A 112,280-nucleotide genomic window follows, 5' to 3' on the forward strand; every position below is an offset into this window, starting at 1 on the left:
ACACACGACCGGCCAGAGGCAGGCGGTATGCGAACAATATCTGCCCAAGCCCGATATTCCGGTATTCCGGCCTCGGTTTTTTTGCGGCATCTGCCATTCTAGACCCCTTTACTGATTGGATAACTGATCGCATCCGCTGCGATGATCTGGCGCCATAGCGAATGCTCCGTCCGCATTGATTCGAGACACTTTGGGTAAGGCAGCGCGGCATAGAGCAGATGATTGCCGGCGCTCGACCTGCCGGCAAATTCGCGTCATCTTCGTTCATTGATGATATTCTGTCCAATATCTATCCCATCTTTCTGAAATACGTTCTGCAGATATCACGATGGAACTCCGGCACATCCGATATTTCATGGCGGTCGCCGAGGAGCGCAACGTCACGCGTGCAGCTGAGAAGTTGGGCATTGGACAGCCGCCCCTTAGTCAGCAGATTCATGCGCTCGAGAACGAACTCGGCGTCCAGCTGTTTCGTCGTACCGGCCATGGAGTGGTTCTCACGGAAGCCGGTGAGGCGTTCGTGACCGATGCGAAGCGCCTCCTGGAAAATGCCCAGCAAGCGATTAAGAACGCGCAAAGCGCTGGACGAGGCGAGGTGGGGCAACTGAATATCGGCTTTACCGGATCCGCCGCGTTCAATCCGGTAGTGGTCAGTCTGATCCGGAAGTTTCGCCAGTCATATCCCTCCGTCTCACTGACACTGGCCGAAGGCAATACGGCACAACTACTTTCATATCTGGACGATGGTCGACTCGACGTTGCGTTTGTGCGCCTTGGGAATCAATCGCCAGCCGGGGTTGCGTTCCACCACATTGCGATTGAGCCAATGAAACTCGTCTTGCCTACTACGCATCCGCTAGCAAAGAAGCGAAAAATCCCGCTCATTGCACTTGCTCACGACCCCTTCGTGCTGCTTCCTCGCGAAGCAAGTCCCACTTTGCATGACGTGATCGTTGGAGCCTGTCGGGACGCTGGCTTTGCCCCCGTTATGGGTCAGCAAGCCCCACAACTTTCGTCGGTCGTCAATCTGGTCGCGGCGGAATTCGGTGTATCGCTGGTACCCGCATCGGTCTGCCAGATCCGAGTCGAAGGTGTTGTCTATGCAGACACTCTCAGCGGAAATATTTCGATCCGACTCGCACTCGCCTCGCGCAAGGACGGCACGACAGCAAAGATCGCGAACTTCCTGGCTATTGCGCGCGAGACCTCCATGGTCGATTCCTACTGAGTGGGTTCCGGTGAGCGTGACGCGATACAGAGGGCAGCGCCTTCCGCGACTTCGAATCCGAGTGCAGTCAGGCTCTGCTTCTGTCTAGGTCGATGCGAATTGACTGAATTGGTCGACTCGACACTTTCATCGGTTGCGGATCTATTTCCTTTTTCGCAAGCATCTGTTGAATGAATTCGTGCGGCCCAACATCGCATTCAAGGCTGACACCAATCTCATGTGCGTAGATTCCGTTCGAGGCGAAAGCCGCACTGACAGCGGCAGTCAAATGAGGGGGCTTCACGGCAAATATTTCCTCCAGCGCTTCGGCGGTGCAGAACCTGCACGGCAAAAGATTATTCTCTCTGCGCCGTTGGCAACGGCTGGCCGTGCCAACGGCGGCTCGGCCGATCAGTTTTGACCGGCTGCATCGTGGCTCAATTCAGTGCTTCTGCGGGGCCGAAGAACTCGTATCTGCTTCTGTCCTCGGGTACGCCTAGTTCCCGCAGTGACTGCTTGATGAAGGCCATGAACGGTTTCGGCCCCAGGAAGTAGGCGTCGAAGTCGTCGTCTGCGGGAAGCCACCGCCGCAACTGCTCCAGGGTTGGCCGGCCGACTCCGTCGGGGACATGCTCGTCTTGGCCACGCGCTCCCTGTGCGCCAGTCTCTTCATAAACGACGTAAGATTGAAGCTTCGGAAAATGGGCGTGCCACGCTCTGAGTACGTCAGCGAAGGCGTGCACCAGCGCATTCCGCGCATAGTGGATGAAAATAACCTCCCGCTTGTTACCGTCTAAAGCTGCTTGCGCCATGGCCAGCGTTGGCGTGATGCCGACGCCTCCGCTGATGAGCACAAGTGGCTTGTCACTATCGCGGAGGGTGAACTCGCCAGCCGGCGGAAAGAGCCGCAGCACGGTTTCCTCGCGAACTTCGTCGTGAAGGAAGTTCGAAGCGACGCCGCCGGGTTCGCGCTTGACGCTGATACGGTAGCTATGTCCGTTGGGTGCAGCCGACAGGGAATAATTGCGGCGGAGGTCCTCGCCGTTGATGTTCAGTCGAAGCCCGATATACTGGCCAGGGGCGAAGTCGAGAAGGGGGCGACCATCGACCGGCTCTAGATAGAACGAGGAAATCTCCTCGCTCTCCTTGACCTTGCGGACTACGCGGAATGCCCGCTCACCGCGCCATCCGCCCGGCGCGCTGGCCAACGCATCATAAGCTTGACGCTCGGCGCCCATTAGCATATCGGCAAGCTGCTGGTAGGCCACACCCCATGCCTCAATGACTGTGTCGGTCGCGACATCTGGACCCAGGACCTCTCGAATGGCGCCCAGCAGGCTGGCGCCTACGATCGGGTAGTGTTCAGGCAGAATTTGCAGCGAAACGTGCTTACTCACAATCCGCGTTGCAAGCGGGCCAAGTGCTTCAAGGCGGTCGATGTTGCGCGCATAGGCGAGTACGGCGTTGGCAAGCGCCCGTTGCTGGGAGCCGCTCGCCTGGTGAGTCTGGTTGAACAGAGGGCGCACTTGCGGATACTCATCGAGCATGCGCTTGTAGAAATATCGTGTAAGTGCTTCGCCGCCCCTTTCTAGCAGTGGGACGGTTGCCTTGATGATGTCTCGCTGACTGTCGGTCAACATGAGAATCTCGCTCGATGCGTGGTTGATAGAGAGACGTCACGTCCAGTAGCGACGCCACGCCGTCGGGTTCATCACTGGTTTGCGCCACTCGACTCGCAGAGCCCAGCTCCACTGCACGGCGGCAGTGAAAGGGCTCTCCCAGGAACAATTCCGCTGCCTTGGGTTGGGCTAAGCGTATTCAAGGCTCGAACGCAAATCAATAAGACGATGGTATCGTCCGCTTCACGTATATGCGCCGGAATATCAGATCACTGAGTTGAGGCAGCACATCAAGGTCAGTTCGGATGAAGAAGCCAAATACGCCCTGATTGCAGAGGCGGCGGAGCCGTTTCTGCAATCCCACTAAGACGAAACAATCACATTACGCTTGCAACGTCGGGGGGAATTCGATTTTGAGCGGTTGTTTCATTGCTTTCCTGGTGAAATGGACCCGGTGTGCGAGGCAGCCAAAATGGCCGGCCGCCGCGTAGGCCGGGGGGCTTTCATTCTGGAGGTCTTTCGAATCAAAACCACCGCAGTCCGCGGAAAATGTGTTTTTCCACGAAGGCAATGATGCAAGTGACCGCATTTTTTACATTGTTAATATGCATTTTTTCCAGGCACGCTATTTGTCCGGGCTGCGTTGCCGTCTACATTTCATCCCACCGGCTACCGTCGGCGTTAACAGAGAACCTCCATGTTCAAATTCATAAAACGTCTGCTCGCGACCGGCTTCGGCCAGGCGAGTTCTGCAAAGGAGCCCGAAATGAAGGCAAAAGTTCTCGTCCTCTACTACTCGACCTATGGCCATACCGAATACCTGGCCAACGCAATCGCCGAAGGCGCACGCGGGGTAGGTGCGCAAGCCACCGTCAAGCGCGTTCCGGAATTGATGCCGCTGGAAGTCGCGCAGAAGGCTGGCGCCAAGCTGGAACAGGCCGCGCCGGTCGCCCGTCCCGAGGAACTCGCAGACTACGATGCAATCATCGTCGGCAGCCCGACACGCTTCGGCCGTGTGTCGGCGCAATTGGCCAATTTCCTTGACCAGACGGGCAGCCTTTGGGCCAACGGCAAGCTGATTGGCAAGGTGGGCGGTGCGTTCGTGTCGACGGCGAGCCAGCACGGCGGGGCAGAGACCACGCTATTCTCGATTCTGACCAGCATGATGCACCATGGCATGATCACGGTCGGCCTGCCTTATTCTTATGGCGGCCTGACTAACATGGCGGAGATCACGGGCGGTGCGCCTTACGGCGCCACCACGCTGGCCGGGGCAGATGGCAAGCGTCAACCGAGCCAGAACGAGCTGGACGGCGCGCGCTTCCAGGGGCGTCATATCGCTGAGATTGCAACCGCACTGCTGCGTGGCCGCGATCAGTAAGCCCCGCTCGGGCGCGGCTGCCTGCCGCGCCCATCACGCCATCAGGAGCATAGAAATGCAAGTATCACAGAATACAAGCGCCATTGATAAGTCGCATCAAGATATCCTGCAGCAACTCCAGGTGTATCTCAACGCTATCTATAACGGCGACGTGAAGGCTTTGGGGTCCACTTTCCATCCCGCGGCGTTACTGTTTGCGGAAGTTCGTGGTGAGATCGTGCAGAAGTCGCTCGACGCCTATCTCCTGGGCGTGGGGTCGCGAAAGAGCCCCGCCTCGCAGAACGAGCCTTATGGCATGTCTATTCTGAGCGTCGAATTAGTTGGAAAAATGGCGTCGGCCAAGGTGCGCGTGAAAATGTCGGGCAACAACTACTACGATTTCCTGTCGATGTTGAAAGTCGATAGCGCATGGCTCATCGTCAACAAGCTATATACGCACATTGAAGAGTAATCAGGTGCCCACGCGGGCTCGTGCGCGTCATGCCGCCTTGACTGGCTCGATGACGCTTGCCATACCGTTGCGCAGGGTGTCGATAAAGCGCACGACAACCGGCGTTCCCGGTGCCGGTTCCGCTCTCAACCCACGTTTACCCCCGAACGGCCGCAGGAGGCACCTGAAACCGTGCGTGCCCTCGCTTCGGCTCAAATGCACCGAGACTTGCATCGAACGGCCGTCGGCCATGCTCGCATGCGCGGCATAAGTGCCGGCAGCGGGTATGCACATGCCCGAGGGCAGCGTCAATTCGCACCCGTACTCATGTGCAGGTCCGCTAGATACCACGCATTCCAGTTCGTGAGGCCGTCCCAGTAATGCGGACGCGCGCGCCACCTGTCCCGTTTGAACCAAGCGCCGCGTTTCTGTCGATGACGAAGGTACGGCCGACGTATCTCCGTGCGGCCTGTCCATCGGGACGGCATGCACTGTGAAGCCGAGCCGCACGCCTAGCGTGCGAAGATAGTCCACAGTGCCAACCCGCCCACGTCCACATACGAAATTCTCACCCACTACAAGCGCGCGCATGCCCAACTGCTCCACGAGCGTTTCGCGCACGAAATCGTCTGCAGACTGTTCCCGCTGTTGCTGATTGAATGGCAAGACCACGCAGCGATCGACGTGACCTGTTGCCGCCAGCAATGCCAGACGCCGGCGCGGGCTCACGAGCATGGGCAGCGCCTTGTGTGGTTGCATCACAAGCCGTGGATGGGGATCGAACGTCACAACGGCGGTGGACAACGCGCATCGCGCCGCCGTTGCGCGCAGGATCTCCAATGTTCGCCGATGTCCACGATGGACGCCGTCGAACACGCCGACAGATACGACACATCCGTGCTCTTGCATGCCGCTTGGCGCAAGATCCGATCGAGCGTTCATTAGTGGCCTCCGAAGTCTGCACAGACCCATCATAGAAGGCCGACGCCGCATGCGCCATGAACGGGAGTGCATGAGCGCGATAACGGCAGGGCATAGATGCGAGCCGCGCTCACGCAGACTTGCAGAACAGGTCGCGCACAACGTTGCGAATCCATTGATTCCCTGTGTCGCGGTGCACGCGATCATGCCAGTACTGGGCGATCTCTATCTTGGGAAATGCCAGCGGGGGCTCGACGAACTGCAGGTCGAGATCCGCGCTCATTAAAAGTGCCAGAGTTCGCGGAACCGTTGCAATCGCATCCGAATGCTTGGAAATGAATGCGGCTGAGGTGAACACCGGCACGCGGCAGATGATGTTCTCGCGCGGAACGTGCTCCTCCAGCATGCGCTCGGCGCACAGATGTTCATGCCCGGTGCCGGCAGCCGATACGAGCGCATGTTTTTCGGCGAAGAAATGCTCCGGCGTTGGCGTCGGGCCGATGCGCGGATGGTCCTTGCGTGTCACGCTGGCGTACGACTCGATCCATAGCGGCAGGCGACGAATGCCGGATGAAAGCGACGGAAATGAGCCGATTGCCAGGTCGATGACGCCGGATTCCAGCCAGAGATCAAGGTGTTGCGCGTCGCACTGGATGATTTGTACGTGGACGCGCGGAGCGTGCTCGCCTAGGTAGTTCAGCAGGGGCGGCAACATCTTCACAACGCCCACATCGAGCAGATAGAGGTTGAATGTGCGCTCCGACGTTGTGGGGTCGAACGCCGCGTGCGATGAGCGCAAGCCGCGGAAGCGCTCAAGGATTGCCTTGACCGGCTCCGCGAGCTCGATGGCCTTCGGCGTTGGCTCCATACGCATGGAAACCCTGATAAACAGCGGATCACCGAAATAGAGCCGTAGGCGCGCGAGCGTCTTGCTGAGCGCGGGCTGCGTTACGTTCAGGACGTGCGCGGCCTTGGTAATGCTGTGCTCGGTCATCAAGACATCAAAGACCTGCAAGTGATAAAGATCGAGTTCGGCTTCATTTCGTTGGGGAATAGTGCTCATGCCGTTGCGTCCATAGATCAATTCATTCGATGGCCCTAATGTAGCGAAACACAAATATGCAGGCCAGCTAGGCAATACAGGAGAAAACCCTTATCAAGGGTGCGACGGCCTGCAGGAACGCCCCTAGGCGCTCGCACGCCGGTCGTGCGAAGCGAGCTTGAACAAGGAGACATTCAATGACTGATGGATCACTATCACCGCTCGTGATGGATGCGCGTGCAAGTAGTGGCGCCTCGCCTGGCCAGGTGCTGTCGGGCGCCACGGATGAACTCGTACCGTCCATTTCCGCCGAGTTGTTCCGCGAGGCGCTCGCGTCCGCCGCCACGGCCGTCACCGTGCTTGCAACCGGCGGGGCCGCTGGCGTTGCGGGGGTGACCTGCTCCGCGGTCTGCTCGGTATGCGATACACCGCCAACCATTCTCTTCTGCGTGAACCGCCGCAGCGCCGCGAACAGTGTCATCAAGGAGAACGCACTCGTTTCGGTGAACTGGTTGAATTCGCAACAGACGGAAGTTTCGCAGATGTTCGCGGGCGTTGGACAGGTTCCCATGCAAAACCGTTTCGACGACGAGCGCTGGCAGACATCGCCACTCGGTGTGCCGTATCGCACGGATTCACTCGTCACGTTTGAGTGTGAGATCGCCTCGGTCACCGAGGTCGGCACGCACACGGTGTTTCTTGCGCGCGTCCTTGGGGCGATGCGCGCCGACAGCGCAGACCCGCTCGTGTACTGCCAGCGCGCGTATGCAACGACCCGCCCCGCTCAATCCTGATCCACCGCAGTTGCTTATTTTAGGAGTGCAACACTCATGATCCGCACCGGAAAGCAATATCTTTCGACCCTGAATGACGGACGTAACGTCTGGGTAGGCAACGAGAAGATCCACAACGTAGCCACGCATCCGAAGACGCGCGACTACGCACAGCGCCATGCGGATTTCTACGATCTCCACCATCGTGAAGATCTGAAGGACGTCATGACGTTCGTGGATGACGATGGTGAGCGCCGCTCGATGCAGTGGTTTAGCCACCGCGACAAGGAGGGCCTGCGCCGCAAACGCAGATATCACGAGACGGTGATGCGTGAGATGGCCGGCGCGTCGTTCCCGCGCACGCCGGATGTGAACAACTATGTGTTGATGACCTATACCGACGACCCGACGCCATGGGAAGAAAAGGCTATCGGTGCCGAAGGCAAGGGGCTGGCGAATAACATCGTCGAATTCGTCAAGCACGCCAAGGAAAATGATCTGAATTGCGCGCCCCAGTTCGTCGATCCGCAGATGGATCGCTCGAGCCCGGACGCGCAAGAGCGCTCACCTGGCCTGCGCGTAGTCAAGAAAGACGAGCACGGCATCGTCGTCGATGGTGTGAAAGCGATCGGCACAGGCGTGGCCTTCGCTGATTGGATTCACATTGGCGTGTTCTACCGCCCTGGCATTCCCGGCGAGCAGGTAATCTTCGCGGTGACGCCGGTGAATACGAAGGGCGTCACGATCGTTTGCCGCGAGAGCGTCGTGAAGGAGGATGAGACCGAGCATCCGCTCGCCTCACAAGGCGACGAACTCGACGGCATGACCGTTTTCGACAACGTCTTCATCCCGTGGAGCCAGGTGTTCCACATCGGCAACCCCGAGCATGCCAAGCTATACCCGCAGCGCGTGTTCGACTGGCTGCACTATCACGCGCTGATTCGCCAGGCGGTACGGGCCGAACTGATGGCTGGCCTTGGCGTGCTGATCACCGAGCACATCGGGACCAACAAGATACCGGCGGTGCAAACGCGTCTGGCCAAGCTTATCGGCTTTCACCAGGCGGTGCTGGCACACATGGTGGCGAGCGAGGAACTCGGCTTTCATACGCCAGGCGGCCACTACAAGCCGAACATTCTGATCTATGACTTCGGTCGGGCGTATTACCTCGAGAACTTCTCGGCAATGATCTACGAACTCGTCGATCTTTGCGGCCGCAGCGCGCTGATCTTCCCCTCCGAAAACCAGTGGAATGATGAAAAGCTGGGTCCGTGGCTCAAGCGCATGAATAACGGCCCGGTGGGCATCCCGTACGATCGTATCAAGATTGGCCGTGTCGTGCGCGATTTGTTCCTGTCGGACTGGGGCAGCCGCCTCTTCATGTTCGAGAATTTCAACGGCACCCCGTTGCAGGCGATTCGTGCACTGACGATGCAACGCGCGGAGTTTTCGGGCTCGGGGCCTTACGGCAAGCTGGCTTCGAAGGTCTGCGGAATCGATCATCGAACGGATTCGAGCACCGAGTACACCACCTCGGCGGCGGACTACGCACTGGCGCAAGATTCGGCGCGCAGTCAGGAACAACTGGCCACGCATAGCGCGCTTACGCTCTAGTCCAGCCGGGTCTGGACGCCGTATGATGTCCAGACCGTTCACTTCACTATTCGTTTTAAGAAGGAGTGCAAATAAAATGTCGAAAGCGGAGATTGCAGACATTATCTTCGAAGGGGCGCGCAGCCAGAACGGCTGGCTCGACAAGCCGGTCAGTGATGCTCAGTTGCGCGATCTTTACGAGCTTCTGAAGTTGGGGCCGACGTCGGTCAATTGCTCGCCGGCACGTTTCGTGTTCCTTCGCACGGACGAGGCACGCGAAAAATTGAAGCCGACGCTGGCGCCGGGCAACGTCGAAAAGACCCTGAGCGCACCCGTCGTCGCGATCGTCGGCTACGACACGCGCTTCTATGAGCACCTGCCGAAACTCTTTCCGCACAATCCTGCGGTCAAGGCGTGGTTCGATGGCGACGGGAAGCAGGAATTCGCGAAGTTGACGGCGTTTCGCAACGGCACGATGCAGGGCGCGTACCTCATTGCCGCCGCGCGCGCTATCGGACTCGACTGCGGTCCGATGTCCGGGTTCGACAACGCAGCGGTGGATTCGCTCTTTTTCGCGGGTACGTCCGTGAAGTCGAACTTCCTTTGCGGTCTTGGGTACGGCGACTCAGCGAAGGTGTTTCCGCGTTTGCCCCGTCTTGCATTCGATGAGGCCTGTTCGCTGGCATAGGCGGTTCGCCGGCGGGCGCGGATGTTGGACCCGCCGGCGCCACATGTTCAAGGCATGCAGCGCCTTAACAGGCGCTGATCGAGTTGGTCGCAATGCATCGCAATTCCGAAGGAAAAGGAGAGCCATGTTGCGTTCCAGGCGCCGTAGAGGCGGTGTTGCACCGAGAAGCCGCCTGCTTGTTGCAGGTGCATTTGTTCAGGTCGCGCTGCTAGCCAAAGGTGCATGGGCCACCGAAAACGGCGGCACGCAGTACGCGGTAGGGGTGAATACGATCCTCGCTGGGCTGCAACCGCCGCCAGGCAACTATGGCTATTTGTATGTGACCGGCTACGAGTCGACTTCGCTGAAGGATAACGCAGGCAATGATGTCAGAAGCGTTTCGAACTTTTCGTTTCACGCGCAGGGCGTCGCGATACGGCTCGCGCATGTGTGGGACGTGCATGTGCTTGGGGCGACGATCGAGTCGCGCACGAACATTCCGTTCGCCAACATCGATGCGCACTACGACGTGATGACGCCGCATGGCGAAGTGAGCAAGAGGGGGGAGGCGACTGGCTTCGCAGATCTTTCGGTGGCTCCCGCGTTGTTCGGTTGGCATTTCGGCAACATCCATCAGGTGGTCGGAGTGGAGTTTTTTGTGCCGACGGGAAGCTATGACAAGAATCGCCTGGTGAATCCCGGTCGGCATTACTACTCAATCGAGCCGACGTGGGCCGTGACGTGGTTTCCGATTCCAGACGTCGAAGTGAGTACACGTGCGTTGTACCTGTTCAATATGACGAACAACGCAACCAACTATCGCTCGGGTCAGGAGCTGATTTTTGACTACAACCTGGGAATACGCTTCAGGCGGGGTTGGCAGGTCGGCGCAAACGGTTACTACTACCGGCAGACCACCGACGATGTGCAGAACGGGGCCGTGGTGAACGGTAATGGCAATCGAGGACAGGTATTCGCCATCGGTCCGTTCATCGGCTATGCGTGGAAGGGCTTTGCCGTCCAGGTCAAGTACCAGCGCGAAATGCTGGTGCGCAATCGCCCGGAGGGCAACCGCTTCTGGCTGCAGGTCTTTATGCCGTTTCAGTGAAGGTTCGGATGCAGGTTTGAATGCAAGGCGAAGCCGGGAACCCGCCCCGGTGTTTCGCATCCCGAAGCGGGTCATGCACAAGGAGAGGTTATGTTGTTTCTTATCTATCGCAAAGATAAGCCTGGTCATCTGCAGGTCAGGCTCGATAACCATCACAAGCACCTTGAGTATCTGGCGCCCTACGGCAGCAGGATCGTGATTGGCGGCCCAACGCTCGGCTTCAATTCGGCCGCACGCGAAGAGCAGATGACTGGCAGCTTTCTGATTCTGGACGTGGAGAGTTGGGAGGCTGCGGAAGATTTCGTGAAGAACGATCCGTTTACGCGAGCCGGGCTTTTCTCGACCACGATCATCGAAAGATGGAAGCACGGAAAGCACACGGAGAGCGCGCCTCACGCGTGAAACGAACAGGTTACAGGAGTATTGGAAATGATGAATCTTGACGAGCACACCATTACCGCGGAAGTGCTGAGGCGGATCGAGCATACGCCCGACCAGCGCCTCAAGCAGATCATGACGTCGCTGATCGAGCACCTGCATGCGTTCGCGCGCGAAGTCCATCTTACAGAAGCGGAGTGGATGGAGGGTATCCAGTTCCTCACACGCACGGGCCAGATCAGCAACGCCGTGCGCCAGGAAATGATCCTGCTTTCGGACACGCTCGGACTCTCCCAGCTCGTCGTCGCACAAAACCATAGCCGCCCGAAAGGGGCCACGGAGCAGACGGTCTTCGGTCCGTTTCACGTAGAGGATGCGCCCAACCTGGAGTCGCACGGCAGCGATATTGGCGGCGCGCTGTTGGGGGCGCCACTCTGGGTTACGGCCAACGTGACCGACATGAACGGACGTGCCGTATCCGGCGCCGTCGTGGACGTGTGGCAGGCCGACAGCGATGGGTACTACGATGTGCAGGACGCGCAGTGGAGCATCGACGAAGCCAGCCTGCGCGCGGTGTTCAAAACCGACACCGACGGTCGCTTGAGCTTCCGCTCGATCATGCCCAGCAGCTACCCCATTCCGATGGACGGTCCGGTCGGGCAGATGATGAACGCGACCCTTCGCGACCCCACGCGGCCCGCCCACATTCATTTCATGATCCGCAAGGAAGGTTTCGACACGCTTGTCACGCATGTGTTTGCCAACGGCGACAAGTATCTCGATTCGGACTCCGTTTTTGGCGTACGTGCCTCCTGCATTGGCGATTATGTTCGCCACGAAGCGGGCCTTCTGCCCGACGGTACCCGCAGCGACGCGCCGTTTTACACGCTGGATTATACATTCACGTTGCACGGCGCGGCCAACGCCTGAAATGCCTCATGAGGGGGCTTGGCCGTGGACAGACCAGGTGCTCTGTGAGATTCAAAATGAGGGGCATAGCTAAATGATCAAGCATATCGTCATGTGGAAACTGGCAGGAAACACCCGCGAGGAGAAAGAAGCCTCGATCCGCAAGGTGAAATCCGCCTTTGACGGCGTAGTGGGTGTCATTCCCGGACTCCTGAGCGTCGAGATCGGTGTCGATATCAGTGGCACCGATTACGCCTGCGACGTCGTTCTGTACTCCGAATTCGAGTCGAAAGAGGCGCTGGAGAATTATGCGGTGCATCCAGAGCATCTGAAGATCAAGGAACGTCTGCTGAATGTGCGCGTGGCCCGATATCAGGTGGACTACGCCGTTCAATGATTGCGGCGTTCAATTAATGGCGTGATTGTTGAGCATTGAGCGTATTGAACGGTGCGCAATTCATGTCATCTTGAATCAACGGGATAGAGGAGAGCGGGTTGAACCGGTTCATATTTGAAGCACGGATTCCGCGCGTCATATTCGGGCTCGATTCATTGCGCAATGTCGGGGCGGAGGTGGAGGCGCTTGGCTGTGCCAAGGCGCTCGTGCTATCCACGCCGCCCCAAAGAAAGGAAGGCGAGCGGGTCATGCAACTGCTCGATCGCCGCGCCGTCGGCCTTTATGCGCAAGCAGAGATGCACGTGCCGGTCGAACTCGCCCGCGCCGCGCGTACGTTGGCAGCGGAGCTGGACGCCGACTGCCTGGTGGCGATCGGCGGCGGCTCGACTATCGGACTTGCGAAGGCCATTGCGCTGGAGACCAGCCTGCCGATCGTTGCCATACCGACCACCTATGCCGGGAGCGAAATGACGCCCATCTACGGCATGACGGAAGGCGACGTGAAGAAAACCGGGCGGGACGCGAGAGTGATTCCCCGCACGGTGATCTACGACGCCAGGCTGACCGCGTCGTTGCCACCGGGGTTGACCGCATCGAGCTGCATGAATGCAATCGCCCACGGGGCAGAAAGCATTTACGCCCACGATGCCAATCCGGTAATTACGCTGATGGCGGAAGAGGGCATTCGCGCCTCGCGCGAAGCACTGGAGCGGCTGGCCGAAAATCCGCACGACCTGGGGTTGCGCAGCAAGGCCCAGTATGGAAGCTGGCTGTGCGGTATTGCGCTTGGCAATGCATCCATGGGGCTGCATCACAAGCTCTGCCATGTGCTTGGCGGCATGTTCAATCTGCCTCATTCCGAGTTGCACGCGGTCGTGCTGCCGTATTCCCTCGCCTACAACCTTGATGCGGCGCCGGAGGCGATGCGGCGCATTGCGGGGGCGCTGGCGATGGATCATGTTCCGTCTGGCCTGTTCGATCTCCTCAAGCGCACGGGTCAACCGCATTCGCTCAAGGCGATCGGTATGCCGGAAGAGGGAATAGGGCGCGCGGTTGAAATGGTCACGGCAAGCCCGTACCCAAATCCGCGTCCATTCGAACAAGACGCGCTGCTTCGCTTGCTGACGCTGGCCTGGAATGGCGAACGTCCCGTCTGAGGTGTTCCGGTGAAACCGGACTAACGAGTCGTGGAAATGATGGAAGCATTCGATTTCGATCTGTTTGTAATAGGCGCCGGCTCTGGCGGGGTGCGCGCGGCGCGAATCGCGGCCGGCCACGGTGCGCGCGTGGCCATTGCCGAGGAGAGCCGCTTCGGCGGGACCTGCGTCATCCGGGGATGCGTACCGAAGAAGCTGCTGATGTACACGTCGCAGATCGGGCGCAATCTCGCGGAAGCGCGAGCATTTGGCTGGCGGGTGGACGCTTCGCCCCACGAATGGCACACGATGATGACGGCCAAGGACACCGAAATCGATCGCCTGGAGGGCGTCTACGAGCGGCTGCTGAACAACGCCGGCGTGACGCGGTTGCGAGCGCGGGCCACCATCGCCGGGCCGCATCTGGTCGATGCGGGGGGCGAGCGGATCAGCGCCAAAGTGATCCTGATCGCGACGGGTGCGAAGGCAGTCAAACCGGACGTTCCCGGTGCCGAACTCATGATCACGTCCGACGATGTCTTCCAGCTGGAGGCGATGCCGCGCCGGATCGCCATCATTGGCGCCGGCTATATCGCCTGCGAGTTCGCGGGGATCTTTCATGGCCTCGGGAGCCGCGTCACCCTGCTGTGCAGAGGGGAACAGGTGCTGCGCGGCTTCGACGAGGAACTGCGGGAGCACCTGGGGCGCGAGTTCGCCACCAGTGGCGTGGACGTGAAGCTCAGCACCGACGTGGTGTCGGTCGTGCGCCAGAACGATGCGCTCAACGTGACGCTTGGCGATGGGAGCGTGATCGAGGTGGACGCCGTGCTCGCAGCTACGGGGCGGCGGCCGAATACGAAGCATCTGGGGCTGGATTCGGCGCAGATCGAGGTGACGGGCAGTGGCGCCGTGAAGGTCGATCCGTTCTCGGAGACGACGTGCTCAGGCGTATATGCCGTGGGCGACGTGACCGACCGCCTCAACCTCACCCCGGTTGCGATCCATGAAGGCCATGCCTTCGCCGACACCGTATTCGGCGACACCCCCCGCACGACTTCATACGACTTCGTTCCCTTTGCCGTATTCAGCCAGCCCCAGGCGGCCTCTGTCGGCATGACCGAAAAGGAAGCGCGCGAGCGGGTCGGCGCGGTGCGAATCTATGCGACGCGGTTCAAGCCGATGCGCAGCGCGATGTCGCGAAGCGACGAGTCCGCGCTGGTGAAGCTGGTCGTCGATGATGCAACCGACAGGGTTCTGGGCGCTCACATCGTTTCGGCGGACGCAGCAGAAATTATTCAGGGTCTTGCGATCGCGATGAACGCGGGCGCGACGAAGCGGGACTTCGACAGGACGATAGGCGTACATCCAACGCTGGCGGAAGAGTTCGTCACGTTACGCACGCCGCGATAGAGGAGTCACTGAGATGATCACACTGTATGGATGGGGCACGCCCAACGGGCGAAAGATATCGATCGCGCTGGAGGAGCTGGCGCTGCCTTACCGCATTGAAAAGATCGATATCATGAATGGCCAACAATTTTCAAAGGAATTTCTGGCGATTAACCCGAACAATAAAATTCCGGCGATTGTCGACGACGACGGGCCTAACGGAAAGCCCATCACCCTGTTCGAATCGGGGGCGATCCTCGTGTATCTGGCGACCAGGACGGGGCGCTTGATGCCTCCCGCGGGCGAGGGGTACTTTCGCACGCTCCAGTGGCTAATGTTCCAGATGGGCGGGGTGGGACCGATGCTGGGGCAGATGCATCATTTCAAACGCTACGCCAGGGACCAGACCTACAGCCTTGAGCGGTACACGAAAGAGACCCACCGGATCTACAAGGTCCTCGACACGCAGCTTCGCGAGAACCTGTTCATCGCGGGCGACGAATACGGCATGGCAGACATCGCGACCTACCCCTGGATTGCCCGCTTCGAGTTGCACGATCTCGACTGGTCAGCCGTGCCAAACGTCAAGCGGTGGTACGACACGGTGGGAGCAAGAAGCGCGGTCAGACGCGGCATGGAGATTCTGTGATGAAACTGGATTGGCCGATCACGGTCCTGGGGCGCAATACGTCCTCGAACGTGCAAAAGGTGATGTGGTTGCTGGCTGAAACCGGTTGTACCTGTGCGCGGGTGGATGTCGGCGGAAAGCATGGCGGCAACCGCGACGAACCTTATCTGAAGAAGAATCCGAACGGCGTCGTGCCGACGGTCATGCACGGCGAGAATGTCATCTGGGAATCCAATACGATCCTCAGGTATTTCGGCAACATTCTCGAACTATCGAACCTGTATCCGTTGGACGCTGTGGCGCGCGCCGAGGTCGAGCGCTGGATGGACTGGCAGCTCTCCACATTTGGACCGGCGAACGTGCTGTTGTACCAGAGCATCGTCCGCACGCCGGTTGCGGAGCGCAAGCAGGAAGTGATCGAACAGCACCGCGCACGCAACGCCACGCTGCTCGCGATACTCGAAGCGACGTTGGCCGGCAATGCGTTCATTGCGGGCGATACATTCACGCTCGCAGATATCTCGATCGGGCCGCTGGTGCATCGCTGGTTCAATCTTCCTGTGGAGCGGCCGGAGTATCCGCGTCTGAGGGCATGGTACAGCTCGATGTGCGAACGGCGCCCGTTCTTCGATAATGTTGTGAAGATCGAATTTGCGTAGTTCATGCTTTGGTCGAATCGTTTGCAAGCACCATTGCAGGCGTGATGGGAATGTGGCGCACGCGCACGCCCACTGCGGCAAAAATGGCATTGCCGATGGCGGGGCCGACCACGGTCACGCCGGGCTCGCCTAGTCCGACAGGCACCTCGACACTTTCCACGAAGCTGATGTCCACGTCCGGAACATTGTGGATGCGCAACGGCGTATAGGTGTCGAGATTGGTGTCCTGCACCTGGCCGTTCACGAACGCCGTGCCTTCGTGCAGCGCCAGACTGAGCCCCCAGAGCGTAGCGCCTTCGACCTGTGCACGTGCACCATCGGGGTCGACGATGGTCCCGGCGTCCACCACGATCGTCAGTTTTTCCACCGTGACCTCGCCGCTCTTGCGATCCACCCGCACGCGTGCCACGCATGCCAGCCACGTTGGCATCTCACGCTCCTGGCCGAAGCTCGTGGCAAGGCCGAGGCCGGTATTCGCTGGCACCGGCTTTCCCCAACCAGCACGCTCGGCGCAGCGGCGCACAACTTCCGCCTGCCGGCGCGCACCGCCGTTCGAATTCGGTGCCTGGCCTGCGTTGCGGCCTTCCCCCGTGAGCAACTTCAGGCGGAATTCAACCGGGTCGCTTCCCGAGTGATGGGCCGCTTCGTCCATGAAGCTTTCGACTGCCCAATTTGTCCACCCAGGTCCCACGGAGCGCAGCCAGCCGGGCCGAAACGTGTTGTTGGCGAGGTCGTTGGAAATCGCGCGCACCTTCTGTGCGCCAACCTCATACCAGTGATCCGCGCCCGAGATCGCAAATTGATCGTATGGTGTGTCCTTCACCTTCATCATGAACTCGCCCGCCACGATCTGGGTGGGCCAGCCGGCGGCGGCGGCGTGCTCCATCGCTAGCACGCGGCCATCGTCGCCGAACGCCATGCGCAGTGTTTGCACCGAGGGCGAGCGAACGGAGTCGAAGCGTGCGTCGTCGGAGCGCGTCAGCACCATTTTCACGGGCTGGCCAAGCGCTTTCGCAGCGAGCGCGGCAGGTACGGCGTAATCACCGTTCAGGCGTCGCCCGAAGCCACCGCCGATGCGATAGGTGCGCATAACGATGCTCGTCTGCGGGCGGCCGAGGGCCTTGGCGAGCGTCGGCATTATCAGGCCCTGCCACTGGTTGCCGGTGTGAATTTCAAAGACGCCGTCTTTTTCGAAGGCGAGCGCGTTTACCGGCTCGAGCTGGAAGTGCAGGGCGGTTGCGGTCGTATAGGTCTGCTCCAGCGTTGAGCTTGCCGTCTGGAACGCGGGCTCCGTATGGGTGTCGCCCGTGTCCAGCACCACGCCACTGGGCGTGCGTGCAATGAGCTCGACGGCATGGGCCTGAATATCCTTTTCGGACACGTTCGTAGTTGGGCCCGGTGTCCAGTCCACAGTAACGAGATCGGCCGCGCGGATTGCAGCTGGGTAGCTGGAAGCGATCACCATCACCCAGCCCTGCACGGTGCCGGACGGATCGTTGAGCGCAATGCTCTTGATATAGCCTTTCACGTTGCGCGCGCGGCTGTCGTCGACGGCGTTCACCTTCGAGCCGTTGCGCGTCGGGGGAATCTTCGGCCTCGCGTAGACCATGCCCGCGACTTTCGCGTCGATCCCATAGCGCGCCGTGCCGTTGATCTTCTCGGGAACGTCCAGCGCAGCCACCTGCCGGCCGACCAGGCGCCGCTCGGACGCGGGTTTGATCGGCATTTTTTCCTGCTCTTCTGGCGTATATCGTCGGCTCAGATTGCCGCTATTGACGATATCTCCGTAGGATATCGAACGATTTCCCGCCACCACTGCGCCGGAGCGAGCGACGCACACGGCCGGGCTTACGCCAAGGAGTCTTGCGCCTTCTTCCACCAGCGTGATGCGGCCCGCCGCGCCCGCATGGCTGAAAACCGGCCAGGTTTGCCAAACCGACCAGCTTCCACCCGTGACCATGAACCCCCACTTGGAATCGGTGTCGACGTGATCGATACGGACGTTGTTCCAGTCGACCTCCAGCTCGTCTGCGAGTATGCGCGCCAGCGCAGTGCCGACGTGCTGGCCCATCTCCGCGCGTATGATGTTGACCGTGACGATTCCGTTGCCATCCATCGAGAACCATAAGGTCGGCTCGAATCGCGCGTCCGTGGCCGCACGCGCCTGCGTGCCGGGTACGGACGTAGCAGGGCGGGAGACGGCAGCAATGGCGCCGGAGAATCCGAACACGGCGCTCGCACCCAGCATCGAGACCAGGAAGTCGCGGCGAGTGAACGCTTGAGCATTGGGCGCCGAAGATCGCAATCTAGTCATGTTTCTCGTTGCTCCCTGATGGTGCTGAGGCTGCCGCGGCCTCTTTGATTGCCGCGCGAATGCGTATGTAGGTCATGCATCTGCAAAGATTGCCGGCCATGACAGCGTCGATGTCCTGATCGGAGGGAGACGGGAAGTCGTTGAGCAGGGCTGCGGCCTGCATGATCTGGCCGGACTGGCAATAGCCGCATTGGGGGACCTGCAGCGCCTGCCAGGCTTTTTGCACCGGATGCTCGCCCTTGGGATCGAGTCCCTCGATCGTCGTGACCTGGGCGCCGTCGACCGCGCTGACCGGCGTGATGCAGGATCGCGTTGCTCGTCCTCCAACATGGACCGTGCACGCGCCGCACATGCCGATTCCGCAGCCGAATTTTGTGCCGGTGAGCCCGATATCGTCGCGAATCACCCAGAGGAGCGGCGTGTCTTCCTCGAGATCGAGCGCGACGGGACGGCCGTTGATTATGAAACGGATCATGGTTGCACTGCTCCAGACATACGCATGAAATCAGTCTTGCCGCTCCTCTTGCCTTTGGCCCTGCGCGCGTATTTCGGCAACCTTCTTTTCGAGGTCTGTCCAGGGACGGAGGGAGGTGCGCGTCGCACGGAGCCAGGCCGCGATGCCTGCGACCTCGGCATCGCTAAAGGAGTCGGAGAATTCAGGCATCACAATGCCGGGTGCGCCTTTGCGCGCGGTGATGCCGTGCAGGATCACCTGGATCAGATTGGTTGGGTCGGGCAAGCTCACTGCGCTGTTGAGTCCGAGATCCGGACGAAGCGGATTGGGTCCATCTCCGCCGTTGTAATGGCAGGGCGCGCAAGCGACCTGATAGAGCCGGGCCGCGGGATCGCTGCCGTGCTGTGTGAAATCCGTTCGGTTTGCTACAAGTGCGCGGTCTATCGCGGTTTGAGCCTGGGTATTGCGCGTGGCCGCATCGTCGATATCGGCAAAATAGACAGCCAGCGACCGGACGTCGGACTCGGGCAGCCTCGCCAGCCCCGCATGGACCACGGGCGACATCGGGCCGGCGGCCGTGCCGTGGAAGCGGCTTACGCCGGCGCGCAGATAATTGAAGAGCTCGTCTTCGCTCCACGGTACGGGTGAAGGGTTCGCCTGCGTAAGCGGCGGCGCCACCCAGTTGTCGATCTGGGCGCCGGCGTAGCGTTTGCCGGGCATCTCGGCGCCCAGGGAATTGCGCGGCGTGTGACAGGCTCCACAATGGCTGATCCCTTCGGCGAGATATGCGCCACGATTCCATTGCGCTGTGTGTGCCGGCTGGGACTCGAACCTGCCGGCGCGGAAGAACAGCAGTTTCCATCCCGCCTGCAATGCGCGAATGTTCAGCGGGAATGGCAGGGTATTGTCGCGCGCCGGCGCCTTGACCGGCGCAAGCGTCATGAAGTACGCGTAGAGGGCGGAAATGTCTTTGTCCGACACCTTGGTAAAGTGATCGTACGGAAAGGCTGGGTAGAGATGCGAACCGTCACGCGCTATCCCTTCATGCATGGCTCGCCGAAACGCTTCCTCGGACCAGGTCCCAATTCCCGTCGCGGGATCGGGCGTGATGTTCTTTGAGTAAATAGTGCCGAATGCCGTGCGTATCGCGTAGCCGCCTGCATAAGGCGCGCCGCCCTTGCTGGTGTGGCAGCTCGCGCAGTAGCCCGCCGCGGCCAATGTTGCACCGCGCTCGACGACTTGCGGAGCGAACGTGGATGCCGAGCGGGGCGTAACCGGCGCGATGGCCGGTCTCGATCCCAATGCCACAGTGCCAGCAATCCAGATGATAAGGATTGCTATAAATACTGTGAGCATGCGCTTGAGCATGATGTTGGTTCGCACAATCCACATTTAATCGACCGCGACCTGGAAAACGGATTCGATGAGTGGAAAGTATAGAACCGCGCTCACACAAACCAGGTCAGTCGATCAGGACAAAACTCATTTGACGTGCGCGCAAGTGATGGTTCGCTGCGCCTCGATGGGCCGCAAAGACGCAGTGCGACTTTGCGACCCTCTCAATCGATGCGCAGGCCGGTCATTTGCTCGCTGAGCTGCCAAAGACGCCCTGCGGCAACGGGGTCCATCGCGCGCGGCCGTACGCCGTGCAGTTCCGTCGATTCATTGGAGGGCAGCGCGGGAGCGATCTCGCAGTCGGCGCAGTAAACGCCACCCATGCCGTCGAGCGCCTCGCTCGTCGCGCACCAAACGGTCGTGGCGGCGCCTTGCTGCGGGGTCTTTTTGTTGTTCTGCGGATCGATGATCGGCCTGCCTTGCATGTCGATGATCTCGCTCGCATCGATCTGGGCTTGAGACATATGCCGGATGAGCGGCGTCGCGATACCTCCCGGATGCACGGAGAAGGCACGCACGCCATCGAGTTGCCCGATCGTGTCCAGTGCGACCGCGAAAAGTGCATTCGCGGTTTTGGATTGTCCGTAGGCCACCCACGGGTCGTACTCGCGCGCCGTGAAGTGGGGATCGTGAAAGTCGATTCCGGCGCGGCGGTGGCCATAGGAGCTGAGGGCAATGACGCGCGCCTTCTTCGCTCTGCGCAAGGCGGGCCAAAGCCGGCATGTTAGCTGAAAATGACCAAGATGGTTGGCGGAGAATTGCGATTCGTAACCACGCGCGTCGCGCGAGAGCGGGGGCGCCATGACACCTGCATTGTTGATCAGAATGTCGAGCGAGTCGGTCGCCGCGAGAACGCGTGCTGCAAATCGGTCGATCGACACCGGGTCAAGGAGATCCATCTCTTCCAGAATCACCCCGGGCATGTCCTGGAGCGCCGTGCGAGCCCTGGTGATGTCGCGAGTCGGCACGATGACTGCTGCGCCTGCCGAGCGAAAAGCACGCACCGTTTCGATGCCGATGCCGGAATATCCACCCGTGACGACGATGTGCCTGCCGCTCAAGTCGATGTCCGCGATGACTTCTGCTGCCGTGGAGGCCGGGCTGAACCCGGATCCGATGGGGGCCTGCAAGGTGGCCATGTTGTCACTCCGTTCGTTTGGAAGAGGCACTTTAGCCCGTACCGCGCGTACGCAGAATGCTTGAAAAGACGCATTTTCTGCGCAATAGTTCGGAAATGGCCATCGATTTCCTTTCCGACCTGCTCAATCTCGTGCGTGCCCGCTGCAGTCTCTCGGGGCGGCTCGTCGCAGGGGGCAACTGGGCGCAGCGCTTCGCGAATCTCGACGCCCTGAAGCTTTGCGCTGCCGTCGACGGCGCCTGTTGGTTCTTCATGGAGGGCATGGCAAGCCCGTTGCGGTTCGAGCGAGGAGACATTCTGGTCACGAACGGCTCGCAGCCGCTGATTCTCGCGAGTGAGCCACACCTTGTTAAGCACGCGCGCGCGAAGCGGCTCGTTCATGACGATGACGGCAACTACCGCATTGGGCAGGGCAAGGATTTTGTGATGCTGGGGGGCATGGTGCAGATCGAAGAGCGGCACCACTACCGGCTGCTGAGCGGCGGCCTGCCGCCTTGCATTCATGTGAGCAGTGCTCAACGCGAAGCGGCAAGCCTCGGCTGGCTGCTCGAACAAATCGTGTTTGAAATGACACCACCGGCTCGTCCCGGCGGCCCCATCGTGCTGGCGGAGCTTGCCCAGCTTCTTTTCGTGCAGACGCTGAGGGCCAATGTCATGCAGTCGCCGGACAGCGACGGCGGCTGGCTAAAGGCCATGGGTGACAGACGGCTTGCCCCCGCAATCGCCAGCATGCATTCGGATCCCGCGCGCGCCTGGACTCTCGAAGATCTCGCAAAGGAGGCTGGCATGTCGCGCACCTCCTTTGCCGTGCACTTTCGCAAGGCGATGGGGCTGCCGCCTCTTACCTGGCTGACCAACTGGCGGATGCATCTGGCCGAGCGAGACCTGCGTGCAGGCGCATCGGTCGCGCATGTCGCCGAGGCCACCGGTTACACCTCTGAGAGCGCATTCAGTCACGCTTTCAAGCGCGCGACAGGGATGGCGCCGGGGCGATATCGCAAGGCCATCAAAGAGGAGCCTCTGGCGCGCGAGCGCGCCACCACCGCGAGCGAGGCAACGGCAGCGATGTAAGCGTCAGGCCGCCGCGCCGGGAAGCACGAAGTCGAACACGGCACCATGTGGCGAATTGGGGCTTACCGAGAGCGTTCCACCATGTGCCTCGATGATCGAACAGCAAATCGACAATCCCATGCCCAAGCCGTGCGCCTTCGTTGTGTAGAACGCTTCGAAGACGTGCTGGAGTTCCACGTCGGCGACGCCCGGGCCGGAATCCCCCACCGTCACCGACACACGATCCGGCGAAAGCCGGGCTGTGCCGATGCGCAGCTCGCGCGGATACCAGTTCGGTGTGCTCATCGCTTCAATCGCGTTGACGATGAGGTTGAGCATGACTTGCTGCAGTTGCACGCGATCTCCCTGTACGCATGGCAAGGCGTCGGTAAGCGTCGCCGCTATCGAAACGCTGCTTTTGGCTGCTTCGCCCTGTATCAGGTCAATCACTTCGCGAATGGCCTCGTTGATATCCACGCGGTCTTTGCGTAGCGGTTCTTTCTTGATCATCGCGCGGATGCGTTCCACGATGGCGCCTGCTCGCACGCCCGCGCTGACGACGCCATTGAGCGATTCCCTAACCTCTCCCAGCTCGGGTGGGCTGGCGTCGAGCCAGCGTAAGGCGGCGGCGGCCTCTGTCAGCGCTGCGGTGATCGGTTGCTGGACGTCGTGCGCGATCGACGCCGTGAGCTGCCCCATCGTCGCGGCACGGTTCGCGTGCGCGAGTTCCACATGCGCTTCGAGGTAGCGCCGCTCGTTTTCGCGCGCCGCGGCTTCCACCCGCTTGCGTTCGGTCAGGTCGATTACGAAGCCGACACGTTCATTGCAATTCGACTCGAACGCCGCGACACCGATCAGGACCGACGCGCGGCTGCCATCCTTGCGCGAGAACTCCTTTTCAAAGGGCTGCAGCGCCCCGGTCACCGCGAGTTCCTCGGTTCTCTGCCGCTCGATCTCGAGCCATTCGGGCGGTGTCAGCGATGTCCACCGGACGCGCCCGGAGATGAGGTCGTCGCGTTCGTATCCTACGATACGAAGGAATGCATCGTTGGTTTCGAGAATGTGACCCTCCGCGTCCCAGATCAAAATGCCGACGATGTTGGCATCGACCAGGCGGCGGATCCGGGCTTCGCGTTCTGCCAGCACCTGGTACAGGCGCGAATTCTCCAGTGTAATGGCGGCCTGCGAGGCCAGCAGCTTGAGTACGGCGATCCGGCCCGGCACGAACACACGGGCCGCCAGATTGTTTTCGAGGTACAGCGCACCGATCAACTTGGTCTGGTTGATCAGCGGCAGGCAGAGCACCGAGCGAACCCGATGTGCGGCGACATAAGGATCGTCCGCAAAGCGCGCTTCGGATTGCGCATCGTCGAGAATGACGGTCTCGCGCGTGCGCAGGACGTACAGGAGCACGGTTTCCGGCAGCATCGCCGCCGTTGCCGGCTCATCGCATAGGTGCACGGCGACGGTCTCGCCGCCAGTCTTCGCCTCGGCCGCAATACGTTGCTCGCCCTCGCGCGCAAGCGTGAGCAGGCAACGTTGCGCGCCCGCATGTTCGAGCGCCATACGCAGGAGCTTGTCGAGCAGCTTCGCTAGTTCGAACTCGCCCGAAACGGCCTGGGAGATCCCGGTCACAGTTGCTAGGTCGACGTGCTCGACAGCTTTTTCGATCGTTCTCGTGGCGGCAAGCACGGGTTCATTCCTCCGGAGTTGCGGATGCAATTGTTCGAGCTGGCGCACTTTGCCATCTGCGCCCCAGCGCAGATAGCCGTCGCGCGCGCTACGCAAAAACACCTGTGCAAATGCTTCGAGCCCGAGTGTCGAATAAAAGGCTGCAGCTAGCTCGCAGGCGAGCGCTTCGACATGCATGAAGCCGCTTTCCCGCGCCCCGCGAATAGCCCGATCGTAGAACCGTTCGGCATCGACCTTTCTCCCTTCCAGACGGGCAATTTCCGCGCTGACGAGTGCCGCGCGGCTTTCGAAGTTCTGCGGGCAGTGCTCCGACCACTTCGTGAGTTGTTCTTGATGATCGAGAAGGGCGAGGAGGTGTTGCTGCCGCTCGGGCGCAGCGGCTGCATCGCATGCGGCCGCATGGGTGAGGGCTGCGAAAAGATGATATTCGGCCAATTCGAAGCTCAGGGGCAAACCCCACAGCAGCGGTTGCGCCCGCAGTGAGGCTTGTAGCGCCGCTTCATGATCACCGCAGAAGAATCGCGCCTGCATCTTGCGGATCCAGTAGAAGCATTGGGACGTCGCCCAACCCGAGCGTGTCGACCATTGGCGCTCGATTTCGCGCTCGTTGAATTGTCCGTCATTGAAGGAGCCGAACGACAGGGTCAAGCCGAGCAGAGTACGCACAAGCTGAAGCTGCGTGGCGATCATTGCGACCACGAGGCTGTATTGCGTTTTTTGCACCGCCGCGAGCCCGTGCTCCGCTTCGCGCATCACATCGGCGAGCGCGTCGCCCGCCGCCAGCAAGTTGGTAATGAGGAGATGCCGGGAGTGAGCGGCATAAAGGACATCGTAGTTCCAGTTCGCCGCCTCAGCACCACGGCGCGCCAGAGCGCGGCCCGCTTTGATGGGTTGCGTCCAGGGCATGAGGTTATACGCACAGAGCGCACTGGTTCCCACTTCGAAACGTTTCAAGCCGCGCCGGTCGATGAGGTCACAGCCAAGATTGCCGAAGCGCAATGCACGCTGAAAATCGCCAAATCGCACGCCTGCCGCAATGCCGAGAAGTGCGTAAGCGTAGCAGGAAGCGTCGCTGTGACCGAGCTCGAGACTCAGTGTGATGGCCCGGCAGGCGACGTGCACAAAGAGGTTCACCGAATTGTACGACTGGAAGGTCGACGGGCCGAGCTTGACTAGGACTTCCAGCGTCGCGAGCGCGTCGGGATTGCGCAACAAGGGCAGCGCAACGAGCTCTTCGTTGGTGCGCTCGCCAATGCATGCGAGGACACGCTCATATTCGCCTTGCGCCGCTTTGTCGCTCGGATACCGCGGCCAGGCGATGCCCAACCCCCGCAAGTAGCCGAGGCCGATGGCGATGGCACGCTCATCCTGGTCGCCGAGGGAATGGCACATTTCGATGCCGAGACACGCGACGGATGCACGTTCGACCGTCGTAGCCGCGTGCGCGGCGAGCACTTCAAGCCGTGCTTGCGCGTACACGATGGTGCCGGTGAGAAACTCGCATTCGGCGCGCAGGAGTTCGAGGGAAAAGCGCAGCGCGTGGTGGCGCTCCCAACATGCCTCGGTAAACAGGTCCGCGCCGGCGCCAAGATAAGCGAGCGCGGACGCATATGCGGCCGTTGCCTTGGCGCGCTGGCCCGCCAACAGGTTCAGAGCGGCAAGCTGCTCGCGCTCGTCCGGTGAATCGATCTGCGCGGCTGCGCGATTGAACTGGCCGACGATGCTGAAGATCCGCTCTTCCTGCTGCCCGGGGGGCGTACGCGCGAGGAGCCGCCGCCCAATCTGCAGATGCGTTTGCGTGCGCAGCGCCTCGGGAATCAGCGCATACGCGGCTTCCCGGACGCGATCGTGAGTGAAACGATAGACGTCTACGCGCAGATCGATCAGTTCGTAACAAACCGCCGGCCATAGCAGGCCGTGGATTTCCTCTTCAGCGGCGCCCAGCACAGCCGTCAGCATCGAAACGCTGCAGTGATTGCCAACGCAGGCCAACTGCTGCAACGCCTCTTGGGTTTGCGTAGGCAAGCGCGTGAGCTTGCCGGTCATCAGGTCCACGACGTTGTCTGTGTACCCCGTAGCCAGAATTCGCTTGATATCCCACGACCAGCGCGTGGCGCGATGATCGAACGTGAGCAGTTTTTCCTCGGCAAGCGCATGTAAAAACTCACGAACGAAAAATGGATTACCGCCCGTCTTCGTGTGCACCAGTTGGGCAAGCGGCGCGGCATACCTAGGTTCACAGTGGAACGAGTCCGCAAGCAACCGTGCGACGTGATCGCGCGTTAGTGGCGTAAGCCTGATTTTGTTCAGGTCCGCGTCCGCATGCTTCATGGTCTTGAGCTTGCGCGCCAGCGGATGGTCGGCATCGACTTCATTGTCCCGGTATGCGCCAACCAGCAGCAGGTACTGCAAGTCCGAGTGGATCAGCAGCTGCTCGAGCAAATCCAGGGTTGCCCCGTCTAGCCACTGCAGATCGTCGAGGAATAGCGCCAAAGGATGTTCTTGCCGAGCGAAGACACCGAGAAAGCTCTGGAACACCGCCTGGAGCCGCTTCTGCGCTTGCTGGGGCGGCAGTTCCGCCACCGGCGGTGGTTGTCCGATGATGAATTCGAGCTCCGGTACCAGTTCGACCATCAGCCGTGCGTTCGGTCCGAGCGCTCCCAGAATCGCTGCGCGCCACTTGTCCAGCTCGGTTTCGCGCTTGCTGAGTAGCGGCCGCACGAGGTTCTGGAAAGCCTGCACGAGTGCCGCATACGGTTTGTCGCGCTCGTATTGATCGAATTTGCCCGCGGCGAAAAGCCCCCTCGACGGAACCAGTGCCTTGTGCAGTTCGTTGACGACCGATGATTTGCCGATACCCGCGTAGCCCGTGATGAGCACCAGAACCGGCGATCCGTTCCTGACAACGCGATCGAAGGCTCCGATCAGGACCTCAATTTCGTGCGATCTTCCGTAAAGCTTCTCGGGGATCAGCAGGCGGTCGGGCACGTCGTGTTCGCCTGGCGGGAAATTGTCGATACGGCCTTTCGTTTCCCACTGGTTCAGGCAGCGGCGCAGGTCGCGCTCAACGCCCCAGGCGGTCTGATAGCGGTCTTCGGGCGTCTTGGCGAGCAGCTTCATGACAATGCGCGAGACCGCCTCGGGAACGTTCTGCGTCCGCTCGCTGGGGGGCACCGGCATGCGTGCGATATGGCGGTGAATCCACTCCATCTCGTCGGTCGCTATGAACGGCAATGTGCCTGTCGAGAGCAGGTAGAGCGTGACGCCGAGGGAGTAAAGGTCGCTGCGCGCATCCACAGAACGGTTCATCCGTCCGGTCTGCTCGGGCGCCAGGTACGCGAGCGTACCTGTGATGAACTCTGGCGGCCCAACGGACTGACGCTCGCGCGGCATCAGGGTCGCGATCCCCAAGCCCGTGAACTTCGCTTCGCCGCGATCGCGATCGACGAGGATATGGGCCGGCTTGATGTCCTTGTGGATAAGCCCGCTTGCGTGCAGTTTCGCAAGCGCGGTGGCGATACCAATCGCGGTGCTCAGGAAGTCCTGCAATGGCATCGGCAGCGCCGTGCACTCCAGCGGCTCATGGCCGCCATCTTCTAGCACCAGGCAGGGCAGGCCCCGTTCGTGTACGAGTCGCAACGGGCGCGCCGTGGCCGCCGGGTCGAGTACGTCCCTTAGCGCGTATTCGTGCGCGAAGCGTTCCAGCAACTCGGGTGCTGGGGACTCGCCGGCGGGGCGCACGGCCAGCACAGTACGGCTCGCCCCATCGTCGTCCACCTGCCACTCGCGGCAGAATATCCGTCCACCGTCTTCCCAGACGACGCGCGACCTGTCCGATGCTGAACTCACTTGGCTATCATCCACCGTAAACCTGCCGGGTCAGCCTGGCAAACGGGCCCTGGCTGGTATGTGTGCGACGACTGGAGAATGCGGGACGCCGCCTAGTGGCGGTCGAATTACGGCGCGATCATCGGCGCCCGCGGCTCGATACCTAGCGAGGGGACTTTGCAGACGAGATCCACTGTCGAACGTGCCGACAATTTCTGCATGGCCTCCCGTCGGTGTTTCTTGACGGTGACTTCGCTAATATGAATTATCGATGCAATCTGCTTGTTCGGTAAACCCGCGAGTACGAGCTCCACCACATCCCGCTCGCGCGGCGTGAGACTGTTGTATGCAGTGCGCAACGATCCGAGCGCGAGTTCCGCCGATAGCCTCGCGCAATCTTTCGCGGTCTGAAACTCCAGGCCATTTTCTCCACGCAGCCTGACATCGAGAATCAACCAGATCGGGACGCAGGGCGTTGGGCATGCCAGAACGTCTCGTGACGCACCAAATGAGCGCGCGCCGAATAGATTCGTCGTCGCTCACATAGATGATCGATTCCGGACGGCTCGCTACGGCGGTGCCGTCGCGGGAGTCGAGGGTAAACATGGATTGCACACCTTTCGAAGAGGTCTTCGTTCTTACAGGCATCGTCGGGCACGGCGGACTCGAGCGTATGACCCTGCCACCTTAACGGAGCGCCGCAGCGCCCCTCATGAAAACTTCCGGGGAAAATTATCGGTTCGGTTGCGGGCGCCGAACGATCTGCTCAAGCGTTCTAATATTCGCTCGTCAAACGTGCACCCGCGCGATAAGCGCGAATGCCACATTGCTCACAATCGGCGCAACGCACGCGTGTGGACAGCCTCACGGTAAAGCGGTTCAGGGTGCAGTGCCCCAAGTCAATGCGGCATCGTGAATCATCGCATTGGCGTTCGCCGGCGAGCGGTCCAAGCGCGTCTTCGGCCGATAGACGAGATCGCCGCGACAGATCGCCTTGCCAGTCAGTGCGCAAATACCGCTTCTGAGCGCTTTGCCGCATACCCAAACCTGATAGCCATAGTGGCATGAACTCGAGCACCAACGCAGCGCGATGCATTTGGCGGAAAGACGGTCGATCAGCGTAATCGCGGCCGGACAGGCTGGTCCGCTCTTCTGGCCGCTGCATCGTCTGCCTTGGCGGCGCCGTTGCCCTTCACGGCTTACACGGGCGGCTGGCTGTCCGGATGCGGGTCCGACTGATTTGATTCCATCAGCGCCACGCTGCTTCACAGGCGCGGTATCGAGGAGCAGAAGGATGTGCGGCCACGGATCTACGAACGACGATAAATCGCGGCCGGTCATGACGTATGAATCGAGCGACTCCGGTCGCCATGTGTCGTTCATGTTCATCAGTGGCCTCATCTGCAAGGGTCAAGGTGCCACGATGCGAACAGTGAGCTTGCTGGCGACGATCTTCGGGGACCAAGTCTGCTCTTGCAGACTCGTCCCCGTGACGCGCGTCGCTTCGTGGTAAAAAGTTGTTCACGAAGCATAGCAAGCGTGCCTCCGCGCGCAACAGCACCAAAGAATCACGTTGCGTAGCTCAAGGGATACCCGATGGTATTCGAACCGATACCACGCGATAAGGTTCACCTGCGTTTCTTGCCACCTTGGCGCGCAGCGTCCGGCATCCAGAAGTGTACCGAGGGATACTTTCGTATCATTCCAATTCATCGCCGCGCAAGCTAGGTTTTGAATTGCGCCAATGTGTCTACGAAGTCAGACCGAGCCACTCCCTTTGTAACCGATGATCGCATGGGCACCCAACCGACTCAGACTATAGCTGTCGTTGACGACGACAAAGACGTCAGACGAGCACTCTGGAACTTCCTTCGTGCGAGCGGGCGAAACGTGTGCGAAATCGCTTCGGCTACCGAATTTCTCCAATCGAACAGGATTGACGAGATCGCGTGCCTGATTACGGACGTCAGGATGCCAGGGATGACGGGAACGGAATTGCACGAGCGGCTAGTCGCTCTCGGCTACACCATTCCCACGATCTTCATTACGGCATTTCCAACCGAAAACGTGAAGGCGATGCTGAATAAAGCGGGTGTTGTCGCCGTCTACGGTAAGCCTGTCGATCTCACGGCTTTGTGCGATCTTCTCGAGAGAATTCTCGGTGCGCCGTGACATGGCTCGAACGTTTCCCGGCGGTATCCGAAGGGATCCCTGAAGCAGGCTAAGGTGCTCTGGCGCATGGCGCGCAACGCACCTACCATGCTGACAAAGAACGGCAGCGTCCTCGCACAATAGTCTGCGGTCACGCAGCAACGTGAGAACAGAGCACATGGAAACACGGCGACATTTGCATGACACATGCGTGCACGCGGAGTTCCTGTTCTTGGACTGAGCGATACAGGCCCCGAAATAGGAGGAGGGTGATGGACCAGTTCTACAAATTCAGAGCTTTCGTTCTGGTCGCGGAAAAGCAGAGCTTCAGTAAGGCGGCTCAATCACTGGGTGTCACAACTGGGGCGGTTTCCAGGACCATTCTGAGGCTCGAAAGGGATGTGCATATACGCTTGTTCCACCGCACAACTAGGTCAGTTGTGCTTACGGATGAGGCAAAGCCATACTATGAAACGTGCTGTCGCATGCTGGAGGCAATGGACGAGGCGAATCGGCGTATCACGAACGAGCGGGAAATCGACTCCGGAAAGCTGAGCCTTGTCGTCCACCCGGGGCTCGCGAGTTCGACGCTTTCACGGCTCGTGACGAGCTATCGCGATTTGTCGCCCAACGTGAACTTGACCGTCGCTGTGCAGGATCGCGCCGTTAATCTCTACGCTGGGCGCATCGATATTGCGATTCTGCCTTCGCACCTAATCGAGCAGCCGACAGTCATCCGTAGAACCCTGTCGACGTCGCGGGGGGCGCTCGTCGCATCGCGCGAGTACCTCAGCAAATATGGCACTCCCACGCGAGCGTGCAGCTTGGAAACGCGCTTTCTACTGCTCAATGTGGCCGCGTCCCGCATCGGAAGCCACGCAATCGAATTGCTCGAAGATGGTAATCGTATCAAGATCTCTCCGATATCCTCCATGAGCGGCGATGAGCAGTATCTTCGCGCTGCCGCGCTCAACGGCGCCGGGATTGCGGTGCTGCCGGAGGCAATGGTCAGCGACGACATCAAATCAGGCAGACTTGTTCCGGTTCTACCGCACTGTTCCGTGCCGGATAGCGAACTGGAACTATGCCTGTTCTACGCACACCGGGACATGCTATCCGCGCGTCTCAGGACATTCGTGGACTTCTGCATCGAATTTTTCCGCGTGGAAAGCGCGCTGGACGACGAAGGTCTGGTTGCGGTTCTCACGAGGCCCGGCGTGCAAAACCGACCGACACTGGCCGCGGCGTAATCGAGTACTTTGTAGCGAGTTTCTTCGCATACGGTCCATTCCGCGTTTCCTCGGGGTAAAGAACATTTTTCCCGAGGCTACTTAACGACGGGTCGTGCGAAGTTGAACATAACGCTAAGGCGTACCCTTCAGGCTCGGGCGTAACGCGTCAGGCGGACGGAAACGTTTTGAAGAGGAATCGAGATGAGCAGCCACACTGACAATCGAGCACTACTGCCTTTGCTAGGAATCGAAAAGCCGATCGTGCAAGCGCCTATGGCCGGCGTGAGCACTCCAGCGCTCGCAGCAGCTGTGTCGAACGCGGGAGGGCTCGGCTCGCTGGGCGTCGGTGCGATGAATTCCGAGGGCGCGCGCAAGGTCATCAGGCAGACGCGGGAGTTGACCGGCAATCCGTTCAATATCAATGTGTTCTGTCATCAGCCGGCAAAGGCCGACGCCCAGCGCGAGCGCGTATGGCTGAGCTGGCTCGCACCGCAATTCGAAAAGTTCGGCGCAACGGCGCCCACATCGCTGTCGGAGATTTACACAAGCTTTGTCGAAGACTCCGCGATGGTGGACGTCTTTCTTGAAGAGAAACCGGCCGTTGTCAGTTTCCATTTCGGCCTGCCGTCTTCGGAAGTCATTGGCGAGTTGAAGAAGGCGGGCATCAAGCTTCTCGGCGCCGCAACGAACTTGATTGAAGCCGAACAGGTTGCCCAGGCGGGTGTCGATGTCATCGTGGCGCAGGGCATCGAGGCGGGTGGACATCGGGGCGTCTTCGACCCCGAAGCGCTGGACGATCAGTTGGGGACGTTCGCGCTGACCCGACTGCTGGTCAAAAACTTCTCGCTGCCGGTGATTGCCTCCGGCGGTATCGTCGACGGAGCGGGCATTGCCGCGGCGCTTGCGCTCGGGGCGCAGGCGGCACAACTCGGCACGGCCTTCGTGGCGTGCCCCGAGACCTCCATCGACGAGGGTTATCGCCGCACGCTGCTCAGCGGCGCCGCGCGTCGCACGACCTTTACCAATACGATTTCCGGCCGTGTGGCGAGAAGCATGGTGAACCGCTTCACGGAACTGGGCAGCGACCCGAGCTCGCCTCGTCCCCCCGACTATCCGATTGCCTACGACGCCGGCAAGGCGCTGCATGCTGCGGCAAAGGCGAAGGGAGAATTTGGCTTTGGTGCGCAATGGGCAGGGCAGGCGGCGGCGCTCGCGCGCTTTCTGCCAGCCGCCGAACTGTTTGCGCAACTGGAGCGCGAGATGAAGGAAACCATCGCGCAACTGTTGCAGTCTGTTCGCTAGTGTTCAAGGCGCAGCGCTGCTGCTGCATTGGCAGCGCGTACCGATAAACCCGGGATACAATGCAAAATGCCGGCTCCCGCTGTAGTGGGCAGCCGGCATGTTTTCGATGCATCCGTGCTTTAGACGAGCGTGAGGGTCACATCGATGTTATTGCGCGTGGCATTTGAATACGGGCAAACGGCGTGGGCTTTTTCGATGAGCTCTTGCGCCTTTTCGCGCGCCATGCCGGGCAGTGACACCTTCAGTTCGACCTGGATGCCGAAGCCGTTGGGGATGAGGCCCACGCCGACGCTGCCGTCGACGGAGACATCGGCGGGGATGGCGATCTTGTCGCGCTGGCCCACAAACCGCATTGCGCCGATGAAGCACGCGCTGTAGCCGGCGGCAAACAGTTGCTCCGGATTCGTGCCTTCTCCCCCCTTTCCCCCGAGTTCTTTTGGCATGGTCAGCTTAAGGTCCAGTCCGCCTTCAGGAATGACCGCACGCCCGTCGCGGCCTCCAGTAGCGGTTGCGTGGGCGGTATACAGCACTGTATCGAGCGACATGGCAAGCTCCTGATATCAAGGTTTTCCAACGGATATTCGGCCTCAGTCGCGAGCGACATCGACCTTAAAGGTACTGAAGCACCTCACTGTGCAGTTCCTCAAGTATTTCGGCACAAGGACGCGGCGTCACTTTCGGATTCAGCGCGACATGGCTGATGCCCGCATCGCGGGCACGCTCGAGAAAATATCTGAGCGTCCGGCTGCCGATTGCAAAACCGCCCTTGATCTTCCGGAACGGGAAGTCGGGATTGGGGCACAGATACAGGAACCCGCCAAAGGCAACGGGCTTGAACGCTTTACGCCCAAACTGTTGTGCTACTTGCTCCTTCCAGCTGCTGGCGAACTCAGCGAGGTCGGCAGGGCCCGGCACAAAGCCGAGGTAGCCGTCCATATGCGCGGCAATCCATTCGAGGCTCTGCTGGGCTCGACCAACGGCGATCGCCGGAGTGCGGCCGTAGGGTGGCTTGGGCAGCAGGTCCAGTGTTCCGCGCGATTTACCGAAGCGGGAAGAGTCGAAAATCGGGAAGTGCTTCTCGCCTATAGTCCTGTACACCTGAAACACGTCGCGAAACCGCTCGCCGCGGCTATCGAAATCGATGCCGAAAATAGGGTACTCAGACGGCCTGTCGCCCGAGGACATCCCTAACAGGAGTCTTCCGTTCGTCAACTGGTCAACCGAATTCACCTGCTTGGCCAGTATGTGCGGCTCGCGCACAGGCAGAACGATTCCTGTCGTGCCAAAGGCGATCTCGTGTGCCACTGCCGCGAGGCTCGCAATGTAGACCAGCGGCTCGAAGATCTGTCCGACGTCGCCATATGAGGGATCGAAAAAGGGGATGTCTTGCATCCACAATGCCGCGACGCCCAGTGTTTCGGCGCGTTGCGCCATTTCGACGTGCTCGCGCAGCGTTGGCGAGTCGGAGTGCGTTTCGAGCGGCAAAATCAGGCCGACTGTGAGTGCATCTTCACGAAACACCCTGCGATAAGCAGGATGCTCTGAAAGCAAATTGGCTATCGACGCGGAAGCCTTTATTGCGGTAATAGCAGGCATGTCCATGGCGTTTCCTCTTTCCTAATACAGGCTACACAAGTTCGGCAGACACAGGAACAACCCGGGATGAACAAGTGTTGATACCTGCCGTCAATAAACCGTTTCGCGCACCCGGCGGATCGTTGCGTTGCGGCTCAAAGACGGTATTTCCATGCAGCGTTTCCATGGGGTAGACGATGTGATCCACTTTTGCGTCGAAGATCGACAGTCGCGTGATTTCATTCGCATAAAACTAGGCTTTTCCGCACCCTGTGCAAAGTGATCGAATCTTTAATCGTCGAGATTGAAGAGGACTGTTTACGGAAATGCACGAGACAATCGATCATCATCGAATATACTTCGCATGCCTACGAAACAATACAGAGGGAAATTTTCAGCTAAACGTAACACAATCCGGTTGAACAACAGTTGAGTCGAGGACGAAAGGCCATGACGGGTCAGGTGGACATTTTGGGCGTGTATATACCCGCTCTGATACCAGTATCGGCGATCGCGTACTGCATCAATGCCTGCATCCGGTCAGTGCTGGCGAGAGCCGGGTTCTACAGGGTCGTCTGGCACCGTCCGATTTTCGACCTTGCCATGTATGCGCTTGTGCTGTCGTTGGTTTTAATCATTTCCAGTCAGTTTGTGTCGTGAAGAATTTCGGGTTCTCTGCTGGGCGGGTGCTCCTGACCGCTGCCATCGTGGCTGCAGCAGGCTTTTCGCTTTGGCGCGTCATTGGCTATTACCTGTTTTCGCCGTGGACGCGCGATGGACACGTGCGCGCCGATATCGTGCAGGTTGCGCCAGACGTAGGGGGGCTGATTGTCGAAGTGGACGTGTCGGACAATCAGCCTGTGCGGCGCGGCCAGAAGCTGTTCGTGATCGATCGCGCGCGCTACTCGTTGGCATTGCGGGAAGCACAGGCGACCGAGGAACAGCGCCGCGCCATTCTCGACCAGGCCCGGCGCGAGGCGGTGCGCAACCGGGCGCTCGGCGATCTCGTAGCGACTGAGATCAGGGAAGAGAGCACCTCGAAGGTCGATCAGGCCGAGGCCCAGCTTGGGCAGGCGAAAGTCGCGCTCGATACCGCTCGCCTTAATCTCGAACGCACTACGGTGGTTAGCCCCGTCGACGGGTACCTGAACGACCAGGCTCCGCGCACGGGGGAGTACGTGACAGCGGGCCATTCAGTGCTTTCGGTGGTCGATCAGCATTCTTTCCGCGTGGATGGCTACTTTGAAGAAACAAAGATCAACGGCATCGAGATCGGACAGCGCGTCGATATCAAAGTGATGGGCGATCCGGTCATTCTGAGGGGGCACGTCACCAGCATCGCGGCGGGAATCGAGGATCGGGATCGCAGTCAAAGCAATAACCTCCTGCCGAACGTCAATCCCGCCTATAGCTGGGTGAGGCTCGCTCAACGTATTCCAGTGCGGGTCGCGCTGGACGATGTGCCGGCTGATTTTCGGCTGATAGCCGGGCGCACCGCGACAGTCTGGGTCCATGGGCATGGCGGGGACCCCGATGCGGCGGCACAGCCGCCTAAATTGAAGGGTCTGGCGGCACAGATAAACCGCATTCGCCTGATGTTGGGGAGTCTGTAGGTGAAGCCACTTCGGTTATCGCCGGTGTTCACCATCGCGCTGGCGCTGGCAGGCTGCATGACCGTGGGCCCCGACTACAAGGTGCCGAAGGACGCGATTGTCAACGCTCCCTTCGCCAACGGTGACATTGACGGCGTGGACGGCAAGATCGCCACGCAGGCGCCCGTGCCGGACGACTGGTGGCGTCTGTACAACGATCCGGTACTCGAAGGACTGATCGTCCAGGCACTGCATTCGAATACCGATTTGCGCGTGGCCGCGGCCAATCTCGCAAAATCGCGAGCGGATGTCGCGTTTGCACAGGCGCAAGGCGGCTTCAGCGGCAGGGCCGCGGCGTCAGTCAGCCGCGAGCGCCTTTCGGGAGAACAGTTTCTGGTTCCTCACGAAATTCCGATGTCGACCGATGTCGATTCCGGTCTGAGGATCTCCTATGAAATCGATCTGTTCGGCGCAATCAGGCGCGGTGTCGAGGCGGCAAAGGCCGACGACGACGCCGTCGAGGCCGCCGCGGACCTGGCTCGCATCACGGTGGTAGCTGACGTGGTGCGCGCGTATGTTCAGACTTGCGCTGCCGGTGAGCAACTCTGGATAGCAAGACGCTCACTTGAGCTCCAGCAACAGCGAACCGAGGTCACGCGAAAACTGCACGACGAGGGCAGAGGCAACGCACCCGATGTGACGCGAAATGAAACGGAAGTCCAGAACATCACTGCTTCGCTTCCGCAGTTCACCGAGGAGCGCCGGATCGCCCAGTACCGCCTCGCCGCCCTGCTGGCGGAGCCGCCCGCGAACCTGCCTCAAGCCGCGTTCTCGTGTGAACGCATTCCCCGTATCGACCAGCCGATACCGGCCGGCGACGGCGCGGCATTGCTCAGAAGGCGGCCGGACGTGCGCGAAGCAGAGAGGAAGCTGGCAGCGTCGACGGCGCGCATTGGCGTAGCCATCGGCGCGCTTTATCCGACGATCAGCATTGGAGCTTCAGCGGGCCTGGTCGGCCAGGCAAGTGATCTTCCGGGTGTTCAGACGCAGCATTACGGATACGGACCGCTCATCAGCTGGACGTTCCCCGTCAATGGCGCGCGCGAACGGGTGCAGGCAGCGAAAGCGGAAACCCAGGCACAACTCGCGCGTTTTGACGGGGTGGTACTGACTGCCTTGCGGGAAACCGAATCGGGACTAGCCACAAATGTTGCCGACGGTCAGCGCGTTCAGGCGCTCCGGGCGGCGCAAGAATCCGCGGGAAAAGCCGCGGATCAGGTTCACCGGCTCTACGTTGGCGGCCGGGAATCGTTGATTTCCGATCTCGATGCCACGCGTACGCTCACGACCGCCGAAGCGCAGCTGGCGGCCGCACGAGCAAAAACCGCGCTGGACCAGGTGACGCTATTTCTCGCCTTGGGGGGAGGGTGGGAGACGCCAGACGAAAAAGTCTTTGTGAATAACGTGACCGCGCAGAGGCAATAATCGTGGGAAGAGATTACCGCTTCTCTAGCGTCATGGGTCAAATCGTCAGATTGCGGCGATAAAAGCACCATGAATATGGAGCTCAATGACAACGGTTATGTGAGCTACAGGGTGTCAATTCTAGAAACGTCGTTGCGTAGAATCGAAGATGCCGCGGAAAATTCTCATTCGCGGATTGAATCGGATTTCTGGAGATGTTCATGAAAGCATTGATCACCGCATCTGTTGCAACTGCCGCTTTGATCGCCTCGACATCAACTTTCGCACAAACGAACCAACCGGCTGACACCACACAGGCGCCGTCCGACGCGGCAGGCTTGACGCCTCAGGTGGCTCAAGACAATGGTGCGGCCGAGCACCACCACTTGTATTCGTTTTCTTATCGCAACGAAGGACGCTATTCGCGTTCGAATAGCGAATGTGTTGGGCCAGTCAGTTACTGCACGATTTTTTTCGGCAGCTAACAGGCTCTTTGTGTGAAATGAGACATGCATCCATCACTGCGTGACTGGGTATTTTCCATCAAGACATTTGTTGCGGCGATGGTGTCGCTGTATGTGGCGTTCAAGATGGAATTGCCGCGCCCATACTGGGCGTTGGCAACCGTGTATGTCGTCTCGAATCCGTTTGTGGGCGCGACGGCATCCAGATCGTTATATCGCGTACTGGGCACGCTGCTTGGGGCGGCGGCGGCGATCGTGATCGTCCCGCCTCTGATCGATACGCCGTACCTCATGAGTCTCGTGATCGCGACGTGGATGGGCCTCATGCTGTACCTCTCGCTCCGGGATCGCACTGCAAGGTCGTATCTGTTCGTGCTTGCGGGGTATACCACTCCCCTCATTTCCTATCCGGTGGTATTCAATCCTTCCACCATCTTCGATGTCGCGGTTGCGCGCACTGAAGAGATTCTCGTTGGCATCGTCGTAGCAAGCATCGTGAATGCGGTGCTGTTTCCCAACAGGCTAACTCCGGTGCTTTCCGAGAGAACGGTCTCCTGGTTTGGCGATGCGGCCCACTTTGCTGGACGAACGCTGGCGGGTGAGCGTCCCGACCGGCGGGTGGTGGAGGGGCTGCGGCGTATGGCCGGCAGTGTGAACGGGCTCGATGTGCTGCTGAGCCAACTTGCGTATGACGCTACCCGGCCAGACGTTGTGGCGGGGGCCAGCCAACTGCGAGGCAGAATGGCGCTGTTGCTCCCCATCATCGCAGCACTCGCCGATCCGCTGCGGATCTTCCTTGCCTCGGACTCAGCGATCAAAGACGAACTCGTCGCCGTGCTCGACAGGATATCCATCTGGATTGCGGCCACCCACGCGCGCCCGGACTCGCACCCCGACGGCGAGGTTCGCAGTAGGGCGCAGGAGTTGCGTACTGACCTGGGCAAGCTCGAGCCCCCCAGCGATCACATGGGAGGGTGGCACGGGATGCTGCTTTCCAGCGTCCTTTGGCGTCTGAGCGTTCTGGTTGATCTGTGGGAGGACTGCATATCCCTGCAACATCACATTTCGATCGACAAGGTGGCAGGCTGGCACCCCCGCTTTCGCCATTGGCGTATCGGTGCGGCTCATCGATATGTCGATCATGGCATCTTGCTGTTCGCGACCGTGACGGCCGTTGGTGCGATCTTTGTCGCCAGTGCGCTGTGGATCAATTCGGAGTGGGTCGACGGCGGAACCGGTATGGCACTGGCATCGGTAGCGTGCGGCTTTTTTGCCGGTCAGGACGATCCTGCACCGGACATCTTCCGCTTTTTTGTTGCCTCGGTTATGGCCATCGCCATTGCCGGGTTCTATCTTTTCGTGATCCTGCCGGTAGCCAATGACTTCGCGATGCTCGTGCTCGCGCTCGCGTTACCTTTCCTGCTATGCGGCACCTTGCTGCCCAGGCCGCCGTTCAGTCTGATCGCGCTGGTCGTTTCGTTCAACACCGCAGTGTTCCTCAATCTTCAAGGGGCTTTCGACGCCAACGTCGAGACGTTCCTGAACAGCAGCGTTTCGGGCCTGACCGGGTTGCTGTTCGCCTACCTGTGGACCCGCGTTACGCGCCCCTTTGGCGCGGAGTTGGCCGTCACGCGCATGACCCGGTCAGGCTGGGAGGACCTGGCGTTCGCCGCAGCACCGCATGCGCTGACAGATCAACCGGAATTGTTCGCGCGCATGCTCGACCGTTTGTTGTTGCTGATTGCCCGGCTGGACGCGACGGACGAACGCGACAGTGCCACTGTGGCAGCGTTGCGCGACATCCGGGCCGGCTTGAATACACTGGATCTTCAACTCGAAAGAAAAAATCTTCCATTTGCTATTCAGACGTCTATTGACGTGATCCTCACCTGCTTGCAGCAACACTATGAGCAATGCGCGAGGTCCGGAGTCAGGCAGCTGCTTCAGCCGGATCTCGCCGAGGCACTCGATAGCGCCATTTCGCGTACTTCCCAAGCGATCGGCGAGGGATTCAGGCCCGCACCATTGCACGCGCTGGTTCTCCTAAGGATATCGCTTTATCCAGAAGGCGCCGAGCCCCTCGAGCGCCGTCTGCACGCACAAGGGGCATAGGGACGGCGATGCTCTGTATCAGCATCGGCATATTGACATTGCCTTACACGTTCTATGGGTATGTTGGTATTAATCTGCATTGTCAGATACATTTAAAGTCAGACAATGGAGCAATCAATGAATGACCCGGCTAACGAAGATTTCGAGCGAAGCCAGAATCTTGTCCTTGCACTTGGCCGCGCCCGCAAGCTCATGGCAGCCGAACTCAACCAGAGGCTCAAGCATGTGGGCGTCAATCTTCAGGAACGCGGCATTCTGTTGACCCTCGCACGCGAGAGCGTGAAGTCCCAGGCCGCACTGTCGAAGCTGCTAGGCGTCGATCCGGGACGAATGACCCGTGTGCTGGACAAACTGGAACAAGGCGGACTGGTGGAGCGCTCCCGCAACGGTATGGACCGGCGCGTTGTCGACGTCTCGCTGACGCCGGCGGGGTGGGAGAAGGTCAGCAGAGATGCGGGCGCGGTGCCAGAGGTGCGGGGCGAGCATTTTGGCCACTTCACGAAATCCGATTTCGAGGCCCTTAGCACGCTTCTATCCAAGTTGCTCCATGGCAGAGACGGCTTTTTTTGCATTGAATTATCAGACGTGTCAGACAAGCAACAATGACTGACAGGAAGGTCAAGTAATCGAGACTGGAGAACGCAGCATGTATTCGCCTTCCAATGCCGACGCGGCGCGCCTGAGCGGTGCTAGGTTTATGCTCGGCACATTCGCCGTGGCGCTCGCCACCTTCATGAACGTGCTGGATTCGTCGATCGCGAACGTGGCGATTCCGACGCTCTCGGGCAATCTCGGCGTCTCGGTCGACGAAGGGACGTGGGTCATCACGCTGTTTGCGGCGGCCAACGCCGTGTCTATTCCGCTGACCGGCTGGCTCACACAGCGTGTCGGTCAGGTCAAGCTATTCGTCTGGGCGATTCTGCTGTTCGTGCTCTCGTCCGCAGCGTGCGGCCTCGCGCCGAACCTGCTGACGCTGCTCGTCGCGCGGGTTGTGCAGGGCGCAGTGGCAGGCCCACTCGTGCCGCTCTCGCAGGCGTTGCTGCTGGCGTCGTTTCCGAAGGAAAAAAGTTCAAGCGCGTTGTCGTTGTGGGCCATGACCGCCACGGTCGGGCCGATTGCCGGCCCGGCGCTCGGTGGCTGGATCACGGACAGCTACAGCTGGTCGTGGATCTTCTACATCAACGTGCCGGTGGGCCTCTTTGCCGCCGCGGTGATCTGGATGATCTATAAGGATCGCGAAACGCCGGCACGCAAGCTGCCGATCGACAAGGTCGGGCTCATCTCGCTGATTGCGTGGGTCGCCTCGCTGCAGATCATGCTCGACAAGGGCAAGGATATGGACTGGTTCAACTCGCCGGTAATCTGGATTCTCTCCATCGTCGCACTGGTCAGCTTTGTGTTCTTTCTCATCTGGGAGCTGACCGAGGAGAAGCCGATCGTCGACTTGCGGCTATTCAAGGAGCGCAACTTCCTCGGCGGGACGATTGCAATTTCAGTCGCCTACGCGATCTTCTTTGCGAACCTCGTGATCCTGCCGCAATGGATTCAGGGCTTTCTCGGCTATCGAGCAGTGGATGCGGGTCTCGTGACGGCGCCACTTGGCATCTTCGCGGTGATCCTGGCCCCCGTGCTGGGCAAGATCATGCCCCGTTCCGACATGCGGGTGCTCGCTACGCTAGCCTTCGTGGGATTCGCTGCCGTGTTCTTCATGCGCTCGAACTACACGACCGATGTCGATGCCTGGGCGCTGATATTGCCGACCTTGCTGCAGGGCATTCCGACGGCGCTGTTCTTCACGCCACTCACTGGCATCATCCTCTCAGGGCTGCCGCCGGCAAAGATTCCGGCGGCGGCGGGTCTGTCCAACTTCGCACGCATCTTCGCCGGTGCAGTGGGCACGTCGCTGCTGAGCAACGGCTGGAACGACCGGACGATCCTCCATCATGCCCGGCTCACGGAGCAAACCAGCGTGGACAACCCGATATTTACGGGTGCGATTTCCCGCCTGGAGACTACGCTCAATGCCTCTACGCCCAAGGCAATGGCCTATTACGAGGCCTCGCTCAACGCGCAAGCCACCATGCTTGGGTTGAACGACATCTTCTGGATATCGGCTGTGATCTTTATCGTCATCGTCCCGCTAATTTGGGTGACCAAGCCGGGCAAGGGCGTGGCGGCCGGCGCCGCAGGCGCTGGCGGTCACTGACCCCGGGGGAACGTGATATGGAACATTACGCAACCGAAACCTTCGTGCTGACCGAGAGTGTGGGATTCACGCTCGTCAAGGCACGCAACCTGATCGTTTCGGAAATGGACGCGGCGCTCAAGGACTTCGACATCACGGGCCAGCAAATGGGCATCCTGCTGTCGATGAAGCTTAGTGCGGCCAGTACACCGTTCGAGCTTTCGAAATTGCTCGGAATCGACACGGGCCTGATGACGCGCACGCTGGACAAGCTCGAAGCGAGGGGGCTCCTCGAGCGCTCGCGAGACGTCGGCGACCGGCGGGTGGTCAATCTGACCTTGACGCAAAAGGGCGAGGAAATTGCTGCTCAGCTTCCGGAAATCGCACCGCATGTCCTGAACGCGCGGCTGCGCAAATTCACCACGGTGGAATTCCACGAACTGGGCCGCCTGCTTCGCAAACTCGTCGACGATTGAGCGCTGCAGTCATGCGGTCGCGCGCACTTTTTTATCCATCACTCTGATCGGGTCAGAAATGAATTCGCAGATTATTCAATTCGACATCGGTTCCCGTGTGTTAAAGGTGAGTGTGTCGGCAATTTTCGCGGCCGTGCTCTCGGCCTGTGTCAACTATGCGGGCATCCATAGCGACAAACGGATTGAGCTGCCGCAACAACTTGAGACGACCCAAACCCTGCCGGCGGAGCAAGGCCACTGGCCGGCTGCCGACTGGGTAGACCAGTTCGGCGATGCGCAACTGAAAGCGTTGATCACCGAAGCCCTGCAAGGCAGCCCGACGATCGAGGAGGCACGCGCTCGCGTCGCCGAGGCGCAGGCCTATAGCCAGACCGCGAAGGCGAACACGCTGCCGCGCGTTGGTGCGGACTACTCGCTGACCCGCCAGGAGTTCAGTGGCACCACGGTGATTCCGCCGCCGTATCGGGGAGGCTGGGAGACCGAAAACAAGGGCATTTTGACCGCTTCGTATGATCTCGACCTGTGGGGCAAGAACCGCGAGGCGCTCAAGGCGGCCGTATCGCAGGAGCAGGCGAGCGTCGCCGACGCTGAAATGGTCAAGCTCACGCTGACCGCCGCGATCGCACGCACTTACAACGATCTGGCTCGCCTGTATGCGCTGCGCGATATCGCGCAAGAGGAAGTCGCGCGCCGCGAGCAGATTGCCCGCATCACGGCAACCCGTATTGCGACGGGCCTCGATACCGAGGTGCAGCGCAAGACCGCGCAAGCGGACCTGACCGCGAGCCGCGGCAGTCTCGCCGCGCTCGACGGCAACATTCTGACTACGCGCTACCAACTGGCTGCGCTGATGGGCAAGGGACCGGACCGTGGGGTGAAGATCGCGCGGCCGGCACTCGGTGTCGGCGATGAAGTGCGTTTGCCGGACAACCTGCCTGCCGACCTGGTGAGCCGGCGCCCGGACATGGTCGCAGCACGCTGGCGTGTCGACTCGATTACGCATGAAGTGAAGGAAGCGAAGGCCGAGTTCTATCCCGACATCAATCTGAGCGCAGCGGTCGGTTTCGACGCGTTCGGTTTCGGTCAATTCCTCAATGCCGTGAGCCGCACGGTGTCGGTGGGGCCGGCGATTCACCTGCCGATCTTCGACGCGGGTGAACTGCGCGCGAAGCTGAGGGGCCGCTACGCCGAGCTCGACTACGCCGTGGCCGCGTACAACCAGACACTGGTCCACGCGCTTTCCGACGTCGCCACACAACTCGCGCAGATCCGCTCGAGCGATGTGCAGCTGGTTGACGCCCTGGCCACGCAGCAGTCCGCACAGGACGCCGACAAGCTCGCGATCACGCAATACAAGGGCGGTCTCACCAACCAGCTGACCGTACTCAACGCAGATGTCACGGTCCTGAACGCCGAGCAAACGGTCGCCAACCTGAAGATGAACCGCCGAGACCAGCAGATCGAGCTGGCATCGGCGCTGGGTGGCGGCTATGTCGACACTTCGGCGGATGCCATCCGTCACGAGGATGTTGCAGCCGGAAAAAACAACGTCCCCGTAGCCGAGCATTGAGCGGCGCGTTGGTCAATTCGTGAGGAGAATTGTAATGAGCGAAACCATCACACCCAGGCGCGAGCCGGCTGATCACATCGACGAAAATACCGGCGACGCGCAAGCTGCTCCGGCCCTCAATGGCGGAGACACTACGCCGCCGAGCCGCCGCAAGCGGCTGCTGGTCCTTCTCGCAGCAGCGGTTGTGTTTGGGGCGACGGCCTATGCTGCCTGGTACTTCATAGACGGCCGTTACCATGAATCGACCGACGATGCCTACGTGAGCGGCAATCTCGTGCAACTGACGCCGCAAGTAAGCGGGACCGTGGTCGCCGTCAACGCGGACGATACGCAGATCGTCAAGCAAGGCGACCCGGTGGTCATGCTGGACCCGGCGGACGCAAAGATTGCGCTGGGGAATGCGGAAGCGGCGCTAGGCCAGACCGTGCGCCGCGTGAGCGGCCTGTACGTCAACAACGACTTCTATGCGGCGCAGGTGGCGCAGCGTGAATCCGACCTTGCGCGAGCCAACGACGACCTGCGCCGGCGCGCGGCCGTCGCGAACACGGGCGCCGTTTCAGCCGAAGACATCGCCCACGCTCGCGATACGGTGAATGCTGCACAGGCCGCGCTCGATGCAGCGCGCCAGCAAGCCGAAGCGAATCATGCACTGACCGACCGTACGACGGTCGAGCAGCATCCCGACGTGCAGGCCGCCGCGTCGAAACTGCGCGACGCCTGGCTCGCGTACGCACGCAATACCTTGCCGGCGCCGGTGACGGGCTATGTGGCGCTGCGCCACGTTCAGGTCGGGCAGCGCGTGTCGCCCGGCACGCCTCTCATGGCGGTTGTACCACTCGACGGCGTATGGGTGGACGCGAACTTCAAGGAAGTCCAGCTCAAGCACATGCGCATCGGTCAGCCCGTTACGCTGAGCGCTGATGTCTACGGTTCGAGCGTCAAATATCACGGCCGCATCGAGGGCTTCGCGGCCGGCACGGGCAGCGCATTCGCCACGTTGCCAGCGCAGAACGCGACGGGCAACTGGATCAAGATTGTCCAACGACTGCCGGTTCGCATTCAGATCGATCAGCGCGAACTCCAAGCGCATCCGCTGAGGATTGGCCTGTCGATGCAGGTCGAGGTCGATACGCACGACGTATCCGGCAAGGAACTCGCCACCGCGCACAACACGGTTTATCGTACGGATGTGTTTGAACAGTATGGTGCACAGGCCGATGAAGAGATAGCCAAGATCATCGGCCAGAACAAAATGGCGTCGCGAACTCCCCTTTCGCAACTGGCAGCGAAGGGCACCGCACCGCGCGAGAGCAAGAGCAATGTGAATTGAGGCAGAATCGTGTCGCGGGCCCTTGAGCGACCGATCGCCTTTCACGGGCGGAAGTTATCGGAAGAAACGGCCCACTCAATGGCGCACGGAGTCGGTCAGGCCGTCGGGAGTGTCGTCAAGCGGAGATTCGCCGCAACACTTGTCGCCGGTCTTGGCGGCCAGGTCGAACAGAGCCCGTTCGTCGCGCGCCATTGCTTCCGGCATCGACTCCCGAACGAGATCAATCCATGTGCGTATCTTCGCATCGACATACCGCCTCGATGCGTAGATAGCATAGATATTCATCTTCTGCAGGACGTAGTCCGGCAGAACGCGGACCAACTTGCCGCTCTTCAATTCGTCAATGGCGGCATAGAGCGGTATCGTGGCGATCCCCATGCTTTCACGCACGGCGACCAACAGAGACTCGGCAATATTCGTCTGAACTGGACCGCTCACCTCGAGGACTTCCTTTTTGCCTTGACCTTCGAGTGTCCAGGTGTGCGCGGGAAATTTGGGGGTGTGAAGGGTCAGGCAACTATGGCGCAGGAGATCGGACGGCACCACGGGAACGCCATGTTCGTCGAGGTATTCCTTCGATGCGCAAAGAACGTTGAAGGTCGAGCCCAGATGCAGCGAGACCAGGTCTGAATCGGGCAGGGTGGCGGCAGCGATTATGGCAACGTCGCAGGTCCCCTCGAATAGATCCGGCGTACGCTGAAGCAACGTCAGTTCGATCGTGACTTCGGGATGAATCTTCCGGTATCGGGAAATTATGGGCAACACATAGTGTTGGCCGACGCTGGCGTAGCTGTGCATCCGCAGGATGCCGGCTGGTCGCTCACGCGCGTTCTTTGCCTCCGCATCCGCACGATCCAGGTCTTCAAGAATCTGGCGACATCGAATCAGAAATCGTTGGCCAGCGTCAGTCACGGACAAACGCCTGGTTGACCTGTTCAGCAAGCGAATTTGCAGATGGGCCTCGAGATCCGATATGGCTCGCGACACAACACCCGTACTCGTATCGAATGTCTGCGCAGCGGCGGTAAAGCTTCCTGTTTCGACGACGCGCAAAAATGCGCGCATGTTCATGATCCTGTCCACGGTTCAATCCTCACGGGAAGAGCAGGGTTTCAGCGCTATTCGCGTCGCAACAAACAAAGTGCTGGTTGTAATGTACAACAGATCCGGACGCTGGAAGTCACACGAACTGTTGATCCCGCGGTGCATAGAGAGACCGGCAGCTGACGTGATGGAATTTTTGCGCGCTGGTAAAAATCATTTTATCGGAGATGGATAATAAATTTATTGGACGCGCGGTCTATTATTCAGCCATGGAAATGCAGATCGTCATGCGGCGCCGAGGCGGCCCTCCGAAAGCGTCTGCTGATCACAGCGAGACTCGCTATTCACCAGTGCACGCTGGCGTTGCCGCATTCATCGAGCAGAGCCATTCGGCTATCGGTTTCGAAGAAATTCTCCGTAGTGTGAATGTGAAAAAAAGCCTGTTCTTCCACTACTTTACGAAGAAGGAGGCATTTGGTCCCGAACTGATCAACCGTTACGCGATCTATTTTGTGTGGAAGCTGGGCCGGCTCCTGGCTGACGAACGCACGCACTTTTCCGCTGCAGCGTCTGCGCGATTTCATCGCCGACGGCGAGGCGGACATGCAGCGTTGCAAGTTTCAGCGCGGCTCCTTGTTAGGTAATCTTGGCAGGAAGATGGGCGTCCTTCCGGAAAGCTACCGCAAGCGTCTTCGCGAAGTGTTCGCCGACTGGCAAACGCGTCCGAGGAAGTGTCTAGAGCGAGCGCAGTACGCCGGTGAGATTCGCGAAGGCATCGTTTGCGCTCAACTCGCAGCGTTGTTCTGGATTGACTGGAAGGTTCCGGTTCTGGCGTGAAGCTGGAAGGTTGGTCAGCAGCGCTGCGCAAGCCTGCCGTAGTTCTTCGTTGCTTTTGTGTGAAGTCGTCTGTTTTGTATTTCTCCGGACGGTAGGATTATTTGATAAATGCCTCCCGCCGTCCATTGAATAAACGTCAATTCTATATTGTACTATGGGGTACTTATTAATGCAGGATATGAACGCACGAATCTTGATGGCGGAAATGGCGTCGCTTCAAACAGGATGAGAAATGAACACCACTTCGTATGACTACATCGTTATTGGCGCCGGCTCAGCCGGCAGCTTGCTCGCTAATCGGTTGAGCGCCGATAAAACAAAAAATGTTCTCCTGCTCGAAGCGGGTGGACCGGATGACTACATCTGGATCCACGTGCCTGTCGGTTACCTCTACTGCATCGACAATCCGCGTACGGACTGGCAGTTCAAGACGGAACCGGACAAAGGCCTGAACGGGCGTCAGCTGATTTATCCGCGCGGTAAAACGTTGGGAGGCTCATCTAGCATCAACGGCATGATCTACATGCGCGGCCAGGCACGCGATTACGATCACTGGGCGGAACTGGCCGGTGACACTGACTGGACGTGGGAGAGTTCCTTAAAGGACTTCATGGCGCATGAGGATTTTTTCAAGCTCGATCCCGAGAATCGGGACCACTTGAAAGGCAACGCCGCCGCCATTGCCCGAGTCCATGCGAACGGCGGCGAGTGGCGTGTGGACAAGCAGCGTCTCCAATGGGAAATTCTCGATGCCTTCGCCCAGGCGGCGGTGCAGACCGGCATTCCCGTGATCGACGACTTCAATACCGGCGACAACTTTGGAGTTGGCTACTTCCATGTGACGCAGAAAGATGGCTGGCGCTGGAACACGTCAAAGGCATTCTTGCGACCCATCAAACAGCGCCAGAACTTGACGATCTGGACAGATGCACGCGTGAAGCGTCTGACGATCGCCCGGGACGCGAACGGGGCGCTGTGTTGTACTGGCGCCGAAATTTTGTACAGCGGGGAAATCGTCGACGTTGCTGCAACACGCGAAGTCGTCGTGAGTGCGGGCGCGATCGGCTCGCCTCATATTCTTCAGCACTCGGGCATCGGGCCGGCGTCGTTGTTGAAACAGCATGGAATCGACGTGATTCAGGACACCCCGGGCGTTGGTGAGAATCTTCAGGATCACTTGCAGGTGCGCGCCGTGTTCAAGGTGCAAAACTGCGACACGTTGAATGTTCTTGCATCGAATATGGTGGGCAAGGCAAAGATTGGTCTTGAGTATGCTTTGCACCGCTCCGGGCCGATGAGCATGGCGCCGTCGCAACTGGGCATTTTCGCGCGTAGCGATCCGTCCCGTCAGCACGCAAACCTCGAGTACCATGTCCAGCCGCTTAGCCTCGATGCGTTCGGCCAGCCGCTGCATACGTTCCCGGCATTTACCGCAAGCGTTTGCAACATCAATCCGACGAGCCGCGGCTATGTTCGTATCAAGAGCGGAAACTTTGAAGATGCGCCGGCCATTGCACCGAACTATCTGAGTACGGCTGAGGATCAGCGGGTGGCGGTGGATTCGCTGCGCCTGACGCGCCGCATTGCCAGCCAGTCGGCGTTGGCCAAGTATCTGCCCGAGGAATACAAGCCGGGTACGCAATTCGAATCGGATGCCGAACTTGCCAAACTCGCTGGCGATATCGGCACGACGATCTTTCACCCGGTGGGTACGGTACGCATGGGCAACCTCGACGATCCTAAAGTCGTGCTTGACAGTCATCTGCGTGTACGCGGCGTCGCGGGCCTGCGGGTGGTGGATGCCAGCGTTATGCCGAAAATCACGAGCGGAAATACGAGCGCCCCGACGATGATGATTGCTGAGAAGGCTTCGCACTGGATCCAGAAGGGGATCTAACTTCGTGAGAACAAGGATTGGAATATGAGCGATAGCAAAACTGGGGCGAAGAAGCGCTTGCCTCTCGAGGGAATCACAGTTCTCGACTTTTCAAGAGTGCTCTCGGGACCGTACTGCACCATGTTGCTCGCCGACCTCGGCGCGCGAGTCATCAAGGTCGAGCGGGTGGGGACAGGCGACGATACGCGCGCATTCGGACCGTTCGTCGATGCCGAGTCTGCGTACTTCATGTGCTTCAATCGCGGTAAGGAAAGTATCGCCCTCGATTTCAAGTCTCCTCGCGACCGCGAGCTGCTGAAGCGTCTGCTGGACAAGGCCGATGTGCTGGTCGAGAACTTCCGTCCGGGTGTGATGGACCGCCTGGGTTACGGAGCCGAACAGTTGGCGCGGAGCCATCCGCACATTGTCTACGCCTCGATATCGGGGTTCGGTCATACTGGACCGTACAAGGAGCTGCCGGGCTACGACATTGTCGTTCAGGCGATGGGCGGTGTCATGAGCCTCACGGGCTGGCCGGAAGAGCAGCCTGCACGCGTTGGCACGAGCATTGGCGACCTCGGCGCGGCCCTGTTCGGCGTGGTCGGCATACTCGCGGGACTCTACAAGCGCTCGCGCGACGCCCAAGGCACTCACGTCGACATTTCCATGCTCGATTGCCAGGCTGCGTTGATGGAAACCGCATTTGCGCGCTTTGACGTGGAAGGCCAGGTGCCGACCCGAACCGGCGATGCACATCCGTCGCTGGCGCCGTTTGAAAGTTACGCCGCACAGGATGGTCGTTTGATAATTGCGGCCGGCAACGATCAGCTTTTCCTGCTGGCGGCGGACGCCCTGGGTGCGCCGCAGCTCGCACTGGATCCGCAGTTCCTGACCAATGATTTGCGTGTGCAAAACCGGCCGGCCCTGACCGAGGCACTCGAAGCGATTACGCGCGGCGCACCAGTCGAGGTTTGGATGGCAAGGCTGAACGAAGCCGGTGTGCCGTGCTCGCCAATCAATACCATTGACAAGCTTTTCGAACATCCGCAGCTTCAGGCACGCAACATGTTCATTCATGTGCAAGGCGAGTCGCAACGGAAAGTGCGCACCGCAGGAAATCCAGTGAAGCTCAGCACTTCACCTGATGAGGACGTTTCGGTGGTCAGGAGGGCACCGGGGGTGGACGAGCACCGCGAGGCTATCCTGCACGAATTGATGGCCCGGTCCGGAGCTTATGCGTCGCAGGGCCATGCGCAACCGGACCACGAAGAACCGAAGGCAATTTCCAATCTTGTAGCCTGACGCAACATTTGAATGTAGAGGTGAAAGCATGTCTACGGATGTAACGCCGGTGCGCATCGCACCTAGTAATGCTACCAAATCTCCGGTTGCGGAAGTAGGCGGTGGAGCATCGACTTCCAATCCCCTGCTTGCCGAAGCGGCGTCGCAAAACGGAGCGTACGAAACCATCAAAGTCGATCGACGCGAACGCGTGGGTCTCATCACGCTCTATCGTCCGAAGAATCTGAACGCGTTGAATACCCGGTTGTCCCGTGAGGTACTCGATGCGCTAGTCGAATTCGACAGGGACGACGGAATCGGCGCCATCGTCATCACCGGCAACGCGCGTGCGTTCGCCGCTGGCGCCGATATCGAAGAGATGGTGGACAAGTCGTTCACCGATCTCCTGGAGCACGACGTCTTTGCCGAATGGGATCGTGTCCGCTCGATCGGCAAGCCGATCATTGCGGCCGTGGGTGGCTATGCACTGGGTGGCGGTTGCGAACTCGCAATGATGTGCGATTTTATCATTGCAGCGGAAGATGCGCAGTTCGGACAACCCGAAATCAAGCTGGGCATTCTGCCAGGTATTGGCGGTTCGCAACGCATGACTCGTGCTATCGGAAAGTCGCTTGCGATGGATTTGATTCTTACGGGGCGCAACCTGAATGCCAAGGAAGCGCTTGCAGCTGGACTCGTAGCCAGGGTGGTTCCGGCAACAGATCTGCTACAGACCGCACTGGAAACGGCGCACACCATCGCGGGCTATAACGCCCCCGCCGTTCGGCTCGCCAAGGAAGCCGTCAACCGCACCTTCGAGACTCCGCTGAGTGAAGGTATCGTGCACGAACGCAGGTTGTTCCAGGCGGCGTTTGCAACCGAAGGTCAGAAGGAAGGGATGCACGCATTCCTCGCCAAGCGCGCGCCGGTTTTCCGGAATCGCTGACAATCGCGGAAAAAAGTGCGGGCAGGCAGCGAATCGCCAGCGGTGACGATATGCGCCAGCCCAACTGAACAACGGGTCCAAACATGAAAGCGATCCGCGCCGCGTGGTGCGGATCGTCATATTAAGGCTCGAGTTCGCCGGTGACAAATTGTGCAGTGCCATTACCGAAACTCCAGTCGACGTCCGAATTGGTCACGAAAGAGACCATGACGTCGCTGGGCGCGATGTCGCAGCTCGTCTGAAGCTCGCGGCAAAGCTCCTTATAGAAGAACTGCTTTGACGCTTCTGAACGTTGGCGCGAAACGACCGACACAAGCACGACATTCTTCGTGCGCGTGATGCCAAGTCCCGTGTCCTGGACCACCATGCGGGACGGCTTGCGCTCGTCGACAATCTGGTAGCGATCGCGCTCGGGAACCTGGAAAGCCGTCATCACCGCGCGGTGAGCCGCATCGAGCAGGGTCTTGATCTGTTCGTCGGTACGGCCTTCTTCAATATCAAATCTGAGCAGAGGCATTTCGTTTTCCGATAGATGGACGTGGCACATGAACGGTGACGTCAGAAGTCATTTTGGAACATCGGTCGGTCGATGGATGCAGTTTAGATGCGCTTGTCAGTCGGTGAAAGATCTGCGATTGAAATCACTGTTTAGAGTTATGAACGATCAGGATCATGGAAAAGCAGAAAATCGATCAGATATGGTCGCACCTCTATTGGCTTACCGTGCTCGCCGATCAAGGGAGTTTCACGAAGGCTGCTGCACGCCTGGACGTTAGCAAAGCTTCAGTAAGTCAGCGTATCGTGGAGATCGAGCGCCTGGCCGGAGTTCCGCTAGTCAACAGGACGACGAGGAGCATGCGGCTGACCGACGCCGGACAGAGACTCGTGGACGAGTTACGTCGGCCGTTTGAGGAGATCGCACGCAGTTTTGGCAAGGTCCAGGACTTGGCCGAAGCGCCTCGTGGTCTCGTGCGCGTCACTGCGCCGGTCGCTTTTGCACGCCAGCAGCTCGTACCAAAGATCCCTGCGTTCCTAGAAACCAACCCGGAGGTGCGCTTGCAGCTTGAGGTTTCCGACCGGATCGTATCGCTTTCGAATGAGGGATTCGATCTGGGCATCAGGCACAGTATGAGCGTTCCTGATACTCATGTTTCATGGACGCTGAGCGATACATACTCCTTGATCGTTGCAAGCGTGTCGTACATTTTGCGGCACGGGATGCCGACCGCACCCGAAGAACTGCCCCGTCATCGCTGCCTCTACTATCCCCGCGGCGACGAGTCGCCAGCATGGAGTTTCGAGAGTCTGAAATCGGGGCGCACGGACGATGCACGCCTGACGGTACCGGTGACGGGTCCGTTTGCCACGAACAACAGCGAGTCGCTAAGAGATGCGGCAATTAGCGGCCTTGGGATAGCCCTCCTGCCCGACTTTAGCGTACAGGATGCTCTGCGACAGGGCAGTCTCGTGAGACTGTTGCCAGACTGGCGTCCGGTGGGCGCGTTTTCTGAAAGGCTGCATATCGTTCGTCCTTATTCCGTTAGGGTGCCGCCTGCCGTCTCGGCGTTCGTGGTCTATCTGCGCCAGGTTTTTGCGGGAGGCTTCCTGGAGGGAGAGTGAGACGTCCCGCTTCAAACCTGCTTTTAACCAATCGACACAAATGTTGTTCCCGCGTATATGTTTATACTAAAAACTCACCTGGTTACGATGGCGTCAGCTACTGCAAACAACCGTTTTCAGCCAATCACAGTCAACGAGGTGAATCATGAATCTCCGAGTTCTGGTACAAGCGATTTCAGTCGCCGTGGTGCTCGCCGCTCCCGCCATCACGTTTGCCCAGTCAAACGGACCCGTTACGCGGGCCGAGGTTCGCAATGAGCTCGTGCAGCTCGAAAAGGCGGGATATCGCGTCGGGGACGGCGATCAGACGGGGTATCCGGAGCAACTCCAGCAGGCCGAAGCAAAGGTTGCGCGTGCCTCAGCCGAATCAAACGGTTACGGTGGCGTAGCGAACCGAGTGTCTGAATCCGGAGCGGCCAGGTCCGCTGCACCCCAGGCGGAAATTCCGGGGCTGCGTCCGATCTACTCGGGTCAGTGAATCTGGGGTGGAGAGGCCGATTTCTTCGTGCAATCAAGTTCATTAAGTTAGTATTGCGAAGTAATGTGTCGAAGTTGCAGCCCGAAAGAGAGGTGGTCATGGCGCGGGTGTTGCTATTGGGGCGGAGAGCTGCGCGTTCACTGGTGCGCTCGATCGCTACGCTTCGGAAGCCAACACCGCAACCCCGACCTGGCCGGCGGCTTGTTGGGGGCGCGCTCGTCCTCGATCCCGACAAATTGGTTTTTTCCCTAAGCACATTTTTTGCGGCGGCCCTGGTACTCTTCATTTCATTCGAGTCGAGCTTGCCCCGGCCCTGGTGGGCATTACTGACCGTCTATGTCACGGCGCAGCCTATGGCCGGCGCAACGCGCCCCAAGGTGTTGTATCGCCTGATCGGCGTTGCCGCCGGTGCGCTCGTGACCCTTGCAACGGTGCCCAACTTGCAGAACTCGCCGGTGCTGTTGGTGGGGTGCCTTGCCTCATGGACGGGATTTTGCATTTACCTCGCGGTCCTCGACCGGTCGCCGCGCGCCTTTCTCTTCCAGATGGCCGCGTTCAGTTCCGCTGTCATGAGCTTTCCTTACCTGTACGACCCGTCTGATATTTTCACGACCACGATTTCCCGCCTCGAGGAAATGACAGTTGGCGTCCTGTGCGTGACCTTAGTGCATGCCATCCTGAAGCCGCGCAATGTTCGGCCGGTGCTGCACAAGCGTGCCCAGTCTTTCCTTGGGCACGCTTGCCGGTGGGCAGCGGAAGCACTCCGTCAGCGACACACTCACCTCGAGTACGAGCTTCGCCGCACGCTCGCCACGGACGTCACGGAGCTCGGCATGATTGCCGTCCATCTGCCATTCGAACTACCCAACGCTCACGCGACGCGAGCGACGGTGATGAAGCTGCAGCACCGGCTCGTCGAGCTTCTTCCGCTCGCTTCCGCCGCGGCTCATCGCCTCGACAGATTGCGCGCGCTCGATGCACTTGATGACGAGACTTCAGCGCTTGTGCAATCGGTGATCGCCTGGCTGCGTAACGCCGGCGACCCCGGCGCCGGGCTCGAACATGAACTTGCTGCGCGTTGCCGTGCGCTCGCGTTGCAGCATCTTCGCAATGCAGGATGGGCCTCGTTGCTCGCAGCCAGTCTGTGTGACCGGACTGCCGAGTTCATCGATACGTTGCGCGCCGCGCGCCGACTGGCTCGCGCAATCGCGGATGCAAGGGCGGGCGGGGGGGCTGTGAGTGCGGAGGCGCACCTCAAATTCACGATGCCACGGGACCATGGCGTGGCGTTACTGGCAGGCCTGGCCACTGCAGTAGCGATCGCGATTTACTGCGTATTCTGGATCCTGCTGGCGTGGCCGAGCGGCATCGCTACTGCCGCATTTTCCGCGCTCATCACTTGCTCGTTTTCGGCGCAGGACGATCCCGCACCCGGCATATGGAAATACCTCAGCGCGACGCTTACGACCTTTCCGCTCGCGGCGCTTTATCTGTTCGCGATCCTTCCCCGAGTCGACGGGGCAGGGATGCTCATCGCGACGCTCGCGCCGGCCCTCCTGTGGATGGGCTACCTGCAGGCCGACCCGGCGCACGCGCCGCGCGCACTGCCCATGCTGGCCTGCTTCATTGTGGCCATGGGTTTCCTCGATCGCTTCCAGGCCGACTTTGCGGGTTTTCTCAACACCGGCCTCGCCCAGGTCGGGGGTGTTGTCGCCACGCTCGCGGTTGCCAGTCTGTTTCGATCCATGAAGCTGGGCTGGACCGCGTATCGCATGGTGTTGCGCAATTGGGCGGAACTCGAAGCGCTCGCGGACCTTGGCCAGCCCTTGCGTGCCTGGACGTGGACTGCCCATGCGGTGGACCGGCTGGGTAAGGTCGCTACCCACCTCGCGAACGCGGATGCCCTCGATACGCTGCACGCGGCCGATGGGCTTATCGACTTGCGCGTCGGGCGCAACCTGATTCAGGTACGCCGGGGATTCGATCGGGTCCAGGGGGATGCGCGCGTTGCGATCCAGTTGGCCCTTCAGGAAGTCGTTGCGCTTTACAGCGCGAGGAGAAGCGCAGGCAAGGCGCTTGTCGGTAGCGCCTCCTTGCTGCACGCCATCGACCGCGCAATCGGTGCGGCACGCAGCGAGGGATCCGGCGTAGGCCGCGCCGCGCTGATAGCGCTGGTAGGTTTGCGCTGCAATCTGTTTCCCGACGCGCACCCTCTGGAGCTTGCAACATGATGGTCGAAGAACTGCGAGTGTTTGGCATTTATATGCCTGCGCCGCTCGCGTGGGCAATCATTGCGATGATCGTCGTCTATTTGCTGCGGGGCTGGTTGCACCGGCTACCGTTGTACGCGCTTCTCTGGCAGCCGGCGCTCCTCGAACTAGCGGCTTTCGTGTTGCTCTGGTGGGGCATCGGCCATATTGCCGATGCGTATCTGGTGATACCGGGAGTTACCTGATATGTCCGGGTGGCGTCATATGTTGCGCACGCTTGCCACGGCGGGCCTGCTCCTCGGCATGCTTGCCGGCATCTACGGCCTGTGGGTGCGCTACCAGATCGAACCTTTGACGCGGGACGGCAAGGTGCGAGCCGACGTCGTGCCGATCGCCCCGGACGTTAGCGGCCTGGTCACGGAAGTGCGCGTGCGCGACAACGAACGCGTCAAGGCGGGCCAGGTCCTGCTGGTGATCGATCCTTCGCGCTATCACATTGCACTGGCGCGGGCCGAGGCCGACGTTGAGAAAGCGCAGGCAGGTTATGACGAGGCGGTGCGTGAGGACCGCCGCAACCGTGCGATGCCCGACGTGATTGCCGAGGAAACGACACAGCAGGGGACGGCGCGGGTCGCGCAACTGCATGCCGAACTGGGCGAAGCCGTCGCGGCACGCAATTTGGCAGCGTTGAACCTGCAACGCACGCAGGTGCTGGCGCCCGTGGACGGTACCGTGACCAACGTGGACCTGCAGCCGGGCGTGTATCTGAACGCAGGCAAGGCGGCGATGGCGCTGGTGAGCGAACGGTCGCTGCGTGTGGAAGGGTACTTCGAGGAAACCAAGCTGCCGGCCATCCATATTGGCGATCCCGCCAACATTCATCTGATGGGCGTGGGCGAGGTCATCCGGGGCCACGTGGAGAGCATTTCAGGCGGCGTGGAGGACCGTGAGCGCGTGGGCACCGATGCGCAACTGGCGAACGTGAATCCATCGTTTACGTGGGTGCGGCTGGCGCAGCGGATTCCCGTGCGCATTGCGCTCGATTCGGTCCCGGCGGATGTGCGGCTCGTGCCGGGGCAAACCGCCACGGTCGAGGTTCACGCGAAGGCGGGCGATACGCGCGTCAAGCGGAGCCTGCCATGGTAGGCGTGTGCGGGACGCTGGCCGCCATTCTTTGCTTCGTGCTGGCTGCCTGTGCGGAGGTGGGTCCGAACTATCGGGTGCCGCCTAACGCGCTGGTCAACACGCCGGCCGCGAACGGCGCATTCGTGGCAGGTGGAAACGCTGTTTCCGACGCGCCGCTCCCCGACCACTGGTGGCATCTGTTCGACGACCCCGTGCTCGACGGTCTCATCGAAAACGCGCTGGCGAGCAATGTCGATCTGAGGGCCGCCGAGGCCAATCTCGAACGCAGCCAGGCGCTGCTCGCCGAGGCGCGCACGGACCGAGAGCCGAGCATCGCCGCCGATGCTTCGACCACCTATACCCAGCAATCCGCCGAAGCCGTGCTCTCGCACGTGCAGCCGCCACGTCACGAGATCTACAACCTGGGCCTCACCATGAGCTACGACCTCGATCTGTTCGGGGGGATTCGGCGCGGCATCGAGGCGGCTTCGGCTAACACCGACGCGACCGTTGCCGCGCGAGACCTCGTGCGGGTGAATGTTGTAGCGGAGACGGCACGTGCGTATGCGGATCTGTGCAACGCCGGCAACCAGATCGACGTGCTCCAACATGTGATCAAGGTTCAGCAGCGCAGCCTCGCGCTCACCCGCCAGCTCGTCGCCAATGGCCGCGCAGCGCCATTCGAGGAAGGCAGGCAGCAGAGCCCGATAGAGAGCAGCCGGTCGCAGCTTGCACCGCTTCGTGCGCGTCAGCTCAATGCTGCTTTCCGGCTTACCACCTTGATGGGGCAGCCACCCGAGAGCTATGGCCGCTCGCTGCTCTCGTGCCACACGCCGCTCAAGCTTGATACTCCGATGCCGACGGGCGACGGGCAGGCGCTGCTCAAGCGCCGCCCCGACGTGCGCGAAGCCGAGCGCCAGTTGGCCGCATCGACTGCGGAGATCGGCGTCGTGACGGCGGAGTTGTACCCTGACATCCGGCTTGTTGCGACTATCGGTTCCACCGGTTCGGCGTCCAGCTTCATGTCGCCACTGACCAACCGTTTCGGTGTTGGGCCCGCCGTGTCATGGGATCTGCACCGCAGCGCGATACGCGACCGTATCGACGCGGCGCAGGCGCAAAGCCGGGCGAGGCTCGCCCATTTCGATAGCACGGTGCTCACGGCGCTGCGCGAAACCGAGAGCTCGCTCGACACCTATGGCGCGTCGCTCGAGCAATTGCAGCGCCTCGAGGCGGCACGGGACGTCGCGCGCGATGTGGCACAGCGAACCGATGAGCTTCGGCAGGGAGGCAAGGTAGGCGGACTCGTGGCGCTGGATGCCGAGCGCACCTGGGTGGCTGCCGAAGTCGCCGTGGCAGCGGCGCAAGCGGCCGTCAACAACGATCAGATCACGGTTTTTCTCGCGCTGGGCGGCGGCTGGCAATGAGTCGGTTCCCGCGCTCCGGCATTACACAGAGGAACAATTGATTTGTCGCGAAGCTCAATGATCATCGGCGGAAGCTTCTGCAGAATGGGAGGCATCGAATCGCTGCTGACTCTCTGCAAACTCTTCGGAATGCCTGCCATGCTGATCCCATCTCCCGATGCTCTACCGCAGTCGAATCCCGGTTTTTCACGCATGTACGCGCGAGGCCGTCTGACCCTCGGCGTCCTGTTCGCAATCGAATCGTATGCGGGCGACGCACCGGCCATGCGCAACCAGATCGCTATCGCGCGCCGGGCCGAGCAGGCGGGTTTTGCCGCGCTCGGTGTGCGCGATGTCCCGCTGCGCGATCCGAAGTTCGGCGACCTCGGGCAAATCTACGACCCATGGACGTGGCTCGGATATGTAGCTGGCCAAACTGAATCCATCGCTCTGTTCACGGCGGCGATCGTGCTGCCCTTGCGTCATCCGTTGCACACCGCCAAGGCGGCAGCGAGCGTTGACCGGCTCACCGGCGGCAGGCTAGTGCTCGGCATCGCCTCGGGCGATCGTCCAATTGAATTTCCGGCATTCGGGGTCGATCGCGAAGCGCGCGGCAAGCTGTTTCGCGAGCAGGTCGATTATCTGAAGACCGCTTGGGGCCGCATGTTTCCGGCCATCGAGAGCCACTATGGCACGCTCGACGGCGCGGATCTCGTGCCCAAGCCCATCTCGGCGCGGGTTCCGCTGATCGTCACCGGCAACAGCCAGCAATCGACCGAATGGATCGCACGGAACGCCGACGGGTGGATTACCTATCAGCGTTCCCTCGCTAGCCAGATAGAGTTGATTCGCGGTTGGCACGCCACCGTGGCGGACGTTGCGCCCGGCACCTTCAAGCCATTCGCCCAGCCTTATCACATCGATCTGGCTGCCAACCCGAACGAAGCGCCTACGCCGATTCACAACGGCCACCGCCTTGGCCGCAACTGGTTGCTGCGGACACTGGAGTCGCTCGAGGAAGCGGGCGCAAACCACGTCCTGCTCAACCTCAAGTACGGTTCGCGGCCCGCCGAAGCCGTGATCGAAGAACTCGCCGCCCATGTCGTGCCGCGATTTCCGGCGCACGCGGTAGCGTAGTTCGTTCGAAATTTCTCCTGAAGGCGCACCAGCAAGGTGCGCAGTTGAATCGAATCACATTTGTTGAGAGAGTCAAGAATGAAGCTGATTTACGTTGGTGATCCGATGTGTTCGTGGTGCTATGGTTTCGGAAGGGAGCTTTCCGCGCTCATTGAGCGTGTACCCGACCTGAACCTGGATATTGTCGTAGGCGGGTTACGGGCCTATGCAACGGACGTACTCGATGAAGCCGGCAAGCAGATGCGATTGCAACATTGGCACCGCGTTCAGTCGCTGAGTGGCTTGCCGTTCGACCGCGAAGCACTCATGGCGCGCGAGGGATTTGTCTACGATACGGAGCCAGTTTGCCGCGCAGTCGTTGCGGCACGGCGCTTTGTTCGAAACGATCAACTGCTAGCCGTTTTTCGTGCGCTTCAGAACGCGTTTTACGCGGAAGGCCGGGATACCACAGACGGTCGTGTACTGACCGATATCGCCGTTGGCGCACTGCGCGTGATGAACGTTGCGGTGACTGTCGACGAGTTCTTTCAGATTTGGGGATCCGCGGAAACAGAGAAGGAGACACAGCAGGATTTCGTCCGTGCCAGGGCGCTTGGCGTCACTTCGTTTCCCACCTTGCTACTCGAAGCGAACGACCAGGTGTTTGCAGTAGACTCCGGCTATGCGAGCGTCGATGAACTCGAGCATCAGCTCAGCCAGCTCGAACGAAACTTCACATAACGCGCGATTCCAATGCTTAAGACGGTTCGGGCGCATGCGCGCGCGCAGCCGCCTTTCTGCTGCTCTGGCCGTTGAGAAGCTGTTCCCGCGCCAGGCTAACGAACGCTGAGAGTGCCGGCGTGACCAGCGCGTCGGTCCTGCGGATGAAAACGGTCTTTACGTTGCGGAATTCGGACGGAAGTGCATGTGCGCGAATCGCATGTCGTGATTCGTGGTTCTGCGCGACGGCCTTCGGCAACAAGGTCACACCCATGCCCGCTCCCACGCACGACAGGATTCCGTCCAGGGTACCCAGTTCCATGACCTGGTTGGGCACCAGTCCAACCTGATAAAACCAGTGCTCGAGTGTAGAGCGATAAAAGCAGCCTGTGCGGAAAGCCAGTACCGTCTGCTGGGGCATGGCCTTCATGAGCGCGGCGAGCGACTCGAATTCGCGGCTGCTCACGAGGACGAGTTCCTCCTGAAAAACTTCTTCCTGTGCGAGCGCAGCGTTCTGGTGAAGCCCACCAACGAATGCGCCGTCGAGGCGACGACTCTCGACTGCCTTTATCAATTCCGCCGTCGTGCCCGTGAGTAGCGACAGTCGGACCTGAGGATATTTTTCCCGATATTTTGTCAGTACTTGGGGCAGCCTGATTGCCGCAGTGGTTTCCATTGAACCGAGGCGTAGCAAGCCAGTGGGTTTCGAGGTGTCCAGCAAGGCCTGACGGCTTTCCTCGGTCAGCTGCAGAATGCGCTGTGCGTAGCCGAGAAATGTTTGTCCAGCGGGAGTGAGGACTACACCGCTCTTTTGGCGGATGAATAACTGTTGACCCAGTTCGGCTTCGAGTTCCTTCACACGCATGGTTACGTTGGACTGCACGGTATGCACCTTTTCGGCCGCCGCCGTGAAGCTCCCGTGTTCTGCAACCGCGCAGAAGATTTTCAACTGACGCATTTCCATCGCTGCTCCGTAGACATCACTCTTTATGATGCATGACATCCGATATTGTCACTTTACATGATTGCTTTGTCCTGACACAGTGCAGTAAACACTGACGAGGGAACACGTCGATCATGCAATTGGCGACAACCATCGAGTGCCTGTTCGCCGGGGGTATCGGCTATCTGGGCCCCGAAGGGCAGCTCAGCGGCATTTTCAAGCGCCGCGCTGCTGGTCCGGTGCGCGTGCAAACCGACGGCATCGTGGGTGACGAGCAGGCCGACCGGAGGGTCCATGGCGGACCGGAAAAGGCCGTTCATCACTATGCCACGCAGAACTACCAGCGTCTTGGCGAGATGTTTGCAGAGGCTGCGCACGCGCTGATTCCAGGAAGCTTGGGTGAGAATATATCGGCCTACGAATTATCGGAATGCAACGTGCACATCGGTGACATTTTCCAGGTGGGCAGTGCAGTGTTGCAGGTCTCGCAACCTCGCAGCCCATGCTGGAAGATCAACCACCGGTTCGATGTTGAGCGGATGTCGATGTTTGTCGTGCAGGAGCGCATTACTGGCTGGTATTACCGGGTACTCAGCCCGGGCGCCATCGAGACAGGCGATTCGATCGCACTCCTGGAGTGTCAGACCGAGCGCTTTTCTATCGACCAGTTCTGGCAAGTGCAACTGTCCCACCAGCCGAACGTAGGCGATCTGATCGAACTGAGCGACGTCCGGGGGCTCGCGGCGGATTGGAAACGGCGCCTGGTGGAGCGGGCGAAGTGGCTTCGTACACGGCTCGAGACTAGCGCTTGAGCGTCTTGCCGGTGTGGGTAAAGAGTTTTGATCACGAGGAAAAAGCGCGTGGCAAGGCAAGGTTTCCCTACGCGATTTTTTGATTGCATTTTTTCCACAAGAGAACAATTGTGTTTAGCGTCTGTACCTTTCACCGAGGCGTGCTGCCTTTTAGACTCGTTTCATTGCCAACCTCGCGAAGGAGAGCCGGAGATGAAAGCATTTGATGACAGCACTGATGTTGGTCATTTCATTCGGGGAGAGCGCGTGCGCGGCAGTGGTTCGCGCATGCAGCCCGTCTACAACCCAGCAACCGGCGCCATAGCGCGCACGCTGTTGCTTGGCGAGACCGCAGATGTCGATGCTGCGGTCACGAGTGCGAAGACCGCATTCCCCAAGTGGAGCAATACACCGCCGATCCGTCGCGCACGCGTGCTTTTGCGCTTTCTCGAACTGATGAACAAGCACCGCGACGAGCTCGCAGCGATCATCACGGCTGAACATGGCAAGGTATTCTCGGACGCGCAAGGCGAGGTAGCGCGCGGGATCGATGTGATCGAATTCGCCTGTGGCATTCCGCAACTGCTTAAGGGCGACTACACCGAGCAGGTGTCCACCGGCATCGACAACTGGACCGTGCGCCAGCCACTCGGTGTCGTCGCGGGCATCACGCCGTTCAACTTTCCGTGCATGGTGCCGTGCTGGATGTTTCCGGTCGCGCTGGCGGCCGGCAACTGCTTTGTCTTGAAGCCGAGCGAGCGCGATCCTTCCGCCGCGCTATTCATGGCTGGGTTGCTTAAGGAGGCCGGACTTCCCGATGGCGTATTCAGCGTGGTACAGGGCGACAAGACGGTCGTCGACGCGCTGCTCACGCATCCCACGGTGAAGGCGGTGAGCTTTGTCGGCTCCACGCCGATCGCGAACTACATCTACGAAACCGGTGCAAAGCACGGCAAGCGCGTGCAGGCGCTCGGCGGCGCGAAGAACCACATGGTGGTGATGCCGGATGCTGATCTCGACAAGGCAGTCGATGCACTGATAGGCGCTGGATACGGGTCGGCCGGGGAGCGTTGCATGGCCATATCGGTCGCCGTGCTGGTGGGTGACGTGGCAGACAAGATCGTTCCCCGGATCGCCGAGCGCGCGCGCAGCCTGATCGTCAAGAACGGCATGGAGCCCGACGCGGAGATGGGGCCGGTAGTGACGCGCCAGGCGCTCGAACGCATCGAAGGCTACATTGAACTGGGTGCGAAAGAAGGTGCCTCGCTCGTCGTCGATGGCCGCGGCCTGAAGGTGCCGGGGCATGAAAATGGCTTCTTCATGGGTGGCACGCTGTTCGATAACGTGACGACCGGGATGCGCATCTACAAGGAAGAAATCTTCGGTCCGGTACTTGCCTGCGTACGTGTCAAGGACTTTGCGGAAGCCGTCGACCTGATCAACGAACACGAGTTCGGTAACGGCGTGGCGTGCTTTACGCGCGACGGCCACGTGGCTCGCGAATTCGGGCGCCTCATCCAGGTCGGCATGGTGGGTATCAACGTGCCGATCCCGGTTCCGATGGCATGGCACGGCTTCGGTGGATGGAAGCGCAGTCTGTTTGGTGACACGCACGCATATGGCGAAGAGGGTGTTCGCTTTTATACGAAGCAGAAGTCGATCATGCAGCGCTGGCCGGAAAGCATTGAGAAGGGTGCCGAGTTCGCCATGCCGACCGCGAAGTGACCTCGGCGGTGCTTGCGCCGCTGCAAGCCGCTGCACGATCCGCTACAGCGGAATATTGGCTTCTTGCCGAAGGTGATATGTGCGCCGTACACGAACCAGTAGCATGCAGGTCCAATGGGAAGCGCGCAATGAGGAGTCTTGAATGCGAAGGGGCCCGATTGCGCGCTCGAATTGCTAGCCAACCTGCCTCTGTATTGTTCGCGAATTCCTAAAGGTGATTACATTTCGGCCTCGTTGATCAGCGTTAGGCGGATTGTTAGCTGGAGAAAATATGATGGAAGCGTGCGGAAAGGATTTTCGACCTGACGCAAAAGAGGGCGCCGGAAGCGCCGGAAGCGGCGTGGCCGCGCGCCGTACGGAGAAGGGAAAACCAGCATCGGCGGTGCGCAACTGGGCCTGGGTTAACAACGGCGACTCGTACGACTGGATGGATTCGGCGGGCCCGTTTTCCTCAGTGGACATAGCGGGGTAGCCCGCGTCGTAGATGGTCATGCGCGCGCGTACAGCCGCTGAAAGATGACCCTTCAGCACACCTATCACCGGCAGCGATAGCGCGATGCAAAAGTTTCGCTTGGTTTGGTGGCAGGGTGATACAAATTTGAAGCAGCATTTCCATGCGAGATCGTTCCCACCATGACGTCACTGACTATTGCCGAACGCATTGGCAGATTTGCTTACGAAGCGCGCCCCGTTCATCTCACGCACGCTTCGCGCGAAATTTTCAAGCGGAACATTCTCGATAGTCTCGGCTGTGCCATTGCTGCGTTGCCTGGTAAGCCGTTTAAGGCGCTGCGTGATCAGTTCAGCGAGTACGGCGGCAGCAGCGGTTCGTGCTCCCTGATTGGAGGCGGTTCGACGTCACCGGATCAGGCGGCGCTGTATAACGCCGGCCTCGTACGCTACGTCGATTTGCTGGACAGTTATATGTCCCCAGGCGGCCTTTGTCACCCGAGCGATAACTTCGGCGCGATTTTGGCGGCGGCACAACACGCACACGCGAGCGGCGAGGATTTCATGCTCGCGCTCGCGACCGCATATGAAATCGGCTGCCGTATTACAGCGATCGTGCCCGTGATGGCAAAGGGTTTCAATCATGCGATTCAGCTTGCCATATCGTCCGCAGCGGGTGCGGGAAAACTATTTGGGCTGAACTCGGGTGAACTCGCGCACGCCATCACGATAGCGGCCGTCGACAATATTTCGCTGTCTTGCGTGCACTCTGAGCCGGTATCGCAGTGGAAGGGGTTCTCGCCGGGTATCACAGGAATGCGTGCAGTCTACGCGGCATCGCTCGCGAAGCGCGGCTTCACAGGGCCGTTGCGTCTCTTCGAAGGGCCGAACGGTCTCGAGCGTATGTTCGACCAGTCGCTCGATCTCAACTGGGAAGACCCGAGCCTCGAGGTCGTGCATCAAACGGTGATGAAGAAGTTCTGTTCCTTGATACACGGACAACCGGTGCTCGAGGCGACGCTCGAAGTCAAACGCCGCAATGGCCTGCGCAGCGAGGACATCGGGGAAGTACGGTGCGACATCTTCCAGTCCGGTTATGACATTGCGGGTGGAGGCAGCTTTGGCGACAAGGATCTTCCGCAAACCAAAGAGCAGGCTGACTACAACCTCAAGTATCTTATCGCAGCTGCGCTGCTTGACGACCAGGTCGGTCCTGCGCAGCTCGAACCGGAGCGGGTCCAGGCAGCGGACGCCCAGGCGCTGCTGCGCAAGGTAACGGTGCGCCCCGACGAGCAATTCAGCGCGCAATACCCACGTGCGCTGAACACGCGCATCACGATTCAATGCCATGACGGGCGGGTGTTCAGCAAGGAGCACGTCGGTTTCGAAGGCGGACTCGACAATCCGTTCACGTGGCAACGCACCGTTGAGAAGTTTCATTGGCTCAGCGAGCAACATGCGGACGAGGCACTGCGCAACCAGATTGTCGAATTGGTCTGGGTATTGGACGAGCACTCGATCGAGGAACTGATGCAGTTGCTCGTGAAGGTAAGTCCGCAAGCACGATTCCCGTCGCGGCACCCGGGAATTCAATAGCCAAGGATGTGAACCCAGGAGATACGAATGTCACTCATATCGTGCGACATGCGGTTCGGAAGAACCGATGAGCAAAAAAGGGCGCTGGCAGCTGGGCTGCTGCGCGTGGTTAGCGCGGCAACGGGAGAAACGAAGAACGATATCTTCGTGGTGATCCGTGAAGGCCGCGGCATCAACTTTGTCGAACATGGCGAACACTTGCCGGAGTACGTCGATGGCGCGGCGAACGATAAAGCACTGATCGAACGCCTCAAATAACCCGTCGCTGGAGAATCACAATGCCCTTTATCGAATGCCACATCAGCGCGGGTCTGACGCCCGCGCGCCGCGAGCAGTTGATGCGCGACATTATCCAGGTTACGCACGACGCCATTGGTTCGGATCCGAAGATCATCAACGTCATTCTGCACGAACACCCGCCCGCGAATATCAGCATTTCGAGCCGCATCAACGGCGAGGATTTTCGCAAGGACAAGACCGGCTGATCGCGGCGTCGCTGCAGGTGCACTTGCGTATGGGCCCAATGAAGACGTGGGCAGATTTCGTTGATGCAAGAACAAGGGATGTCGCCGACCTCCAAGTTTTCGCGGCAATCGCTCGTGATGGCAGCGTGAATCGCGCGGTGGTGGAGCTTCCTACGGTCCAGTCGAACGGCACCGCGCGAATCCGTTCGCTTGAGCATGAGATTGGCGTGGTGCTGTTTCAGCGCCACGTGCGTGACGTGAGGCTCACGCCAGCGGGCGGCGTATGCTGCCTTACGTCGCGAGGATCTCTAAGCTCTTCGCGGACGCGAGACTCGCCGCGCTCGACGACGGGCCGCCCAGTGGCGAACTAGCCCTCGGTACACTCGAAACGACCGCAGTCTTGCGTCTTTCTCTCATCCTGAGTAGCTATTGCGAGATAGCACCCTTACGTCCAACTCTCCCTGACTACCGGCACGATTTTGCAGCCTGTCGTCTGATGTCGTCGAATGCCGCCCGGACGGCGCGTGTGTGGCTGTGCCGGTCGATCATTCAGAGTTGCATTGCGAGACGGCGTTCGAAGAGGAGTTGGTGCTGGTTACGCCCCGTACGCTGTGTGGACTGGATTCGCTGTATTCGACCATGAATTTGAAGACCATTTTGTTCCGGTTGGGCTGTTCCTATCGGCAGAGGCTCGAAGCCCTGCTCAGCGAGCTGGGTGTATTTACGGCGATGCCGCTGGAATTCGGGTCGCTGGACGCGATTATCGCGTGCGTTGCGGAAGGCATCGGCATTACGCTGTTGCCGCGCGGCGTTGTTTCTCGCACGGCGCAGCACGATACCATCGCCATCCACACACTTGAGCCGGAGAGGGCGAAAGTCAGCACCCAGTTCGTCCGCCGGCAGGATGCTTAGGTCTCGAGCGCGATGCAGGCGTTCATCGAGGTCGCGCGCATCCGTGCGTACGCCTTGACTATCGCCGCGTAGAAAGCGGCATCTTCAAACACTCTGCGATGGATGCATGGTGCTCTTGGGTGCGCCTGCAGGCGACAGTCGCGAAGCGCTTTGATGTCGGCGTGGAAACTCAGTTGTTCCTGGGCGTTAGGCTGGTTCAGGCGTTCGGATTCTAGAATGGTCGGGTTGTCGTTAATGGCCGTTCGGTCACAGTGCGCGCTCTTCAAGTTTTCTTGTACGTTTGCGCTCATGGAGGGCGCTACGCAATATTGGGTCTGCAATGGAAAATGCTGCCAACGTTGCTCCTCGTAAGGGAGCACCGGCTAATGAGAAGCTTACTTACGTCGCACGTAACGCCGGGTATTGGCGCCGGAATCTCGCCATCTGCGTGTTCGGTTCATTCACAACGCTCGTCAGCCTCAGCATGCTGCTGCCGTTCCTGCCGCTCTACGTGCAGCAGTTGGGCGTGACATCGACCTCCGCCGTGGTGCAGTGGTCGGGCGTTGCGTATGGCGTCACGTTCCTCGGTACGGCAGTAACGGCGCCCATTTGGGGGCAACTCGCCGACCGCTACGGCCGAAAGCCGATGTTGGTGCGCGCCGCGGTGGGCATGGCCGTCGTGATGTCGACTATCGGCCTCGCACACAACATCTACGAGTTGGTCGCGCTGCGCTTTGCCGCTGGCCTGATCGGCGGCTATGCGTCGGCGTCGATCGTGATGATCGGCACCCAGGCGCCTCCGGAGCGTTCAGGCTGGGCCCTCGGTGTGCTCTCCACTGGCGTGTTGGCCGGCAATCTCGTAGGACCGCTCATCGGTGGCGTGCTGCCGAACTTGATCGGTATTCGGGGGACCTTTTTCGCAGGCGGCGCCATGATTGCGATTGCGGCGATCCTGACGATCGTGCTCGTGCGCGAAGACTTTAGCGCACCTCCCGCTCAGAAAACGAAGGCGACACAGAAGCGCGCGCCGGCTTTGAAGCCGGGCGGCAACTATGCGGCCCTTGCGGCTCTGCTTGTCACCGCAATGATGGTGCTGCTGTCGAACATGTCGATCGAGCCGATCATCACCGTGTATATCGGCCAGCTCGGCGTAGCGCATAATCGGCTCGCAACCGTCGCGGGCATCGTCATGGCCTGCTCGGCGTTCGGCAGCATGTTGATGGCGGCGAGGCTAGGCGCGCTTGCGGACCGTATAGGCGGCTGGAACGTCATCATCGGGTGCCTGATCGCTACCGGTATCGTCATGATCCCGCAGGCATTCGTCACGCATTGGTGGCAACTCGCGGCGCTACGCGGCGTGATGGGCATGACTCTGGCCGGCCTGCTTCCGTCAGTTGCGAAACTCGTGCGGCACGCCGTGCACGAGGGGCAGTCCGGCAAGATGCTGGGCTACCTGCAATCTTCGCAGTACGCAGGGCAGGTAGTCGGCCCACTGATCGGCGGCGCAATCGGAGTGCACTTTGGTATGCGCTATGTGTTTTTTGTCACCGGTGTGCTGCTCATTGCCTGCGCAGCGCTGGATCGATGGGCCAGCAACAAGGCCGCGTGAGTCGCGGCGCAAAGAAGCGATACGGCTAGCGCGACTGGATTTATTGCGGGGGGGATTAGGGATTCTCTTCCGTTACCTGAACGGCTTGTTCGAGCATGGGGGTGGCGATAAGTGCGCCGTGAATGCCGATCACGCTGACGATTTCCAGCACCTCCATGACCTCGTCCTGCGTGGCGCCGCAGCGCAGGGCGTTGCGCATATGCGTCTTCATGCCTTGCCGAAAGAGATGCGTGGCGGCCGCGTCAAGCGCACATAGCACCAGTTCTTTGACCTTCGGCTCAAGCGCTGTCGAGCGCATTGGAACCGCCGAGAAATCTAGCCATGCTTCGAAGAAGTCCGGGTCGATGCGCAACAACGCATCCCAAGATGCGTCCCAATAGTCGTGCGTGCTGACGAAGCGATTCTTGAGTTCGGCGCTGCGTTCGTCCTCTCGCTTTGTTTTCGCCGTAATGCCTTCTTCGTACAATGTCTCGAGCAGGACCTCGACCCCGACATTTGCAGCGTGAATGCCGACCATGCTGCTGAGTTCGAGCACTTCCATCAACTCGGCGCGGCTCGCGCCAAAATCCACCGCAGCTTTCAGATGCATCGCGACGCCTGGCGTAAACATGTGTGTCGAGGAAGCGTTGATTGCGATATAGATGAACTCCTTGACCTTGTCGTCGAGGGCGTTGTGCTTGAGCGGCACGACGGAAAGGTGCAGATACGCGTTCAGGAATGCTTCGTCGACGCGCAGGATACTCTCCCATTGCGGGGCCCACGTATTGCGCAGCCTGATGAAGTTATCTTTGATTGCCTTTTGGTGTGCATTAAGGGTCATTATCGGTTCTCCTGGACCAGTCGTGGTAACGTGGCGGCGTGGAGTCTGCCGTTGTGTAGGGCTGCAATCTTCAGGCGGCTTCCAAAGCTGCAGTGCTGTTGCGTGTTTGCTCTGAAGGCACAGCGTAAGCAGCAGTCCGCGATCCGGTCACGTTCTCGCGGAAGAATTCGGTGCAGCAGTTTATGAAAGTTCTGAACCGAGTCGGCTGCAACTCTCGATGTGAATAGAAAAGGCACAGTTCGAGGCCGCCGTGACTTGTGCTGCAGTTGTGCAACTCGGGCACGAGCCTGCCTACCTCGATATCGTTACCGATCATTGCCTCTGGCAGGGCCGCGACGCCGGCGTTTGCTTTCGCGGCGGTACGCAGGAACTCATCGCTGCCGTCAAACGACGAGCGCGGTATCAGCCGCACCGGATTGCCGTTTTCAAGCAGTTCGTTCTGGTCGGAGTTTCGTTGGCGAAGATGTGGCGGCATCAGCAGAAGATGCTTCGATAGGTCGGTGGCGCGCTTGAGTGTACCGTGTCGTGCAAGGTAGCGCGGCGTGGTCACGATGGTGCGCGAGGAGGCGAGCAGGCTGCGCCTGATCTCCGCCGATTGCTCGCCACGGTCTGGTGGCTGAATTGCCATATCGAACTTGCCGTCGTAGAGATTGACTGGCCCCTCCTGAATCGAGACCTTCAGGTTGATATTCGGTGCGAACGTACGATAGCGCGCAATAAACTTCGAGAAGGATTCGTCAGTCAGCATGGGATGCACCACAAGCCGCAGCTTGCCGCTGTCGACTTCGTGCTGTTTAGTGATACGGCGGTTCGCTTCGTCGAGCGCTTCGAGTAGCCGCCGGCAACTATGGTAATACCATTGCGCTTTTTCAGTCAGGGTGACCGAGCGCGTCGTACGGTGCAGTAAGCGCGTATGGGTGCTCGATTCGAGTTTAGCAATCGCGTTCGAATTGGACGCGGTGGTAACGCCGAGCGACGCGGCGGCCCAGCTGAAACTCCGGTGCTGCGCGACGGCAACAAACGCACGCAAAATATACAAGTGCTCCATGACCCATCTCCGTTCCAACGGTCGCACAAGTCGAACTATCCCACTATAGCAATGACGATCTGAATTGACGCGCTTTGTTTCGATAGAGGTATTACTCGTCAAGATAGCTGCCTGGGGAAATCGCGGAATGTGCAGATGGATAGAATCGATATCGGACAAGATTTTTTACATCTTGTATAAGGACAAGTGCCCGGTGCGCTATTTATCCGGTTGAGCGGCGGAAATAGAGTAGCTGCATGATTGATCGCTTCCTGCCCGGCGGCATGCACGCCGGGCGGACCAACGTGGAGTCGCATGATGAGGAATGGCGGAAAATTGTTTCTGGTTACTGGTGCCAGCGGCGGCTTCGGGCGCGCTTTCGCCGAAGCGGCCTTGAGTGCTGGACACCGGGTAGTGGGCACGGTGCGGCGCGAGGACGATCGCGCCGCGTTCGAGGCGCTGCACCCTGCGGCCACCAAAGGCGTGATTCTGGACGTCCGGCACTTCAACTCGGTTGGCCCCGCCGTGCGAGAGGTGGAGCAAGCCTGTGGCGCGATTGACGTATTGATCAATAATGCTGGTTATGGCCATGAAGGCGTGCTCGAGGAATCGCCGCTAGACGAGTTGATTCGTCAATTCGAGGTCAATGTCTTCGGTGCGGTGGCGATGATCAAGGCTGTGTTGCCGGGAATGCGCAAACGGCGCAGTGGTCATATCATCAATATCACGTCCATGGCGGGCCACACGGGTATGGCCGGTATTACCTATTACAGCGGCAGCAAATTTGCGCTCGAGGGTATCAGCGATTCTTTGGCGAAGGAGGTCAAAGACCTCGGAATCCGCGTGACTGCAGTCGCACCGGGGTCCTTTCGCACCGACTGGGCAGGGCGCTCGATGATTCGCTCGGAGCGTGCCATTGCAGACTATGATGCGATATTCGATCCCGTACGCAAGCGGCGCCAGGAATATAGCGGACATCAGGCGGGTGATCCGGCGAAGGCGGCGCAGGCAATACTTCAGATCGTGGAGTCGTCTGATCCGCCGACGCATCTGCTGCTGGGCAACGATGCCCGGCGCGTGATGGACATCCATCTGAAGACGCTGGGGCGCGAGCTCGAAAAATGGACCTCGGTGACGCAATCGACCGATTATGATGAGAGAACATGAGGATAGCTACGTAGGATCGTTAAATGAATGGATAAGCGCAGATTCAATCTCTGACTGTGGGTATTGGCCTGACTGTTCGCGACCTGAACATCACGGTCGTTTTTCTCGGTGATTGATTGCGCTGCAACACGATTGACAGGGTAGTCGATTTGACGGTGGCTAGAATGCGACTAGGAAAATCACGATCCTAAGCAGAAAATCCTCACTGGCCCCGCAGCAACCGCTTTCCGATTGTTGCGGGGCGGGACTCCCTCGTTGAAGCTTTGGGGCTACAAGCTTGAGCGTGGACTATTTTCCTGCCTGCTGACTGCCTTCGGCCTCACTGTCCGTCTCCTTGCTGACCATGCCGGTGTACTTGGCCAGACGTCTTTCGACGTCGGGATTCTTTTGCAGTCCGACTTCCATGAGTGCCTTGATATCGCGTTGTGCCGCTGGACGCTGAACCGATGTAATGAACGAACTCCATTCCGCACCCAGTTCCTGGTCGGTAGGCAGAGAGGTCGCGTTGACGGTTTGCTTGATATCGGCAACGGTCTGTTTGTCAAACGTGGAGATGCGGCGCGCCAATGTGTCTACGAACTTGTCGAGTTCAGCATCAGGCAACGCCCGATTCACATAGCCATAGCGCTCCGCGATATCAGCGGGAATGTCATTGCCACTCAACAGGATTTCGAGTGCGCGGCCTCGACCGACCAGGCGAGGGAGTCTGGCCATAGGACCACCGCCCGGCGTAAAGCCAGCACCCACTTCGAACTGCGAGAGCACTGCCTTCTCACGACTGGCAAAGCGCATGTCGCACGCCAGAGAAAGTTCGCTGCCTACACCCGTAGCACGACCGCGTATTTCTGCAATTGTCACCACAGGCGACCGACTCAGACGCACAAAAATGTCAGGCAGCGGGGGCAGGCCGGTTGAGCCTGCAGGCATGCTGGTGGTGGCTTCGAGTGGAGGAATGAAATCGTAGTGAGTCAGGAAGAATCCAGGTACCGCGCTGTCAAATACGACGACCTTCACTTTTGGATCGTTCTCAATCTGCGTCACGACGCTATTGAGCATCGGGATGGATTCCGGACCAAAGATGTTGAACGGCGGATGATCAATGGTGACGCGCCAATACGCCGGTGTTACGCGTGTGATTCTGAATTCTTGTCGGGCGCTGGGTTCCGTCTGCGGCGCTTGGCCCGACACAGCATTCGCTTGCTGAGCCGATGCGTCAAGAGTGCTGGCGAAGACTACTAAGCATGCGAGCAGCATCGCTACTGGGTGTGCTGATTTCATGATGTTTTCTCCTGTTTGAAATGATTTTAGAGAACCTTCTGCCTGACTTATCTTATAAATATAAGTATTAAGAAAAGATACACGGATATTTTGATTTGTTATGTGATGAAGGGTGAAGCATGTTTCGCAATCCGTCGATAATACCTTGGTGTTGGTTTCGAGTGGTGGTAGATCTGGATTTATGAGTCACGAGAAAATATCGAATCTCCATTTGTAAAAAATAAAACAACTACGAATTATAATAATTGACGATATGCAACAATATTTGAATTGTATTACCTTGGAACAAAAATCGGCCATTGCACTGCCAATCTCCCCACGATGTCGATTGGAGACACACTGCGATTTGACGTATCGTGAACGTCTCCGCTTATTGCCTCTGCAAGCCATTCAGGGACAATGCACGTCTTGCGGTGCTCCCGATTGCGTTGGACGAGGAGCGAACGTACCTCTGCACTTAGCCTATGGAGAAGGGTAACGTGTGTGAAACTGGAGTTGGTAAGGATGCCATGTCGTCGGATGACCATCAGGCCGCACCGATTGTCTTCGTGATTGACGACGACATCTCCGTTCGTGAATCGCTGGAAATGTTGCTGCGCAGTGTAGGTTTGCGAGCGCAGCTCTTCGCTTCTGCGGAGCAATTCCTCGCTTACCCGCGCGCCTCGGAGCCTGCATGTCTCGTCCTCGACGTCTCGCTTCCAGGTGTGAACGGCCTGGACTTGCAGAAGCGCCTTGTTTTGGACTGGGCAGACCTGCCAATTATATTCATCACGGGCTATGGCGATGTGCCGACGACGGTGCAGGCCATGAAGGCAGGCGCTCTCGAATTTCTCACCAAACCATTCGACGACGAAGCGCTGCTCGTGGCCATTGGGGATGCGCTCGAGCGCAGTCGGACTGCTATCGATACCCAGGCTGAGTTGAGCGCGCTCCGCACTCGCTATTCGACGCTCACGCATCGCGAGCAGGAAGTCATGGCGCTTGTTGTCTCGGGACTACCGAACAAGCGGATAGGCTGCAAACTCGGCATTAGCGAGATTACCGTGAAGTTGCACCGGGGCAAGGTGGTGCAGAAAATGGGCGCGGGCTCACTGCCCGAGCTCGTCAAGATGTCGGCGGCGTTGTCTCGGTAGACGCGATAGACGTGTGAGCATTGGTGGATATCTGAATCGTCGCTTCACATTGTCCAGCCGTTTATCCCCATGAATGAACTGTGTGCGGCAGTGCGAACGTGCCAGTCGAAAGCGAACACACCGGAGCGTGCTCAGCCCGGTTTCCGCTCGCGTTGCCGGCGATACTCGAGAGCCGGCAATCCGCCCCAGCCCCAGTTGTCCGTATCGACCTCTTCGATGATGACGAAAGTGGCCTCCATCGGCTTGTTCAAGACGTCGAGCAGCAATTGGCTCGCGCCCTTGATCAAGTCAGCCTTTTCTTGCGCCGTGACCGACGTGGTGCCAGGTTTTGTACCCTCGCGGGTGATTTGAATCGTGACGATGGGCATCTCGCTCTCCTTAGCAGTGGAAGACGCGGCGCCGTATCGCTGGCGCCTTGTGCGTTCAATGGCGTTGGATGAGGCTTAGTGGCCGGCGATCTGGCCGCCGTCGACATGCAGAATCTCACCCGTCACAAACGGCGCGGAATCCAGGTACAGCACTGCATCGACAATGTCGCTCATTTCGCCCATGTGGCCCATGGGATGCATTGCGCCCAGTGCGGCGTGTGTTTCCGGCGGGTGCATCGGCGACTTGATGATGCCGGGCGCGACAGCGTTCGCACGGATACCGCGCTTGGCGTACTCGATCGCTAGCGAGCGGGTGGCCGCGGCGATGCCGCCCTTGGTGAGCGAGGCCAGCACTGAAGGCACGCCATCGACTGCGTGATCGACGAGGGTCGTGGTGATGCTGACCACGTGACCGCTCGAGTGTTTCTCCATCTCGGCGACGGCGAATTGCGTGATGAAGAAGAAGCCTGCAAGGTTGACACCGGTCTTCAGGGCGTAGTCTTCGGCGGTGTAGCTCGTGAACGGCTTTGCCATGAAGATACCCGCGTTGTTGACCAGCGTGTCGACGCGGCCAAAGCGCGTGATCGCCTCGGCAATCACGCGGCGTGCGGTATCCCGATCAGCGATGTCGCCCGCGACCGTGGCGATGTTGGGATCGTCTGACGGCTTGATAGAACGTGCGGTGGCGACCACGCGGTCGCCGCGCGCACGGAATGCTTTGACCAGCTCAGCGCCAATGCCTTGCGATGCGCCGGTAACGACGACGACTTTCTGCGATGTGCTCATGAGGGAACCTCCAGGTAGTGTGTTTCGGGTTGGTTGACGTTTGATTCGGCGCATCCGATACCTACGCAATTTACTGGTGTTGCCGTCAAGACCGAATACCCGGCGTGGTCAAACAGTTTTACCTTCCGGTAAAAAATCGATAAAGCACGCCAATCCGGCTTGCGGGTTGTTCATGTACCCGGCGGTGTGGATTCACCCTAAGAGATTGCACCCATCATTAATTATCATTTGATGAGATTTATTGGGCGGCCTATCGTCAAGTGCAAAGAGGTCGAAGTCCATCGAACGAGATCACGTGGGACTGAAAGCGCCCAAAACCTTCCACGGATGGAGACAAACGAATGGACACATCAACCCGAAGCGGGATTCAGGGCAATCCCTTGTTCGAGACGCTGGTCCGACGCAGGAGGCGGTTCGTCGGCTGGCTGACGGCCATGACGTTGATTCCCTATGGCGCGTTCATCCTCGTCGCCAGTTTCGCTCCGCAATTTCTCGCAATCAGGCTTTCCGAAGGCAGTATCGTGAATATCGGCTGGCCGATCGGTGTCGGGCTAATCGTTGGGAGCTGGGGGTTGACGGGGTTGTATGTTCGACGCGCGAACGGCGAGTTCGACGAACTTACCGCGCAGATCCTGGCAGGAGCGGAGCAATGAAACGTGCCGCCCGGGTCGTCGCTTTCTCACTCCTCTTTGGCGTTTCGATGGTCTCCAGAATTGCGTCTATTTACTTCGGTGTGGTTGCGGTGCTGCTAGGCATCCTGTTCAAGGAACAGAACATCGCGTTCCTCGTTGCACTGACCTTTGGCGTAGCGGCGTCAGTGAATTTCCCGATCCTCGCGCTTTCGATCTACTGGAAAGGGTTGACGACGCGCGGCGCACTGATTGGCGGCATCGCCGGTCTCCTGAGCGCCGTCGCGCTCGTCATTCTCTCGCCCGCGATCTGGGTCACCGTGCTGGGCCACGCGAGGGCGATCTTCCCCTACGACTATCCGGCGATTATCTCCATGACCGTTGCGTTCCTCTTCGCCTGGCTGGGCTCGATCACCGACCAGAGCCGACTGGGAGCGCGCGAGCGGGACGATTTCGCAGAGCAGTCGATTCGTGCGCAAACGGGTCTTGGCGCGTCCAGCGCGGTCAGTCACTAAACACGTGTAGAGAGGCAAGTATGCAACTGAGAGACAACGGTCTTGGGTATTCGCCCATTACGATCGCGCTTCACTGGATCGTGGCGCTACTGCTATTGTCGATCATCGGGATAGGCGTCGCTCTCTTTTTGAGCCCTGACGATACGCAGCGGATTGGCCTCGTACGAGCGCAGAATCTGTTTGGCATCGCGTTGTTCGTCGTCTCGATTTACCGACTTTGGGCGCGGCTCTCTTCATTTCACCCGCTGCCAGTTGGCACGCCCAACCCCATTGAGGTGATAGTCAGCCGGTCCGTAGCGGTGGGCCTGGCGCTCGCGATGGTGCTGCTGCCGATAGCCGTATGGCTTACCAGGTCTGCTGGTGGTGTCGTCATCGACTTGCCGGGCGGCCTCGCGATCCCCGCGCTCATCGGTCCGAGCGTGCGTGTGCAGCGGGTAGTCGACGTTCTCTTCGACATCGGTGCGACGGCCTTTGTGCTGGGCCTCGCGTTGCATCTGTTCGGCGCGTTCAAGAACCTTCTCGTTCTTCGCAATGATGCGCTGAAGCGGATGCTTGGCAAACATGTGGAGCTTTGAGCAATGAGCGAATTAAATACAGCGTATTCCGGAAATCTGGTCACGCGGCTCTGCGGCGTGCAGTATCCCGTCTTCCTCGCCGGAATGGCCGCAATCTCTGGCCCGAAGCTCGTCGCGGCAGTGGCCAACGCCGGTGGTATGGGGACGCTTGGCGGGCTGCGTCTGCCGCCGCTCGCGTTGCGCAAGTGGATCCGGGAAACACGAGAGCTGACTGAAAAGCCATTCGGCGTGAATCTCGTGCCGAAGTTCGGCGGACCTGAGGTGTTCGAAGCGCAGTTCAAGGTCTTGCTTGAAGAACGGCCGAGAATGCTTTCCTTGTTCTATGCCGAAGACTATGCGGCCGAGATGATTCCGCGCGCCAAGGATGCAGATATGGTGGTCATGGTGCAGGTGGGTTCAGTTGCGCTTGCCCGGCAGGCAATTGAGCGGGGGGCAGACATCATCGTCGCGCAGGGCAGCGAGGGCGGTGGCCACCTCAATCGCGGGACCATCAGTGTCATGTCACTGGTGCCGTCGATCTGCAAGATTGCGCAAGGGCGTCCTGTGTTGGCAGCTGGCGGAATCGTGACACGCAATGACGTGAGAACTGTGATGGAGCTTGGCGCGTCGGGCGTGCTCGTGGGCACGGCCTTCGTTGCGACCGACGAATCGAATGCGCACCCGCTCTACAAAGAGAAGATCGTCGAAGCGACCGTGGACGACACGGAGTACCGAACCGGATATTCGTTCGGCTGGCCGTACGGAACACCCCACCGCGTGATTCCCAATCGCGACAAATGGAACCTGCTGCGCTTCATTGGTGGCGGCGCGCGCTCCATTGATAAGCCACGAATGGCGCAGAAGCTTTCACTGTATGCGGGGCAGGGTGTTGGCAAGATCAACAGCGTGGTGCCAGTGGCCGAGCGCATGGTCGAACTGGTTGCAGGGTTGCTGACGGAGTCGATTGTCACGAACGCGTGGTCGATGCCCGACGTTGCGACGCTTCGCGCCGAGAGAACCTCGCAATCGATGCCGCCTGCCGCGCGTAGTGTCGCCGTCGTTCATTGAATCGGTTCATTTGATATGCAGGTCAACAATTGCGCTGCACTGATTTCCTTCATCATCATCGCAGGCTCACCCAATACCTAGGTTTAGTAGATCAGGGCGCGGCCTCTAACTATGCTGTCAACGTCGCTTGACCTGCACCGCCGGGACAGTGCTCTTCTCCACATTCAAAGTAAGAGGTGACTCAATGATATTTAGCAACAGGACCACGTGCGGCGTATTCGCCGTGTTGTTGTCATGCACCGCGATTGCGCAAACGCCGGCACCGCAAGCCACTTCACAAGGTGCCGCAGCGCCAGCCGCCACTAAGGCACAGATTCATGCTGCGAAGAAGGCCGAGAAGGCTGCGAATCGGGCGTTGGCGAAGAAAGTGCAGCAAGCCATCTACCAAACTAAAGGCCTGAGCAATACTGAAATTACCGCCTTTGCCAACGCAAGCACCGGCGAGGTGATTCTCAAAGGCGTCATCGTGGACGAAAAGCAGGAACAGATGGCCACGAGCGTCGCGCAGAACGTGCAGGGCGTCACGTCTGTCAGGAGCCGATTGACGTTGTATCAGGAAGGCAGCCAATAGGCCATACATCCGGAAGGGCGACAAACAGGAATCAGCGTTCTGGTTCATACGTAAGCGGCGGGCATGGCAGCCCGCCGTTTTGTTTGTCATTGGTCGATGTTCGGCGATCGTCGGATCTTGCGCCCATGCTTAAAGGTCTTGTGAAAGCTATCGCCTTAATCTTCGTTACCTCCTTACATAGAATTGTGTTCAGGCGCTGCGGACAAGGGTCTGCAGCACGAAACGATCTACGGAGGTCATCATGAAGTCTTTTGTTCGGACACTTATCGTTGCAGCAACACTCACGGTTCCCGCTTTGTCTTTTGCGCAGGCGAATACGTGGGGCAATGGACAGGAAACGCAAACGCAAGCGACTCAGCGGAGCACCGTGGTAGTGAGCGACAATGGCGCCGGAGAGGGCTCACAAGCGCCTGCTGGCCATCCTTTGTCCGGCTTCCTGCACCGAATTGCCCACCCTGCACATTCTGACAATGAGTGCGTCGGGCCGGCCAGCTTCTGCAATATCTATTTCGGCAATTGATGCATGGTCGCGAGCGTGCCGAAGACGCGGGCCGCGTAACCTACGCGGCCTCGTCTGGTCCTGCCTGGAGGTCGCCCGTACAGATTACGCTGTAGCCGGCTTGATGCTCTGGGTCATTGTTCTGAGGTCTGCCTTGTCTTCTTCCATGGCTTCATTGACCCAAGCCTTAACGAATTCGATCCACGCCTTTATTTTGGCATCGAGATATTTCCGGGACACATGGACCGCGTAGATATTCAGGCGTTGCAGTGAGTAGTCTGGAAGCACCCGTATGAGATCCCCATTGCGCAATGCCGAGCGGACAGTGAGCATAGGTAGTGCGCCGATTCCCATGCCTTCCTGAAGGGCAGTTGCCATTGCATCCGGAACGTTCACATTAAAGCGTGTACGTGACAGAAGAAAATCGCGCTTTCCGTCGGGCCCCGTGAGTGTCCAGCGGTCGCAGGGAAAGATTGACATCGGGACCTGAAGGCACGTGTGTTGCGACAGATCGTTGACTGTTGCCGGGTTACCGTGCGACCTGAGATAGGAAGGCGCAGCACAGAGCACGCTATGAACCGTGCCTAGCTTGTGCGACACGTAGTTCGAGTCGGGCAGTTCATCGTTCGACACACGCAGCGCGACGTCATATCCGTCTTCGAGCAGATCAGGCACGTTCCGCGACAGCGTCAAATCCACCGTCACGGCGGGGTAGAGCGCCTGGTAGGCGGCGACCGCCGGCACGACATAATGTTGACCGATGCTCGACATCGCGTGGACCTTGAGCCTACCCACGGGTATAACACCTGCGTCCGCAGCCTCCGCTTCGGCTTCATCGACTGCTGAGATGATTGCGTGGCAACGGGCGAGGTAGCGGGCGCCGGCCCGCGTTAATGCAATTCTTCGCGTCGTGCGATTCAAGAGGCGGGTCCGCAGATGCGCCTCCAGTTCCGCAACGGCACGCGAGGCGTTGCCGATCGTCATGTCGAGTTTGTTTGCCGCGGCAGTGAAGCTGCCTGACTCGGCGACCTCGAGAAAAATCCTCATGTTGCGAAAAATATCCATGGTAAAGGGCGCGGTTGTATTCGCATCTGGAGGCACATTTGTTCGCCGATGGTCGCAGTACCGACGATACAGCTTATGGCGTGTGCGGGATTCGTGTCTCCGGGTCGAATAGAATCTAACAGCTAGTCCCGCACGAAGATATCGACACTTTGGTATCAGTTAATGTCCCACGTGGACTGTCGCGAATACCAAAGGATATTGTTGCGATTGAAATTGTCGGCTAGCATCGAGCTATGCAGGTATTGTGCCGCCCTATCGCTCATGGATATAAACGAATTGGAACCTCAAGTCCTTGCCAATCGCCGAGGGGTGACGTTTGCGCTCGTTTACCGGAACAATACAGTCGAGTGCGTGATGACGATTGCGGCACTTGAGACCTACTTCTGGCTTGAACCCAGGTCTAGTGATGCCTGCATTCTGAGAACCTTCCGCGACGGCTATGACCGTATTCGGGTCATTGCTGAGCGCAAGCTACTCGCGCATCCGGCCGCGCAGGTACAACTTTTTCCAAACGACTTTGCGCGGCCCTGACGCATATAAGGCAACGGTTAGATCTGTCGCGTCGGATGGGTGCAACGCTTTCGCCGTAACAAGCGCCGCGACAGAGTATTCGAATTCTTTGACCGGATCTGGAGGCGACTCGATCATCGCCTCCTCATCATCATCCGTCAGTTATGGAGGAATTTCAGCAGGTGTGCGTCGAGTGTCTCGCGGGCAAATTTTCGCCGCCATCGTGACAAGATCGGGGAGTGAACTGGCGCCCATCTTCTGCATCATCCTGCCGCGATGCGCCTTCACCGTGATTTCGCTGATGCCGAGCTCGGCACCGACCTGTTTGTTCAGCAAGCCTGTAACAACCAGTGCCATTACCTCGCGTTCTCGACGTGTGAGGGAGGAATAGCGGGTTTGCAGACCGCGATTTTCCATCTCGACGGCAATCACCGCCCGACTGTGTTCAATCGCATCACGAATGGCCTCCACCATCACCTCACCGTTGAACGGTTTGGTAAAGAAACCCATGGCACCGGCTTTCATGGCCCTCACGGTTACCGGCACGTCAGGGTGCCCCGTGATGAATATGATTGGCATGTCTGCGCGGTCGGTCGCAACTCGCCGCTGCAAATCCAGGCCGCTCAGATCGGGCAGCGAAACGTCAAGCAGTAGGCAGGTCGGTGCGGCAACACGGGGATGAGCCAAGAATTCTTGTGCGCACGCAAAGAGTCGTGGTTGCCATCCGGCGCCGCAAATGAGCAGTTCGAGCGACTCGCGCACGGATGCGTCGTCGTCGATTACGAACACAACAGGGATGTCCGGCGAAACGCGTGGTGACAGGAGGATTGAGGTTTCTCCGGTGTTCATCATGACATCGCTCGACTTGACCTGGACGCACTGACCTTGCAGCCTAATAGTTGCCTTTGCGCAGCTTTTCTAACAACGCTTTTGCAGCAGGTCCCGAAGAGGCCGGATTTTGACCAGTGAGCAGTAGACCGTCTTCGAGCACGTACGGCTGCCAGTCCGCAGCCTTGCTGTAAATGCCCCCCTTGGCCTTGAGCTCGTCTTCGACGAGAAAGGGGACGACTTTGGTCAGGCCAACGGCTTCCTCTTCGGTATTGGTGAAGCCAGTAACCGACTTGCCCCCAACAAGGGGCTTGCCATCAGGTCCTTTGACATGTCGCAGAACGCCTGGCGCGTGGCATACAAGAGCGACGGGCTTGTTGGCCGCGATCGTGCTTTCGATCAGGGCAATGGAGTCGCGGTCTTCGGCGAGGTCCCACATGGGACCGTGGCCACCGGGATAGAAAACCGCATCGAACTCGTTGTGGGTCGTGCCCTTGAGCTTCGTCGTGTTTGCGAGAGCAGCCAACGCGGCGCCGTCAGCTTCGAAGCGGTGGGTCAAAACCGTTTGAAAGTCCGGCTCGTTGCTCTTGGGGTCAAGCGGCGGGTTGCCTCCTTTGGGAGATGCAAGTACAAGCTCCACACCAGCGTCCTTGAAAACATAGTAGGGGGCGGCGAGTTCTTCGAGCCAGAAGCCCGTCTTGCGTCCCGTATTACCCAGTTCGTCGTGTGAGGTCAAAACCATAAGAATCTTCATGCCGAGCTCCTTGGATACGATTTCATGACTACGGGATCAATGCGGCAACTGGTTTGCCACCTTTGCAACACCGGCTGCGGCGCAGACTTCGTCCTTATCGCCACCGGGCGCGCCACCGATGCCCAGGGCGCCCACCATCTCCCCGCCGGCCTTGAATGCAACGGCGCCGGGCAGCGCCATCACGTTATGAACCGTTGCCAATTGCGGTGCGAAGGGGTTGGTCTTGGCGAGTTCGTAGAACCCGCTTGAACGATCAAATCCGAACTCGGGTCCGAGCGTGACGACGGTGAACGCTTTGCGCAAGCTCGACTCCGCGGTGTGCACCGTTGCATGATCGCCGCGCATGACCAACTGAGGGACGCCGTCCATATCGACGACAGTTGCCGTCACCCAATAGTGCCTCTCCTCGCACACGCGGATTGCCTCTTGCGCGGCCTCGACAGCAACCTTCAGGGGCAACGTGTAGCGATATCCGACTTGCGGTGCGGACTGTGCGTGTACCACGGCGCATGTAGCCTGCAAACCGCAAAAGAGTACGGCTAGTACTGCGGATTTCATTGGCATCTCCTGAAGTGCGAGGTCAGAAATCGAACATTTTTTTAGAAGGTTACGTACTGGAGAATAGATCAAATTCTCTTTATCTCGAGGTCAATAGTTATTCTCTTTTTGGTTAAAAGTGGAACGCATGGATTGCTGGACCTTAAAATGGATTGCGCGAGACGTCACGCTGCTGCAAGGCCGCCGTCGATCAGATAGATGGCAAGTGAGAAAGTCGCAATCGACATGACGGTGCTCACGAGAATCGACGTAGCGGCTTCGCTTCGATATGCACCGGCCTCATTGGCGAACATCGCCGGAATTGTCGCGGACGGGAGCGCGCACAGCAGGATCATCTGCTGGGCATAGGTACCCCTGAGCGAAAGGGCGACGGTTGCCGCGATCATCAGTGCCGGGTGAAGTAGCAATTTAAGGGCGAGGTTCATCCATACTTCGCCAGACATCTCGAGTTTTACCGACGACATGATCAGGCCAAGACACAGCAATGACACGCCTGGCGTTGCCTTGCCAAGCAGGTTCAGTGAGTCGAGCAGCACCGGTGGCAGTTTGATCGCGAAGAGCGAGAGCAGGATACCGATGGCCGGTGCCCACAGCAACGGCTTGCGAACGGCGGCTACGACGCTTGCGATGAACGCCTTGGCGCCGCTGCCTTCGCCGCTTGCGATCGTCAGCAGCATCGTGGTGAGCGGAATCATCACGAGGCTTGCCACCAGATTGAGCACGAGCACCGAGTACAGACTGCTGGGCCCGAACATCGCCTGCAGGATCGGGATACCCATAAATGCGCCGTCCGGATAACCGTTGATGAAACCTTTCAGGGTGGCGGCCTTCAGTTCGCGATAGCGATACCAGCCGATCGCAAACGCCAGCGCATACATTCCCATCAAGCCAACAAACGTCGCGGCGACGAACCGAAGATCGAGCAACTGCGAGCGCGGTGTGCTGGCCATGCCGGCTAGCAGCAGCGCGGGGAAGATCCAGGTGAGCACTAGTCGGCTGATCAGCAGGCTATCTGAGTGATTGAGCTTGCCGCGCTTGCCTGCGGCAAATCCAAGCGCGATGACAAAAGCAACAGGCAGCAGCGGCCCTGCGATACGCTCCAGCATGTCGAGTCTCCCCGGTCAGCCCACGCGGTATTCACGCAGGACGTCGCTGTCCGGTTCAAGACCTAGCCCCGGGGCTTGAGGCACGGCGATCGCGCCGTTCTTTGGCATGATCGCGTCTCCGTAGAGCTGTGCCTCGAGGTCGAAATAGCGCCATTCGACGAGCGCGCCCGGTCCCCCAAGCGCAGCGCTCGCGTGCAGGCTGGCGAGCAGGCCAGGGCCGTCGTAGAAGGAGTGCACCATCACGGTGACGTTATGCGCATTGGCGAGGGCGTAGACCTTCCTCAATTCGGTGAGTCCTCCCATCTTTGCCGGACTTGGCTGAACGAAATCGATGGCTTTCGCATCGAACAGGTGCTGGAAATCCATCAAGGTCGAAGCGTTTTCGCCGGCAGCCACCGGGATCCGTCCTTCCTGCCTCATCCGTGCAAGGCCGGCGTAATTTTCCGGCGGCCAGACCGGTTCTTCGAGCCAGCGCAGGTTGAAAGGGCGCAGCTTGGATGCCATATCGAGGGCTTCTCGCACGGACCAGGGACAGTTGACGTCGAGCGTGATGTCGATGTCATCACCAGCCGCTTCGCGAGCCGCGCGCACAGCGTCGACGTTAATCTCGTGCAACTTAAGATGGCGAAATCCGTCGCGCAGCGCTCGCGCCACGTTCTCCCGGACGAGTTCGGGATCAGAGTATCGTGAGAGGCTCGCATAGCTGCGCAGCGCAGTGGCGTCACTTCCGCCGAGAAGTTGATGCACCGGTTTTCCGGCGGCTTTGCCCGCGACGTCCCATAGTGCGATGTCAATCGCGGAAAGGCCGTAGAGGAAGGCGCCGCTGCGACCGAATACATGGAACTTTTTCTGCAGGTCGAGCATAAGCTTCTCGATCTGTGTGGCATCGCGACCGATTGCCTCCGGAGCGAGAGAAGCGTCGATAACGAGTTTTGCGGCGGGGACTGCGGTAAAGCCAAATGTCTCTCCCCAGCCGACCACGCCCGTATCGGTGGTAATTTTGACAACCAGAGAATCAACGGTCTGCAAATCACGTTTTCCCCACACGGCGTCGTCTGATCGTCCACCCGCGGAAAACGGGATGCGCAGCGCAATAGACTCGATTTCGGCGATCTTCATGATGCTCCTCGCAGTGGCGTTTCCATCGACTGCGAATTTAATCCAGTCGCCACCGATTACGGGTACTCCTCGCAGACAAACAGTTTTGCGTGCCGGTAACAAATTGCACGGGATCTCGAATCATCGCGATACCGCTGCAGCCCGTGTCAATTCAGATGTGCCGTTAAGTCAATAAAGTCCAAATGGGGGGATTCAATTCTCCGGTCCCGGCAGCACGAATTGGAATACGGCCCGTTGAGGTGTGCTCGGCTCACCGAAAGAGCTTCCCCATGCGCCTCCACGATCAAGCGGAAGATCGACAGTCCCATGCGCAGGCCGTGTGGCTTGGTCATGTAGAAGGCGTCGAAAACACTATGAATCTCCACCGCGGCGATTCCCGGGCCGGAGTCGCACGGTCACCGATAAGTTGTTCAATGCATGCCGAGCGGTACTGATCCACAAATCGCGCATCCGAGTTCGTTGTACTCAATGCATCGATGGCGTTGACGATCAGATTGAGCATGACCTGCTCCAATTGCACAAATACCCGTGCACGCAAGGAAAACTGTTGCCAAGCGCCGGCGAGACCGAAACGCCATTCTTGGCCGCTGTGCCCCGTGTCAGATTGATCACTTCGTAAATGGCTTCGTTGAGGTCCATGCTTCATGTGCGGCGTATACCCAGCTCAACTTCGCTCGGATGCCGCGGCGCGCGCGACTCGTCCAGCTCGGTTTCGCGCTTGCTGACTAACGGCCGCACGGGGCTCTGGAAAGCCTGCACGAGCCTTGCATACGGTTTGTCGCGCTCGTAGTGATCAAATTTTCCCGCGGGGAAAAGCCCCCGTGATGGACCGGCGCCTTGTGAATTCGCTGACGACCGAGGACTTGCTGATGGCCGCGTAGCCCTTGATGGGCACGAGTCCCGGCGCGCCGCTGGCGACGACGCGATCGAAGGCGCCGATCAGGGCTTCGATTTCGCGCAACATTCCATACAGCTTTTGGGGGATCAGTAGGCGGTCGGGCACGTCCTGTTCGCGGGGCACGAAAGCGTCGATGCGGCCTTGGGCTTCCCGCTGGTCCAGGCAGCGACGGAGGTCGCGTTCGACACGGCGTGCATCTGGCAGTGGTCCTCGGGCTTCTTGGCGAGCAGCTTCATGACGATGCGCGAAACCGGCTAGGGAATGTCATGCTCGCACTCGCAGGGCGGCACCGGCTCACATGCGATCTGGCAGTAGATCCACTCCATCGCCTTGGACACCACGAACGGCAGTGTGCCCGATGCGAGCCGATAGAGCAGCCGCAACGGGCACGCCGCGGCCGCGGGATCGAGCACGTGCCTGAGCGCATATTCATGCGCAAAGGGCTCCCGCACCCAAGGAGGCAGACTCGGCGGCGGGGCACACGACGAGCACGGTCTGGCTCGCGCTGTCGCCGCCTGCTTGCCGTTCGCGGCGGAACATGCACCCGCCGTCTTAGCGACGGCCTGCGGCCATTTCTCCGCGCAACTCACCTGGGTTTCATCCACCGTATCCAGCCAGCCGGCGCGCTGGACGGGGCTGGCTTGCGGGCGAAGGCAGGGCAAGGCCGCGCGGGTCAGGAGATCTCAGGCTCGATCGCCGAAGTCCGCGGCTCGATCCCTAGCGTGCGGATCTTGCAGACCAGATCGACGGTTGAGCGTGCAGACAACTTTTGCATGGCCTGCCGGCGGTGCTTCTTGACGGTGACTTCGCTGATGTGGATGACCGAAGCGATCTGCTTGTTGAGCAGACCCGCGAGAACGAGTTCCACGACTTCACGCTCGCGAGGCGTGAGGGTCTCATAAGCCGCGCGCAGCGTGCCGAGCGCGCCCTCGGCCGATATCCTTTCCCGATCTTTCGCCAGCGCGTGCGAAACGGCGTCGAGCAAGTCCTGGTCGCGATACGGCTTGGACAGGAAATCCGTTGCGCCCGCCTTCATCGCCTTCACGGTCATTTCGATATCGCCATGAGCGGTGACCACCACAACGGGCATACGCAATCCCTTGCGGTGCATCGCGTCCTGAAACTCCAGGCCGTTCTCGCCGCGCAGCCTGACGTCGAGAATCAGACAGCTTGGCGCGCTTACGGTCGGGGATGCCAGAAATTCTCGAGTCGATGCGAATGTGCTGGCGCAAAGGCCAACCGATCGGAACAGATTGCTGAGCGCGCGACGGATGGATTCGTCGTCGTCGATCACGTAGACAACCGGTTCTGCCTCCGCGCTTCGGCCGCGGGGGGCGGAATCCCGCATATTCAGGGAATACATTTGAGCATGCCTCTTCGAAGACGTTTGTCTATTCGGCGTCTACCGCGATGGACACGGCCGCATGACCCGGCCGCATGACCCGGCAAACCGTTTCTCACGAAGCGCCGCGAGTTCCCGCATCGCAACATTGGCGGGAAATGATCTGACTTATTGCGGCAGCCCAACATATTGCCGAAATATTGTAATACGCATTTTCGGTGCATGCACCGCGACGGTGCGAACGGGTATTTCCCACATCGCCAAAGGACGTGCGCAGGCTCGCCGCTCGCCTCATCAGCCGATAGCTTCCGCTCGCGCTAACGAGCCGCACTATGCGATCGTTAAACCACCGTCCACAACGAGTGCGTGGCCAATCATGAAACCGGCGTCTCGTGAACTCAGCCACAGGACTGCAGATGCGACATCTTCCGGCAGGCCGAGTCGCCCGACGGGCTCTCTCTGCGCCAACTCCGCACGCCCTTGGTCAGTACGGCCTGTGAAAACGTCGTTCATCTGAGTGTCGATTATTCCCGGGCACACCGCATTGATACGAATGCCCAACTGGGCGTAGTCGAGTGCCGCGGATCGCGTCAGGCCGATGATCGCGTGCTTCGACGCGGAATAAGCCGCCGCCCCCTTGAAGCCCTGGACACCGGATCCCGACGAGGTATTGACGATGATGCCACCGCCGCGTTCCAGCATTAGAGGTATTTCGTGGCGCATGCAAAGGTGGATACCCAGCACGTTGGTATCGAACACGCGACGCCATTCCTGCTCCGAAATATCGGCAGCCGGCGATAGTATCTGAAGCGTGCCGGCATTGTTGAACGCGATGTCCAAACCACCGAACGTGCTTACGGCCTGCTCCAGCGCGGCCTTGACGTCGGCTTCGCTGGTCACATCGCAGTTCGCAACAAGAGCGTTGCCACCGGCGTCGCGTACCAGGTCAGCGGTGACTTCCATCGAGGCGACGTTCGTGTCGGCGAGCACAACGCTTGCACCGGCACGCACAAAGGCGACTGCCGTCGCGCGACCGATTCCATTTCCAGCCCCTGTGATGAACACCACTTTTCCGTGGAAGCCTTCCCGATCACTCATCATTGCGAGTCCCCCTCAGATGCGATTACGCGATAGTCGAGCCGAAAGCCGGACCCAGTCCGGACTTTCTGTTCAAGTTAGAATCGACATGAATGTTCCCGCAGTATAACGGGAAGTGCCGGGATGACCGGTTGTCGCCCATGCATTCGCGGCACTGCCGAGCCCAGCTGTTCTGCTCAATCGCACCTGGGCTGGATCGGCCAATGCCTCACCACAAAAAGTCGTTGAAGGAGCCATACCATGGCGGCTGCGCCCATGTCGCTCGAGCAGTCATGTGTGGTTGTCATTTGCGGGACATCATGTATCGGAATTGCGGTCGCCGCACTTGCGTAGCAAATGGGTGCCGAGGCGGTGATTGCGTCGGGCCCATGTGGACCACGTCCAGGCTGCGCTCGGGAGGCTGCCTGGCGTCACGGAGGATGTGATCGATCCGCGCGTCGAAGCCAGTGTCTCCGGCTTTTTGGACCATCTCGTCTTCTCGTTGTGTCCATTTTCCTCTTGCCCGCATCGACAAAAAGAAAGATGTCTAAGTATTGATTTAGTCAGTATTTCGGCGTGTTATTTCGTTCGTGCTTGTGAGTGGAAGTCGTCACCCGGTCTCCGTGCGTTGATTCAGTCCACGCGATCAACGTGTGTTCACACACTCGACGGGTTTCACGAACGATCAAACTGCAGGATGCTGGGGTAACGAGAACTGAACGATCGCGCCGTGCGGCGCGCATTCACTCGCCCAAAGCCGGCCGCCATGCGCGTCGATGATCGAACGACAAATGGATAGGCCCATGCCGAGACCCGTGGGCTTCGTGGTGTAGAACGCATTGAACGCGTGCTCGGTACCGTTCGGACCGAAACCCGGGCCTGTATCGCGCACGGTAACGACCACGCAGGCACCGTCGGCCTCGCCCGTGCTGATGTGCACGTTGCGTGTTCCCTCGAGGCTGCTCATCGCCTCCAATGCATTGATGATAAGGTTGAGTAGCACCTGCTGCAGTTCCACGCGGTCGCCTTCAATAAACGGCAAACCTTCCACGAGCTGCATCTCCAACTGGGCGCCGCTCTTTCTTGCTTCTCCCTGGACCAGTTCGGCGATTTCGCGGATCGCCTGGTTAATGTCCACCGGCTCCTTTTTCGGTGGCGCCTTCCTGATCAGTTGCCGGATCCGGCCGAGCACGTCCCCGGCACGTTTGCCATTCCTGGCGATACTGTCGAGCGCAAGGCCGACCTCGGAGAGGTTGGCGGGGTCGTGGTTTAGCCAGCGTAATGCGGCCTCGGCATAGGTCACCGTCGCGGTAATTGGCTGATTGACTTCGTGAGCAATCGAGGCTGCGAGCTGCCCCATGGTCGCGGCGCGGTTCGCGTGCGCCAGTTCGGTCTGCACTTCGCGATAGCGCTCTTCGCTCTCGCGGATCTTCTTTTCCGCCTGCTTCTGCTCGGTCAGATCCAGCACGAAAGCGACGCCTTGCTTACGGCTTGCCCCGAAAGTGGCCAAGCCGATTATAACGGGCACGCGCCTGCCATCTTTTCTGATGTATTCCTTCTCATAGGGTTCCGCGTGCCCCGCTTGCACGGCCGCCATGATCGCTCCTTCGGTGCACTTATGCCATTCGGGTGGCGTCAAATCCTGCCAGCATATGCGATCCGAAAGAAAAACATCCGGCCCGTATCCGAGCATGCGAAGAAATGCACTATTTGCCTCAAGAATGGCACCACTGGTATCCCAAACGATGATCCCGATGATGTTGGCATCGACGAGTCGCCGGATCTTCCCTTCGCGTTCCGCAAGATCGCGATATAAACGGGCATTTTCGAGCGAAATCGCAGCCTGGGATGCTACCAGCTTCAGCACGGCGATACGGGCCGGGCTGAACACGCGGGCAGCGAGATTGTTCTCGAGGTAGAGCGCACCCATGAGCTTCGCGCCATTCATAAGCGGCAGGCATAGAATGGAACGTGCGCGATGCTGACGGACGTAGGGATCAGCGTCAGCCATGGGCTCCATTGCGGCATCGTTCATAAAGATAGTCGCCCGCGTACGCAAGACTTGGTTGAGGATCGACTCCGGCAACATCGCCGCGTAGGCTGGTGCATCGGACAACTGCACGTGGATTGCGTCGCCGGCCGTGGTAGCTTCTGCCGCAATCCGATTCTCGCCCCCATCAGCGAGGATCAGCAGACCCCGTTCGGCGCCAGCCTGTTCGACCGCCGTGCGCATGACCATCTCGATCAGCTTTTCAAGGTGGATCTCCCCTGAAGCCGCCTGCGACACCTTGATCACGGTCGCCAACTCGAGATGCTCGATTGGCGCTGCCATCGTATTGGTCGGTCCGGGCACCGCCTCTTCGGTCCTGAGGTACGGATACTGTCCCTCGAGTTGGCGCACCTTTGCATTGGCACCCCAACGCAGATAGCCATAGCGAGCGTTCTGCATATACATTCGCGCGATGCTCCCAAGACCGAGGGCTGCGTAACAGCGCGACGCAAGTTCACTGGCCAGTGCCTCGACTAGCGCGAAGCCGCTCTCCTGTGCCGAGCGGATGGCCTGTTCGTAGAGCATCTCGGCGTCGACCACGCGGCCCTCGATGCGGGCGATCTCGGCGCCGACCAGCGCGCTATGGCTTGCGAAGTTCTCCGGGCACAGATCCGCCCATATACGCAGCTGGTTGTGGTGGGCAGTTAGTGCGTTCAGGTGCTCCGGGAGGTCGCTGGCCGGTAAGGATTCGCACTGCGCGGCCCGCGCAAGAGCGGCATAGAGGCAATATTCGGCGTCTTCGTTGAACGAGTATGAGGTCCACAGGAGCGCTTGTGCCTTTGGGGCGGCAGCCATTGCCGCCTCATAGTCGCCCGCTAGATAGCGCGCCTGTAGTTTCCGGACCCAATACCAGCACGCGGCGGTCGACAGGGACGGTTTGGACAGAAGGTGTTCGGTGTGAGCTTCACTACACTGCCCGACCTCAAGGCGGCCGAACACCGGAGTCAAGCCGCGAAGTGTCCGGATCAATGCAAGCTGCACTTCGATACACTGCATGACCAGGCCGAACCGCACTTTCCTGGCGTACGCAAGTCCGGATTCGGCCTCTCGTTGCACCTGCGAAAGCGGCTCGCCGATGAAAAGCAGGTTCGAGGTGAGGTGGTTGCGCGCGAACACGCCGTACGCCAAGTCGCCGGTCCGGTTCAAGGCGTCCAAAATGCGGCGGAACTGGTCAACGCAAGTCCGCGCAGGTTGCACCCAGCGCGTGACATAAAGTGCGCGAGCATGGTACGTGCGGGCTGCGTAGCGTTCGAGGCCGCGCCGTTCGACGATTTGACAGCCGAGCTGGCCAAATCGAAATCCGGCCTGGTAGTCGCCGAATAGCCGTCCGGCGACCCTGGGCAAGTAAGAGTAGGCCACGCATGAGGCGTCGCTGTTACCATGCTCAAGGCTGAGACTGACTGCCTTGCAGATCGCCAGGCAAGCGAACTGCCCATCCGTGACCAACGCAGCTGCGAAAAGCTTGGTCAGAACCTCGACGGTCGCAATGGCGACCGCGTCCTCCATCGGTGGCAGGTCGATGAGTCCTTCGATCGTCCGGTTCCCAAGCAGTGACCCGATACGCTCGTATTCGCTTCGCACCGCCATTTCATCAGGATGGGGTGACCACTCGATGCCCACATGACGAAGGAAGGCGAGGCCAACAGCGATTGCGTTGTCACACTGGTCGAGAACGATGTAGACATCCATCTGCCTGCATGCGACCTGGGCGCGCTCGGGCGTGGTCGCAGCACGCCTCGATAGCCCCGCCAGGCGCGCTTCGGCGATGGGCAGATGTCCAGTCAGGAATTCGCATTCGGCCCGGTTCAACTCCAGCGTAAAGAGCACGTCATGCCGCCGCTGCCAGCAGTCTTCGCTCAGTAGCCCGGCGCCTGTGGTGAAATAGGCTAGCGCCGAGGTATAGGCTGTCGACGCCTTGGCGCGCTGGCCAGCAAGCAGATTGAGTTCGGCCAGTTGCTCGCGTTCGTTCCGTTTGGTGATCAGTTCAGCGCCGCGATTGAGCTGCCCCACGATCTCGAAGATCGCTTCCTCGCGCTTTTCCTCTGGCGTTTGCGCGACGAGCAGCCGGCCGATCCGCAGATGAGCATCGGCGCGCGATGCTGCCGGGATCAGTGAATAGGCGGCTTCGTGGATCCGGTCGTGAACAAACGCGTAAGCGTCTTCCACCCACACGGCCAGTTCCTGGCGAACCGCTTCCCACAACGCCGCGTGGACCTGCGCCTCCTGCATGCAAAGCACGGCCGAGAGGGTCGCGATGTCCGCGACGTTCCCGAGGCAGGCAAGCTGCTGCAGTGCGTGTTGCGTCCCGCCCGGCAGGCGGGTCAGCTTGCCGGTCATCAGGTCCACGACGTTGTCGGTGTAACCTCTGGCATGGATGCGTTCGCTATCCCAGCGCCACTGGCGCGCGTCGTGATCGAACGTCAGGAGGTGGCCATCGGCCAGCACCTGCAGGAACTGGATCACGAAAAACGGATTGCCGCCCGTTCGGTCGCGCACGAGGCGCGCCAGCGGCTCGATCGAATCGGGCGCACAGTGAAGCGCGTCCGCAATCAGATGTGCGATGTGCGAGCGCGTGAGCGGAGCGAGCCGGATTTCCCCGATTTTCGCGCCTGCGTTTCGGATCGCCTGGAGCCTCGCGGTCAGCGGGTGGGTGGCGTCGACCTCGTTGTCGCGGTAGGCGCCGATCAGCATCAGGAAGCGCAGGTCCGGGTGGGTCAGCAGATCCGCGAGCAGGTCCAGTGTCGCTGCATCGAGCCACTGCAGGTCGTCGAGAAAAAGTGCGAGCGGATGGTCGGCTTGGGCGAATACGCCGATGAAGGACCGGAACACATGCAAAAAGCGCTGTTTCGCCTGTTGAGGCTCAAGTTCCGGGACGGGGGGAGGCTCGCCGACGATGTGCTTTAGTTCCGGAATCAGGTCGCTCAAGAGCGCGGCATTGGGCGAGAGCGCCTCCAGTAATGCGGCGCGCCAGCCTGCCAGCTCGGTGTCGGACTTGCCAAGCAGCATGCGCACCAGGCCTTGGAATGCCTGAACCAGTGTGAAATAAGGGATATCGCGTTTGTACTGGTCGAACTTGCCGGACGCAAACAATCCCCGTGGCGGCACGAGGATCTTGTGCAGTTCATTGACCACCGACGATTTGCCGATGCCCGAATAACCGGAAACCAGCACGAACTCCGGCGTGCCATTCTTGACAATACGGGTGAAAGTGGCGACCAGGGTATCGACTTCGCGCTCGCGGCCGTAAAGCTGCTCTGGAATCATCAGCCGGCCGGGCGTGCCGTGTTCGTCCAGCGGGAAGTCGTCGATGCGTCGCTGACGTTGCCAGTCCGCGAGGCAGCGCCGCAGATCGTGCTCGACACCAGCGGCAGTCTGGTAGCGCTCCTCGGATGTCTTGGCCAGCAGCTTCATGACGATGCGGGAGACCACTGCAGGAATGGTTGCCACCCGCGCACTGGGTGGCAACGGCATTCTGGCGATATGGCAGTGCACCCATTCCATGGCGTCAGTGGCGGCAAACGGCAGGACGCCTGTCAACATTTGGTAGAACGTGACACCCAGCGAATACAGATCGCTGCGCGAATCGATCGACCGATTCATCCGACCGGTCTGCTCGGGCGCCATGTAGGCGAGCGTACCGGCGATGGTTTCGGGCGGCTCCGGCGCCTGCCGCTCGCGTGGCAGGCGTGACGCAAGGCCGAATCCGGTGAGCCGCGCCTGCCCATCGGCGCAGTGCACGAAGATATGCGCGGGTTTGAGATCCTTGTGGACCAGGCCGCGCTGATGAAGCTTGCCGAGCGCAGCGGCAATGGCAGCAGCAAGTGCCAGGAATTGCCCGATCTCCGCCGGTGTGCCGAGCAGGCGCGCGAGCGGCTCGCCGCCAGGGTCCTCGAACGCCAGCAAGGCCTGACGGCCTTCGCGCACCAATTTCAGCGGGCGCACCGCCCACGCACCGTCAAGCTCGTCCTTCAGCCCGAACTCGTGGGCAAGACGATCGAGACTAGCAGGACTGGGTTTTTCAGCGGCAAGCCGCACGAATAGCTCATTCTGACCGGCTAGGGCGGAGGGCTGTCCTCTGCAGAAGACACGCTCGCCATCGTCCCACAAAATATTTATTTTGTTATCCATCGCCGCCGCAACGAGATTTGTTCCACAAGCATACACTTTCTTGGTCCCGGCTCCGTGAGGAACTTAGATGGTTGTGCATACAATATATTGCCGAGCATTCTCGCGACGCAAGTTGTTATCTCGTCAGCGTTAAACCGGTTCCCGGTCATTCGGATCGCGTATCTGGCCGCGCAACCGACGGGTTCTGGTTCACGATTGCACTCGGGGCGATTTCGATCGCCTCGGTCGCGTACCATCATCAATGTCGATACCTTTTGTCGGAAGATCATCGTCGTATCGGGCCAGATGCATTCACTTGCGATGGGACACTAAGTCTGGAACCGCGGTGCAGAATGATCAGCACGGCGTCGTCGACCATCTTGGCACTCCCGGACTGATGTGAGACCGGCTAGCATGGCGAGCTAAAGCGATCGCTTGTGGTGGTCGCGAAGAAATTCCAACGTCTCCACGAACGCACCGGCCAATGTTCGCCACCGACACAGCCAGTTTATCGTCCGATTGCTGGCAAGCAATTGGGCTACCCCGCGGCCGACTCGAAGGGGGGCGGCGACGGCGGTGTCCAACGGCCCAAGTCGGCCGTCCCGTTGAAATGGAAGTACTTCGATTAAAACTTGAGGCATCCGGTGCAAATCATCCGGTTCAATGGAGTAGCATTTAATGCAACATGGAATGCATGCCTCTTGTGGTGAATTCCAGTTCGTTCAACGTTCTCCCGGGTGTATTCAAACGGACTCTATCGAAGAAATCAAGAAAGTCGCAGAGTCGATTTCGTGACACACGGCGGCGACGATCAAATCGTGCCGTACGTCGATTCGGGGCTCCTAACGGCAAAGCTGCCTCGTAACGGAACGGTAAAGAGAACTGCAAAGGATCCCCGCGCAGCATGCTGACAACGGAAGCAGACACGATCAACACCGATGTCCTTGCATTCATCGGGTCATAGCTGCCATCAAGTCTTCGCAAGGATCCGCCGGATCGCCTGTTCGTATGCTTCGACGGGTTGTGCGCCAGTCAGCAGGTGGCGACCGTTGAATATGATAGAGGGCACCGATCGGATGCCCATGTCTTGATATTTGGCTTCATCTGCGCGAACCTCGCTGCCATACGCGTCGCTTTGCAGGATGGCACGGGCTTCGGCGGCGTCGAGTCCTACCGCTTCTGCGGACTCGGCGAGAACGTCATGGTCGCTTGGCGCTTTCCCCTCACCATGATAGGCCCGAAGTAGTGCGTGCTTGAACGGCACCTGTTTGCCTTTGATGCTTGCCCAATGAAGCAGGCGGTGCGCATCGAAGGTGTTATAGATCCGCTCGCGTGGGCCGAAACGGAATCCCACCTCCGCCCCGCGCTCGCGAAGCTCCGCCTGCGCCTGCGCCACCTGTTCCGGAGTGCGTCCGTATTTCCTGCCGATGTGCTCGACAAGCGCTTCGCCCTCGCTCGCCATCTGCGGATTCAGCTCGAACGGGTGCAGAATCAGTTCTGTATCGGCGGCGTCTCCAAGGCGTGCCAGTGCTAGCTGGAGCGAGTGCAGGCCGATAGCACACCACGGGCACGCAACATCGGAGATGAAATCGATTCGGAGCGGTTGTTTCATTGCTTTCCTGGTGAAGGTGGCCAGGCGCACGAACAGGTCCTTGCGAGGCCGTTCTCCGGCCGCCGGAGAACTGCGTGGTATTCTGGACGGGTTTCGGTTCGGGATTACCGCAGTCCGCGACAATTCAGTTGTTCCGCTACGTCAATGATGGTGGCGGCGCGCACTCTAAACAGGTGGAGAGACGCTTCGGAAGAGGTTGGCCGAGGTCAGGAAATTTTTCGCAAGCCGATCGCTGCACCAACATTATTCGTGCGCCCGATGCTATCAACGGCTCCCGTGGCAGGGTTGGTTATGCCCGGATAGTCAGCCCCGAATGCACCGTTGCCTCGGGCGAAATCGACTGTGCCGTAGACTTCCGTGTATTTCGAGAACGAGTACTCAGCGAGGAGGGTTGCCGAGTAATTGATGCCTGAGCCGAGTGTGCCGTCCACGCGCTGTGCGTTGCGGGCATGGCCGTAATACGCGCCAACGGTAATGAGCAATGGTCTGGAGGCCTGCCAGTTTCCACCAACATACAGCGTATCGTCGATCCGGTTAGGACTGCTGCTGGGGAGCTTTGGTGCGCCCGCCTGCTGCATGTTGATATCGGTCGTGCCGGTCTGGTCTTGGGCGCGCAACCAGCCCGTCAGAAGGCGTATGCCTTGGGTGATCTGGTATGCGACACTAACGTGCAAGAAGTTTATCTTTGCCCCATTGGCGAGGCTGCCGTTCGCCGACGATACGGAAGTTTGCTGGAAGCCAGCGCCCAGTGTCGCGGGACCATGCGCATAAGATACTTCAACGCCATATGTGCTACCTAGGCCAAGGGCGCCAGGTTGGTTGCCAAAGCCGTAAACGGCGTCAACGGTTAGACCGCTGAACGTGACAACATACTTGACTGAGTTGGCGATCGTGAGATACGGGCCGATTCCATTGTACACCCAGCTATCCTGCCAATAGTTGCCGACAGTGAACGGATCAAAAATGTCCCCCATCGTGTCGTACAGTGGCGCGTATTGATTGCCAAACGTTAGTGCTCCGTATTGATCGCTGGACAGACCTACATAGGCTTGACGACTGAACAATGTGTTCGGGACATGAAGTTGCCCAGTATTTGCTTCGAAACCGTTCTCGAGCCGGAAAACCGCTGATAGACCACTACCCAGATCCTCTCTGCCACGCAGTCCCCAACGGCTGTGCGTTTCCGGGCCGACCGTCATGCCCATCAAATCTTTGCCATCGGGTCCCGCATTGGTCTGGTAGCGAAGCGCTGTATCTACGAGGCCGTAGAGCACTACCGAACTCTGTGCGAATGTAGACGAAGCTGCAACTGAAGACACGACACCTACGGCACTCCGGATAATAATTTTTTTCATTTGTTAAATACCGTATGGTGATTGTCACATTGACGCTTTGGGACAGGATTCACGGTTCTGTGAAATGCAGCATAGCTGCAACCATGCGCGACTCATATGGTGGATCGCGCGGACAGACCTTTGGTTCGGGAAGCCGCACATCGGGCTTGTCCGGTTCTGACAGTCTTTACCAGCGTCACCAGTGCGTTCTTGCATGGAGCGCACTTGAAATTAGACCTGAGCAGAGCCGGAAAGTCGTTTGTGGTACCCACAAGTAGCGGTATTTTTCGTTACCCGCGCTGACCATGTCCCGGGCTACGCCAGCAACGTTTCCATATCTTCACTGGACGAGGCACGTCCGCCCGTCAGTCCAGGGAGCGAGAATTCGACGACTGCAACATGAGGCGAGTCAGTGCGTTTCGGCAAAGCTCTCCCGTGCGCCTCGGCAATGGAGCAGCAGATCGACGTCAGACGAGGGCGGAAAGGTGGATCATTGCATTCACGTTGACGGGAACGAAACGCGTGCGTCCCTGTGGCCGGTAGACGTAATCGCCTCGGCGGATTGCCTTGCCAGTCAATGCGCAGGTACCGGATTTGCGAGCCTTTCCACATACCCAGATCTGGAAGCCATAGTGGCATGAGGCGGAACACCAGCGCAGAGCGACGCTTCTGCGAGACAGGCGCTCGAGGAGCGTAATGGCGGCCGGACATGCTGCCTCGCTCGCCATGTCGCCTTTACTTCTGCGTTTCTGGCGCTTCGTGCCTTCGCCGCTCGCTCGGGACGGGGGCGGTTGCGACGCGAGTCCAACGGGATTCAGTACATCTGCGCATTGCTGCTTTGCGCACAGTTTGTCGAGGAGCAGAAGGGTCTGCGACCAAGGGTCCGCGCACGGCGCGAGTTTGCCAGTCGCCTTCGCGCTCGTATAGGGCGAAATTCCTCGACGTCTGTAGTCCGTGTTCATTTGTGCCCTCATCTCGAGATTGATAATGTCACGATGCGACCGGCGAACCGCAAGACGACATCCGCGCGGCACGACCGACTCTGTGAACTCGCCCCAACGACAGACGTCGTTTCGTGACATTGTCCATGAAGGATAGCCAGGGGCTCGCGCAGCGCAACGGGACCAAAGGATAGCGTTTCGTATTCCGCGGGATACCGGATGTAATGCGTTGCGGTGGCGCCCGAGAGCGGGGCGCCGGGTCGAGGATCCAAAGGGCGGGCGGATGGTACTTAAGTAGCATTCCAATTCATGGCTGCGTAAGCTAGGTTATGAATCGCGCCACCATGCCTATGAAGCCAAGCCGATCAAACGACCTTTCAAGAGACTGTCGCATGGACATCCAAACGCCCGCGCTTATCGCCATTGTGGACGATGATAAATACGTCAGGAGAGGTCTTTGTAACTTTCTACGTGCGACTGGGCGAAGCGTGCATGAATTTTCCTCACCCATCGAGTTTCTGCAATCAAACAGGATTGGCGATTTCGCCTGCCTGATTACGGACGTCAGAATGCCGCGCATGACGGGAACGGAATTGCACGAGAGCGTCGTGGATCAGGGCTACCTGATCCCCACGATCTTTGTTTCGGCCTTCGTGACGGATGACGTCGTCGCGCTGGTGAACACCGCGGAGGTCGTGGCAGTCTTCAGCAAGCCCGTTGACATGAACGCTCTGGCCGATCTCCTGTCGCGGGTCCTCGGCGCACCCTGAACCTCGTCCGAAGCGCAACTCGCTCGAACCACTGGCACGCGGGCTGCCTCGACCACAGCTACTGGCTTCGCTACTGACTCGGAATATACGAAGGAATCCCAGCGTAACGCTAAGGTTACCTACCGGGTGCGGGACAACCCGCCTACCATGCTTACAACGCGAAGCAGCTGGATGGCATAAAGCGTGGCCTTGGTCACGATCCTTCGGTGAAGTTGCCACTGCGAGGAGCACGTCAACCGTACGCACGCGTGTGGATAGAGATATAGCATTGCGCGTCGTTTGAGGAGGCTGCGATTATCAACGTGCTTTCCCACCGGATCGTCATCGGGATTACTGCATATGACGAGTACACGTTCGTACCTTGGACCAACAAATACGTGTACAGGAGAACAGTCGACTTTGGCAGGATCTGTTTGTTGTGAGCGCTGGTCAGGAAACGGAATGTGAAACAAGCATCATGCGTTGTGTTCAGGAGGTAAGTAATGGACCAGTTTTTAAAGTTCAGGGCTTTTGTCCTCATTGCAGAAAAACAGAGCTTCAGTAAAGCGGCCAAAACACTCGGCGTCACGACAGGAGCGGTCTCGAGAATCATTTTGAGGCTCGAAAGAGAAGTGCACATGCGGCTCTTTCACCGTACGACACGGTCAGTCACGCTGACCGAGGAGGCGAAGTCCTACTACGAGACGTGCAGCCGCATGCTAGAAGATATGGACGAAGCGAATCGGCGGATTACGCATGCAAGGGAAGGCGATTGCGGAAAACTAAGCCTCGTCGTCCATCCGGCGCTCGCGAGCTCGATATTCGCGCGGTTCGTCGCGTGCTATCGGGATCTGGCGCCGAAAGTGAACCTGAGCGTTGGCGTACAGAACTGCGCCCGCAACCTCAGCGACGGGCGTTTCGACATGGCCATTCTGCCGTCACACCTTGTGGAGAATTCGACGATGATCCGGCGAGTCTTGTTGAACTCTCCTCCCACACTGGTTGCCTCACCCGAATATATCGAGAAGTGCGGAGTTCCTGCTAGCGCGTCTGCTTTGGAGTCGCACTTCCTGCTGTTGAACCAGGGATCGAGCCGCCCGGAAGGCGGCGCGATCGAACTGCTTGAGGACCGCAAGCGAGTCAAGATCATCGCGACGTCTCACATGAACGGAGACGAATTGCATCTTCTCGCGTCGGCGCTTGCCGGCGTCGGGATTGCGGTGCTGCCCGAGGCAATGGTTCGTGACGATATCGAATTGGGCTGTCTCGTCCCGGTGCTCCCAAACTGCCTGATTCTGAACAACGAAGTCGAGCTATGTCTGTTCTATGAGTGCCCGGAATTGCTTTCCGCGCGCCTGCGCACCTTCGTGAACTTCTGCATAGACTTCTTCCGCGAGGAATGCGGGTCGACACGGCAAGAACCGGCGGCGATGCCTCCGAGATCAGATCAGCACAAGAGTCCAATTCTCGCAGCGGCGTGATGGCAAGTCATGATGGAGCGTACCGACACGATGAAGGTATTCGTCACGACGCTGGGAGAACGTTGTCTTGCTAGCGCCAGCCGTCGGCGTGGCCGCCTGCCAACTGCCAACTGCAGTAAGCCGATGTCACCTTGATTTCCGTGCAGGTTTCCGGTGGGAGCGCCCAAGCCTGGCGGGGCATCTCCTTAACCTTGGCTCCCTCACTGAAAGTTTCTGCGTCAGCCCCTCCACCCCATTGCCGGGACAGGCAGCGCTCTTTCCAGACATTTCACGCGCCACGACGGGCCTCAGGCAGCTGCGAGCCCGTTATCGATGAGATAGATCGCTGCTGCGAATGTAACGATTGAAAGTACGGTACTGACCAGAATCGAAGTCGCTGCTTCGCTTTGATATGCGCCTGCCTCATTTGCAAACATTGCGGGGATCGTCGCCGAGGGCAGCGCACAAAGTAGAATCATTTGCTGGGCATACAGTCCGCGCACACCGAGGAGTATCGTCGCCGCAAACATCAATACGGGATGGATAAGCAGCTTTAGCCCGAGATTTCCCCAAACCTCACCTGAGAGCTTCAGCTTGTGGGACGACATGATCAGCCCCAGGCAAAACAACGAGACGCCAGGCGTTGCCTTACCGAGAAGATTGAACGCGTCAGAGAGTAGCAACGGCAGCTTGATTTGAAGCAGCGAGCAGACGATGCCGATCGCCGGCGCCCACAGCAATGGTCTACGCACTGCGCCCTTTACGCTGGAAATAAACGCTTGGACGCCGCTCCCATTACCACTTGCCACAGTCAGCAAGGTTGCGGTAAGGGGAATCATAATTAGACTGGCGATGAGGTTCAGAACCAATACTGAGTAGATGCTGCCTGTGCCGTACATCGCCTGAAGAATTGGAATCCCCATGAAGGCTGCATCAGGATAGCCCACTACAAACCCTTTAAGGGTCGCAGCCTTCAATTCGCGCAAGCGCCACCAGCCAATTAGCAACGCGATCGCGTACATCCCCATGATGCCGATGAACGTTGCAAAGACAAACTTGAAGTCGAACAGCTGCGAGCGTGGCGTGCTTGCCATACCAACAAGCAGCAAGGCCGGAAATATCCACCCAAGCACCAATCGACTGATCAACAGGCTGTCCGAATGAGTGAGGCGTCCCCGCTTGCCCGCGATGTAGCCCAGGGCGATGACTATTGCAACGGGTACGAGGGGTCCAACGATTCTGTCCAGCATGGTTCTCCTTGCTCCTTCCTTGTTTTTTTGGGTTTGGCTCGATTAGTGCCCGTTCGGCGCCGACTGCAGGAACTCCTGCGCCCGGTCAATCCTTGATACGGTAGTCTCGAATCACATGCTGATCTGGCTCGATCCCTAACCCTGGGCCCAGTGGCACAGAGATACGTCCGTTTCGAGGAATGATTGCGTCACCATACAGTTGCGCTTCCAGGTCGAAGTAGCGCCATTCGACCAGCGCCTTCGGGCCGCCCAGCGCCGCGCTCGCATGCACGCTTGCGAGCAGGCCGGGGCCGTCGTAGAACGTGTGGACCATGACGGTGACGTTATGCGCGTTCGCCAGCGCAAAGACCTTTAGCAGTTCGGTGATGCCGCCCATTTTCGCGGGGCTGGGCTGAATGAAATCGACGGAGCCGGCTTCGAGCAGATGCTGAAAGTCCATCAACGTCGACGCGTTTTCGCCAGCCGCGACCGGAATGCCGCCTTGCTGACGCACGGTCGCGAGGCCCGCATAGTTTTCGGGCGGCCACACGGGCTCTTCGATCCAGCGCAGATTGAACGGACGAAATTGCGCGGTCATGTCGAGCGCTTCGCGGACCGTCCACGGGCAATTGACGTCGAGCGTGATTTCGATGTCGGGGCCCGCAGCTTCTCGCGCGGCGCGTACGGTTTCCACTGTGATTTCATGCAGCTTCAGATGCCGGTAGCCGCTTTCCACCGCGCGTCGCACGTTGATCGCGACGAGTTCGGGATCGGCGTAGCGGATCAGGCTCGCGTAACACGCTAGCGAGGTAGCCTCGGCGCCGCCTAGCAACTGGTGAACGGACTGATTGGCCGCCTTGCCGGCGATGTCCCACAGCGCGATGTCGATGGCCGAGAGACCATAGATGAACGCGCCGCTGCGGCCGAAGACGTGGAATTTCTTCTGCAGATCGAGCATCGACTTCTCGCGCAGCGCGACGTCACGGCCGATCAGATCTGGCGCGAGAATGTTGTCGATCACCCGCTTCACGGACGGGATCGCCGTGAAGCCAAAGGTTTCACCCCAGCCGACAGTGCCGTCGTCCGTCGTGACCTTCACGACGAGTGAATCGACTACCTGCAGATCTTTGGGGCCCCACACGCCGCCCGCCGACGGACCACCCGTCGTAAAGGGAATGCGCAGGGGGATGGATTCAATGCTGGCAATCTTCATCTGTAAACGTCTCCGTCTGGAATGGTCAAGGCCACCGCGCCTGAACCTTCTTGTCCTATAACAGGGCAAATAATAGTAGACATTCGGTTGTCCTGCAACAGGACAAAGATGTACTTTTTTTAAATATCAACGAGGATCGCCTTCAGTCCGCAAGTCTGCCGGAGCGGCAGACGTTCGCCTGACAAGCCGATGCTCTCATCCGGATGTAGAATATGAGTACAAGCAATATTAAGCGACCGATCATGAACGAACTGAATGTCCGCCGCGTCGAGCGTCGTCCCCACCTGGCGGAACACATCACGCGCTCATTACACGAGGAGATCCAGTCCGGTCGATTGCGACCAGGCGATCGCCTACCTACCGAACAGTTCCTTTCTCAGAACTTCGGGGTGAGCCGCAACGTAGTGCGCGAGGCAATCGCGAGCCTTCGGGCACAGGGGCTGATCGAATCTCGACAGGGAATTGGGGCATTCGTCGCGTCATCACACCTACCCGGAGAGCCCCTGCTAAATGTAAATACCAGCCTCCTGGAAGGCGACGACACGATCCGAAATATGTTCGAGGTGCGTGCGGTCCTTGAGAGTCAGGCGGCGGCACTCGCAGCCCAGCGCATGACAGCAAAAAAGCTGAAGCCGATAGAAGAGGCTATCGAACGGATGCGCTTCAAGGACACGCCAACTGCAGTCACAGTCAACGCGGATCTTGAGTTTCATCGTGCGGTAGCGGCAGCCGCTGGTAACGAATACCTCGCAGCCATGATCCGCCTGGTTCTCGAACCGATGCGAACACTGATCGCCGCAAACTTCGCTAGACACGGACCGATGTTTGGGAACATTCCGAACGCGGCACGTGGCGAGCACGAGACGCTCGTGCAGGCTTTCAAGGATAAAGACGCAGTCACTGCGCGCACCCTGATGGGGCAGCATATCGTGGCTGCAGCTTCGCGATTCGGCTACGAGATCGCATTCTTTTGAGAAAGCGAACGGTCCGACGCGGATGGTAAGAGACCCGGGGTTATCGATCGGCGAAGTTTGCCGGTCGATAGTGGGGGGCGATCTGCCAAAAACGCATGGGAGTATTGCGATTCAGAGTTGCTTTAAAGATGCCGGTGACAAGGCCCCGACTTGCTACCGGATCACAAGCGACAAGAGGAACGGCTGTGTGTGCACTGGCGCGCCAAAATGGACCATGCAACGTTCTTTTGCGGCAGACCAGCCTGACTCTCGATGCCGACCTTAGAAGCTTCTTGCGAATCGGATTGGATCGAAGGGGTTACGGCTTGACGCGGTCGCTCACGTACGGCGAAAGCGAGTTCGTGATCAAGGTGTTGACGGGCACGGAGACATTCACGTCGCGCGCGAGCGAAACGACACCACCGCCCAACCAGGGCAGTTCGATTCGGTTGCCCTTTTCGAGGTCGTGGAACCGGGAACGTCGGTTCAAGCAATTTTGTTCCCACTGGACGGCCGGAGTTCAAGCAAAATTGTTCCTTCGGCCGACAGTTCAAGCAATTACGTATCCTTTTCGACAGCGCCGCCGAAGTCGTTGAGACTGACGAATGGGGCAGGTTATCGCGTACGCTCATGAGTTCGGCGCCGCGCGCGAGCGTAGCTCATGCTTTGGTCGCTAGCCTGAAGGTCGGGAACAAAATCACTTGCAGAACGGGAACAAATTTCCTTGAACCAACGCTACTCGATATGCATTTGCAGGGTCAGTCGAGTAAATTTAACATAAATATAATTAGCGATCGCCACAAATACTATGTAGTACGAAATAAATTACATGGAAGGCATCCGTGCCAGCGATGGCCGCAGCCGCGTCACGAATGTAGCGGCAGTCAAACCGCTGCATGGCGAACATGTCTTCGCGTGCGCGGAGGGGGGCAGCGCCGTCATTACCTACGAGTTCAGACGATTGAAGCTCGCTGCAATCAATCGGCTCGATTACCTGTCAAAGGCCCGCACCTTTGAGAAGTTTCGACGGCGAAATGTTTAGGGCGTCGGCAATTCGAATGAGGTTTAGGACGGAAAGGTTGCGCTCCCCTCGTTCGATCTTCCCCATATGACTGCGGTCGATTCCCGTCGCGTGGGCAAGGGCCTCCTGTGAGACACCGAATTCCTGCCGACGAGCGCGAACCGTCGCCCCTATGGCGGTCAGATGTCCCGCATCGTCCATTTTGACCGATACCCTTTGCATCCCGTGATGGTCGCGGTATGATGGTCATTTGGCCACGGCATTTACGACCCATTTTGGGTTGTCGTGGACCTTTTCGTTTGGGCTTATTTCCGACTCGGGGTGGAAATCGTGTTCAGTCTGGTCGGTGGCAGCGGCCGAGGGCGCAGGACGAGTGCGTTGGTAATGGAAGCGTTTGGGGTAGCGGCTGTATGTTTGTGACGTGTGAAAGTAACCGTGTGCCTGCGTTGAACGTGCCTTTCGGCGGGTTGCCGGGCAGGGGGGTGTGGTCAGCGGTTCAGCAACTGCTGCCGCGGGACGTCCTGATTCTCAGGGTGTCGCGGCCGCGCTCGCGGGCCGTTCCAACAATCGTGATGCTGGACCTGCGCGAAACGGCTGCGACGCTTGAGCAGTTCGTCGAAGGGGCGGTCGTCGTGCGCGACGCCGCCATACTGAGCACAAGGATGGCACGGGAAGTCGACAAGTGGACGCTCGAACCGCTTGGCGAGATCCGGGTGGGGGTGACCGAGTACGAACATCGCAGCACAGGCAAGCTGCTGCTCACGGTGACCCGGTTCACGACCGCGGCGGGACGCACATTATCGGTGCCGTACGCGCTGGCAACAAAGCCCGCGCGCGGCAGGCGGCTCTGGCACGGCAAGGCGCCGGCCGCACCGGCCCCTGCCTGATCTTGTCTGACCGTGGAGGCACATGCGGGCATGGGGCGGGGCATCGCAGTTGAGGAGCCGGACATGCGGCCGCGTGTGCGGGGCGGCCTCGTCCTGTATCTCGACTTCGACGGGGTCCTGCATCCTGAGGATGTGTGGCGCCGGCCGGGTTATGGTCCCTACGTCGCTACGCCGCCAGGGCATGTCGTGTTCGAACACGCGGCGCTGCTTGCGCGCTGCCTCGACCCGTACCCTGAGCTGCGCATTGTGCTGTCCACGAGCTGGGTGCGCGTGTTCCGCAGCGTGCGCAAGGTGGCCCGCCGACTGCCGCCGGAGTTGGGTCGGCGCGTGGTCGGCGCGACCTTCCACGGCCGGATGGATCCGGTGTGGTTCCAGTCCGTGCCGCGTGGCGTGCAGGTCTGGGGCGACGTGTGCCGGCGGCGGCCAGCGGCATGGATTGCGCTCGACGACGATGATGCGGGCTGGCCGGCGGTGTGCCGGGCTCACCTGGTGCACACCGACCCCGTGCTGGGCATCAGTGCGCCGGCGGTCCTCGCGGAACTGCAGACTCGGCTCGCCGCGCTGCGCGGGCCGGAAAAGGGCTGGACGTGATAATCCGCCTTATCACGGGAGAACGATGGGCGCGGGACAGGGCGGCGGGTCGTGGCTGACGCATCGGCAGATGTACGCCGTGTGACGTTAAAAACAGGTGGCGGGCGGCGTGCGACAGCTCGCCCCGCGTTCAACTGGCGAAGCGTGCGACTCGCCCGACCGACCGGAGAGGTTTGAGATGACCCAGATCGAAACGCTGGCGACGCGTGTGTCCAGACTGTATGCGGCCCTGGAGGAGTCGGGACGCCGGGCGGTTGAAGCGCTGCGTCAGACCGATCCAGCCCTAGTCGATCTGCTTGTCGGGGTGTTCGAATCGGAAGCGGGCGCGTCCGCCTGGCTTGCCAGCCGGACGACCGGATTCGGCGGACGCAGCGCGCTTGAACTACTGGCGCAGGGAGAGCGCGCACAGGTGGTGCATGTCCTCAATCATCTGCGATATGGCCTCTGCGCGTGAACGGAACATGACAGATACAGGCTTCCACGGCGCGTTGCTCTGGCCACTGCCAGCCGAACTGCAGGGTGGTCCGGGCAACCGCTATTTCGTCGACACGGAATTCACCGACTTCCGGCAGTACCAGCTGATCAGTCTTGCCATTGTTGGCGAGAGCGGCAACGAGTTTTACGGCGAACGTACCGGCTTCGATCCGGCGTGGTGCAGCGAATTTGTCCGCGCAGTGGTGCTGCCGCAGCTTGGCCAGTTCGAGGGACACGCGATGCCGTTTGAACGGCTGCGCGAGGCGCTGCGTGCGTGGATGGTGAGCGTGCCGGGCGACGCCGCGCCGGTGCTCTGTTACGACTACGAGACCGATCTGAACCTGTTCCGGTTCCTGCTGGGCGGCCCGCTGCCGTGAGGCTGGCGAATTGGGAATATCGCGGGCCGTCGCGACCGGGAGCGGCGTGCCGCGTACCGCGTACTTCGTCTGCCATGGTGGTGAGCACCATGCGCTGCATGACGCGCGGGCCAATGCGTACGCCTTTGCCGGCTGAATGCGGCGGATGTGATGCCGCCGCGGGAGAGCCACGTTTTTTGCAGCCGGATGGATGCATTCGTTACATGAACACTGCAGGTAGCCAGGCGGGAGACCGGAATGACCAGGGAGCGTGAGTGGATTCCACGACCCGATGCACCACAGATTGCGCTGCGCCTGCGTGACCGGCGGGAAGCGGCAGGGCTGACGCAGCGCGAACTTGCACGCGAGGTGGGCGTGGCCGAATCGACCTATGTGCACTGGGAAAGGGGAAGGCTGCCAGGCTCTGTTGCGGAAGCTATGGTGCGAGCGCTGGAAGCGGCCCTGCAGGTACCACAAGGATGGCTGCTCGGTCAGGAAGTGCTGCCGTTGCCGGAGCCAATGTCTGACACGGCAAATGCGCAGGCCTGCGAGGGCGGCCGTGATGCCCTGCCGACGCGGATGCCCCGCGCCCGATGCCACGAACTTGGCCCGCATGCACGGAGGCTGCGCGAGGAACTCGGCCTTTCGGTCGCTGAAGTGACGCGAGCCTGCGGTGTCTCCCGTTCAACGCTCCTGCAGTGGGAAGGGGGAGCGTTCCCGAAGACGCTCACCGCAGATCGGCTTCGCGCCTGGGCGCGTGCACTCCTGCTTGCACCCGAGCAACTGCTGGCGCTTCCGGCGCCGCATCCAGGTGTGCACGATGGCCGGTGGCGCGTGGTCATCGAGGCAGAGACGCTCGAAGACGCAATCCATCGCGTCGCGCAATGCCTGGCCACCCGCGGCCGGAACCTGCTCAGGCCGGAACAACCACTGGACAAAACAGCGAGCCGGAATGTGGACCTGCTCGCCCACCGCTATGGAATTGGCGCGAATCCCTGGCCACTGGTCGACGTGGCCGTTTCGTACGGAATGGCTGCCACACAGGTGCGCAAGACGGTTGCGGGCCTGATTACACGATCGGCACAGTTCGTGTTCGAGATTCCGGTGCTGGATGTCATCAAGAAGGCGGGTGGCTTTTCGTCAGCGACCGCTGCCGCCGATGAACGATTGCGTGGCGTGCTGGGGCCGTCGCTGTCCATGGAGCGTGCCGCGGCCTTCGCTGGCGAGCTATTGTCCAGCGGGATCGCCGGTGCCGATCCCAGCATGGGGGGCGGCCCGCGCACAACAACCCGGTGAAACTGGTGAACACTTCGCTGAGCGGCCGGCTGTGCGAAATATGCGGCATACCCGGACAGACGGTGAGCACGGCTGGGTGCAAACCCGATGCCCAGACCACTCGTAGGATAACTGACCAATGGCGTCGCATAGATACCGGGTCCTTGCCGGTCAGGAGGATACCCGGCTTCGCCATCTTTTGCCCCGCGAAGCCGTGCACGCCCCTGCGACCATTTGAGAACCGAATCCATGATGCCTGGGGTCGACGCTTGAGCAACGAGTCAAAGCCGCAAATGCCCGTTCTGGACGAGCCAGTGCCAACACTCTTCGTAGACTACGATGGAGCGCTGCATCGCGGCCACGCATTGCTTGACGAAAACGGCGAGATATCCCTCGATACAGGAAGCCCGCTATTCGAATTTGCGCCGCTGCTGGTCAGCCTGCTCGAACCCTGGCCCGAGGTCAAAATCGTACTTACTACCTCCTGGCTCAGCAAACTGTCCGTTGAACAGGTGGTTTCATACCTGCCGGCGCAACTTGCGAATCGGGTCGTCGGCACAACGCAGGGCTACAGGGCGCGTTTCGGCGACTGGAAGATTGGCATCGCGCGGACCTATATCATTCGCACGTACGTGTTCAAACATCGCCTGAAGAACTGGCTGGCGATCGATGATTCCGTTTACGGCGAACGCGATCTGAGTACCGACTTTCTCGCGCTGGAGTCACATCTCGTCCTGCTCGACTCCCGACGCGGCATCGGCGACGCGCAGGCACAACAACGGATCCGGGACTGGCTTGCCAAAGTACACGGTACTGACACGGGGGCGGCCTGATGACGGCGTCCCGCTACTGAAAGTGAGGCCATCAGCCGCGTCCTCGAAGGTCGGATGCTGGCTGGGCACCTGCAGCTGGCGAGGGATTCGGATTGAAAGCACAACGCGGCATCGATCGGACCGGCAAGAATACGATCGCTCCGTCGGCGGAGGCCGTCGCAGCGATCGTCAACGGAACTCAATGGCTGACGGCGCAAGCTGTCGGCAAGCGACACGAGCCGGAAGCGGCCGATCCGCTGGCCGTGGCGAACCTGTGGAAACAGGAATCCAGGATTTTTGCCGTCGAGCTTGCCGGTCAGCCCCTTTACCCCGCCTACCTGTTCGACGAAACCGGCAACCCGATTCCCGAAGTCGCACAGATTCTGGGCGTTTTTGCAGGCTACAGCCCGTTCCGGATTGCAGCGTGGTTTGAGTCGACCTGCGGCATGCTGCATGGCAGGCGTCCTCGCGAGGCCCTGACCCTGGACTCCCGGGCAGTCGTCGCGGCAGCAAAGGATCACGTTGTCGGCCCGGCGCATGGATAGCGCCGGGCATGATGAGACGGTCACCAAAAAGGAGAGGCGGATGCTTCGAATCACCATTGAGTTGTTTCCCGGGGGACGGGAAAGTGAAAAGCGCGTCCTCGCGACGGCGGATATCGCGCGGATGAGCGACGTGCCGCTCGCGGATTACCGGGTGACCCTGGAAGATGCAGTGCTCGGTGAGGTAGGCGAGTGCGCCGTCATGCGCAGTTATCCCAGATGGGCGGGCAGCGTGTGGGACCTCGTGGCCCGCGGTATTTCCGCCGCGCTGAACCAGGATACCGAAGCATTGCCAACTCGGCCGGCGAAACCGCAGGTGACGGTTCATACGAACGACGCAGGCCTTCGCTACGTGCGTCTGGATGAGATTCCCGAGCCGACCCGAACCTTCTTCGACCGGAAGCTCGCCGGTTCGGGCATTCCCGATCACGGCTGCGCTCATGCGCATGACTGGTTCGACTTTCGGTGGCCATCGCTGAGGCGAGAGGACACGTCGCACGATACTTACTGCCCGTGGAAGTGCGGGGCGGGCTGATGGGGCGGCCTCCACGAAATTTTCAGGCAGAGCTGGGCATGAATGAGCCAGGCAGTGAGGATTGCCGGTAGCAGCCTCAGGTCATTCGTCGGCCATCCACACTCGCTCGACCACGAATGGCAGTTGTCACTGCGGTCGAATGGGTACTATCGACCCGTTCCGGCCCTTCGGCAAGTTTCTGCGGATGTCCGTGCCTCGCTCCAGAGCGGCCGCTTGGGCCCACTCTTGCCCCCTGGACTCAAATGGAGGCCGCCAATCCACAGTCGGCTGTGCTCACGGCCTTCGACGCCCGCAGGTGTTATGTGAAAAGCTGCGAGTTGCCTGTCACCTGCTATCAATGCCCCCTTGATTTAGGAAGATCTTGTGCTCGCGCGTTCTATATTAATAGCGATATGCCTGCGTTATCGCGGCAAGTCCCGCCAACCGGATTTTTGTACTTGTCCCGTCCATTAGGAGCGCGCAATGGACCCAGTGACGACAGCTATCGTTGCAGCCCTGTCCGCTAATGCCAGCGACGCATTCCATGAGGTGGCAAAGAAAGTCATTACGGACTGCTACGACGGCCTCAAGGCGTTACTGAAGGAGAAATTCGGAACTGACAGCGACGTCGTGGTGGCTGTCGACGAGCTGGAGAGCAAACCTGATTCCGCTGGACGCCAGCAAGTGGTGTCGGAGGAACTGAATGCGGCTGGGGCGCCCACGGACGCAGAGATACTTGGTGCCGCGGCCGAACTCCTCGAGAAGATCAAGAGCCAGCCGGGCGGCATGCATCATGTCCAGATAGCCGAAGGTAGCAATATCGCGCAGGCCAGTGACGGTGGTACTGCCACCGTCAACGTGACTGGATGGAAGCGCACGGACGCGAACAAGAAAGATGGCTGAACCTCAATCCGTGCAGGAGGCAACCGGTTACGGTATTGCTCAGGCCGCCGCCGGTGGAACAGCGAACGTCGTCATTGGGTGGACGCCGGAGGCCCTGCAGCAGCTCGGTTTGATGGTAATCGAGCAGCGAAGGGATGCAGAGCGCGAGAAGGCGCTCAGGGATCTGGGTGATCAACTGAACGTCAGCACGGAGGCCGTTGTCGGGTTCTTCCGTATCCTTGATGTAAATGAGGTTTCCCCCGAAAAACTCGCGGTTACGCTCGCTGAGATCGCTCTGCGGCACCGGGAGATGCTTAAACGGCTTGACAGCCTGGATCCTGGGGATCCAGTCATCAAGTCGCTCGTAGACGAAGCCCGCAGCGTGATTGACCGGGCCGATTCGGAGACCGCCTATGGCAGGGCGGACCAACTGCTCGGAGACGCGGAAGCAATGGATCTGCACGCGATCCAGCGTGCTGAAGCGCTGGTCGAGGAGGCTCAGGCTGCAGTCAACAGGCGACGTCTCAATGCGGCACGCACCCGCATGGAGCGCGGCGAGCTGAGTATGACGCGCCTGGACTACCTGCACGCGGCGCAACACTTTAAGGCTGCCGCAGACCAGCTACCAAAAGGCGAGGACGGGTTGCGAGCGAGCTATCTCGATCGATACGCTGAAGCACTGTCTCGCCATGGGGGCGAGAAAGGCGATAACGGAACGCTGTCGCAGGCGATCGGTGTATATCGCCAAGCGTTGGGCCTCCGTCCGCGCCAGCACGTCCCGCTGGATTGGGCGAAGGCGCAGAACAATCTTGGCAACGCGCTTTGTCGGCTGGGTGAGCGCGAGAGCGGCACAGCGCGACTCGAAGAAGCGGTGGCAGCGTACCGCGCGGCGCTGGCCGAAATGACGCGCGAACGCG

Annotated in this window: 114 protein-coding genes and 1 pseudogene (1 of these 115 running past the window's edge); 74 read left to right on the top strand and 41 right to left on the bottom strand. The window is 59.6% G+C overall.

Annotation, left to right across the window (positions count from 1 at the left end):
- Positions 1-328 precede the first annotated feature (328 nt).
- Both ACOJB8_RS26620 and ACOJB8_RS26625 read left to right on the top strand, forming a co-directional pair.
- Positions 329-1,228, top strand: a complete 900-nt coding sequence (locus ACOJB8_RS26620; protein ID WP_475015157.1) for a LysR family transcriptional regulator — start codon at positions 329-331, stop codon at positions 1,226-1,228.
- Between the two features lie 166 nt (positions 1,229-1,394).
- Positions 1,395-1,628 carry a hypothetical protein gene (locus tag ACOJB8_RS26625; RefSeq protein WP_475015159.1) on the top strand — a complete coding sequence of 78 codons (234 nt, stop codon included), beginning with the start codon at positions 1,395-1,397 and terminating at the stop codon, positions 1,626-1,628.
- Between the two features lie 16 nt (positions 1,629-1,644).
- Here the strand turns inward: ACOJB8_RS26625 and hmpA are convergent, their stop codons facing one another.
- On the bottom strand, positions 1,645-2,847 hold the full coding sequence (gene hmpA / locus ACOJB8_RS26630; protein WP_475015161.1) for an NO-inducible flavohemoprotein: 1,203 nt from the start codon (positions 2,845-2,847) through the stop codon (positions 1,645-1,647).
- 745 nt (positions 2,848-3,592) lie between these two features.
- On the opposite strand from hmpA, the gene wrbA reads away from it, so the two are divergent.
- Together wrbA and ACOJB8_RS26640 are read left to right on the top strand one after the other, a co-directional pair.
- On the top strand, positions 3,593-4,207 hold the full coding sequence (gene wrbA, locus ACOJB8_RS26635; RefSeq protein WP_475015163.1) for an NAD(P)H:quinone oxidoreductase: 615 nt from the start codon (positions 3,593-3,595) through the stop codon (positions 4,205-4,207).
- 55 nt (positions 4,208-4,262) lie between these two features.
- A complete protein-coding gene (locus ACOJB8_RS26640; protein WP_475015165.1) occupies positions 4,263-4,658 on the top strand; it encodes a nuclear transport factor 2 family protein in 396 nt (131 codons plus the stop codon).
- 27 nt (positions 4,659-4,685) lie between these two features.
- Here ACOJB8_RS26640 and ACOJB8_RS26645 read toward each other — a convergent pair whose 3' ends face one another.
- Positions 4,686-5,579 (bottom strand): FAD synthetase family protein, encoded by an 894-nt coding sequence (locus ACOJB8_RS26645; RefSeq protein ID WP_475015167.1) that lies wholly within the window; start codon positions 5,577-5,579, stop codon positions 4,686-4,688.
- A gap of 109 nt (positions 5,580-5,688) precedes the next feature.
- A complete protein-coding gene (locus ACOJB8_RS26650; RefSeq protein WP_475015169.1) occupies positions 5,689-6,621 on the bottom strand; it encodes a LysR family transcriptional regulator in 933 nt (310 codons plus the stop codon).
- 176 nt (positions 6,622-6,797) lie between these two features.
- Here ACOJB8_RS26650 and ACOJB8_RS26655 point away from each other — a divergent pair, with 176 nt between their 5' ends.
- From ACOJB8_RS26655 to ACOJB8_RS26705, 11 genes are all read left to right on the top strand, one after another.
- Complete coding sequence (locus ACOJB8_RS26655) at positions 6,798-7,394, top strand: flavin reductase (RefSeq protein WP_475015170.1); 597 nt, start codon at positions 6,798-6,800, stop codon at positions 7,392-7,394.
- A 36-nt stretch (positions 7,395-7,430) separates the two neighbouring features.
- Positions 7,431-8,987 (top strand): 4-hydroxyphenylacetate 3-hydroxylase family protein, encoded by a 1,557-nt coding sequence (locus ACOJB8_RS26660; protein WP_475015172.1) that lies wholly within the window; start codon positions 7,431-7,433, stop codon positions 8,985-8,987.
- Between the two features lie 76 nt (positions 8,988-9,063).
- Positions 9,064-9,654, top strand: a complete 591-nt coding sequence (locus ACOJB8_RS26665) for a malonic semialdehyde reductase (protein WP_475015174.1) — start codon at positions 9,064-9,066, stop codon at positions 9,652-9,654.
- Positions 9,655-9,778: 124 nt separating this feature from the next.
- Positions 9,779-10,741 (top strand): SphA family protein, encoded by a 963-nt coding sequence (locus ACOJB8_RS26670; RefSeq protein ID WP_475015175.1) that lies wholly within the window; start codon positions 9,779-9,781, stop codon positions 10,739-10,741.
- Positions 10,742-10,831: 90 nt separating this feature from the next.
- Positions 10,832-11,143 carry a YciI family protein gene (locus tag ACOJB8_RS26675; RefSeq protein ID WP_475015177.1) on the top strand — a complete coding sequence of 104 codons (312 nt, stop codon included), beginning with the start codon at positions 10,832-10,834 and terminating at the stop codon, positions 11,141-11,143.
- A gap of 27 nt (positions 11,144-11,170) precedes the next feature.
- Positions 11,171-12,049 carry an intradiol ring-cleavage dioxygenase gene (locus tag ACOJB8_RS26680; RefSeq protein ID WP_475015179.1) on the top strand — a complete coding sequence of 293 codons (879 nt, stop codon included), beginning with the start codon at positions 11,171-11,173 and terminating at the stop codon, positions 12,047-12,049.
- Between the two features lie 73 nt (positions 12,050-12,122).
- On the top strand, positions 12,123-12,425 hold the full coding sequence (locus ACOJB8_RS26685; RefSeq protein ID WP_475015182.1) for a Dabb family protein: 303 nt from the start codon (positions 12,123-12,125) through the stop codon (positions 12,423-12,425).
- Between the two features lie 98 nt (positions 12,426-12,523).
- Positions 12,524-13,582, top strand: coding sequence for a maleylacetate reductase (locus ACOJB8_RS26690; protein ID WP_475015185.1), 1,059 nt, complete (start codon positions 12,524-12,526; stop codon positions 13,580-13,582).
- Positions 13,583-13,618: 36 nt separating this feature from the next.
- Entirely contained in the window at positions 13,619-14,971 is a 1,353-nt protein-coding gene (gene gorA / locus ACOJB8_RS26695) for a glutathione-disulfide reductase (RefSeq protein WP_475015188.1), read from the top strand.
- A gap of 13 nt (positions 14,972-14,984) precedes the next feature.
- Positions 14,985-15,599, top strand: coding sequence for a glutathione S-transferase family protein (locus ACOJB8_RS26700; protein ID WP_475015192.1), 615 nt, complete (start codon positions 14,985-14,987; stop codon positions 15,597-15,599).
- Positions 15,599-16,237 carry a glutathione S-transferase family protein gene (locus ACOJB8_RS26705; protein WP_475015195.1) on the top strand — a complete coding sequence of 213 codons (639 nt, stop codon included), beginning with the start codon at positions 15,599-15,601 and terminating at the stop codon, positions 16,235-16,237. Before ACOJB8_RS26700 ends, ACOJB8_RS26705 begins: the two co-directional genes overlap by 1 nt.
- A gap of 1 nt (position 16,238) precedes the next feature.
- On the opposite strand, the gene ACOJB8_RS26710 is transcribed toward ACOJB8_RS26705, so the two are convergent.
- The 4 genes from ACOJB8_RS26710 to ACOJB8_RS26725 all read right to left on the bottom strand — a co-directional run bounded on the left by ACOJB8_RS26710 (position 16,239) and on the right by ACOJB8_RS26725 (position 21,539).
- Positions 16,239-18,551 carry a xanthine dehydrogenase family protein molybdopterin-binding subunit gene (locus tag ACOJB8_RS26710; protein WP_475015198.1) on the bottom strand — a complete coding sequence of 771 codons (2,313 nt, stop codon included), beginning with the start codon at positions 18,549-18,551 and terminating at the stop codon, positions 16,239-16,241.
- A complete protein-coding gene (locus ACOJB8_RS26715) occupies positions 18,544-19,026 on the bottom strand; it encodes a (2Fe-2S)-binding protein (protein ID WP_475015200.1) in 483 nt (160 codons plus the stop codon). The genes ACOJB8_RS26710 and ACOJB8_RS26715 overlap by 8 nt, the downstream gene beginning before the upstream one ends.
- 30 nt (positions 19,027-19,056) lie before the next feature.
- Positions 19,057-20,397, bottom strand: a complete 1,341-nt coding sequence (locus tag ACOJB8_RS26720; protein ID WP_475015202.1) for a cytochrome c — start codon at positions 20,395-20,397, stop codon at positions 19,057-19,059.
- 167 nt (positions 20,398-20,564) lie between these two features.
- Positions 20,565-21,539 carry an oxidoreductase gene (locus tag ACOJB8_RS26725; RefSeq protein WP_475015204.1) on the bottom strand — a complete coding sequence of 325 codons (975 nt, stop codon included), beginning with the start codon at positions 21,537-21,539 and terminating at the stop codon, positions 20,565-20,567.
- A 56-nt stretch (positions 21,540-21,595) separates the two neighbouring features.
- On the opposite strand from ACOJB8_RS26725, the gene ACOJB8_RS26730 reads away from it, so the two are divergent.
- Positions 21,596-22,609 (top strand): AraC family transcriptional regulator, encoded by a 1,014-nt coding sequence (locus ACOJB8_RS26730; RefSeq protein WP_475015206.1) that lies wholly within the window; start codon positions 21,596-21,598, stop codon positions 22,607-22,609.
- 3 nt (positions 22,610-22,612) lie between these two features.
- Here the strand turns inward: ACOJB8_RS26730 and ACOJB8_RS26735 are convergent, their stop codons facing one another.
- The 3 genes from ACOJB8_RS26735 to ACOJB8_RS26745 all read right to left on the bottom strand — a co-directional run bounded on the left by ACOJB8_RS26735 (position 22,613) and on the right by ACOJB8_RS26745 (position 29,497).
- Entirely contained in the window at positions 22,613-28,057 is a 5,445-nt protein-coding gene (locus ACOJB8_RS26735; protein WP_475015207.1) for an AAA family ATPase, read from the bottom strand.
- Positions 28,058-28,236: 179 nt separating this feature from the next.
- A complete protein-coding gene (locus ACOJB8_RS26740; protein WP_475015209.1) occupies positions 28,237-28,563 on the bottom strand; it encodes a response regulator transcription factor in 327 nt (108 codons plus the stop codon).
- Positions 28,564-28,987: 424 nt separating this feature from the next.
- A complete protein-coding gene (locus ACOJB8_RS26745; RefSeq protein WP_475015211.1) occupies positions 28,988-29,497 on the bottom strand; it encodes a DUF3331 domain-containing protein in 510 nt (169 codons plus the stop codon).
- A gap of 405 nt (positions 29,498-29,902) precedes the next feature.
- On the opposite strand from ACOJB8_RS26745, the gene ACOJB8_RS26750 reads away from it, so the two are divergent.
- From ACOJB8_RS26750 to ACOJB8_RS26765, 4 genes and pseudogenes are all read left to right on the top strand, one after another.
- On the top strand, positions 29,903-30,280 hold the full coding sequence (locus ACOJB8_RS26750; RefSeq protein WP_475015213.1) for a response regulator transcription factor: 378 nt from the start codon (positions 29,903-29,905) through the stop codon (positions 30,278-30,280).
- A gap of 251 nt (positions 30,281-30,531) precedes the next feature.
- Positions 30,532-30,705 (top strand): annotated as a pseudogene (locus tag ACOJB8_RS26755) (LysR family transcriptional regulator); the annotation flags it as partial.
- 39 nt (positions 30,706-30,744) lie between these two features.
- A complete protein-coding gene (locus tag ACOJB8_RS26760; protein WP_475015464.1) occupies positions 30,745-31,509 on the top strand; it encodes a LysR substrate-binding domain-containing protein in 765 nt (254 codons plus the stop codon).
- 183 nt (positions 31,510-31,692) lie between these two features.
- The gene (locus ACOJB8_RS26765; RefSeq protein WP_475015217.1) at positions 31,693-32,793 is read left to right on the top strand and encodes an NAD(P)H-dependent flavin oxidoreductase; all 1,101 of its coding nucleotides are present in this window, start codon (positions 31,693-31,695) and stop codon (positions 32,791-32,793) included.
- A 119-nt stretch (positions 32,794-32,912) separates the two neighbouring features.
- On the opposite strand, the gene ACOJB8_RS26770 is transcribed toward ACOJB8_RS26765, so the two are convergent.
- On the bottom strand, positions 32,913-33,338 hold the full coding sequence (locus ACOJB8_RS26770; RefSeq protein ID WP_475015219.1) for an organic hydroperoxide resistance protein: 426 nt from the start codon (positions 33,336-33,338) through the stop codon (positions 32,913-32,915).
- 64 nt (positions 33,339-33,402) lie between these two features.
- Positions 33,403-34,395: a TIGR03571 family LLM class oxidoreductase gene (locus ACOJB8_RS26775; RefSeq protein WP_475015221.1), complete on the bottom strand. Its 993-nt coding sequence runs from the start codon at positions 34,393-34,395 to the stop codon at positions 33,403-33,405.
- A 423-nt stretch (positions 34,396-34,818) separates the two neighbouring features.
- Between ACOJB8_RS26775 and ACOJB8_RS26780 the strand changes: the two genes are divergently transcribed.
- The 10 genes from ACOJB8_RS26780 to ACOJB8_RS26825 all read left to right on the top strand — a co-directional run bounded on the left by ACOJB8_RS26780 (position 34,819) and on the right by ACOJB8_RS26825 (position 45,561).
- Complete coding sequence (locus ACOJB8_RS26780; protein ID WP_475015223.1) at positions 34,819-35,028, top strand: DUF1656 domain-containing protein; 210 nt, start codon at positions 34,819-34,821, stop codon at positions 35,026-35,028.
- Positions 35,025-35,981, top strand: coding sequence for an efflux RND transporter periplasmic adaptor subunit (locus tag ACOJB8_RS26785; protein ID WP_475015225.1), 957 nt, complete (start codon positions 35,025-35,027; stop codon positions 35,979-35,981). The genes ACOJB8_RS26780 and ACOJB8_RS26785 overlap by 4 nt, the downstream gene beginning before the upstream one ends.
- A complete protein-coding gene (locus ACOJB8_RS26790) occupies positions 35,982-37,445 on the top strand; it encodes an efflux transporter outer membrane subunit (RefSeq protein ID WP_475015227.1) in 1,464 nt (487 codons plus the stop codon).
- Positions 37,446-37,645: 200 nt separating this feature from the next.
- Positions 37,646-37,909, top strand: coding sequence for a hypothetical protein (locus ACOJB8_RS26795; RefSeq protein ID WP_475015229.1), 264 nt, complete (start codon positions 37,646-37,648; stop codon positions 37,907-37,909).
- Positions 37,910-37,933: 24 nt separating this feature from the next.
- Entirely contained in the window at positions 37,934-40,000 is a 2,067-nt protein-coding gene (locus ACOJB8_RS26800; protein WP_475015231.1) for an FUSC family protein, read from the top strand.
- Positions 40,001-40,117: 117 nt separating this feature from the next.
- Positions 40,118-40,606: a MarR family winged helix-turn-helix transcriptional regulator gene (locus ACOJB8_RS26805; protein ID WP_475015233.1), complete on the top strand. Its 489-nt coding sequence runs from the start codon at positions 40,118-40,120 to the stop codon at positions 40,604-40,606.
- A 40-nt stretch (positions 40,607-40,646) separates the two neighbouring features.
- Positions 40,647-42,206 carry a DHA2 family efflux MFS transporter permease subunit gene (locus tag ACOJB8_RS26810; RefSeq protein ID WP_475015235.1) on the top strand — a complete coding sequence of 520 codons (1,560 nt, stop codon included), beginning with the start codon at positions 40,647-40,649 and terminating at the stop codon, positions 42,204-42,206.
- Between the two features lie 17 nt (positions 42,207-42,223).
- Positions 42,224-42,661, top strand: coding sequence for a MarR family winged helix-turn-helix transcriptional regulator (locus ACOJB8_RS26815; protein ID WP_475015237.1), 438 nt, complete (start codon positions 42,224-42,226; stop codon positions 42,659-42,661).
- Positions 42,662-42,719: 58 nt separating this feature from the next.
- Positions 42,720-44,231 carry an efflux transporter outer membrane subunit gene (locus tag ACOJB8_RS26820; RefSeq protein ID WP_475015240.1) on the top strand — a complete coding sequence of 504 codons (1,512 nt, stop codon included), beginning with the start codon at positions 42,720-42,722 and terminating at the stop codon, positions 44,229-44,231.
- Between the two features lie 34 nt (positions 44,232-44,265).
- Positions 44,266-45,561 (top strand): EmrA/EmrK family multidrug efflux transporter periplasmic adaptor subunit, encoded by a 1,296-nt coding sequence (locus tag ACOJB8_RS26825; protein WP_475015242.1) that lies wholly within the window; start codon positions 44,266-44,268, stop codon positions 45,559-45,561.
- 75 nt (positions 45,562-45,636) lie between these two features.
- On the opposite strand, the gene ACOJB8_RS26830 is transcribed toward ACOJB8_RS26825, so the two are convergent.
- Complete coding sequence (locus ACOJB8_RS26830) at positions 45,637-46,644, bottom strand: LysR family transcriptional regulator (RefSeq protein ID WP_475015245.1); 1,008 nt, start codon at positions 46,642-46,644, stop codon at positions 45,637-45,639.
- A gap of 188 nt (positions 46,645-46,832) precedes the next feature.
- Here ACOJB8_RS26830 and ACOJB8_RS26835 point away from each other — a divergent pair, with 188 nt between their 5' ends.
- The 5 genes from ACOJB8_RS26835 (at position 46,833) to ACOJB8_RS26855 (ending at position 51,545) form a co-directional block, all read left to right on the top strand.
- Positions 46,833-47,249, top strand: a complete 417-nt coding sequence (locus tag ACOJB8_RS26835; RefSeq protein WP_475015247.1) for a TetR family transcriptional regulator — start codon at positions 46,833-46,835, stop codon at positions 47,247-47,249.
- Positions 47,209-47,442: a TetR family transcriptional regulator C-terminal domain-containing protein gene (locus ACOJB8_RS26840; protein WP_475015249.1), complete on the top strand. Its 234-nt coding sequence runs from the start codon at positions 47,209-47,211 to the stop codon at positions 47,440-47,442. Before ACOJB8_RS26835 ends, ACOJB8_RS26840 begins: the two co-directional genes overlap by 41 nt.
- Positions 47,443-47,674: 232 nt before the next feature.
- Entirely contained in the window at positions 47,675-49,339 is a 1,665-nt protein-coding gene (locus ACOJB8_RS26845) for a GMC family oxidoreductase (RefSeq protein WP_475015251.1), read from the top strand.
- A gap of 24 nt (positions 49,340-49,363) precedes the next feature.
- Complete coding sequence (locus ACOJB8_RS26850) at positions 49,364-50,620, top strand: CaiB/BaiF CoA transferase family protein (protein WP_475015254.1); 1,257 nt, start codon at positions 49,364-49,366, stop codon at positions 50,618-50,620.
- A 28-nt stretch (positions 50,621-50,648) separates the two neighbouring features.
- Entirely contained in the window at positions 50,649-51,545 is an 897-nt protein-coding gene (locus tag ACOJB8_RS26855) for an enoyl-CoA hydratase (RefSeq protein WP_475015258.1), read from the top strand.
- 121 nt (positions 51,546-51,666) lie between these two features.
- On the opposite strand, the gene ACOJB8_RS26860 is transcribed toward ACOJB8_RS26855, so the two are convergent.
- The gene (locus ACOJB8_RS26860; protein ID WP_475015262.1) at positions 51,667-52,062 is read right to left on the bottom strand and encodes a tautomerase family protein; all 396 of its coding nucleotides are present in this window, start codon (positions 52,060-52,062) and stop codon (positions 51,667-51,669) included.
- Positions 52,063-52,217: 155 nt separating this feature from the next.
- Between ACOJB8_RS26860 and ACOJB8_RS26865 the strand changes: the two genes are divergently transcribed.
- From ACOJB8_RS26865 to ACOJB8_RS26900, 8 genes are all read left to right on the top strand, one after another.
- Positions 52,218-53,165 (top strand): LysR family transcriptional regulator, encoded by a 948-nt coding sequence (locus ACOJB8_RS26865; RefSeq protein ID WP_475015264.1) that lies wholly within the window; start codon positions 52,218-52,220, stop codon positions 53,163-53,165.
- A gap of 145 nt (positions 53,166-53,310) precedes the next feature.
- Positions 53,311-53,643 carry a DUF4148 domain-containing protein gene (locus tag ACOJB8_RS26870; RefSeq protein WP_475015266.1) on the top strand — a complete coding sequence of 111 codons (333 nt, stop codon included), beginning with the start codon at positions 53,311-53,313 and terminating at the stop codon, positions 53,641-53,643.
- Positions 53,644-53,708: 65 nt separating this feature from the next.
- Positions 53,709-55,874: an FUSC family protein gene (locus ACOJB8_RS26875; RefSeq protein WP_475015268.1), complete on the top strand. Its 2,166-nt coding sequence runs from the start codon at positions 53,709-53,711 to the stop codon at positions 55,872-55,874.
- Positions 55,871-56,098: a DUF1656 domain-containing protein gene (locus ACOJB8_RS26880; RefSeq protein WP_475015270.1), complete on the top strand. Its 228-nt coding sequence runs from the start codon at positions 55,871-55,873 to the stop codon at positions 56,096-56,098. The genes ACOJB8_RS26875 and ACOJB8_RS26880 overlap by 4 nt, the downstream gene beginning before the upstream one ends.
- Positions 56,099-56,117: 19 nt before the next feature.
- Positions 56,118-56,999, top strand: a complete 882-nt coding sequence (locus ACOJB8_RS26885; RefSeq protein WP_475015272.1) for an efflux RND transporter periplasmic adaptor subunit — start codon at positions 56,118-56,120, stop codon at positions 56,997-56,999.
- The gene (locus ACOJB8_RS26890) at positions 56,993-58,405 is read left to right on the top strand and encodes an efflux transporter outer membrane subunit (protein WP_475015274.1); all 1,413 of its coding nucleotides are present in this window, start codon (positions 56,993-56,995) and stop codon (positions 58,403-58,405) included. Before ACOJB8_RS26885 ends, ACOJB8_RS26890 begins: the two co-directional genes overlap by 7 nt.
- Positions 58,406-58,543: 138 nt before the next feature.
- Positions 58,544-59,521 (top strand): LLM class oxidoreductase, encoded by a 978-nt coding sequence (locus ACOJB8_RS26895; RefSeq protein WP_475015276.1) that lies wholly within the window; start codon positions 58,544-58,546, stop codon positions 59,519-59,521.
- 78 nt (positions 59,522-59,599) lie between these two features.
- Positions 59,600-60,241 (top strand): DsbA family protein, encoded by a 642-nt coding sequence (locus ACOJB8_RS26900; protein WP_475015278.1) that lies wholly within the window; start codon positions 59,600-59,602, stop codon positions 60,239-60,241.
- A gap of 16 nt (positions 60,242-60,257) precedes the next feature.
- Here ACOJB8_RS26900 and ACOJB8_RS26905 read toward each other — a convergent pair whose 3' ends face one another.
- Entirely contained in the window at positions 60,258-61,184 is a 927-nt protein-coding gene (locus tag ACOJB8_RS26905; protein ID WP_475015280.1) for a LysR family transcriptional regulator, read from the bottom strand.
- 113 nt (positions 61,185-61,297) lie between these two features.
- Between ACOJB8_RS26905 and ACOJB8_RS26910 the strand changes: the two genes are divergently transcribed.
- The 7 genes from ACOJB8_RS26910 (at position 61,298) to ACOJB8_RS26940 (ending at position 67,101) form a co-directional block, all read left to right on the top strand.
- Positions 61,298-61,975: an MOSC domain-containing protein gene (locus ACOJB8_RS26910; protein WP_475015282.1), complete on the top strand. Its 678-nt coding sequence runs from the start codon at positions 61,298-61,300 to the stop codon at positions 61,973-61,975.
- Between the two features lie 192 nt (positions 61,976-62,167).
- Positions 62,168-63,679 carry a CoA-acylating methylmalonate-semialdehyde dehydrogenase gene (locus tag ACOJB8_RS26915; RefSeq protein ID WP_475015466.1) on the top strand — a complete coding sequence of 504 codons (1,512 nt, stop codon included), beginning with the start codon at positions 62,168-62,170 and terminating at the stop codon, positions 63,677-63,679.
- 633 nt (positions 63,680-64,312) lie between these two features.
- Positions 64,313-65,725 (top strand): MmgE/PrpD family protein, encoded by a 1,413-nt coding sequence (locus tag ACOJB8_RS26920; RefSeq protein ID WP_475015284.1) that lies wholly within the window; start codon positions 64,313-64,315, stop codon positions 65,723-65,725.
- Positions 65,726-65,752: 27 nt separating this feature from the next.
- Positions 65,753-65,983 carry a tautomerase family protein gene (locus ACOJB8_RS26925; RefSeq protein WP_475015286.1) on the top strand — a complete coding sequence of 77 codons (231 nt, stop codon included), beginning with the start codon at positions 65,753-65,755 and terminating at the stop codon, positions 65,981-65,983.
- A 20-nt stretch (positions 65,984-66,003) separates the two neighbouring features.
- Positions 66,004-66,210: a tautomerase family protein gene (locus ACOJB8_RS26930; protein ID WP_475015289.1), complete on the top strand. Its 207-nt coding sequence runs from the start codon at positions 66,004-66,006 to the stop codon at positions 66,208-66,210.
- A 38-nt stretch (positions 66,211-66,248) separates the two neighbouring features.
- On the top strand, positions 66,249-66,560 hold the full coding sequence (locus ACOJB8_RS26935) for a helix-turn-helix domain-containing protein (protein WP_475015468.1): 312 nt from the start codon (positions 66,249-66,251) through the stop codon (positions 66,558-66,560).
- Positions 66,561-66,717: 157 nt separating this feature from the next.
- Positions 66,718-67,101: a LysR substrate-binding domain-containing protein gene (locus tag ACOJB8_RS26940; RefSeq protein WP_475015292.1), complete on the top strand. Its 384-nt coding sequence runs from the start codon at positions 66,718-66,720 to the stop codon at positions 67,099-67,101.
- On the opposite strand, the gene ACOJB8_RS26945 is transcribed toward ACOJB8_RS26940, so the two are convergent.
- The gene (locus ACOJB8_RS26945; RefSeq protein ID WP_475015295.1) at positions 67,098-67,391 is read right to left on the bottom strand and encodes a hypothetical protein; all 294 of its coding nucleotides are present in this window, start codon (positions 67,389-67,391) and stop codon (positions 67,098-67,100) included. The two genes, ACOJB8_RS26940 and ACOJB8_RS26945, sit on opposite strands and share 4 nt — an antisense overlap.
- 29 nt (positions 67,392-67,420) lie before the next feature.
- Between ACOJB8_RS26945 and ACOJB8_RS26950 the strand changes: the two genes are divergently transcribed.
- Positions 67,421-68,689 (top strand): MFS transporter, encoded by a 1,269-nt coding sequence (locus tag ACOJB8_RS26950; RefSeq protein ID WP_475015297.1) that lies wholly within the window; start codon positions 67,421-67,423, stop codon positions 68,687-68,689.
- Between the two features lie 55 nt (positions 68,690-68,744).
- Here the strand turns inward: ACOJB8_RS26950 and ACOJB8_RS26955 are convergent, their stop codons facing one another.
- Together ACOJB8_RS26955 and ACOJB8_RS26960 are read right to left on the bottom strand one after the other, a co-directional pair.
- Complete coding sequence (locus ACOJB8_RS26955; RefSeq protein WP_475015300.1) at positions 68,745-69,377, bottom strand: carboxymuconolactone decarboxylase family protein; 633 nt, start codon at positions 69,375-69,377, stop codon at positions 68,745-68,747.
- 202 nt (positions 69,378-69,579) lie between these two features.
- Positions 69,580-70,557 carry a LysR family transcriptional regulator gene (locus tag ACOJB8_RS26960; RefSeq protein ID WP_475015302.1) on the bottom strand — a complete coding sequence of 326 codons (978 nt, stop codon included), beginning with the start codon at positions 70,555-70,557 and terminating at the stop codon, positions 69,580-69,582.
- Positions 70,558-70,851: 294 nt separating this feature from the next.
- On the opposite strand from ACOJB8_RS26960, the gene ACOJB8_RS26965 reads away from it, so the two are divergent.
- Positions 70,852-71,703 (top strand): oxidoreductase, encoded by an 852-nt coding sequence (locus ACOJB8_RS26965; RefSeq protein WP_475015304.1) that lies wholly within the window; start codon positions 70,852-70,854, stop codon positions 71,701-71,703.
- 288 nt (positions 71,704-71,991) lie between these two features.
- On the opposite strand, the gene ACOJB8_RS26970 is transcribed toward ACOJB8_RS26965, so the two are convergent.
- Entirely contained in the window at positions 71,992-72,981 is a 990-nt protein-coding gene (locus ACOJB8_RS26970; RefSeq protein WP_475015306.1) for an enoyl-CoA hydratase/isomerase family protein, read from the bottom strand.
- Positions 72,982-73,490: 509 nt separating this feature from the next.
- Between ACOJB8_RS26970 and ACOJB8_RS26975 the strand changes: the two genes are divergently transcribed.
- Positions 73,491-74,114: a response regulator transcription factor gene (locus tag ACOJB8_RS26975; protein WP_475015308.1), complete on the top strand. Its 624-nt coding sequence runs from the start codon at positions 73,491-73,493 to the stop codon at positions 74,112-74,114.
- A gap of 131 nt (positions 74,115-74,245) precedes the next feature.
- On the opposite strand, the gene ACOJB8_RS26980 is transcribed toward ACOJB8_RS26975, so the two are convergent.
- Both ACOJB8_RS26980 and ACOJB8_RS26985 read right to left on the bottom strand, forming a co-directional pair.
- Positions 74,246-74,482, bottom strand: a complete 237-nt coding sequence (locus tag ACOJB8_RS26980; RefSeq protein WP_475015310.1) for a tautomerase family protein — start codon at positions 74,480-74,482, stop codon at positions 74,246-74,248.
- Between the two features lie 75 nt (positions 74,483-74,557).
- A complete protein-coding gene (locus tag ACOJB8_RS26985; protein WP_475015312.1) occupies positions 74,558-75,268 on the bottom strand; it encodes an SDR family NAD(P)-dependent oxidoreductase in 711 nt (236 codons plus the stop codon).
- 341 nt (positions 75,269-75,609) lie between these two features.
- On the opposite strand from ACOJB8_RS26985, the gene ACOJB8_RS26990 reads away from it, so the two are divergent.
- The 6 genes from ACOJB8_RS26990 (at position 75,610) to ACOJB8_RS27015 (ending at position 79,125) form a co-directional block, all read left to right on the top strand.
- Positions 75,610-75,921, top strand: a complete 312-nt coding sequence (locus ACOJB8_RS26990) for a DUF485 domain-containing protein (protein WP_475015314.1) — start codon at positions 75,610-75,612, stop codon at positions 75,919-75,921.
- Positions 75,918-76,412 carry a sodium:solute symporter family transporter gene (locus ACOJB8_RS26995; RefSeq protein ID WP_475015316.1) on the top strand — a complete coding sequence of 165 codons (495 nt, stop codon included), beginning with the start codon at positions 75,918-75,920 and terminating at the stop codon, positions 76,410-76,412. The genes ACOJB8_RS26990 and ACOJB8_RS26995 overlap by 4 nt, the downstream gene beginning before the upstream one ends.
- 20 nt (positions 76,413-76,432) lie before the next feature.
- On the top strand, positions 76,433-76,987 hold the full coding sequence (locus ACOJB8_RS27000; protein ID WP_475015319.1) for a cytochrome b: 555 nt from the start codon (positions 76,433-76,435) through the stop codon (positions 76,985-76,987).
- 3 nt (positions 76,988-76,990) lie between these two features.
- Entirely contained in the window at positions 76,991-78,034 is a 1,044-nt protein-coding gene (locus tag ACOJB8_RS27005; protein WP_475015323.1) for an NAD(P)H-dependent flavin oxidoreductase, read from the top strand.
- A gap of 184 nt (positions 78,035-78,218) precedes the next feature.
- A complete protein-coding gene (locus ACOJB8_RS27010) occupies positions 78,219-78,605 on the top strand; it encodes a BON domain-containing protein (RefSeq protein WP_475015327.1) in 387 nt (128 codons plus the stop codon).
- 241 nt (positions 78,606-78,846) lie between these two features.
- The gene (locus ACOJB8_RS27015) at positions 78,847-79,125 is read left to right on the top strand and encodes a hypothetical protein (protein ID WP_475015329.1); all 279 of its coding nucleotides are present in this window, start codon (positions 78,847-78,849) and stop codon (positions 79,123-79,125) included.
- Positions 79,126-79,209: 84 nt separating this feature from the next.
- On the opposite strand, the gene ACOJB8_RS27020 is transcribed toward ACOJB8_RS27015, so the two are convergent.
- Positions 79,210-80,169: a LysR family transcriptional regulator gene (locus tag ACOJB8_RS27020; protein ID WP_475015331.1), complete on the bottom strand. Its 960-nt coding sequence runs from the start codon at positions 80,167-80,169 to the stop codon at positions 79,210-79,212.
- A 261-nt stretch (positions 80,170-80,430) separates the two neighbouring features.
- Between ACOJB8_RS27020 and ACOJB8_RS27025 the strand changes: the two genes are divergently transcribed.
- The gene (locus ACOJB8_RS27025) at positions 80,431-80,700 is read left to right on the top strand and encodes a DUF1488 family protein (protein WP_475015334.1); all 270 of its coding nucleotides are present in this window, start codon (positions 80,431-80,433) and stop codon (positions 80,698-80,700) included.
- Between the two features lie 141 nt (positions 80,701-80,841).
- Here ACOJB8_RS27025 and ACOJB8_RS27030 read toward each other — a convergent pair whose 3' ends face one another.
- From ACOJB8_RS27030 to ACOJB8_RS27100, 15 genes are all read right to left on the bottom strand, one after another.
- Complete coding sequence (locus tag ACOJB8_RS27030) at positions 80,842-81,531, bottom strand: response regulator transcription factor (protein ID WP_475015336.1); 690 nt, start codon at positions 81,529-81,531, stop codon at positions 80,842-80,844.
- 40 nt (positions 81,532-81,571) lie between these two features.
- Positions 81,572-82,261: a type 1 glutamine amidotransferase domain-containing protein gene (locus ACOJB8_RS27035; RefSeq protein ID WP_475015338.1), complete on the bottom strand. Its 690-nt coding sequence runs from the start codon at positions 82,259-82,261 to the stop codon at positions 81,572-81,574.
- 36 nt (positions 82,262-82,297) lie between these two features.
- Positions 82,298-82,819 (bottom strand): GlcG/HbpS family heme-binding protein, encoded by a 522-nt coding sequence (locus ACOJB8_RS27040; RefSeq protein ID WP_475015341.1) that lies wholly within the window; start codon positions 82,817-82,819, stop codon positions 82,298-82,300.
- A 164-nt stretch (positions 82,820-82,983) separates the two neighbouring features.
- Entirely contained in the window at positions 82,984-83,925 is a 942-nt protein-coding gene (locus ACOJB8_RS27045; RefSeq protein ID WP_475015343.1) for an AEC family transporter, read from the bottom strand.
- Positions 83,926-83,940: 15 nt separating this feature from the next.
- Positions 83,941-85,044, bottom strand: coding sequence for a mandelate racemase/muconate lactonizing enzyme family protein (locus ACOJB8_RS27050; protein WP_475015345.1), 1,104 nt, complete (start codon positions 85,042-85,044; stop codon positions 83,941-83,943).
- A gap of 146 nt (positions 85,045-85,190) precedes the next feature.
- Positions 85,191-85,376, bottom strand: coding sequence for a hypothetical protein (locus tag ACOJB8_RS27055; RefSeq protein WP_475015347.1), 186 nt, complete (start codon positions 85,374-85,376; stop codon positions 85,191-85,193).
- Entirely contained in the window at positions 85,373-85,546 is a 174-nt protein-coding gene (locus ACOJB8_RS27060; protein ID WP_475015349.1) for a hypothetical protein, read from the bottom strand. Before ACOJB8_RS27060 ends, ACOJB8_RS27055 begins: the two co-directional genes overlap by 4 nt.
- 291 nt (positions 85,547-85,837) lie before the next feature.
- Positions 85,838-86,065 (bottom strand): hypothetical protein, encoded by a 228-nt coding sequence (locus ACOJB8_RS27065; protein WP_475015352.1) that lies wholly within the window; start codon positions 86,063-86,065, stop codon positions 85,838-85,840.
- 131 nt (positions 86,066-86,196) lie between these two features.
- Positions 86,197-86,355 carry a hypothetical protein gene (locus ACOJB8_RS27070; protein ID WP_475015354.1) on the bottom strand — a complete coding sequence of 53 codons (159 nt, stop codon included), beginning with the start codon at positions 86,353-86,355 and terminating at the stop codon, positions 86,197-86,199.
- A 260-nt stretch (positions 86,356-86,615) separates the two neighbouring features.
- Positions 86,616-87,290 (bottom strand): response regulator transcription factor, encoded by a 675-nt coding sequence (locus ACOJB8_RS27075; protein WP_475015356.1) that lies wholly within the window; start codon positions 87,288-87,290, stop codon positions 86,616-86,618.
- A 324-nt stretch (positions 87,291-87,614) separates the two neighbouring features.
- A complete protein-coding gene (locus ACOJB8_RS27080; RefSeq protein ID WP_475015358.1) occupies positions 87,615-88,385 on the bottom strand; it encodes a glucose 1-dehydrogenase in 771 nt (256 codons plus the stop codon).
- A 661-nt stretch (positions 88,386-89,046) separates the two neighbouring features.
- On the bottom strand, positions 89,047-94,539 hold the full coding sequence (locus ACOJB8_RS27085; RefSeq protein WP_475015360.1) for a trifunctional serine/threonine-protein kinase/ATP-binding protein/sensor histidine kinase: 5,493 nt from the start codon (positions 94,537-94,539) through the stop codon (positions 89,047-89,049).
- Between the two features lie 949 nt (positions 94,540-95,488).
- Positions 95,489-96,130, bottom strand: coding sequence for a DsbA family oxidoreductase (locus ACOJB8_RS27090; RefSeq protein ID WP_475015362.1), 642 nt, complete (start codon positions 96,128-96,130; stop codon positions 95,489-95,491).
- A gap of 206 nt (positions 96,131-96,336) precedes the next feature.
- Entirely contained in the window at positions 96,337-97,485 is a 1,149-nt protein-coding gene (locus tag ACOJB8_RS27095) for a porin (protein ID WP_475015364.1), read from the bottom strand.
- A 446-nt stretch (positions 97,486-97,931) separates the two neighbouring features.
- Positions 97,932-98,546 carry a DUF3331 domain-containing protein gene (locus ACOJB8_RS27100; RefSeq protein ID WP_475015366.1) on the bottom strand — a complete coding sequence of 205 codons (615 nt, stop codon included), beginning with the start codon at positions 98,544-98,546 and terminating at the stop codon, positions 97,932-97,934.
- A 251-nt stretch (positions 98,547-98,797) separates the two neighbouring features.
- Here ACOJB8_RS27100 and ACOJB8_RS27105 point away from each other — a divergent pair, with 251 nt between their 5' ends.
- Together ACOJB8_RS27105 and ACOJB8_RS27110 are read left to right on the top strand one after the other, a co-directional pair.
- Positions 98,798-99,175: a response regulator transcription factor gene (locus tag ACOJB8_RS27105; RefSeq protein WP_475015368.1), complete on the top strand. Its 378-nt coding sequence runs from the start codon at positions 98,798-98,800 to the stop codon at positions 99,173-99,175.
- Positions 99,176-99,657: 482 nt separating this feature from the next.
- A complete protein-coding gene (locus tag ACOJB8_RS27110) occupies positions 99,658-100,635 on the top strand; it encodes a LysR family transcriptional regulator (protein WP_475015371.1) in 978 nt (325 codons plus the stop codon).
- A 287-nt stretch (positions 100,636-100,922) separates the two neighbouring features.
- Here ACOJB8_RS27110 and ACOJB8_RS27115 read toward each other — a convergent pair whose 3' ends face one another.
- Both ACOJB8_RS27115 and ACOJB8_RS27120 read right to left on the bottom strand, forming a co-directional pair.
- Positions 100,923-101,864 (bottom strand): AEC family transporter, encoded by a 942-nt coding sequence (locus tag ACOJB8_RS27115; protein ID WP_475015373.1) that lies wholly within the window; start codon positions 101,862-101,864, stop codon positions 100,923-100,925.
- 85 nt (positions 101,865-101,949) lie between these two features.
- Positions 101,950-103,056, bottom strand: coding sequence for a mandelate racemase/muconate lactonizing enzyme family protein (locus tag ACOJB8_RS27120; protein WP_475015375.1), 1,107 nt, complete (start codon positions 103,054-103,056; stop codon positions 101,950-101,952).
- A gap of 242 nt (positions 103,057-103,298) precedes the next feature.
- Between ACOJB8_RS27120 and ACOJB8_RS27125 the strand changes: the two genes are divergently transcribed.
- Positions 103,299-104,030 carry a FadR/GntR family transcriptional regulator gene (locus ACOJB8_RS27125; RefSeq protein ID WP_475015377.1) on the top strand — a complete coding sequence of 244 codons (732 nt, stop codon included), beginning with the start codon at positions 103,299-103,301 and terminating at the stop codon, positions 104,028-104,030.
- A gap of 298 nt (positions 104,031-104,328) precedes the next feature.
- Here the strand turns inward: ACOJB8_RS27125 and ACOJB8_RS27130 are convergent, their stop codons facing one another.
- Positions 104,329-104,499, bottom strand: a complete 171-nt coding sequence (locus ACOJB8_RS27130; RefSeq protein ID WP_475015379.1) for a ketopantoate reductase C-terminal domain-containing protein — start codon at positions 104,497-104,499, stop codon at positions 104,329-104,331.
- A 339-nt stretch (positions 104,500-104,838) separates the two neighbouring features.
- On the opposite strand from ACOJB8_RS27130, the gene ACOJB8_RS27135 reads away from it, so the two are divergent.
- The gene (locus ACOJB8_RS27135; protein ID WP_475015478.1) at positions 104,839-105,051 is read left to right on the top strand and encodes a hypothetical protein; all 213 of its coding nucleotides are present in this window, start codon (positions 104,839-104,841) and stop codon (positions 105,049-105,051) included.
- Here ACOJB8_RS27135 and ACOJB8_RS27140 read toward each other — a convergent pair.
- Complete coding sequence (locus ACOJB8_RS27140; protein ID WP_475015381.1) at positions 105,007-105,252, bottom strand: helix-turn-helix domain-containing protein; 246 nt, start codon at positions 105,250-105,252, stop codon at positions 105,007-105,009. The two genes, ACOJB8_RS27135 and ACOJB8_RS27140, sit on opposite strands and share 45 nt — an antisense overlap.
- Positions 105,253-105,482: 230 nt before the next feature.
- Here ACOJB8_RS27140 and ACOJB8_RS27145 point away from each other — a divergent pair, with 230 nt between their 5' ends.
- From ACOJB8_RS27145 to ACOJB8_RS27190, 10 genes are all read left to right on the top strand, one after another.
- Positions 105,483-105,917 (top strand): hypothetical protein, encoded by a 435-nt coding sequence (locus ACOJB8_RS27145; RefSeq protein WP_475015470.1) that lies wholly within the window; start codon positions 105,483-105,485, stop codon positions 105,915-105,917.
- Between the two features lie 63 nt (positions 105,918-105,980).
- Positions 105,981-106,508 (top strand): HAD domain-containing protein, encoded by a 528-nt coding sequence (locus ACOJB8_RS27150; RefSeq protein WP_475015383.1) that lies wholly within the window; start codon positions 105,981-105,983, stop codon positions 106,506-106,508.
- Positions 106,509-106,686: 178 nt separating this feature from the next.
- Positions 106,687-106,962, top strand: coding sequence for an MbcA/ParS/Xre antitoxin family protein (locus ACOJB8_RS27155; protein WP_475015385.1), 276 nt, complete (start codon positions 106,687-106,689; stop codon positions 106,960-106,962).
- Positions 106,963-106,969: 7 nt separating this feature from the next.
- Positions 106,970-107,359, top strand: a complete 390-nt coding sequence (locus tag ACOJB8_RS27160) for a 3'-5' exonuclease family protein (protein ID WP_475015387.1) — start codon at positions 106,970-106,972, stop codon at positions 107,357-107,359.
- A 237-nt stretch (positions 107,360-107,596) separates the two neighbouring features.
- Positions 107,597-108,634: a helix-turn-helix domain-containing protein gene (locus tag ACOJB8_RS27165; protein ID WP_475015389.1), complete on the top strand. Its 1,038-nt coding sequence runs from the start codon at positions 107,597-107,599 to the stop codon at positions 108,632-108,634.
- Between the two features lie 248 nt (positions 108,635-108,882).
- On the top strand, positions 108,883-109,446 hold the full coding sequence (locus tag ACOJB8_RS27170; RefSeq protein WP_475015391.1) for an HAD domain-containing protein: 564 nt from the start codon (positions 108,883-108,885) through the stop codon (positions 109,444-109,446).
- Positions 109,447-109,538: 92 nt separating this feature from the next.
- A complete protein-coding gene (locus ACOJB8_RS27175; protein ID WP_475015393.1) occupies positions 109,539-109,970 on the top strand; it encodes a hypothetical protein in 432 nt (143 codons plus the stop codon).
- A gap of 40 nt (positions 109,971-110,010) precedes the next feature.
- Entirely contained in the window at positions 110,011-110,502 is a 492-nt protein-coding gene (locus ACOJB8_RS27180; protein WP_475015395.1) for a hypothetical protein, read from the top strand.
- A gap of 462 nt (positions 110,503-110,964) precedes the next feature.
- Complete coding sequence (locus ACOJB8_RS27185) at positions 110,965-111,384, top strand: hypothetical protein (RefSeq protein WP_475015397.1); 420 nt, start codon at positions 110,965-110,967, stop codon at positions 111,382-111,384.
- A protein-coding gene (locus ACOJB8_RS27190) for a tetratricopeptide repeat protein (RefSeq protein WP_475015399.1) crosses the window boundary here: on the top strand, positions 111,377-112,280 show its beginning. Its footprint extends 1,211 nt past the window's final position; the window shows 904 of its 2,115 coding nt (coding positions 1-904); its start codon is at positions 111,377-111,379; its stop codon lies off the right edge, out of view. The genes ACOJB8_RS27185 and ACOJB8_RS27190 overlap by 8 nt, the downstream gene beginning before the upstream one ends.

Source organism: Paraburkholderia sp. BR10141 (assembly GCF_056155635.1).

Bases quoted from the DNA above. Each gene is read 5' to 3' on its own strand.
- ACOJB8_RS26620 (WP_475015157.1), top strand. From the start codon at position 329: ATGGAACTCCGGCACATCCGATATTTCATGGCGGTCGCCGAGGAGCGC.
- hmpA (WP_475015161.1), bottom strand. From the start codon at position 2,847: ATGTTGACCGACAGTCAGCGAGACATCATCAAGGCAACCGTCCCACTG.
- wrbA (WP_475015163.1), top strand. From the start codon at position 3,593: ATGAAGGCAAAAGTTCTCGTCCTCTACTACTCGACCTATGGCCATACC.
- ACOJB8_RS26640 (WP_475015165.1), top strand. From the start codon at position 4,263: ATGCAAGTATCACAGAATACAAGCGCCATTGATAAGTCGCATCAAGAT.
- ACOJB8_RS26645 (WP_475015167.1), bottom strand. From the start codon at position 5,579: ATGAACGCTCGATCGGATCTTGCGCCAAGCGGCATGCAAGAGCACGGA.
- ACOJB8_RS26650 (WP_475015169.1), bottom strand. From the start codon at position 6,621: ATGAGCACTATTCCCCAACGAAATGAAGCCGAACTCGATCTTTATCAC.
- ACOJB8_RS26655 (WP_475015170.1), top strand. From the start codon at position 6,798: ATGACTGATGGATCACTATCACCGCTCGTGATGGATGCGCGTGCAAGT.
- ACOJB8_RS26660 (WP_475015172.1), top strand. From the start codon at position 7,431: ATGATCCGCACCGGAAAGCAATATCTTTCGACCCTGAATGACGGACGT.
- ACOJB8_RS26665 (WP_475015174.1), top strand. From the start codon at position 9,064: ATGTCGAAAGCGGAGATTGCAGACATTATCTTCGAAGGGGCGCGCAGC.
- ACOJB8_RS26670 (WP_475015175.1), top strand. From the start codon at position 9,779: ATGTTGCGTTCCAGGCGCCGTAGAGGCGGTGTTGCACCGAGAAGCCGC.
- ACOJB8_RS26675 (WP_475015177.1), top strand. From the start codon at position 10,832: ATGTTGTTTCTTATCTATCGCAAAGATAAGCCTGGTCATCTGCAGGTC.
- ACOJB8_RS26680 (WP_475015179.1), top strand. From the start codon at position 11,171: ATGATGAATCTTGACGAGCACACCATTACCGCGGAAGTGCTGAGGCGG.
- ACOJB8_RS26685 (WP_475015182.1), top strand. From the start codon at position 12,123: ATGATCAAGCATATCGTCATGTGGAAACTGGCAGGAAACACCCGCGAG.
- gorA (WP_475015188.1), top strand. From the start codon at position 13,619: ATGATGGAAGCATTCGATTTCGATCTGTTTGTAATAGGCGCCGGCTCT.
- ACOJB8_RS26700 (WP_475015192.1), top strand. From the start codon at position 14,985: ATGATCACACTGTATGGATGGGGCACGCCCAACGGGCGAAAGATATCG.
- ACOJB8_RS26705 (WP_475015195.1), top strand. From the start codon at position 15,599: ATGAAACTGGATTGGCCGATCACGGTCCTGGGGCGCAATACGTCCTCG.
- ACOJB8_RS26710 (WP_475015198.1), bottom strand. From the start codon at position 18,551: ATGACTAGATTGCGATCTTCGGCGCCCAATGCTCAAGCGTTCACTCGC.
- ACOJB8_RS26715 (WP_475015200.1), bottom strand. From the start codon at position 19,026: ATGATCCGTTTCATAATCAACGGCCGTCCCGTCGCGCTCGATCTCGAG.
- ACOJB8_RS26720 (WP_475015202.1), bottom strand. From the start codon at position 20,397: ATGTGGATTGTGCGAACCAACATCATGCTCAAGCGCATGCTCACAGTA.
- ACOJB8_RS26725 (WP_475015204.1), bottom strand. From the start codon at position 21,539: ATGGCCACCTTGCAGGCCCCCATCGGATCCGGGTTCAGCCCGGCCTCC.
- ACOJB8_RS26730 (WP_475015206.1), top strand. From the start codon at position 21,596: ATGCTTGAAAAGACGCATTTTCTGCGCAATAGTTCGGAAATGGCCATC.
- ACOJB8_RS26745 (WP_475015211.1), bottom strand. From the start codon at position 29,497: ATGAACATGAACGACACATGGCGACCGGAGTCGCTCGATTCATACGTC.
- ACOJB8_RS26750 (WP_475015213.1), top strand. From the start codon at position 29,903: ATGGGCACCCAACCGACTCAGACTATAGCTGTCGTTGACGACGACAAA.
- ACOJB8_RS26760 (WP_475015464.1), top strand. From the start codon at position 30,745: ATGCTGGAGGCAATGGACGAGGCGAATCGGCGTATCACGAACGAGCGG.
- ACOJB8_RS26765 (WP_475015217.1), top strand. From the start codon at position 31,693: ATGAGCAGCCACACTGACAATCGAGCACTACTGCCTTTGCTAGGAATC.
- ACOJB8_RS26770 (WP_475015219.1), bottom strand. From the start codon at position 33,338: ATGTCGCTCGATACAGTGCTGTATACCGCCCACGCAACCGCTACTGGA.
- ACOJB8_RS26775 (WP_475015221.1), bottom strand. From the start codon at position 34,395: ATGGACATGCCTGCTATTACCGCAATAAAGGCTTCCGCGTCGATAGCC.
- ACOJB8_RS26780 (WP_475015223.1), top strand. From the start codon at position 34,819: ATGACGGGTCAGGTGGACATTTTGGGCGTGTATATACCCGCTCTGATA.
- ACOJB8_RS26795 (WP_475015229.1), top strand. From the start codon at position 37,646: ATGAAAGCATTGATCACCGCATCTGTTGCAACTGCCGCTTTGATCGCC.
- ACOJB8_RS26800 (WP_475015231.1), top strand. From the start codon at position 37,934: ATGCATCCATCACTGCGTGACTGGGTATTTTCCATCAAGACATTTGTT.
- ACOJB8_RS26805 (WP_475015233.1), top strand. From the start codon at position 40,118: ATGAATGACCCGGCTAACGAAGATTTCGAGCGAAGCCAGAATCTTGTC.
- ACOJB8_RS26810 (WP_475015235.1), top strand. From the start codon at position 40,647: ATGTATTCGCCTTCCAATGCCGACGCGGCGCGCCTGAGCGGTGCTAGG.
- ACOJB8_RS26815 (WP_475015237.1), top strand. From the start codon at position 42,224: ATGGAACATTACGCAACCGAAACCTTCGTGCTGACCGAGAGTGTGGGA.
- ACOJB8_RS26820 (WP_475015240.1), top strand. From the start codon at position 42,720: ATGAATTCGCAGATTATTCAATTCGACATCGGTTCCCGTGTGTTAAAG.
- ACOJB8_RS26825 (WP_475015242.1), top strand. From the start codon at position 44,266: ATGAGCGAAACCATCACACCCAGGCGCGAGCCGGCTGATCACATCGAC.
- ACOJB8_RS26835 (WP_475015247.1), top strand. From the start codon at position 46,833: ATGGATAATAAATTTATTGGACGCGCGGTCTATTATTCAGCCATGGAA.
- ACOJB8_RS26840 (WP_475015249.1), top strand. From the start codon at position 47,209: ATGCAGCGTTGCAAGTTTCAGCGCGGCTCCTTGTTAGGTAATCTTGGC.
- ACOJB8_RS26845 (WP_475015251.1), top strand. From the start codon at position 47,675: ATGAACACCACTTCGTATGACTACATCGTTATTGGCGCCGGCTCAGCC.
- ACOJB8_RS26850 (WP_475015254.1), top strand. From the start codon at position 49,364: ATGAGCGATAGCAAAACTGGGGCGAAGAAGCGCTTGCCTCTCGAGGGA.
- ACOJB8_RS26855 (WP_475015258.1), top strand. From the start codon at position 50,649: ATGTCTACGGATGTAACGCCGGTGCGCATCGCACCTAGTAATGCTACC.
- ACOJB8_RS26860 (WP_475015262.1), bottom strand. From the start codon at position 52,062: ATGCCTCTGCTCAGATTTGATATTGAAGAAGGCCGTACCGACGAACAG.
- ACOJB8_RS26865 (WP_475015264.1), top strand. From the start codon at position 52,218: ATGGAAAAGCAGAAAATCGATCAGATATGGTCGCACCTCTATTGGCTT.
- ACOJB8_RS26870 (WP_475015266.1), top strand. From the start codon at position 53,311: ATGAATCTCCGAGTTCTGGTACAAGCGATTTCAGTCGCCGTGGTGCTC.
- ACOJB8_RS26880 (WP_475015270.1), top strand. From the start codon at position 55,871: ATGATGGTCGAAGAACTGCGAGTGTTTGGCATTTATATGCCTGCGCCG.
- ACOJB8_RS26885 (WP_475015272.1), top strand. From the start codon at position 56,118: ATGTTGCGCACGCTTGCCACGGCGGGCCTGCTCCTCGGCATGCTTGCC.
- ACOJB8_RS26890 (WP_475015274.1), top strand. From the start codon at position 56,993: ATGGTAGGCGTGTGCGGGACGCTGGCCGCCATTCTTTGCTTCGTGCTG.
- ACOJB8_RS26895 (WP_475015276.1), top strand. From the start codon at position 58,544: ATGCTGATCCCATCTCCCGATGCTCTACCGCAGTCGAATCCCGGTTTT.
- ACOJB8_RS26900 (WP_475015278.1), top strand. From the start codon at position 59,600: ATGAAGCTGATTTACGTTGGTGATCCGATGTGTTCGTGGTGCTATGGT.
- ACOJB8_RS26905 (WP_475015280.1), bottom strand. From the start codon at position 61,184: ATGGAAATGCGTCAGTTGAAAATCTTCTGCGCGGTTGCAGAACACGGG.
- ACOJB8_RS26910 (WP_475015282.1), top strand. From the start codon at position 61,298: ATGCAATTGGCGACAACCATCGAGTGCCTGTTCGCCGGGGGTATCGGC.
- ACOJB8_RS26915 (WP_475015466.1), top strand. From the start codon at position 62,168: ATGAAAGCATTTGATGACAGCACTGATGTTGGTCATTTCATTCGGGGA.
- ACOJB8_RS26920 (WP_475015284.1), top strand. From the start codon at position 64,313: ATGACGTCACTGACTATTGCCGAACGCATTGGCAGATTTGCTTACGAA.
- ACOJB8_RS26925 (WP_475015286.1), top strand. From the start codon at position 65,753: ATGTCACTCATATCGTGCGACATGCGGTTCGGAAGAACCGATGAGCAA.
- ACOJB8_RS26930 (WP_475015289.1), top strand. From the start codon at position 66,004: ATGCCCTTTATCGAATGCCACATCAGCGCGGGTCTGACGCCCGCGCGC.
- ACOJB8_RS26935 (WP_475015468.1), top strand. From the start codon at position 66,249: ATGAAGACGTGGGCAGATTTCGTTGATGCAAGAACAAGGGATGTCGCC.
- ACOJB8_RS26945 (WP_475015295.1), bottom strand. From the start codon at position 67,391: ATGAGCGCAAACGTACAAGAAAACTTGAAGAGCGCGCACTGTGACCGA.
- ACOJB8_RS26950 (WP_475015297.1), top strand. From the start codon at position 67,421: ATGGAAAATGCTGCCAACGTTGCTCCTCGTAAGGGAGCACCGGCTAAT.
- ACOJB8_RS26960 (WP_475015302.1), bottom strand. From the start codon at position 70,557: ATGGAGCACTTGTATATTTTGCGTGCGTTTGTTGCCGTCGCGCAGCAC.
- ACOJB8_RS26965 (WP_475015304.1), top strand. From the start codon at position 70,852: ATGATGAGGAATGGCGGAAAATTGTTTCTGGTTACTGGTGCCAGCGGC.
- ACOJB8_RS26970 (WP_475015306.1), bottom strand. From the start codon at position 72,981: ATGAAATCAGCACACCCAGTAGCGATGCTGCTCGCATGCTTAGTAGTC.
- ACOJB8_RS26975 (WP_475015308.1), top strand. From the start codon at position 73,491: ATGTCGTCGGATGACCATCAGGCCGCACCGATTGTCTTCGTGATTGAC.
- ACOJB8_RS26980 (WP_475015310.1), bottom strand. From the start codon at position 74,482: ATGCCCATCGTCACGATTCAAATCACCCGCGAGGGTACAAAACCTGGC.
- ACOJB8_RS26985 (WP_475015312.1), bottom strand. From the start codon at position 75,268: ATGAGCACATCGCAGAAAGTCGTCGTCGTTACCGGCGCATCGCAAGGC.
- ACOJB8_RS26990 (WP_475015314.1), top strand. From the start codon at position 75,610: ATGGACACATCAACCCGAAGCGGGATTCAGGGCAATCCCTTGTTCGAG.
- ACOJB8_RS26995 (WP_475015316.1), top strand. From the start codon at position 75,918: ATGAAACGTGCCGCCCGGGTCGTCGCTTTCTCACTCCTCTTTGGCGTT.
- ACOJB8_RS27000 (WP_475015319.1), top strand. From the start codon at position 76,433: ATGCAACTGAGAGACAACGGTCTTGGGTATTCGCCCATTACGATCGCG.
- ACOJB8_RS27005 (WP_475015323.1), top strand. From the start codon at position 76,991: ATGAGCGAATTAAATACAGCGTATTCCGGAAATCTGGTCACGCGGCTC.
- ACOJB8_RS27010 (WP_475015327.1), top strand. From the start codon at position 78,219: ATGATATTTAGCAACAGGACCACGTGCGGCGTATTCGCCGTGTTGTTG.
- ACOJB8_RS27015 (WP_475015329.1), top strand. From the start codon at position 78,847: ATGAAGTCTTTTGTTCGGACACTTATCGTTGCAGCAACACTCACGGTT.
- ACOJB8_RS27020 (WP_475015331.1), bottom strand. From the start codon at position 80,169: ATGGATATTTTTCGCAACATGAGGATTTTTCTCGAGGTCGCCGAGTCA.
- ACOJB8_RS27025 (WP_475015334.1), top strand. From the start codon at position 80,431: ATGGATATAAACGAATTGGAACCTCAAGTCCTTGCCAATCGCCGAGGG.
- ACOJB8_RS27030 (WP_475015336.1), bottom strand. From the start codon at position 81,531: ATGATGAACACCGGAGAAACCTCAATCCTCCTGTCACCACGCGTTTCG.
- ACOJB8_RS27035 (WP_475015338.1), bottom strand. From the start codon at position 82,261: ATGAAGATTCTTATGGTTTTGACCTCACACGACGAACTGGGTAATACG.
- ACOJB8_RS27040 (WP_475015341.1), bottom strand. From the start codon at position 82,819: ATGAAATCCGCAGTACTAGCCGTACTCTTTTGCGGTTTGCAGGCTACA.
- ACOJB8_RS27045 (WP_475015343.1), bottom strand. From the start codon at position 83,925: ATGCTGGAGCGTATCGCAGGGCCGCTGCTGCCTGTTGCTTTTGTCATC.
- ACOJB8_RS27050 (WP_475015345.1), bottom strand. From the start codon at position 85,044: ATGAAGATCGCCGAAATCGAGTCTATTGCGCTGCGCATCCCGTTTTCC.
- ACOJB8_RS27055 (WP_475015347.1), bottom strand. From the start codon at position 85,376: ATGACCAAGCCACACGGCCTGCGCATGGGACTGTCGATCTTCCGCTTG.
- ACOJB8_RS27060 (WP_475015349.1), bottom strand. From the start codon at position 85,546: ATGCTCAATCTGATCGTCAACGCCATCGATGCATTGAGTACAACGAAC.
- ACOJB8_RS27075 (WP_475015356.1), bottom strand. From the start codon at position 87,290: ATGCGGGATTCCGCCCCCCGCGGCCGAAGCGCGGAGGCAGAACCGGTT.
- ACOJB8_RS27080 (WP_475015358.1), bottom strand. From the start codon at position 88,385: ATGATGAGTGATCGGGAAGGCTTCCACGGAAAAGTGGTGTTCATCACA.
- ACOJB8_RS27085 (WP_475015360.1), bottom strand. From the start codon at position 94,539: ATGGATAACAAAATAAATATTTTGTGGGACGATGGCGAGCGTGTCTTC.
- ACOJB8_RS27090 (WP_475015362.1), bottom strand. From the start codon at position 96,130: ATGAAACAACCGCTCCGAATCGATTTCATCTCCGATGTTGCGTGCCCG.
- ACOJB8_RS27095 (WP_475015364.1), bottom strand. From the start codon at position 97,485: ATGAAAAAAATTATTATCCGGAGTGCCGTAGGTGTCGTGTCTTCAGTT.
- ACOJB8_RS27100 (WP_475015366.1), bottom strand. From the start codon at position 98,546: ATGTCACGAAACGACGTCTGTCGTTGGGGCGAGTTCACAGAGTCGGTC.
- ACOJB8_RS27105 (WP_475015368.1), top strand. From the start codon at position 98,798: ATGGACATCCAAACGCCCGCGCTTATCGCCATTGTGGACGATGATAAA.
- ACOJB8_RS27110 (WP_475015371.1), top strand. From the start codon at position 99,658: ATGGACCAGTTTTTAAAGTTCAGGGCTTTTGTCCTCATTGCAGAAAAA.
- ACOJB8_RS27115 (WP_475015373.1), bottom strand. From the start codon at position 101,864: ATGCTGGACAGAATCGTTGGACCCCTCGTACCCGTTGCAATAGTCATC.
- ACOJB8_RS27120 (WP_475015375.1), bottom strand. From the start codon at position 103,056: ATGAAGATTGCCAGCATTGAATCCATCCCCCTGCGCATTCCCTTTACG.
- ACOJB8_RS27125 (WP_475015377.1), top strand. From the start codon at position 103,299: ATGAACGAACTGAATGTCCGCCGCGTCGAGCGTCGTCCCCACCTGGCG.
- ACOJB8_RS27135 (WP_475015478.1), top strand. From the start codon at position 104,839: ATGGAAGGCATCCGTGCCAGCGATGGCCGCAGCCGCGTCACGAATGTA.
- ACOJB8_RS27140 (WP_475015381.1), bottom strand. From the start codon at position 105,252: ATGCAAAGGGTATCGGTCAAAATGGACGATGCGGGACATCTGACCGCC.
- ACOJB8_RS27150 (WP_475015383.1), top strand. From the start codon at position 105,981: ATGCGGCCGCGTGTGCGGGGCGGCCTCGTCCTGTATCTCGACTTCGAC.
- ACOJB8_RS27155 (WP_475015385.1), top strand. From the start codon at position 106,687: ATGACCCAGATCGAAACGCTGGCGACGCGTGTGTCCAGACTGTATGCG.
- ACOJB8_RS27160 (WP_475015387.1), top strand. From the start codon at position 106,970: ATGACAGATACAGGCTTCCACGGCGCGTTGCTCTGGCCACTGCCAGCC.
- ACOJB8_RS27165 (WP_475015389.1), top strand. From the start codon at position 107,597: ATGACCAGGGAGCGTGAGTGGATTCCACGACCCGATGCACCACAGATT.
- ACOJB8_RS27180 (WP_475015395.1), top strand. From the start codon at position 110,011: ATGCTTCGAATCACCATTGAGTTGTTTCCCGGGGGACGGGAAAGTGAA.
- ACOJB8_RS27185 (WP_475015397.1), top strand. From the start codon at position 110,965: ATGGACCCAGTGACGACAGCTATCGTTGCAGCCCTGTCCGCTAATGCC.